This window comes from Nocardioides furvisabuli, from assembly GCF_021083185.1.
Lineage (GTDB): Bacteria > Actinomycetota > Actinomycetes > Propionibacteriales > Nocardioidaceae > Nocardioides > Nocardioides furvisabuli.
This window is the reverse complement of the sequence record NZ_JAIGQB010000006.1, coordinates 1-114570: the sequence shown is the minus strand read 5'-3', so window position 1 is coordinate 114570 and position 114570 is coordinate 1. Positions and strand designations below refer to the sequence as shown.

Sequence of the window (114570 nt, the reverse complement as noted above, 5' to 3'; positions counted from 1 at the left end):
GGCCAGGTGCGGGTCGTTGAAGAAGGGCCCGCTCGGGGCCTTCCAGCGACGCGTTTTCTGCGGCTTCGCCTGCGCGCCCCGGTCCGCCTGGGCGGCCACGACCCCTTGCGACGCGCTCGACGCAGCGACCCCGGGAGCGACAGCTCCCAGCGACGCCGTCAGCGCCAGACAGATGCTCCCCACGAGCATCGACAGCTTCGACACGACCGGACCCCTTCTGCGGATGGTGCCGTGCCAGCATAGGTATCCTCGCGCCCCTTCGGGCGCCGCCTCGCCGCTTGACTCGTTCGAACACGTGTTCGATGATGGGGTCATGTCCTCCGCCCGCTCGATCGCCGCCCTCGACCCGCGGCGCTCGGTCGTCGAGCAGCTGCGTGAGCGGGTGGCGGCCATGGAGCGCAAGCCGGCAGGCGAGCCGGTCCCGACCCTTCCCGGGTTGGCCGACCTGGTGCCGATGTACGCCGGGGCGACGTACGCCGTCGACTCAGCCTCGCTCGCCCTCGCCCTGGCGGCCGGGGCGTCCCGTGCCGGGGAGTGGGTCGGCTTCGCCGGCTGTGCGGACTTCGGCGCCGAGGCGGCGGCCGAGCTGGGGATCGAGCTCGCGCGCACGGTGCTCGTCCCCGACCCGGGTGAGCACTGGCTGGAGGTGACCGCAGCGCTGGTCGACGTCCTGCGCGTGGTGGTCCTGCGGGCCCCTGCAGCGGTCGACGAGCGCACCGCCGGCATCCTCGACTCGCGCCTGCGCACCCGCTCCTCGGTGCTGGTCGTCCACGGCGACTGGCCCCGGGCGGAGGCCCGGTTGAGCCTCGAGGAGTCCGTCTGGACCGGACCGTCCTCGGGCGCCGGGCAGCTGGAGGAGCGCCGCGCCCGCGTCGTCGTGCGCCGCGGTGCCCGCCCGCCGCAGCGCGCCGACCTGGCCTGGCCGGGGGTGCGCCGGGCCGACACGTCGACGCAGGACCAGCGACGGGTCTCGGGGTGAGCACCCCGTGAGGGTGATGGTCGTGTGGTGCCCCGACTGGTCGGTGGTCGCCGCGCTCGACGAGGCCGACCGGTCGCTGCGCTCCCCCGCCGCCGTGCTCCACGCCAACATCGTCGAGGTGTGCAACGGTCCCGCCCGCGCCGAGGGCGTCCGCCGCGGACAGCGCCGGCGCGACGCACAGGCCCGGTGTCCCGAGCTGGTGCTGCTCCCCGCCAACCCCGACCGAGACGCCCGGGCCTTCGAGCCGGTCCTGACGGTCGTGGAGGACCTGCGCCCCGGGGTGTCGGCCCTGCGGCCCGGGCTGCTGGCCGTGCGCGCGCCCGGCAGCTGGTACGGCACCGAGACCGCCGCCGCGGCGACCGTGTGCCAGGCGCTGGTCGAGAGCGGCGTGTGGGACGTCCGGTTCGGCATCGCCGACGACCTCTTCACCGCCGAGCAGGCCTCCCGCACCGCCGAGGTGCAGTCGTGGACCGTCGTGCCGCCCGAGGAGTCCGCGGCGTTCCTGCGCGGTCTGCCCGTGCACGTGCTCCAGGACGACGGACCGCGCGGGCGCGAGCTGGTCGGCCTGCTGCAGCGCCTCGGCCTGCGCACCCTCGGCGACCTGGCCGACCTGCCGGGTGACGCCGTCGAGCACCGGCTCGGCAGCCACGGTGCGGCCGTACGCCGACGCGCCCGCGGCGAGGACCGCACGCTCTTCGCCGCCCGCACGCCTCCGCCCGAGCTGGACGCCGAGGTGGTCTTCGAGCCCCCTCTGGAATCGGTCGAGGCGATCACCTTCAGCGTCCGCACCACCGCCGAGCGGTTCGTCACCCAGCTGGCGCAACGCCAGCTCGTCGCCACCGGCGTCCTCGTCGAGGCCGAGTCCGACGGGGTCGTCTGCTCGGCCCGCACCTGGTTGCACCCGCGCCACTTCTCCGCGCGCGACCTGGTCGACCGGGTGCACTGGCAGCTCCAGTCGGCCGGGTCCACGAGCGGACCGGGAGGCTCGCTGCGCGCCCGCAAGCAGTCCGGCGAGGTGCGAGCGCCGATCGAGCGGGTCCGGTTCGTCCCGGAGGTGGTCGAGTCGGCCGCCGCCCACGGCGAGGCCCTGTGGGGCTCTGCCTCCGACGACCTCGTCGAGCGGGGCGTGGCCCGCGTGCAGGGCATGGTCGGCTTCGACGCCGTACGCCGTCCGGTGCTGCAGGGCGGCCGCAGCCCGTCCGCCCGGCAGTCGCTCGTGCCGTGGGGCGAGCGCGCGGTCGACCTGCGCCCCGTCGACCGGCCGTGGCCGGGGCGGGTGCCGGGACCTGCCCCCGTCCGGGTCTTCACCACTCCCCCGATCGCAGAGGTCGTCGACGACGCGGGCCGCGAGGTGCGGGTCACCGACCGCGGCGTCGTCACCGGTGAGCCCCGACGATTCCGGCTCGGCGACGCCACCGGCCGACAGAGCCTGCCCTGGCAGCCCGTGACCGCCTGGGCCGGTCCGTGGCCCACCGACGAGAGCTGGTGGTCGGGCGGCGCCGGACCGAGTGCGCGTTTCCAGGTCGTCGGCGCCGACGGGCGCGCGTGGCTGCTGCTGCGCGGGCCCGAGGGATGGTCGCTGGAGGCCGGCTATGACTGACCCCCGAGTGGGGGTGCGCTGATGGGCTGGAACAACCCCGCCATGCACTGGAAGGAGCTCGAGCGCCGGCTCAGCGGGCTCCCGGGCGCCGACGACGCGCCTGTGTCGCGGCGCAAGCGCGCCTCCACCGAGGCGCGGGTGATCGAGCGACCGGTCGCGACGACGCCCTACGCCGAGCTGCACTGCCACAGCCACTTCAGCTTCCTCGACGGTGCCAGCTCACCCGCCGAGCTCGTCGAGGAGGCGGTGCGGCTGGGGCTCCACGCGCTCGCGGTCACCGACCATGACGGCTTCTACGCCGCCCCCATGCTGGCCGAGGCGGCAGCGGCCTACGACCTGCCGACGGTCTTCGGCGCCGAGCTCTCCCTCGGCCTGAGCGGCCCGCAGAACGGCGTACCCGATCCCGAGGGCAGCCACCTGCTGGTGCTGGCGCGGGGCGTCGAGGGCTATCACCGCCTCGCCGCCGCGATGACCGACGCCCACCTCCGCGGTGACGAGAAGGGCCGCCCCGTCTACGACCTCGACGAGCTCGGCGAGCGGGGGCGCGACCACTGGGTGGTGCTCACCGGGTGCCGCAAGGGCAGCGTGCGCCAGGCGCTGGCCGCCGGGGGCGAGGCCGCCGCGGCGGAGGCGCTCGACCGGCTGACGGCGCTCTTCGGGATCGAGCACGTGCTGGTCGAGCTGTCACCGCGACCGGGGGCCGACGCAGCCAACGCCGCGCTCGCCCGGCTGGCGGCGGTCCACGGTCTCGACGTGGTCGCGGCCGGAAACGTCCACCACGCGACCCCGCGGCAGGCGCGACTCGCCTCGGCCATGGCCGCCGTCCGCGCCCGCCGCAGCCTGGCCGACCTCGACGGCTGGCTCGACCTGTCGGGCTCGGCCCACCTGCGCACCGGAGAGGAGACGGTCGCCGCGCTGGCGGCACAACCCCTCGGCACCGGAGCGGACGACGTCGGACGCCGTGCAGTCGAGCGCAGCGTCTCGCTCGCAGACGAGCTGGCCTTCGACCTGCGCAAGGCCTCCCCAGCCCTGCCGAAGCGGCAGATCCCCGAAGGCCACACCGCCGACTCGTGGCTGCGCGTCCTGGCCGAGCGCGGCTTCGCCGAGAGGTACGCCGGCGTCCCCCACGAGGCCGCGGCCCGCGAGCGGCTGGAGCACGAGCTGCGCGTCATCTCCGAGAAGGACTTCGCCGGCTACTTCGTCATCGTCCACGACATCGTCGCCTTCGCCCGCTCGCAGCGCATCCTGTGCCAGGGCCGCGGGTCCGCCGCGAGCTCAGCGGTCTGCTACGCCCTCGGCATCACCGCCGTCGACGCGGTCTTCTACCAGCTGCCCTTCGAGCGCTTCATCTCCGCGCACCGCGACGAGGAGCCCGACATCGACGTCGACTTCGACTCCGACCGCCGCGAGGAGGTGATCCAGTGGGTCTACGACACCTATGGGCGCCGCAACGCCGCCCAGGTCGCCAACGTCATCGCCTACCGCCCCCGCATGGCGGTGCGCGACGCGGCCAAGGCGCTCGGCTTCTCCCCCGGCCAGCAGGACGCCTGGTCCAAGCAGATCGACGGCTGGAAGTCCGTGGTCGCCGGCGACCAGGGCGACCCGGACGCCCACGACGTGCCCGCTCCCGTGGTGGCCCTGGCCGAGGAGCTGATGGGCGCCCCGCGCCACCTCGGCATCCACTCCGGTGGCATGGTCCTCACAGAGCGCCCCATCGGTGAGGTGTGCCCGATCGAGCGGGGGCGGATGGACCGTCGCACGGTGCTGCAGTGGGACAAGGACGCGTGCGAGTCGATGGGGCTGGTGAAGTTCGACCTGCTCGGGCTCGGGATGCTCGGCGCGCTCGACCACATGATGCGCCTGGTCGCCGAGCACCTCGGCGAGGAGTGGGACCTCGCGACGATGCCCAAGGAGGAGCCGGCCGTCTACGACATGCTCTGTCGCGCCGACTCGATCGGCGTCTTCCAGGTCGAGAGCCGGGCCCAGATCGGGACGCTGCCGCGGCTGCGCCCCCGCGAGTTCTACGACCTCGCCATCGAGATCGCCCTGATCCGCCCCGGACCGATCCAGGGCGGCGCCGTGCACCCCTACGTCCGCCGCGCGACCGGCAAGGAGCCGGTCACCTACGACCACCCCGAGCTCGTCCCCGTGCTCGAGCGCACCAAGGGTGTGCCGCTCTTCCAGGAGCAGCTGATGGCGATGGCGGTCACCCTGGGCGACTGCAGCCGCGACGACGCCGACCTGCTGCGCCGCGCGATGGGGTCCAAGCGCGGGATCGAGCGGATCGAGTCGGTCAAGGCGAAGCTCTACTCCGGCATGCGGCGACGCGGGATCACCGGTGAGCTGGCCGACTCGATCTACGTCAAGATCCTGTCCTTCGCCAACTTCGGCTTCGCCGAGTCGCACGCGCTGTCCTTCGCGCTGCTGGTCTACGCCTCGTCGTGGTTCAAGCTCCACTACCCCGCCGCCTTCCTCGCCGGGCTCCTGCGCAACCAGCCGATGGGCTTCTACTCCCCGCAGTCGCTGGTCGCCGACGCGCGGCGCCACGGCGTCGACGTACGCCGTCCCGACGTGACGCGGTCGTCGGCCCGGGCGGACCTCGAAGGGGTCGTCGTGGGCCCGGTCGCGGCCACCGGCCCCGACGCGTGCTGCCAGCCGCGCTTCGAGCGGACCGAGTGGGTGCCGGGCACCCCCGACCCGGTGCCCGCGCACCGACGCGACGCCGCGCTGGCCGTACGCCTCGGGCTGGACTCGGTGCGCGGCATCGGGCTCGAGGTGGCGCACAGGATCGTCGCGGCCCGCGACGAGTCCCCCTTCACCGGCGTCACCGACCTGTCGCGACGCGCGGACCTGACCACGGCCCAGCTCGAGGCGCTGGCCACTGCCGGCGCGTTCGACGCGTGGGGGCTCGACCGCCGCGAGGCCCTGTGGGCCGCCGGCTTCGCCGAGGGGGCCGACCACCTCCCCTGCAGCACCCCTGCCCCGGCCGCCCCCACGCTCCCCGGCATGAGCGAGCCCGAGCTCACCCTCGCCGACCTGTGGGCCACGGGCGTCTCGCCCGAGCGGCACCCCGTCGAGCACCTGCGCGAGGAGCTGCGCCGGGCGGGGATCCGATCGGTCGCCGACCTCGCCACCGACGAGGCCGGGCGCCGGGTCCACGTCGCCGGTCTCGTCACCCACCGTCAACGCCCGGGGACGGCGATGGGCGTGACCTTCCTCAACCTCGAGGACGAGACCGGCATGCTCAACGTGGTCTGCTCGATCGGGGTGATGAAGGCGCACCGGCAGGCTGCCCGCAACCGCGTCGCCGTGGTCGTCCGGGGTCGGCTCGAGCGCAACGAGGGCGTCACCAACCTCGTCGCCGACAAGGTCGAGGGGATCGACGTCGTCGTGCCCGGGGCAGGCGCGGTGCTGCAGGCGCGGGCATCATCGCGCGACTTCCGGTGAAGGACGACCCCGACCGCGTCGCAGTCCGGGCCCACGATGCGATGTACTGCAGCCTCGCCGACCTCGACAGGAAGCCGACCGATGCCCCGCTCCCCGCAGGCCCACCTCTACGCCACGGTCCGCACGCCCTTCGGCCGCTTCGGCGGCGCGCTGGCCAGGACCCGGCCCGACGACCTCGCGGCCGGCGTGCTGCGCGCCGCACTCGCCCGGACCGACCTGGACCCGGGCGAGGTCGACGAGGTGGTGCTGGGCAACGCCAACGGCGCGGGTGAGGACAACCGCAACGTCGCGCGGATGGCCTCCCTGCTGGCCGGACTGCCGGTCTCGGTGCCCGGCACCTCGGTCAACCGGCTGTGCGGATCCTCGCTCGACGCCGCGATGATCGCCTCGCGCGCCATCGAGACCGGGGACGCCGACATCGTGCTCACCGGCGGAGTGGAGTCGATGACCCGCGCCCCCTGGGTGCTGCCGAAGCCCGAGCGCGCCTTCCCCGCCGGCAACACCGAGCTCGTCTCCACCACGCTGGGCTGGCGGCTGGTCAACCCCCGCATGGCCCCCGAGTGGACCGTGTCGCTGGGCGAGTCCAACGAGCAGCTCCAGGAGATCCACGGCGTGTCCCGAGCGCGGCAGGACGCCTTCGCCGCACGCTCGCACCGGCTCGCCCACGACGCGTGGGAGTCGGGCTTCCACGACGACCTCGTCGTCCCGGTCGACGGCGTCGACCTCGCCCGCGACGAGGGCATCCGCCCCGGCGCCACCCCCGAGTCGCTCGGCGCACTCACGCCGTCCTTCCGCCCCGCCGGCACCATCACCGCCGGCAACGCCTCCCCGCTGAGCGACGGCGCGTCCGCGGTGCTCCTCGGCTCGGTCGCGGCCGCCGACCGCATCGGCCGCGAGCCGATCGCCCGCATCGCCGGCCGCGGCACCCACGCCGTCGAGCCGCACCGCTTCGGCTACGCGCCCGTCGAGGCGGCCGAGAAGGCCTTGGTCCGCGCCGGCATCGGCTGGGCGGACGTCGGTGTCGTCGAGCTCAACGAGGCCTTCGCGGTCCAGTCGCTGGTCTGCGTCGACGCCTGGCTGGCCCGCGGGCTCAGCGACCCCGAGGTCGTGAACACCCGCGGCGGCGCCATCGCGATCGGCCATCCGCTGGGCGCCTCCGGTGGCCGCATCCTCGGCTCCCTCGCCGCCGCCATGCGCACGGACGGCCACCGCTGGGGCGTCGCCGCGATCTGCATCGGCGTCGGCCAGGGCCTGGCTGTCGTGCTCGAGAACGAGCACGTGGCGTGAGCGCCACCCTCGTCGCGAAGGACCTGTCCGGCGGGCACGGCCACCGGGTGCTGTTCGAGGACCTCGACCTCACCGTCGCCCCCGGCGACGTGATCGGCGTCGTGGGCGCCAACGGCGCCGGGAAGTCGACGTTGCTGTCGTTGCTCGGCGGCGCGACCACGCCGATGGGCGGCTCCGTGTCGTGCGCGCCCCGCGACGCCTTCGTCGGCCTGCTCCCCCAGGAGCACGAGCGGGTGCCGGGCGAGACCGTCGCCCACTACGTCGCGCGCCGCACCGGTGCCGCCGAGGCGACCGCGGCGATGGAGACGGCAGCCGCCGCGCTCGGCTCCGGCGACGCCGGCGCGGACGACGCGTACGCCGTGGCTTTCGACCGCTGGATGGCGAGCGGCGCCGCCGACCTCGACGACCGCATCGCGCCGGTGCTCGACGACCTCGGGCTCGACGTCGGTCCGGACGCACTGATGACGTCGCTGTCCGGCGGCCAGGCCGCCCGCGTGGCGCTGGCGGCGCTGCTGCTGAGCCGCTTCGACGTCGTCCTGCTGGACGAGCCGACCAACGACCTCGACCTCGACGGGCTGGCCCGGCTGGAGGCCTTCGTCCAGGGCCTGCGCGGCGGGGTAGTCCTCGTCTCGCACGACCGCGAGTTCCTCGCTCGCTGCGTGACGCGCATCGTCGAGCTCGACCTGGCCCAGCACCAGGTGAGCGTCTACGACGGCGGCTACGACGCGTTCCTCGAGGAGCGTGCCGTCGCGCGGCGCCACGCGCGCGAGGCCTACGAGCAGTACGCCGACACCCGTGCCGACCTGGTCAAGCGGGCCCGCACCCAGCGCGAGTGGAGCTCGCATGGCGTGCGCAACGCGATGAAGAAGAGCCCCGACAACGACAAGATCCGTCGCAAGGCCGCGACCGAGTCGTCGGAGAAGCAGGCCCAGAAGGTCCGCCAGATGGAGTCGCGCATCGCGCGCCTCGACGAGGTGGAGGAGCCCCGCAAGGAATGGGTGCTCCAGTTCGACATCGCCGCAGCGCCGCGCTCGAGCACGGTGGTCGCCACCCTCAACGAAGCCAGCCTGCGCCTCGGTGACTTCGCGCTCGGCCCGGTCTCCGCGCAGGTCGAGGCCGGCGACCGGATCGGCATCACCGGCCCCAACGGCGCCGGCAAGACCACGTTGCTGCGCCTGCTGCTGGGCGAGGCCGACCCCGACACCGGCTCCGCCTCGCTGGGCGCGTCGGTGGCGATCGGCGTGATCGACCAGGCCCGCACCGGCCTGGACGAGGCGATGACCCTCGGCGAGGCCTTCGAGGCGGAGGTGCCCGAGCTGACGCAGGCGCAGGTGCGCACCCTGCTCGCGAAGTTCGGCCTGAGGGCCGACCAGGTCACCAGCCAGGTCGGCCGGCTCTCCCCCGGCGAGCGCACCCGGGCCGCGATGGCGCTCCTCCAGGCGCGCGGGGTGAACCTGCTCGTCCTCGACGAGCCGACCAACCACCTCGACCTGCCGGCCATCGAGCAGCTCGAGCAGGCCCTGGCGTCGTACGACGGCGCGCTGCTGCTCGTCTCCCACGACCGCCGCCTGCTCGAGAACGTGCGGCTCGACCAGCGGTGGGAGGTGGAGGCCGGACGGGTCGTGGTCCGTCACGTCTGACTCCTCCGGTGCACCGGGCTCAGCGACGAGACGACGTCATGGCGGGTGGTTGCCCGGGCGACCACCGGCCATGACGTCCGCCTGTGCCTGACCGGCGCTCCGATTCCGTGCGCGGCTCGTCCGTTCCCTAGAATCGTCCCAGCAGAGGGTTACACGCGTCTTGGAGGTGGGTTCGGCGCGTCGTTCCGACGCACCCTGAAGGACCCCCGTGACACCTCTCGCCTCCTACCGACGACTCCTCCACATCGCCGGACCGGCCTATGTGCTCGTCGCCTTCGTCGGCCGACTGCCGCTGGCCATGAGCCAGCTCGGCACCCTCCTCCTCGTCTCCACCGCGTCCGGCAGCTACGGACTCGGCGGCCTCAGCGCCGGTGCGCTCGCGGTCGCCAACGCCGTCGGCGCCCCGGTCGCCGGGACGCTCGCCGACCGCTTCGGGCAGCGACTCGTGGTCCTCGCCCAGTCCCTGCTCGGCGCCACCGGGCTGGTGCTGCTGGTGACGGCGGTGGGCAGCGACGCCGGCGACGGCACCGTCGTTCTGGCCGCCGCGGCCACCGGCCTGATGCTCCCGCAGGTCGGTCCGCTGGCCCGCGTGCGGTGGCGGCCGCTGACCCGCGCCACCGGCGGGCACCAGCGCCGCCTCGTCGATGCCGCGTTCTCCTACGAGGGAGCCGCGGACGAGGCGTCCTTCGCGATCGGTCCCGCCCTCGTCGGCCTCTCCGTCGCCGCCGTCTCTCCCTCCGGCGCCCTGCTCCTCGCCGCGGCGCTGCTCGCGGTCTTCGGCTCGGCCTTCGCGCTCGACCCGTCCGCCCGGCTCACCCACGCCCAGGAGCGCCCGACCGGCACCGGCCGACTCGTGACCCCGGCGTACGCCGTCCTCGTCGGCGCGCAGCTCTCCATCGGCATGCTCTTCGGCGCGACGCAGACCGGCGCGACCGTGCTCGCCACGGACGCCGGCACGCCGGGCGTCGCGGGCCTGGTGCACGCCACGCTCGGCGTCGGGAGCGCGGTCGCCGGGCTCGCGACGGCGTACGTCCCGGAGCGGATCGGGCACGAACGCCGCGCCCTGGTGGCCGCGTGGGCACTGCTCGTGCTGTCCCTGCCGCTGCTCGTGGTGGGCTCGCTGGCCACTGCCACGGTGACCGTCCTCTTCCTCGGCGTCGCCGTCGCGCCCTACATGATCGCGGTCTTCTCCCTCGCCGAGCGGGTCGTCCCGCCGGCCCGGGTGGGAGCGGCGATGACGATGCTCGCCAGCGCCACCGGCCTGGGCTACGCCCTCGGCTCCAGCCTCGCCGGCTGGTTTGCCGACGCCTCGGGCGCCACGGCTGCCTTCGGCGTGACCGTCGGCGCCACCGTGCTCGCGGTGGTCCTGATGACGAGCCAGCAGCGGCGGCTGCGGACCGCGACCGTGGCGGCCGAGGCGGACCTCGCGCAGGCGCCGTCGGAGGAGCCGGCGCTGCTGGGCGCCTCGGGCCCGGGCGTATCGTCGAGGAAGTGACCACGACAGAGTCGGCGACGCTCGCCCTCGACCACCGCTTCGCCGACGAGCTGCCCGAGCTGGCGCTCGCGTGGCAGGCCCGCGAGGTGGCCGAGCCGCAGCTGCTCGCCCTCGACGAGTCCCTGGCCGCAGAGCTGGGGCTCGACCCCGCCTGGCTCCGCGGGCCGGAGGGCCTCGGCCTGCTCACCGGCAACCGGTTGCCGGACGGCGCCGCGCCCGTGGCGCAGGGCTACGCCGGGCACCAGTTCGGTGGCTGGTCGCCACGCCTCGGCGACGGCCGCGCGCTGCTCCTCGGTGAGCTCACCGACACCTCCGGCCGGCTGCGCGACCTGCACCTCAAGGGTTCGGGCCGCACGCCCTTCTCCCGCGGCGGCGACGGGCTCGCCGCGGTCGGGCCCATGCTGCGCGAGCACGTGATGAGCGTGGCGATGCACGCCCTCGGGATCCCCACCACCCGGTCGCTCGGCGTCGTGGCCACGGGTGGCCAGGTCGAGCGCGAGGTCCTGCTGCCCGGTGCGGTGCTGGCCCGGGTCGCGAGCAGCCACCTGCGCGTCGGCAGCTTCCAGTACGCCGCCGCCTCCGGCGACGTCGACCTCCTGGGACGGCTCGCCGACCACGCCATCGCCCGCCACCACCCCGACGCCGCGGAGGCCGAGCGGCCCCACCTGGCCCTCTTCGAGGCCGTCATGGCCGCCCAGGCCGAGCTCGTGGCGCGGTGGATGCTGGTCGGGTTCGTGCACGGAGTGATGAACACCGACAACGTGACGATCTCCGGCGAGACCATCGACTACGGCCCCTGCGCCTTCGTCGACGCCTTCGACCCCGCGACGGTCTTCAGCTCGATCGACACCGCCGGCCGCTACGCCTTCGGGCAGCAGCCGGTCGTGGCGGAGTGGAACCTCGCCCGCTTCGCCGAGTCCCTCCTGCCGCTCCTGGCCGACGACCAGGACGAGGCGGTGGCGATCGCGACCGCCTCCCTGGGCCGCTTCCGGTCGCTCTACTCCGCCGCCTGGACGCGAGGCATGCGCGACAAGCTCGGCCTCGCGGCCGCCGTCCCCGACGAGACCGTCGCGAGCCTGGCCGACGACCTGCTCGACCTCGTGCGGACCGACCACGTCGACCACACCCTGCTCTTCCGCCGCCTCGGCGCCGCCGCACGTGGCGACGCCGAGCCCGCCCGCAGCCTGTTCCTCGACCTGGCCGGTGTCGACGCCTGGGTGGAGCGCTGGCGCACGCTCGGTCCGGACGCCACCGTCATGGACCGGACCAACCCCGTCCACGTCCCCCGCAACCACCTGGTCGAGGAGGCCCTCGTCGCTGCGACGGGCGGCGACCTCGGGCCGTTCGAGCAGCTGGTCGAGGTCGTCTCGGCACCGTACGACGAGCGTCCCGGGATGGAGCGCTATGCCGAGCCGGCACCCGAGTCGTTCGGCGCCTACCGCACCTTCTGCGGGACCTGAGCGGGGCCGGGGAAGCGGCGCTCGGCGCTCGCGGCGGTAGATTCTGCCGGTGCCTGACACCCGCCCCCGCCGTACGTTCGCCGTCATCAGCCACCCCGACGCCGGCAAGTCGACCCTCACCGAGGCGCTCGCCCTGCACGCGCGGGTGATCACCGAGGCGGGTGCCGTCCACGGTAAGGGCGACCGCCGCGCGACGGTGTCGGACTGGATGGCGATGGAGAAGGCCCGTGGCATCTCGATCACGTCCGCGGCGCTGCAGTTCGTCTACCGCGACCACGTCATCAACCTCGTCGACACCCCGGGCCACAGCGACTTCTCCGAGGACACCTACCGGGTGCTCTCCGCGGTCGACTCCGCGGTGATGCTGGTGGACGCCGGAAAGGGTCTCGAGCCGCAGACGCTCAAGCTCTTCAAGGTCTGCGCGCTGCGCGGGATCCCGGTCATGACGGTCATCAACAAGTGGGACCGTCCCGGCCTCTCGGCGCTGGAGCTGATGGACCTCATCCAGCAGAAGATCGGCCTGCGACCCACTCCCCTGACCTGGCCCGTCGGCGAGGCCGGCGACTTCCGCGGCGTCCTGGACCGGCGCACGGGCGAGTTCGTGAAGTACACCCGCACCGCGGGCGGCGCGACGCGTGCGCCCGAGCGGCGGTTGGGCCCGACCGAGGTCGAGGAGGCCGACGCCGACCTGTGGGCCGCCGCGGTCGAGGAGCACGAGCTGCTCGAGCTCGACGAGGCGGACCACGACCAGGACCGCTTCCTCGCCGGCGAGACCACTCCGGTGATGTTCGCCTCCGCCCTGCAGAACTTCGGGGTCGCGCAGCTGCTCGACCTGCTGCTGGACATCGCGCCCGACCCCAGCCCGACCGAGGGCGTGGACGGCTCGGTGCGCAAGGTCGAGGACGACTTCAGCGCCTTCGTCTTCAAGGTGCAGTCGGGCATGAACAACGCCCACCGCGACCGACTCGCCTACGCCCGCGTGGTGTCGGGTGAGTTCGAGCGCGGCATGGTCGTCACCCACGCCTCGACCGGTCGGCCCTTCGCGACGAAGTTCGCCCAGTCGGTCTTCGGGCGCGACACCCAGGCGGTCGAGACCGCGGAGCCGGGCGACATCATCGGCTTCGTCAACGCTCAGGCCCTGCGCGTCGGTGACACCGTCTACGTCGGCGACCCGATCGAGTACCCACCGGTCCCGAGCTTCGCCCCCGAGCACTTCGTGACCGCCAGCGCGGGCGACATCGGTCGCTACAAGCAGTTCCGCCGCGGCATCGAGCAGCTCGACCAGGAGGGCGTGGTGCAGGTGCTGCGCTCGGACCTGCGCGGCGACCAGAACCCGGTCCTGGCGGCGGTCGGTCCGATGCAGTTCGAGGTCGTCGAGGACCGGATGGCCAACGAGTTCAACTCCCCGATCCGCTTCTCCCGGCTCGACTACCAGGTCGCCCGGCGCACGGACGCCGCCGGCGCCGCAGCGCTCGCGGGCATGCGCGGCGTGGAGGTGCTCCAGCGCAGTGACGGCACCCACCTCGCGCTCTTCGTCGACCAGTGGCGCGCGATGGTCACCGCGCGCGACAACCCCGACCTGGTGCTCGAGGCCCTTCCCGCGGGCGGGAGCTGACGTGCAGATCACCGGAGCAGTGCTCGAGGAGCTGGGACGTCCCGGCCCGTGGTCGCGGACGCGGCCGCTCACGGTCGGCACGCTCGAGCTGGACCCGCCCGGGCCGGGTGAGGTCCTCGTGGAGATCGCCGCGGCCGGGGTGTGCCACTCCGACCTGTCGGTCGTCGACGGCAACCGGGCACGACCGGTCCCGATGCTGCTGGGCCACGAGGCCAGCGGGCGCGTCACGATGCTCGGCGCCGGGGTCGGCGACCTGGCCGTCGGCCAGCAGGTGGTGATGACGTTCGTGCCGCGCTGCGGCGAGTGCGCCGGGTGCGCCACCGGCGGGCGGATGCCGTGCGGCCCCGGATCGGCCAGCAACGCGGCGGGCGAGCTGCTCGGCGGCGGTCGCCGCCTCAGCCGCGACGGCGTACCGGTCCACCACCACCTCGGCGTCTCGGCCTTCGCCACCCACGCGGTGGTCGACGCCCGGTCGGTCGTCGCCGTCGGCGACGACGTGCCGTCCGACGTGGCCGCCGTGCTGGGCTGCGCGGTCCTCACCGGCGGCGGCGCGCTGGTCAACGCCGCTCCCCCGGAGCCGGGCCAGAGCGTGATGGTCGTCGGGCTCGGCGGCGTGGGGATGGCCGCGCTGCTCACCGCGGTGGCCCTCGGTGCCGGCGACGTGGTTGCCGTCGACGGCGTCGCGGCCAAGCGCGAGCGGGCCCTCGAGCTCGGGGCGACCTCTGCGCTCGACCCGGCGGAGCTGGCGTCGGCCGGCACCCGCTGCGACGTGGTCGTGGAGGCTGCCGGCAGTGCGCGCGCCTTCGAGGCCGCCCTCGCCGCGACCGCCCCCGGCGGCCGCACGGTCACCGTCGGCCTGCCCCCACCCGACGCGCTGGCGAGCATCTCGCCCCTCCAGCTCGTCGCGGAGGCGCGCACGGTCATGGGCAGCTATCTCGGCTCCGCCGTGCCGTCGCGCGACATCCCGGTCTTCGCCCAGTGGTGGCGCGAGGGGCGCCTCCCCGTCGAGGCGCTGGTCTCCTCGCGCATCGGGCTCGACGACATCAACCTCGCGATGGACGAGCTGGCGGCCGGGACTGCCCTGAGGCAGGTCGTCGAGCTCTGAACCGCGCCGGTCTCAGGCCTGCGGCGAGATCTCGTCGGCGACGAGATCCCAGTCCTGCGGGGCGTCACGGTGCGAGCGCACGGGCACGACCATCACGGGGCTCCTCGCCTCGCGCACGACCGTGCGCGCCAGCGAGCCCAGGTGCGCCGGCTCGAAGGCGCGCGGTCCGTGCCGGCCGACGACCACTAGCGAGGCCACCTGCGAGTCGTCGACGAGCACGTCGGTCGGCCACTGGTGCCGCACCTCGACGGTGACCTTCACCGCCGGGTGCCGCGCGCGCAGGCCGTCCACGACAGCGGTGAGGACACGTTCCTGCTCCTCGCGCCACTCGGCGGCGACGCGGTCGGTGATGATGTCGTCGTAGACCGCGTCGAGGCGCCACGCGTGGACGACCCTGAGGGGCGCGCCCGTCGCCTCGGCCTGCGTGAGCGCGGTCTCGAGCACGGCGAGCGGCACACCTGCCTCGTGGACGCCGACGACCACCTCCCCAGGCGCGTCGGTCACGGGCTGCCAGTCCGCAGGCACGGAGACGACGGGGCAGCCGGCGTGCGCTGCCACGGCGTACGCCGTCGAGCCGGCGAAGAGCCTGCGCAGGCCGTGCGGAAGGTGGTGCTGCACCACCACCGCCCGGGCGTCGCGGCCGAGGTCGACCAGGACGTGCGCGGGGGTGCCTGCGACGGCGAGGGTGCGGACGGGGACCGTCCCGTCCGTGAGCTCGGCCAGCTCGTCACCGACCTGCTTGATCACCCAGTGCGCCGTGTCGGCGGCGTCGGCGAAGGTCAGCAGCGCGCGCGGGGGCGGGCCGGTGAGCGCGGTGCGGAAGGCGTGCACGGCCACCACCTCTGATCCGTCGCGGCGGGCGCACTCGACGGCCCAGCGCAGGGCTGCGGTCTCGCGACCGGGTCCGCTGACGCCGACGACGACGGCGTCCTTCGTGGTGGTGTCCATGGTGGTCCTCCTCCGGCAGCGCTCCTGCCCCTACCTCCAGCGTCGTCCTCGACGCAGGGGGAGGACAGGGCCACAGGTCCCGGTGCGAGGCGCGGACGACCCGTGGGGAGGCTCAGGCCTCGTGCACGCACTCCCCGTCGACCCAGGTCGATCGCACCCGCGCCCGACCGATCTCGTGGGGCTCCAGGAAGGGGTCGGAGTCCAGCACGACGAGGTCCGCCACCGCGCCGGGCCGGACCGTTCCCGCGTCGTCGCGGTGGTTCACCCACGCCGAGCCGCTCGTGTAGGCGGCGAACGCCACCTCGATGGGGATCGCCTGCTCCGGCAGGAACGGCTCGGTGCCCGCGGGCGCCGGCTCGCCGTACGCCGTGCGGTGCACCGCCGTGTGGATCGCCGCGAGCGGGTCGGGCGTGCTCACCGGCCAGTCGCTCCCGGCCACCAGCCGGGCGCCGGCGGCGTGCAGGTCGCCGAACGGGTACTGCCGTCCGGCACGCTCGGACCCCAGGAACGGGATCGTGAGCCCGGTCATCTGCTCGTCGAAGCAGGCCCACAGCGCCTGGATGTTGGCCGCGACGCCCAGGGCTGCGAAGCGGCGTACGTCGTCGGGGTGGACGAGCTGGAGGTGCGCGATGTGGTGGCGCCGGTCGGGGTGCGTGCCCTCGAAGGCGTCGAGCGCCTCGCGCACGCCCCGGTCGCCGAGGCCGTGGACGTGCACCTGGAAGCCGTGGTGGTCGAGCTCGCCGACGTAGGAGCGCAGGACCACCGGGTCGACGAAGGAGATCCCCGCGTTGTCGGTGACGTGCCCGCAGCGGTCGAGGTAGGGCTCGACGAGCGCCGCAGTGCCGTTCTCCGCGACCCCGTCCTGCATCACCTTGACCGAGGTGGCCGCGAACCGGCCGCCCGAGTAATCCTCGCGCTTCGCGAGGAGGTCGGTCACCTGCTCCCGCCCCCGCGCCCGGTCCCACCACAGGGCACCCACCACAGTGCCCGTGAGCTCCCCGTTCGCGGCCGCGCGCGCGTAGGTCGGGCCGACGTCGCGCATGCCGGAGTAGGCGCCGACGATGGCGTCCTGCCAGGCGGTGATCCCGAAGGAGTGGAGGTGGCGCTGGCCCTCGAGGAGCGCGGCGTGGAGCTGGGCGTCGTCGACGGGCGGCAGCACGTGGTCGAGGAGCGCCATGGCTCCCTCGTGCAGCACGCCGGTCGGACTCCCCTCGGCATCGCGCTCGATGCGACCGTCCGCAGGGTCGGGCGTGCGGGCCGTGATGCCGGCGACCTCCAGCGCGCGGGTGCTGACCCACATCCCGTGGTGGTCGCGGTTGGCCAGCGCGACGGGACGATCGCCGACCACCTCGTCGAGCTGCTGCGCGGTCGGCAGGCCGCCGGGGAACGCCGCCATCGCCCAGCCCCCGCCCAGGACCCAGCCGTCGCCGGGTCGCGAGCGGGTGTGCTGGGCGACGTGGCGCACGTACGCCGTCGCGTCGGCCGGTAGCCCGCTCAGGTCGCAGCCGAGACGCTCCAGCCCTCCCTGCACCGGGTGCACGTGGGCGTCGGTGAAGCCGGGCAGCAGGAGCCCGCCGTCGACGTCGACGACCCGCGCGCCGGCGGGCACCGAGTCCGCACCCACGGCCGCGACGCGACCGTCGCGCACCACGACGTCACCGACCCGTCCGAGGTGCGCGACACCGTCGAACACGGCAGCGTTGCGGAAGACCGTGACGGCCACGTCGCCTCCTCGGGTCCGTCGGGGGGATGCCCAGTGTGGCGCACCGGCGACGCGCGTGGCGCCCTGCGGACGGGGGCGCCAGCGCGTTAACGAGATCGATTATCATCGCGCCCGTTGTCCTCGAGAGATCGGTCGTGAGATGAGCAGCTCGACGAGCCAGGAGACCCACGCGCCCCCGGACGCGAGGCCGTCCGGGCGCCCCTCGCTCCAGGTGTTCCTCGTCTTCGGTGTCCTGGCCGTCCTCGTGGCGTCGCAGCAGTGGCTGGTCCCGCGTCTCGACGACCCGGCACTGGCGACGTGGAGCACGATCTTCGTCGCGATCGTGGTGCAGTCCGTCCCGTTCCTCGTGGGCGGGGTGCTGCTGGCCGGCGCCATCGCGACCCTGCTGTCCGAGCGGGCACTGCGCCGGCTGGTGCCCGACAACGCCGCCCTCGGCGTCCCGGTCGCCGGCCTCGCCGGGGTCGCGCTCCCCGGGTGCGAGTGCGCGTCGGTGCCGGTCGCGAGCAGCCTCATGCGTCGCGGCGTGGCCCCGTCGGTCGCCCTCACCTTCCTGCTGGCCGCGCCGGCGGTGAACCCCGTCGTCCTCGTCTCGACCGCCGTCGCCTTCCCGGGACGCCCTGAGATCGTGCTGGCCCGCTTCCTGGCCTCGCTCGTCACCGCGGTCGCGGTGGGCTGGCTGTGGCTGCGCTTCGCCGGACGCGTGCCGATCCTGCACCGCCGCGGCACCCACGACCACGACGCCGGCACCGCCCGGGCGTTCCTGTCCAGCGTGCGCCACGACTTCATCCACGCCGCCGGCTTCCTCGTGCTCGGCGCGATGATCGCGGCGGCCGTCAACACCTTCGTGCCGCGGGAAGTGATCGACAGCCTGGCCGGCAACGCCCTGCTCGCCGTGCTCACGCTCGCGACCTTCGCCTTCGTCGTGGCGCTGTGCTCCGAGGCCGACGCCTTCGTCGCGGCCAGCCTCACCGCCTTCTCCGACACCGCCAAGCTCGTCTTCATGGTCGTCGGTCCCGCCATGGACGTGAAGCTCGCCTCCATGGAGTCCGGGCAGTTCGGCGGAGCCTTCGCGCTGCGCTTCGTGCCCCTGGTGCTGGCGGTGGCGGTCCTGTCGGCCTGCGGGATGGGATGGTGGCTGCTGTGACCCGCGCGACCCAGACCCTGCTGCTCGCGATCACGGGCGCGGTCCTGATCCGGATGGCCTCGGGCGACGCCTACCTGCGCTACGTCAACTCGTGGATGCGATGGCCGCTGATCGCCTGCGGCGCGCTGCTCGTCCTGCTCGCGCTGGTCGACGTGTGGCGCCAGGACGACGGCGAGGAGCACGACAGCCACGTCCCGCGCGCTGCGTGGCTGCTGTTCGTTCCGTCCCTCGTGTTCTTCCTCATCGCGCCTCCTGCTCTCGGCGCCCACTTCGCCGAGCGCGCCCAGACCGCACCCGTGGCCCTCGAGCCCGCCGACGAGGTCTTCCTGCCCGAACTGCCGGACACCGACCCGGTGCCCGTGCTGCTCGACGACCTGATCATCCGTGCGGCGTACGACGGCGGCGCCACCCTGGCCGACCGCAGGCTGACCTTCTCCGGCTTCGTCAGCAGGGGCGGGTCGGACCGATGGTTCGTCACGCGCTTCGGCATCAACTGCTGCGCCGCCGACGCCACGGTCATGCGGGTCGCGGCGACCGGGGTCGAGCCGCCCGCCGACGATCAGTGGGTGAGGGTGGTGGCCCGCCACGTCCCGGGGTCCGGCGACGGGGGCACCTCGGAGCCCGAGGTCGTCGTCGAGGAGCTCGAGCTCATCGAGCCTCCGAGGAATCAGTACCGCTGATCCGCCGGCGCCCGGCGCGGGTCACGGCGGGCAGAACTCCGCCAGGTAGGACGAGAACGCCGCGTCGGCACCGTCGAGCGGCTCGTCGGGCGCGCCCACGGCAGCCGGGGCGAGGTCGTCGTCGACGCTCTCGTAGACACCGCTGATCACGGTGTAGTAGCCGCTGCGCGCCGCGATGGACATCGACTCCGGCACACCGATCCCGACCAGGGCGTCGGCCGACTCCCGCAGCTGGTCGGGGTCGGCGCTCTCGCCCTGGCTGACGTGCAGCGCCTGGCTCTCGGCCAGGCGCCGGAAGCCGCCGCAGAAGTCCTCGTCGCTCGCCTGCGCCGGCGCGGCCGGAGGCTGCGCGGAGGAGCCGGGCGGGTCGGCGGCCGGGGTCGGCGGAGGGCTGTCGGTGGGTCGCGCCACGAAGACGACCAACCCCGCCACGGCCAGCAGTCCGGCGACCCCGAGGGCGCGCGAGACCCGACGGTCCGGCGTACGCCGTGACACCTCCGGCATCGTCCTCCACCCTTCGCCTCGTGAGCTGAGGCGCACATGCTCCCATCCCGGCGGGACGGCCCCGAGCACGCCCCAGCACGAGCGCGACAGGGAGGCTCGACCTAGGCTGGGGACATGGGCGAGGAGCAGCTGCGTCAGGCGGTCGACGCGGCGATGCTGCCGCTCGTGGCCTCGCTGGCGCCCGCCGGCGTGCTGGAGGCGCACTGGCTGCCGGACCGCGGCGGCTCGCCCGTCGTCTGGGTCCGCGTCGCCACCGAGGCCGGTCGCGTCGCGGTCGAGTCCTACCCCTGGGTGCTGCCGCAGGTGCAGGTGATCCTCGCCCGGCTCGGGCTGTCGCCGGAGAAGGTGTTGGCCCTCCGGATGGAGGTCACCTCGGTCGAGGTGGAGGACCGGCTCTTCGAGTGAGCCGGTGCCGCCCCGGTGCTAGGAGCCCCGCGCGTCGGTGATCGAGGTGATCCACGACTGGTGCGTGACGCTGTTCTTGGTGATCGCGAGCAGCTCGTCCATGTGCGGCTCGAGGCCGGTGACCTTGTCGAGCGGCACCCCGATCACCAGCTGGAAGCCCAGCCCCTTCCAGGCGCGCACGGCACGACCGGCGAACTCGGAGTCGGCCTTCACGAAGCCCTCGTCGAGGAAGACCGGCGCGAAGCGCGGGCGCGAGCGCATCTCGTCGCCGAGGCGGAAGCGCAGCGCCGAGCCGACGATGAAGGCCACCAGCTCCTGGCTCTCGCCGCCGCTCTTCTCCCCCAGCGTGCGGTAGGTCGCTCGCAGCTCCCCGGTCAGGGAGTCGTAGCGCTCGGCGCTCACCTCGACGTGGCGGCGTACGTCGAGCAGGCGGTCGCGCTCGCTCGCGGTGCCGTCCCCGCCCTGGGCCGGGCGGCGCAGCTGCTCCATGAAACGGCTGAGCTCTGCGAAGCGCTCCTCGAGGCCGGCCTCGTCGGTGTCGGGCGCCGACCGGGCGGTGAGCGCGCGCAGGTCGCGCAGGAAGACCTGCACGTGTGCCGGGGCGAGGCGTCGCAGCCGGATCCGGAGCCGGTCGCCCGCGCCTCCGAACTCCAGGCGGCGCAGGATCGCGTTGATCGGCTCGAGGCGGTCCTCGATGTCCTCGACCGACGCGGCCATCGCGCCCAGCAGGGGCACGAGGTCCTGGCCGCTCCACTCGGTCAGGCGGCGGCGCCACTCCGAGCGGCGTCCGGCGAGCCCGGTTCCGCGGATCTCCTCGAGGATGCGGGCGTAGTCGCCGTAGGACTCCGCCGTCGCGCCGAGGTTGGGCGACTCCCACTGGAGCTTGTAGGCCCGGAAGATCGCGGCGAGCTCGTCGTCGGCGCGGCGCAGCTCCGCCTCGGCATCACCGACCGCCTCGCGCAGGCGCTCGGCCAGGCGCTGGGAGGTCTCGGCGAAGCGGTCGAGGTCGTCGGGGTCGCCCGGTGCCGCGGCAGCGCGGAAGTCCGCGGCGAGCGCGTCGCGCTGCTCGGCGTCGAGCGCGAGGGGCGCAGCCGTCTCGAGGCGGTCGTTGACCAGGTCCTCGTCGTCGACCAGTCGTCCGTGCTGCTCGTTGAGCTCGCGCTGACGCTCCTCGAGGCCGAAGCGGACCCGGCGCGTCGACTCCAGCTGCTCGGCGAGCCGCTCCATCTGCTGCTCCAGCACCTGGAGCTCGTCGTCCGCGCCGAGGAGCTCGGTACGCCGGGCCCCGAGGTCGGCCAGGCGCCGCTCGCTCGCCTCGACGTCGAGGTCGTCGAAGCGCGCGACCGCCACGGCGTCGTACGCCGAGCGCTGGTGCTCCAGCACCGCGGCCCGGCGGTCGAGCTCGGCGACCTCGGCGTCGATGGCGTCGAGGTCGGCGCCGATCGATGCGAGCTCGGCGTCGAGCTCCTCGATCGCGTCGGCGTTGGAGAAGCCGATGATGCTGCGCCCCTCGGTGCGACCGTGCGTGCCGCGGCGACCGCTGCGGGTCTGGCCCGCGAGGGTGACGCGGAGGCCGCCGCCGTCGAGGTCGGAGGCGTCCTCGACGCACAGCGCGTTGCGGGACGGCTCGGCGACGTGCGCCTGCAGCCAGCCCGAGAACGGCGAGTCCTTGAAGAGCAGCTTGCCGGCGATCCGCTCGGGGTCGGCCGGCCCCAGGTCGGGCAGGTCGAGCGGGACGCCCTCGAAGACGAGGCGTCCGCGCAGGTGGAGCCCGTCGATGGCGCGGGAGAAGTGCGAGAGACGGTCCACCGGCACCAGCAGGGTGCGGGCGCTGGCACCGAGGACGGTCTCGACCGCGGTGCGCCAGCGGGCCTCCTCGGGGGCGAGGTCGAGCAGCTCGGCGACGTAGGGCAGCTCGTCCTCGGAGAGCCCTGCGGCGCGCGCGACCTCGGCGCGCAGCTCGTGCATGCGGGAGCCGACACGACCCTGCTGGCTCTCCAGCGACCCGCGCTCGCGGCGGAGCTCGGCCTGGCGGTGGCTGAGCGGGTAGCGCCGGTCGCGGGCGCCGTCCCGCTCGCGCTTGAGCCGCTCCTGCTCGCGTTCCCAACCGGCGAGCCACTGCCGGGCGTGCAGCTGCAGCACGGCGAAGGCCTCGGCCGACATCAGCGCCGAGTCGATGTCGGGGGCGCTGGCGTCGGCGACGTCGATGAGCGGCAGCAGCCGGTCGGAGAGGACCGCACGTCGGCTCGCCCGGTCGTCGCGGACCACCTTCTCCTGCTCGACGGAGAGGGCCAGCGACTGCAGGGTCGACCCGCCCGCGGCGCGGTGGGCCTCCTGCGCGGCCTCGGCGTCCGCCACGAGCGCCCGCTCGGCAGCGGTGGTCGCGGTGAGCGCGTCGCTGGTCGCGACACGGTCGGCGCGGTTGGTCGTCACCGCGTGGGAGATCAGGCGCAGGTGCTCCTGGAGCAGCCAGGTGCGCAGCGGGGTGTCGCCGGAGCGGGTGACGCCGAAGGAGTCCAGCTCGGCGAGCCGTCGCGCGGCCCGGACCTTGCGCTCGTGGATGCCTGCGATCGGCTCGAGGAGCTCGAGCTTGTGCTGCTCGGTGCGCATCGCGGCATGCGCGGCGTCGAGGTCGTCGAAGTGCTCGATGGCGCGGTCGGCGGCCGCGTAGGTCGCCGGGCGCTCGAGCACCATCTCCTTGTAGAGCTCGTCGACGCTGCGGACCTGGTTGCCCGACTGGATGCGGGCCAGCAGCCGCAGCGCCTTCGCGCCGTCGCCGTTGGCGCCGATGCCGAGGCGGGCGTGCAGCACGGCGGCGAACTCGGCGTACGTGCGGTGCACCCGCACGCCGGGGAAGAGCTTCTTGAGGGTGTTGGCGTGGAAGCGCTCGGCGACCGCGACCTCGAGGGTGTCGAGCGGGAGCGGGCCGTCGTGGGTGACCAGCTGCATCTGGACCTCGCCGGAGCGGGTCGCGCGGCGCGGGACGTAGTAGGTGCGCAGCACGGTGAACTGCCCGCCCCGGTCGTTGACGAACGTCATCGCGACCGCGCCCCAGGTGTCGCCACCGCGGCCACGCAGCAGCTTCTCCACCGGACGACCGGTGCGCGGGTCGTCGACGACGTCGACGGCGCCGCGCAGGTAGGACAGCAGGTTGCGCTGGCCGATGCTGCGTGCGCGGCCCGCGACGGCGTCGTTGGAGGCACCGTTGAACTTGGTGTCCGAGGGCATCATCAGCGCGGTGTAGGCGTCGAGGATGGTGCTCTTGCCGACGCCCGAGGCGCCGGAGATCATCGTGGCGTCGCCGCGCAGCGGCACGGTCGTGAGCCCGCCGAAGCCGCCCCAGTTGACCAGCTGCAGCAGCGCCGCGCGCCACTGCATGGTGTCGTCGGCCGGCGTGGCGACGCTGTGCTCGGCGAAGAGCCCGTCGGGGTCGGCGCCGTCAGGGTCGGAGTCAGCGGTGGCGTCGGGGCGCACCTCGTCGATGCTCATGCCTGCTCCTGTCCCTGCTGGTCCGCGGCCGGCTCGAAGAGGTCGCCCTCCGGCTCGCCCGGCGTCTCGCCGCCGTTGGCGCGACGCAGCGCCTCGAGGAGCTCCTGGAGCAGCTCGAGCGGCAGCAGCGGCTCGACGGCCTCGCTGATCTCGAAGCGGTCGTCGCCGGGAGCGCCGATGAGCAGGCCGGCCTTCACGATGCTCGTCACCGCGTTGCGGGCGCGCTTCTCGTCGCCCGCCTCGTCGGTGGCGTGGGCCGGGCGGAAGCTCTCGATGTAGTCGACGACGTCGTCGCGGTCGACGTACACCCGTGCGTCTCCGCCGGCGAGGCCGGCACGGAGGCGGTCGCGCAGGTGCACGAGCACCAGCGTCTCCTCGCGCGACCACGCCACGTCGTGGAGCAGGGTCGGGAAGCGGCCACCGGTCTCGGAGGTGGCCTGCCGCTTCCACGCGACCTCGCGGGACCGGTCGACGAGGAGGTCGAGGAACAGGTCGTTGAGGCGTCCGCGGATGACTCGCTCGTGCTCGACCAGCACGCGCCAGTCGCGCGGGTGGGTGCGGGCGCTGATGAAGCGCTGCTTGAGCAGCGTGACGAGCGCGTGCCGCTGGCCGTGCTCGAGCCCGCCCTCGTCGCCCTCCCACAGGGAGACCGAGGCGAGGTCGGGGTCGGTGTCCCCGGAATCGAGGTCGGGCTCGAGGTCGCTGTCGGGTTCGAGGTCGAGGTCGGTGTCCACGCTCATGCGCGGGCCTCCTGCTGGTGGGTGTCGAGGTCGGGGTCCGGCAGCGGCACGCGCGGCACCGCGAACGTACGACGGGTGCCGTCGTGGCGGACCGCGACGTAGGTCTCGGCCGGGGCGTCGGTGCTGCCGGAGCTGCCGCGACCGGGCTCGCGCGCCAGGTCGGCGGCGAGGTGGAGCAGCCCGAAGATCTCGACCGGGCGCTGGAGCGAGGGCTCGAGCCGGTCGAAGAGCTCGCCGAGCGAGCGCACCGGCGCGAGGTCCGACCGTGCCGTGACCAGCCGGTCGCGCAGCGCGTCCAGCTGCGGGCCGCCGTGCGCGATCAGGTCGTCCAGCGACACCGGCGGCGCGTCGGCGGGGTCGGCGGTCCGGATCGGGTCGGGCAGCACGTCGTCGGCCGGGTCGTGGAAGCGCTCGCGCAGGTGGTCCACGGACGCACGCGCGGGGAGCAGCGGCACGGCGTGCACGGCGCGGGGCCCGGTGGTCGCCATCCAGGTCATCAGCTCCGACTCGACCTGGCGCAGCGTCTGCTCGAGCTCACGGTCGCGCACGGCGTCGTGGGAGACGATGTACTCCTTCAACGTCGCGGTGACCCGCGACCGCTGCGACAGCACCCGGTCCAGGCCCTCGCGGACCAGGCTCACCGTGCCACGCAGCTCGGCCCGGTCGGCGTCGCTGAGGAGCCGGTCGGAGAGCGGGTGCTCGAGCAGCGCGGTGAGGTCCTCACGCAGCTGGGTCACCATCGCGTCGTCGCGCAGCAGCGCGAACGCGCCCTCGAAGGCGCGGCCCTCGTGGGTGGCGGTCATCAGCGCGTCGGCGCGAGCGAGGTAGGCGTCGATGACCTCGCCGGCCGGGCGGTCCTCGGCCCGGAAGGCGGCCAGGATCTCGCCCCGGATGGCCCCGAACCGCTCCTCGACGCGGGCGAAGTCGCTGGGGAGGGCGGAGATGAGCGAGAGGAGCTCGGTGAAGCCCTCGTGCATGTAGTCCTCGGTGGCCCCGAGCATCTCGTCGCCGTCGACGAGCCGGTCGCGCTCGGCGCGCAGCCGCGCGATCTCCTCGTTGAGGATCGTCACCCGGGTCGTGCGGTCGGGGTTGGCCTCGGAGTTGAAGCGACGCACGGTGCCCAGGATCGTGGTGATGCGGTGCTCGCTGAGGGTGGCGCGGTCGCGGCTGAGGTTCTTGACCAGCTCGAGGGCCTGCTGCGCGTGCGAGGTGAGGGTGTAGACCTCGTGGCCCTGCTCGTCGAGCGAGCGCACCAGCCACTGCCCGCGCATCCACCGCTGGCAGATCTCGCGGCCGCTGCCGCTGGGCAGGTCGGTCTCGCCGGACTCGCGAATGCCCGCGAGGTGCTCCTCGACCTGGGTGTGCAGCCGCGCCGTGGGGATGGGCCGGTTGTTGCGACCGAAGGCGGCCCGGAAGATCGTGATGACCACGGGCGCCTGGCGCTGGTGCAGCAGGGTCAGCGTCGGCTGGGCGAAGGCGCCCTTGACCCGCGCGAGCTCGACCGCGATCTCGCTCACCTGCCTACCTCCACCTGCGCTCGTACGGACCTGCCTGCGACGCGACAGCATCCCAGAGCCGCCGGACACCGGCGGGCAGCGGGGGCCGCCTGCGTCGTACGCCGAGGGGTTCACGCTCGAAGCTGGAGCCTTGCCCCCGAAGTTTCGGGGTGGAGGCTCCGGGTTCCCCGGGTACCCGGGGAACGCGACGACAGCAGCCCCTCAGCGGCGCCGGATCCGGATCGGGCCCTTCGCGGTCGAGGGGTCCACGACGTGCCCGGCCTGGGTGATCTCCACCTCGCCGCGCTCGACGAGCCGACGCGCGGCCCGCCGCGCCGGCTCCATGAGGTCGCGCCAGGTGTCCTCGTCGCCCACCAGCCGGGCGGCGTCGGAGGGGCAGATCGTGGCCGTGCGCGCGCGCTGGGCCAGCAGGTCGGTGATCGCGGTCTCGAGCCGCCGGTCGACCTCGCTCACCCCGCGCTTGCGGCACGACGCCGAGCAGTAGCGCACCTGGTCCCAGTCCCGCTCCCACTTCTTGCGCCACTCGATGGTGCGCCCGCACGACTGGCAGGTCTTCGGCTCGGGGGTCATGCGTCCAGTGTGCCGACCGGCATCGAGAGGGCGGTCGAGTCGTGTGACCTGGCCCTCACCGCACCGGTCCCCGGCATAGTCGCGGGTCCACCTCGGTTGCTTTGAGGAGACAGATCCACGAGAAGCAACGAAAGGCACCACCATGCGCGCACTCGTCCAGCCCCGTTTCGGAGATCCGTCCGAGGTCCTTTCAGTCACCGAGGTCCCCGACCCCCAGCCCGGTCCCGGCCAGGTGCTCGTGCGCGTGCTCCTCTCCCCCATCCACAACCACGACCTGTGGACCGTGCGCGGCAGCTACGGCTTCAAGCCCGAGATGCCGGCGCGCGCCGGCACCGAGGCCGTCGGCGTCGTCGAGGCGCTCGGGGAGGGCGTCGAGGGACTCGAGGTCGGTCAGCGCGTCGCCACCGGCGGCAGCTTCGGTGCGTGGGCCGAGCTCATCGTGGCGCCGGCCGCGGGCGTGGTCCCGGTGCCCGAGGGCGTCTCGGACGAGGCCGCGTCGCAGCTGGTGTCGATGCCGTTCAGCGCGATCGCGCTGCTCGACTTCCTCGAGCTCTCCGAGGGCGACTGGTTCGTCCAGAACGCCGCCAACGGCGCGGTCGGTCGCCTGCTCGCCCAGCTCGCAGAGGCCCGCGGCGTGCACGTGCTCGGCCTCGTCCGCCGCGCCGACGGCGTCGAGGAGCTGCGCGAGCAGGGCATCGGCCGCGTCGTGGCGACCGACGACGACGGCTGGCGCGACCGGGTCCGCGAGATCGTCGGCGACGCGCCCCTCGTGGCGGGCGTCGACTCGGTCGGCGGGGCCGCGGCGGGCGACGTCGTGTCCCTCCTGGCCGACGACGGGGTGCTGGTCGTCTTCGGCGCGATGGCCTCTCCGACGCTGGAGATCGGCTCGGGTGACGTGATCTTCAAGCAGGCCGTGATCAAGGGCTTCTGGGGCAGCAAGGTCTTCGGCGCGATGTCGGCGGACAAGCGGGCCGCCCTCATGGGCGAGCTGGTGCGCGGCATCGCCGCCGGGACGCTGACCCTCCCGGTGGAGAAGGTCTACGCGCTGGAGGACATCGCCGACGCCGCCCGCGCGAACGGTGCGCCCGGTCGCCGCGGCAAGGTCCTGCTTCGGCCGTGAGCCGGCTCCCGGTCGTGGGACGCGGCACGATCAGCGGACGACCACGACCGGGCACTGCGCCCGGTGCAGGACGGCCTGGCTGACCGATCCGAGCAGCAGGCCGCGGAAGTAGCCCTGGCCGCGCGAGCCCACCACGACGAGAGAGGCATGGGCCGAGGCGTCCACCAGGCACTTCTCCGGGGCCACCGAGATCGCCTCGTGCTCGATGCGTACGTCCGGGTGCTCGCTGCGCATGCCGGCCAGGCTCTCGGCCAGCAGCAGCTCGTGCTCCTGGATCTCGATCATCCGCGGCTCGGAGCTCCAGACGTCGGCGGAGGCGACGTGGTCGCGCCAGCCGTGGATGGCCACGACGGTCTCCCCGGTCTCCTCGGCACGGCGTACGGCGAAGTCGAGCGCCGCCATGCTCGTCACCGAGCCGTCGATGCCGACGACGATCCGCCGCGAGGTGGCGTCGCGTGGCTCGCGCACCACGACGACCGGGCAGGTCGCGTGGCGTGCGAGGTGCTGGCTCACCGAGCCCATCAGGGCCTCGCCGGCGGCGCTGTGCCCGCGGCTGCCCACCACGAGCACGGACGCGTGGTCCGCGGCGTGGAGCATCTCGTCGACCACGTTGCCCGAGCGGGTCTGGGTCGTGACGTCGGTGACGCCGAGGTCGGCGAGCTCCTTCTCGGCCTCGCCGAGCAGCTCGGAGCAGTCGCGGACGTAGGTCTCGGTCACCACGATCGTGCCGCCGACACCGCCCCACGTGGGCGCGAGGAGCTCGTTGACCGCGAGCACGCGGACCGGGGCGCCGGTGCGCAGCGATTCCTCCGCCACCCACCTCAGCGCGAGCTTGGCGTCGTGCGAACCGTCGTAGGCCACCACCAGGGGCGTTGTCGTCCTCATGGCTCCAGCGTCGTCGCGACGGCGTGCGGTCGGCAGGGTCCTAGGTCCCTTGGCTCGCGGGACCGGGGTCCCTCCGTAGGGTGGCGCCATGGCGCGCCCCCTGACAGTCAGCGACAGCACGGTCGTCCCCGCGAGCGCTGCGGAGATCTACGCCCGGGTGGCGGACCCGTCGCAGATGCCGCGGTGGAGCCCGGAGAACATCGCCGGCGAGGTGCCCGCACCCGGCACGCCCCTCACCGTCGGCGACACCTTTGTCGGGACCAACAGGCGCGGCCCGGCGCACTGGTCGACCCGCTGCGTCGTGACGGCGGCGGACCCCGGTCGCGAGTTCGCGTTCAAGGTCCGCGGGATCGGCCTGCGGACCCCGCGCGTGCGGAGCCGGATCGCCACCTGGACCTACACCTTCGAGCCCGTCGCCGAGGGCACGCGGGTCACCGAGACCTGGACCGACGACCGGCGGTGGCCGGACGCGGTGGCGGCCGCGTTCGACAAGGTCGCGACGCGCGGCCGCCACTTCCACCAGTTCCAGCGGCGCAACATCGCCACGACGCTGGAGCGGCTGCGGGCCGAATTCGAGGCCTGAGCCCCGGTCGATCTCGGTTCAGTCCACCTTCATCTCGCCGAGCTCGGACCAGTCGTCCTGGTCCACGCTCTGGCTGACGATCCGCGGCGTCGCGGCGAGGTACGGCGGGAGCTCGGCCTGCGCTGCCTTGAAGTGCGCGGAGCTGACGTGCGCCCCACCCGCGTCGCCGTCGCGGAACGCCTCGACCAGGACGTACTCGTTCGGGTCGTCCAGGCTGCGCGACCACTCGAACCAGAGGCAGCCCTCCTCGGCGCGCGTGGCCTCGGTGAAGGCCCGCGAGATCTCGGGCCACGCCTCGGCGTGCTCGGGACGGACGGCGAACTTGGCGGTGATGAAGATCAAGAGGTCTCCTGGCGTGTGGCACGACTCGGACGCCTCCAACGTACTCACGCCCCAACGGAGGTGACCCGGTCCGGCGTGCCGCGCCTAGCGTCGGGACGGGCGCAGTCCTGCGCCCGGCCAGACCACGGGAGCACAGATGCCGAACAAGCGACCGAGCACGTCCACCCCCGGCCAGCGGGGGGAGGGCGACGAGCTCCACCAGGGCGTGAAGCGCGGCGAGCGCATGACGACCGCGACCGGCACGCCCCTGGGCGACGGGCAGAACTCGCTCAAGGTCGGCGACCGCGGGCCGACGCTGCTCGAGGACTTCGCCTTCCGCGACAAGATGTTCCACTTCGACCACGAGCGCATCCCGGAGCGGGTCGTGCACGCCCGCGGCTACAGCGCCCACGCGACGCTCGAGTGCCTCGACGCGATCCCCGACCTCACCCGGGCGGCGCCCTTCGCGACCAAGGGCAAGAAGACCGAGGCGTTCGTCCGGTTCTCCACCGTCGCCGGCAACCTCGGCTCCCCGGACCTCGCCCGCGACGTGCGCGGGTTCGCGGTGAAGATGTACACCGAGGACGGCAACTGGGACCTCGTCGGCAACAACATCCCGGTCTTCTTCATCCAGGACGCGATGAAGTTCCCCGACCTCGTCCACGCGGTCAAGGAGGAGCAGGACCGCGGCTGGCCGCAGGCCGCCTCGGCCCACGACACCTTCTGGGACTTCGTGTCGCTGATGCCGGAGTCGACGCACATGCTGCTGTGGGCGATGAGCGACCGCGCGATCCCGCGCTCGTTCCGCTTCATGGAGGGCTTCGGCGTCCACACCTACCGCTTCGTCAACGCCGACGGTGAGTCCACCTTCGTGAAGTTCCACTGGAAGCCGCGCCAGGGCATGCAGTCGGTGGTGTGGAACGAGGCGCTCAAGATCAACGGCGCCGACCCCGACTTCCACCGCCGCGACCTCCACGCAGCGATCGAGAGCGGCGACCTCCCGCAGTGGGACCTCGGCGTCCAGGTCTTCGACGAGGCCTTCGCCGACGAGTTCGACTTCGACGTCCTCGACGCGACCAAGCTGATCCCCGAGGAGGTGCTGCCGGTGCGCGTCATCGCCCGGCTGACCCTCGACCGCAACGTCGACAACATGTTCGCCGAGAACGAGCAGGTCGCCTTCGGCACCCACAACGTCATCCCCGGCATCGACTTCAGCAACGACCCGCTGCTCCAGGGCCGCAACTTCTCCTACCTCGACACCCAGCTCAAGCGGCTCGGCAGCACCAACTTCACCCAGCTCCCGGTCAACGCCCCCCGCTGCCCGGTGGCGCACTTCCAGCGCGACGGACACATGCAGACCTCGCTGCAGGAGGGTCGGGGCACCTACGAGCCCAACTCGCTGACCGGCGACGACCGCGGTCCGCGCGCCGACGTGGTGCAGGGCTACCAGAGCGTCATGCGCGAGGAGGCCGGACCGACGCGCCGGCTGCGCGCGGAGTCGTTCGCCGACCACTACAGCCAGGCCCGCCAGTTCTTCCTCAGCCAGACCGAGGTGGAGCGAGAGCACATCGTGGCCGCCTTCGCCTTCGAGCTGGGCAAGGTCGAGGACCCCAGGATCCGCACCCGCATGCTGGGCAACCTGCGCAACGTCCACGAGGACCTGGCCCAGGCCGTCGCCGACACGCTCGCGATGCCGCTCCCCGAGGCCTCCGAGGCGGCGGTGCCGACGCGCACCGACCTGCCCGAGTCGCCCGCGCTGAGCATCCTGCGCAACGGCCCAGAGTCCTTCGCCGGACGCAAGCTCGGCGTGCTGGTCACCGACGGCAGCGACAAGGCGGTGGTGAAGGCGGTCGCCTCGGCGTTCGAGGAGTCCGGCGCGGTGGTGGAGTACGTCGCCCCGGCGATCGGCCCGGTGAAGCTGAAGGGTGGCGGCACCCTGACGCCGGACCACGCGATCGACGGCGGGCCGTCGGTGCTCTTCGACGCGGTGGCCCTGCTGCCGTCGTCCGACGGCGCTGACGCGCTGGCCCGCCGCGCCAGCGCGAAGGACTTCGTCAGCGACGCCTTCGCCCACCACAAGCTCGTCGGCCTCGGCGCCGACGCCGCGGTGCTGCTGGCCGCGGCGGGCGTGGAGCCGGACGAGGGGTTCCTCGACCTGGCCTCCGCCGACGACGCGGCCGTCTTCGTCACCCGCTGTGCCTCGCTGCGGCACTGGGACCGCGACGTCCGTGCCTGAGCCGCGCCCGGTGCTGCTCGGCTCCCCGAGCCAGGTCGAGCGGCACGAGGTCACCGACGCTGCCGCCCGGGCAGCAGGGGCTGCGGGAGACGTGAGGGCCGCACTCGCCCTGGCCGGGGACCTGGGCGGTCGCGTGCCCGCGCCCGGAACCGGCCGCACCGCGCACGCGTGGTCGGCCCTCGCGAGCGTCGCCGCGGCCGACCTGACCGTCGCGCGCACCCTCGAGCCGCACCTCGACGCGCTCGCCATCCTCGAGCAGGCGGGCGAGCCTGCGCCGTCCGGCACCTGGGGCGTCTTCGCCGCCGAGGGCCCCGGCGAGCCGTTGCGCGCTGCGCCTGACGGGTCGGCGTACGTCCTCACCGGGCGCAAGCACTGGTGCTCGCTCGGGAGCGTGCTGGACCACGCTCTGATCAGTGCGTGGGTGGGTGAGGAGCGACAGCTCTTCGCCGTCGACCTGCAGCAGGACGCGGTGACCGCCGTGCCGGGCACGTGGGTCGCGCGCGGCCTCGTCGCGGTCGACTCGGGTCCGCTGGACCTGGCCGGCGCCAGGGCTCGCGCCGTCGGCCCCCCGGGGTGGTACCTCGAGCGGCCGGGCTTCGCGTGGGGTGGCATCGGCGTGGCCGCCGTGTGGTTCGGCGGCGCCGTCGGGATCGCCCGTCGGATGCTCGCTGCCTCCGCGAGCCGACCGCCCGACCAGGTGGCGCTGATGCACCTCGGCGCCGTCGACGCGCAGCTCCACGCGGCGCGCTGCGTGCTCGAGCAGGCGGCGCATGCAGTCGACGCGGGGACGCTCGGTGGCGCGGACGGCTGGCGTGCCGCCCTGCGTGTGCGCGAGGTCGTGGCGCTCGCCGCCGAGGACGTGCTCGGTCGCGCGGCCCACGGGCTCGGGCCGGGACCGCTCGCCACCGACGAGGAGCACTCCCGGCGCGTGGCCGACCTCGAGCTCTACCTGCGCCAGTGGCACGCTGAGCGCGACCAGGCCGCGCTCGGCGAGGCGCTCCTGCGATCGGGGCCGTCGGGGTGGTGAACGAGCCCGCCTTCCGCCACGACCGGGCCGGCACGCCCGCAGCCGCGTGGACGCCGTCGATCGAGACCCTTCCCCCGCTGCACCTGCCGGACTCGAGGACCCGCCTGGTCGTCGTCGGGGCCCACCCCGACGACGAGACCCTCGGGGCGGCCGGGCTGGTCCGCGCGGCCGCACGCGCCGGGTGGGAGGTCACCGTGGTGACGGCCACCGCCGGCGAGGGCTCGCACCCCGGCTCCCCCACGCACCCGCCCGCCCTGCTCGCGGACGTCCGTCGCCGTGAGCTCCGGGCGGCGATCGACACCCTGGCCCCGGACGCCCGCGTGGCGTGCCTCGACCTGGCCGACGGCGACGTCGCCGCACACGAGGACGCGCTGGTGGCGGCACTCGTCGAGGAGGTCGGCACCCGGGGTGACGACGTGGTGCTCTGCGCACCGTGGCGCGGGGACGGCCACCCCGACCACGAGGCGGTCGGTCGCGCGGCCGGGGTCGCCGCCGTACGCACCGACGCCCTGTTGGTCGAGTACCCCGTCTGGCTCTGGCACTGGGGCTCGCCCGAGGACGTCCCGTGGGACCGCGCTGCCCGGCTGGATCTCGGCGAGGCCGGTCGCGCCGCCAAGCGCACGGCCGTCGCCGCCCACGCCAGCCAGGTGCGTCCACTGTCGCCGGCACCGGGCGACGAGGTGCTGCTGGGGCCGGACCTGCTGGCGCACTTCGACCGCGACGGCGAGGTGTTCCTCCTGCTCGACGAGGCGGTGGCGGACGACGCGCTCGACCAGGTCCACCGCGAGCGCCCGGACCCGTGGCAGGTCGAGTCCGCCTACGAACGGCGCAAGCGGGCACTGACGCTGGCGAGCCTGCCGCACGAGCGCTACCGCAGCGCCCTCGAGGTCGGCTGCTCGGTCGGGGCGCTGGCCGTCGACCTGGCGGGTCGCTGCGACCGGGTGCTGGCCGTCGACGACAGCGAGGCCGCGATCGACCTCGCGCGTCGCCGTACGGCCCGGATCGCCCACCTCGAGGTCCGCCGGGCACGGGTGCCCGAGCAGTGGCCCGAGGGGCGGCACGACCTCGTCTCGATCTCCGAGGTCGGCTACTTCCTCAGCCCGCGACGGCTCGACGAGGTGGTCGGGCTCTCCTTCTCGACCCTCACGGACGACGGGCACCTGGTGCTGTGCCACTGGCGCCACCAGCCCGTCGGGTGGCCGCTGGCCGGACCTGCGGTCCACGACGCATTCCTGGCCACAGGCGCGCCCGTCCTGGTCGAGCACCACGAGCCCGACTTCGACCTCCTGGTGCTGGGGCGGCCCACGTGAGCGCGCCGTCGGCGGTCGCCGTGGTGGTCCCGGCGCGCGACGAGGAGGTGCTGCTCCCCGCCTGCCTGGAGTCGGTCCGCGTCGCTCGCGACGCGCTCCACCTCGCCCACCCGGAGATGCACACCGAGGTGTTCGTCGTCCTCGACGTGTGTCACGACGACACCGCCGGCGTGGTGGCCCGACACGGCGTACGAGCGGTCACGAGCCGCGCCGGCAACGTCGGCGCCGCGCGTGCGCTGGGGGTGGAGACGGCCGCCGAGTGGGCCGGGGACCGCGGTGCCCTGTGGATCGCGAGCACCGACGCCGACAGCGTGGTGCCGCCCCACTGGCTGCTGACGCAGGTGCGCCTGGCTGCGGAGGGGCGCGACCTCGTGGTGGGGACGGTCAGCCCGCGCCCGGTCGACCTGTCCCCCGAGGTGCTGGCTGCCTGGCACGCCCGCCACACGCTCTCCGACGGGCACGAGCACGTCCACGGCGCCAACCTCGGCTTCTCCCTCGACGCCTACCTCCACGTCGGCGGGTTCGCGCCGCTCCCGGTCCACGAGGACGTCGAGCTGGTCGAGGCGATGCGCTGCGCCTCGCTCGACTGGGTCGCCACCGGCGCCATCGCCGTGACGACGTCGGGACGGCGTACGGCCCGCGCGCCTCTCGGCTTCGCGTCCTACCTCGAGGGCCTCGGCGCCTGATCGCGCCCGTTCGCCCGCCGTCTAGGCTGGCGCCGATCACCATGGCTCCCAGCAACCCCGACCCCCGCGCCCGCCGCCTGCTGCTGGTCGTCGACGCGCCTTCGCTGCTGCACCGCAACCACCACGCGCGCGCCCACACCGGGCTCCGGGACCGGCACGGCCGACCGATCTGGGCGCTGCAGGGGATGCTGCGCCAGATCCTGGAGTCGATCGACACGATGGCGCCCGACGCGATCGTCTTCGGCCTCGACGACCGGACCGGGTCGGTGCGGCGCGACGCCTACCCCGACTACAAGGCCGGGCGCGCGCAGAAGGACCCCGAGCTCGTCGACCAGCTCGACCGCGCGGGCGCGTTGCTCGACGCCCTCGGGCTCGCCACCGTGACCCCGCCCGGGCTGGAGGCCGACGACGTCAACGCCTCCGGCGCCACGTGGGCCGAGCGCAACGGCTGGAGCTGCGTGATCATCACCTCCGACCGCGACGCCTTCGCCCACATCAGCGCACACACGCGGGTGCTCCGGCTCATCGACGGAGGGATCCACGGGTCCCCGATGCTCAACCCCGCGCGGCTCTTCGACATGTACGCCGTCCGCCCGGCCAACTACCTCGCCTTCGCCGCCCTGCGCGGCGACTCCAGCGACAACCTGCCCGGCGTGCAGGGCATCGGGGAGAAGACGGCCGCGATTCTCCTCGACGTCGCCGGGTCGATGGACGCCGCGTGGGCCGACATCGACCACAACGACGGCCGGGCGCTGCTCGAGGCGCTCGACGACTGGTCGGCCGAGACGGGCGGGCGCCGCGTCGGTGCCACCGTCGTACGCCGCCTGCAGGCCGAGGGCGCACGCGAGCGCTACGACTTCAACGTGCGGATGATGTCGGGGCGCGACGACCTCGACCTCGGGCTGACCCCGGACGTGCCGGGCTCGCGAGGCCTGCTGCCGCTCGACCTCGACCGCGTCACGCGGGTGGTCGGCTTCCTCGACAACGACTTCACCACCGACTTCGCCGTGCGGGTGCTGACCGGGCGGCCGGCGTCGGGCTGAGGCCGGCGGCCCGCGTGCTCAGCTGCCGGACACGACGATCGGCAGGATGACCGCGGTCATCATCGCGGTGTTCATCGCCGCGACCGCCTTGCCCACCGCGTCGCCGGTCGCGACGTCGCCGGACGCCTCCTCGATGCGCTGGGCGAGCTCCTTCTTGCCGAGGACGCCCTTCTCGTCCTCCAGCACCTTCGGGGCCAGGCCGAGCCCCTGGAGGATGGCGAGCAGCGCCGCGTCACCCGTCGAGGGCGTACCGCCCAGGAGGACCGTGCGCAACCGCTCGCGCACGCGCCGCTCGGGCTCGGGGTCGACAACCGGGTAGCTCTCGGGCACGAGGCCCAGGACGCGCTTCTCCTCGATCCTGATCACGCCCGCCGCCCTCAGTGCTCGGGCGAGCTCCGCCTCACGGGCGAGTTTGCCGTCCGTCACCAGCGACGACAGCTTCTTGCCGTCTCGCGCCTCGAGGCGGGTCATCGCGGCGTCGAGCGCCGGATGCCCGACCGGTCCCGCGTGCGGGATCGACATGCGCGGGTCCTTGTCGTCGCTGAGCGTGATGCGCCCGGCCACGACGAGGTCGGTGAGCAGCGCCGCGGCGAAGCCGTAGCCACGGTGCGCCATGGCGCTCTCCGGCTTGCCGTCGTCGCGTCGCAGGAGGAGGAAGAGCTCTTCGGCGATCAACATGGCTCCCACGCTAGGTGGCGTTCTCGCGCACCGGATCCATCGTCTGGTGGAGATCGACCCTCATCATCCGGGCGGTCAGGTCCACCGCCGGGCCGAGGAGGAAGATCACCGCGAGCGTGCCCGCGCCGACGGTGGCGCCCAGCAGCCAGCCGCCGAGCGCTCCCCCGCCCTGGACGACGCTGTAGGTCCACCTGAACGCCACCGGCGGGTCCCAGGCCAAGGCGGCGGCCTCGGCGGGTCCGGCTCCGGTGTGGCTGCCGAGGTAGAGGGCGATGCCGATCGCGAGCACCGGGAACGCCGCCACGAGCAGTACTGCTCGCCACACGAGGTCGTCCGGAGTCGTCAACAGCCCGAGGGCCACGTCGACCACCACCCCGACCAGGACGACCTGCACGACCGTGCCGATGCCCGGGATGACCTTGCGCAGCATCGCCATCGTCACGAACACCGCACCCACGACGAGGTTGACGATCCAGAAGGCGACACCCGTCGTGAGCGCGAGGCCGTTGACGAGGGTGGAGTAGCCGTCCGACCCCAGGTCTGCGGCCAGCAGCATCGCCACTCCCGTCCCGAGGACGACGCAGCCGAGCAGGAGCATCGCCGTACGGCGCGGGCTGGGGATCACGCGCGCCAGCATGTCAGGCGGCGCGCACCGTCTCGTCGCCGAGTCGGCTCGTCGTCGCTTCGCTGGTCACGCAGCGTGCGAGGGCCGAGCGGGCGCATCGAGACCCGTCACCGTCAGCGGTGGCACCTCGTCGCCCATGGACGACCAAGCCGCTGTCGTCAGCGTCGCCGAGGCGCGAGCTGACGCCCTCGTCCGGGGCGATGCCGCCCAGCTCCTCGTCCTGCATCACCCGGGCTTCCGCCGGACCACCCACACCGGTCAGGTGTTCGACCGAGCGGAGTACGTGGCACGCAACACCCGGGGCACGACCTGCTGGGGACGCAGGTCTTGGCGACCCCAGCGTCGTGGTTCGGCGACACCGCCGTGCTGCACGCAGAGGTGGCTGACGTGGTGCTGGCTGCTGACGGTGAGCCCGAGGCCTTCCGGATGCCCGATGAGCCAGGTCTGGGTGCGGGACGGTGGCGGGGTCGTGCCCCGGCGGCCATGCCGGCCCGCGCCCCGCGGGCTGACCACGCCACGCCGACGGATGGGGACCTGCGGGCGTGCCTGTCGCCCCGCCTCCTCGTGGGTGGCGGGGTGTGGGGCGGGGTCATCTTCGAGGTGACGGGATCGAGGGTGGGCCGAGCTCGGGTGGACCGGGGTCGGGTGGGTCGAGCGCGGTGGTCCCGCTGCGGTCGCGGCGGTAGCGATGGCCGTGCGGGCTGGTCCACTCGAACACTCCCGGCGCGGTCATCCGGTAGTGCCAGGCGGTGTGGGTCTTGAGCCGGTGGTGGAACCGGCACAAGGCCGCAAGGTTGTCGGTGTGCGTCGGCCCGGGCTGTGGTCGACCTTCTGCGTCGGCGTCATGGTCGTACTCGGTGACGTGGTCGACGTCGCAGCCCCGGGCGGGGCGACCGCACCACGGGAAAACACAGGTTCGGTCGCGGAGGGTGATGTGGTCGCGGATCCGGTCCGGGATCGCGTAGCCCGGCGCAGACTTCTCAGCGTTGAGGTCGATGACCGGCTTGACGGTGACCTTCGTGCGCGAATCGCCGCACCAGCTCTTGAGCTGGTCGAGCAGGACCAGCCGCTGGCCCTCCTCGAGGCGTCCGGTAGGCCCGAAGGTCGTGGTGTCGCCGGACAGGGTGGCGTCGACGTGGGCGTGGAGCACGACTTCCCGCGCGACCGGCAGGTCCTGCCCGTCGTCCGAGCGGTTGGTGTGTCCGTGCTGGAAGAGGGCGAGCGCGGTCTGCGTACGAGCCAGGTCGCCCAGCGCCTTCGCGCGGCGTGCGTCGAGCGGCAGCTCGGACCCGAGGGCCTTGAGGGTGGCGGCTCTGTGGGCGAGGGCCTGGTGGAGGTCGAGTCCGTCGGCCAGGTCGACCTCCGCTTCCAGCCGCACGGTGCCGGCGAAGTGGACGTCCTGGTCGTGGATCGTGACGTGGCGCGGGTCGACGTGGAGGTACCCGTCCTCCGGGTCGGCGGCCGGGTCGGCGGTCGCGAGGTCGAACCTCTTGATGGTCTCCGCAACGAGGCGGTCCAGCTGTGCGGGACCGATCCGACCTGCGACCGCGACGACCTGCGCGTCCACGAACGCGGCTGCCTCACGGGTGAGGGCCGGGGTGCAGTGGATCGTGACCTCCGCAACCGCGCGGGCGCGCCAGACCGGCACCCGGCCGGCATGCACCTGGCTCCAGAGCCGCGGCAGTCGGTGGCGCAGCTCGAGGGCGTGACCGATGAGCTTCTTCGCCGACACGCTGGTGATGCCCAAGACAGCGCCGAGCTCGGCGACGCAGAACTCCGCCACCAGCGGCGTGCCGGGGCCGGCGATGGGCTCCTCGTGCTCACACCCCGCGACCGCGAACGACGCCGCGGAGTGAATCGACTCGGGCGGGTGGAGGTCGGCCCACCGGGCAGCAACCTGAAGGAGCTCCGCGGCCGCGCGGTCCTCGGCAGTCTTCGAGCCACGGGCGAGCGCGAGCAGGTCCGAGGCGGTGAGGTCCTCGACCTCACCTGCTCCGGGTCCCGCCTGCGCCTCGATCATGCGTTCGATTCTAGAGGGAGGCTCCGACGCTAGGCCACGACGGGAAGCACGAGGAACGATCAAGATCTGGGTTGGGGTGAGGAGGGGGCTCGACACGTCTCGCTCGGTCCTCGCTCGACTACTCGACCACCGAGAGCGCGGCACCACTTCGGGTACCAGACCCGCGCACTCGGTCGACAGAGGTGGTCCAGCGCGTCCTCGCGAGGTCGCGTGAGGTGAACACCGGGTGAGACCTGCGCCAACAGCAGCCGGGCCACCTTTCGTCGTGTCGGACGTCCGTCGTAGGTTGGCCGGGCCCCCTCGGAAGGTACTCGGATGCTCCCTCGGCCCACGCCCCACCGCTCCCGCCTCGCCCTCGCAGGCGCGGCCGCCCTCGCCCTCGGCGGGCTCACCGCCTCGTTGCTGACCATCCCGGCCAGCGCAGGTGGCACAGGCATCGACGCACGCAGGAGCGCCAAGCCCGCGGACGTGCGCTTCGCGACCTTCAACGCCTCGCTCAACCGGTTCGCCGAGGGCGACCTGGTGCGCGACCTGTCGACCCCGGACAACGCCCAGGCCGCGGCCGTCGCGGAGACCATCCAGCGCACCGACCCCGACGTGCTGCTCATCAACGAGTTCGACTACGTCGCGGGTGGTCGCGCCGCGGAGCTGTTCCGCGACAACTACCTCGAGGTCGGGCACCGGGGCGCCGCCCCGCTCCACTACCCCTACTACTACGTCGCCCCCGTCAACACCGGCGTCCCGAGCGGACTCGACCTCGACAACAACGGCACGATCGGTGGCGGCAACGACGCGTTCGGCTTCGGCACCTTCCCCGGCCAGTACGGCATGGTCGTCTACTCCAAGCACCCGATCGCCACCGACGAGGTGCGCACCTTCCAGCGCTTCCTGTGGAAGGACATGCCCGGCGCCGTGCTGCCCGACGACCCGGCCACGCCCGAGCCCGCGGACTGGTACTCCCCCGCCGAGCTCGACGCCGTACGCCTGTCGTCGAAGTCGCACTGGGACGTGCCGATCCGCATCGGCGGGCGCACCGTCCACTTCCTCGTCTCGCACCCGACGCCGCCCACCTTCGACGGCGCCGAGGACCGCAACGGCACCCGCAACCACGACGAGATCCGGCTGTGGGCCGACTACGTCAGCGACCGAGCCGACTACCTCTACGACGACGAGGGCACCTACGGCGGCCTGCCGCGCGGCAGCCGGTTTGTCGTCGCCGGCGACCAGAACGCCGACCCCTTCGACGGCGACTCCTTCGACGACGCGATCCTCCAGCTGCTCGAGCACCCGCGCGTCCGCGACCCGCACCCGCGCTCGGCCGGCGCGGTCGAGGCAGCCGCCCGAGACGCAGGCGCCAATCTCGACCACGCGGGCCCGGCGGCGCAGGACACCGCGGACTTCGCCGATGCGCTGCCCAACGGTCCCGGCAACCTCCGCGCCGACTACGTCCTTCCCGACCGCTCGACCAAGGTCCGTGACGCAGGCGTGTTCTGGCCCGAGTCCGACGACCCGCTCTTCCGCCTCGTCGGCACCTTCCCCTTCCCGGCCAGCGACCACCGCCTGGTCTGGGTGGACGTGCGACCCACCGGAGCACACGGCCGCTGACCGCAGATCCGTCGAGCAGAGCGCGGATTCGCGGACGGGTCGGGTGCCGTTCACCCGACGTCCATCCGCCGGCCCTCCGCGCGGCGACGTGGGCGGTGAGAGTCGGGGGGTCCGCCCACCCTCCTCTCGGAAAGCCCTCCCGATGACTCCTCACCAGAGCCGCACCCTGCTCCCGATGGTCAACCGCACGCACGGCAACCGCAGCCCGGTCACCTGCCACCTCCGCTGCGGCGACGCCTGCTTCCAAGAGGTCCCGAACACCACCGAGACGTCCTACTTCCGCGACATCGCCGCCAACGCGCTCAGTCGCCGCTCCGTCGTGGGCACCGGCCTCACCGTCGCCGCACTGACCGCGGTGGGCGGCCCGGTGGCCGCCTCCCCGGGTGCCGCCCGGCCGAAGCCCGGTCACGGCGGGCCGAAGCGCCTCGCCTTCTCGCCAATCGCCCCGGCCGCCACGACGGTCGACGACGTGACCGTCCCTGCCGGCTACCGCTGGGACCCGATCCTGCGCTGGGGCGACCCGATCCTCGCCGGTGCGCCGGACTTCGACGCCACCCGCCAGTCCCCCGAGGCGCAGGCCGGCCAGTTCGGCTACAACAACGACTACCTCGACATCATCGAGACCAACCGCGCCGGGACGCGCGCCCTGCTCGTGTGCAACCACGAGTACACCAACGAGGGCATCATGTTCCCGCCCGGCACGGACCCCGAGACCGTCATCCGCACGGCCTGGGCCGCGCACGGGATGTCGGTCGTCGAGCTCGAGCGACGTCGGCGCGGCGACGCGTGGACGTACGTCCCGGGCGCGCGCCTGAACCGCCGCATCACCCTCGACTCCCCGTTCACCGTCGACGGCCCCGCAGCGGGCTCCGACCTGCTGAAGACCGCGGCGGACCCCACCGGTCGCACCGTGCGCGGCACCATGAACAACTGCGCCGGTGGCACCACGCCATGGGGCACGGTCCTGTCCGGCGAGGAGAACTTCAACCAGTACTTCCGCGCGACCGGCACCGACCCGAAGGAGGCCCGCTACGGCCTCTCCGCCACCCAGGACAGCCGCAACTGGCGCTCGGTCGACCCGCGCTGGGACGCCACGACCGAGGCCTACCGCAACGAGCCGAACCGCTTCGGCTGGATCGTCGAGCTCGACCCCAGCGACCCGACGTCCACCCCGGTCAAGCACACCGCCATGGGCCGCTTCAAGCACGAGGGCGCAAACGTCATCGTCAACCGCGACGGCCACGTGGTGGCCTACATGGGCGACGACGAGCGCTTCGACTACCTCTACCGCTTCGTCTCCCGCGACCGGATGCAGCCCGGCAACAGCGCCCGCGCCCGCCGCCACAACCTGCGCCTGCTCAGTGAGGGCGACCTGTCGGTGGCCCGCTTCACCGGCGACGGCCTCGAGGACGGCGTGAGCGACGGCACGGGCGAGTGGATCCCGCTCACCCGCGACGGCCGCTCGATGGTGCCGGGCTTCACGATCGAGGAGGTGCTGGTCTACACCCGCCTGGCCGCCGATGCCGTGCAGCCCACGAAGATGGATCGGCCCGAGGACGTGGAGCCCAGCCTGCGCAGCGGGCGCATCTACGTCGCGTGCACCAACAACACCGACCGTGGCAAGGTCGGCAAGGAGGGCCCCACCGAGCCCAACCCGCGCCCGGCCAACAAGGACGGACACGTGGTCGAGATGCTCCCGACCGGTGGCGACCACACGGCGGCGACCTTCACGTGGAACCTGTTCCTCATCTGCGGCGACGCCGCCTCTGCCGGGACCTACTTCGGCGGGTGGACCGGGCCCGTGTCCCCGATCTCGTGCCCCGACAACGTCGCCTTCGACAGCGAGGGCAACCTCTGGATCTCGACCGACGGCCAGCCGAGCGCGATCAAGCTCAACGACGGCCTCTTCAAGGTGCCCGTCGAGGGTCGCGAGCGCGGCCGCGTGCAGCAGTTCCTGGCCGTCCCGTCGGGTGCGGAGACGTGCGGACCGGTCATCCACGACCGCGACGGGTCGGTCTTCGTGGCCGTCCAGCACCCGGGCGAGGACGGCTCGTGGGCCGCGCCGCAGTCGCGCTTCCCCGACTACGTGCCGACCGGCTCGACCACCGGCGCCGGGTCGTTCGCCGGCCCGCGCCCGAGCGTGGTCCAGGTGACACGCGCCTGAGGAGCCCTACGATCGACCCGTGCCGCGACCCCTCACCACCACCGTCGCGGTCGCGGCCGGGTCGACGGCGCTCCTCGCCCTGGCGGTCGCCCAGGGCTGGCTCGGCCCCGACGTCGGGCGGGGCGCCAACTTCTGCGAACGGGCGCGACCCGGCGCGATCGCGCAGCCGGCCAACACGCTGTCCAACCTCGGCTTCGTCGTGGCCGGGCTTCTCGTCGCCCACCACGCGCAGCACCGTCGACATCGCGGGCCCAGCACCCGGCCCGTGATGTCGGCGGGCGTCGCGACGCTCTTCGCGTGCGTCGTCGTGCTGCTGGGACCGGGCTCCGCCGCCATGCACGCCACGCAGAGCGCGTGGGGCGGCCACCTCGACATGCTGAGCATGTACCTCGTCGCCGGCTTCGCCGCGGCCTGGGCGTGGGCGCGGTGGACCCGCCGTGGGACCGCCGGCTTCGTGGCGGCGTACGTCGCCTGCGTGGCCGCGTGCGAGCTCATCGGGCTCTGGCCCGACCCGGTCCCGGTGGTCAACTACTCCGGCAACCTCGCCTTCGGCGTGCTGCTGCTCGGCGCCGTCGTCCTGGAGACCGCACTCTGGCGCCGAGGCGAGACCAGCCGGGTGTTCCGCCACGGCGTCGTGGCGGTGACCGCGATGCTCGTCGCCTTCGCGATCTGGCTGCTCAGCAACGCCGGCTGGTGCGACCCCGACTCGCTGCTGCAGGGGCACGCCGCGTGGCACCTGCTCTGCGCGGTCGCGGCGTACTGGCTCTACCGGCTCTACGCCTCCGAGCTGCGGGCCACCTGACCCACCCGCGTCGACTCAGGCGTTGCCGTCGACGAAGCGCCCGTCCGGCGTGACCGGATTGTCCTCGTTGATCGCGGCGACCGCCGCGCTGAGCTCGGCCTCGGCCAGCGGGCGGCGGTGGTCGAGGTGCACCCCGGCGATCATGCAGCGCACCGAGCCACCGGCGAGCTCGATGGTGGGGATGTCGACCGCCACGATCTCGCACGACTCCTCGATCGCAGCGACCTGGTCGGGACGCAGCGAGCGCTTGGCCCGCGCCGACATCGCCATCACGTAGCGACGCCGGCCGTCCGCCGTACGTCCGCACAGCTCGACGGCGTTGCCGGCGAACTCCCGGATCTGCTCCTCCGTCAGCTCGACGATCGTGCGCCCGGTGACGGCGAGCCGCTCGCGCACCTGCTGGCGGCGGTGCTCGTCGGGGATCATGTCGAGCGCGAAGAGGGCGACGTGCGTGCCGACGCAGGCGATGACGTTGGTGTGGTAGACCGGGATCCCGTCGGAGTCCACCGCGTCGAAGGCCATCGGCTCGTAGTTGAAGTCGGTGCAGAAGCGCTCCAGCACCGCGACGTCGGCGCGGTAGCTGCGGGCGGCGTAGGCGACGCGGGAGACGTGGTCGAGCACCATCGCGCCGGTGCCCTCGAGGAAGATGCCGTCCGGCTCGAGGCCGGAGTAGTCGACGATCGCCTGGACGCGGTACTCCGACTTCAGCATCTCCAGCACGTCGCTGCGACGCTCGTGGCGGCGGTTGGAGGCGTACATCGGGTAGACCGCGACGGTGCCGCCGGCGTGCGTGGACAGCCAGTTGTTGGGGAAGACGCTGTCGGGACGGGTGTGGTCGTCGTCGTCGAAGACGTGGACGCGTACGCCGACCGCGCGCAGCGCCTCGGCGAGGGCGTCCATCTCGGCCAGCGCGCCGGCGGACGTCGCCTCCTCGGTCTGGCCGGCCGGGGCGTCGGCCTGGAAGGCGTTGTCCGCAGCGGTCGCCGGGTTGGGAACGAACCTGGTCGCGCGGATCAGGATGACAGCGGAAGGGGCCTGGGCACTCACGGGAGGAATCTAGGGCACGCGGCGCCGCGCGTCAGAACCCGCGCGACCCGCCACCGCCGCCACCACGGGAGCCGCCGCCACCGCCGAAGCTCCGCGAGCCCCCGCCGCCGCTGCCGTGTGACCCGCCACCCCCGCTGAAGCCCCCGCCTCCACCGGAGCCGCCACCGAAGCCGCCACCGAAGCCGCCACCGCCGCCGCTCGAGCTGCGGCGCCGTGCTGCCTCCGCTCGGCGGGCGGCCTCGCGCCGCTGCTCGGCGTCGCGGCGGTCCTGACGGGCGCGCGCGGCGGCCGCGTCGGCGGTGTCCTTGGCGCTCTCGGCGCCGGCCGTGATCGCTGCCAGCGACCCGGTCTCGGACTCGGCGAGCGCGAGCCGCTCCCTCGCGTCGTCGAGCAGCTCGCGAGCGGCGCCGGAGACGTCCCCGTGGGCGACCTGGTCGCGGGCCGCGGCGATCGCGGACGCCGCGGCGTCCAGCGCGCGCTGCGAGGCCTCGTGGTCGGCGATCGCGCGGTCCACCACGGCGCGGGCGCGGGTCAGGCCGGCCTCGGCCTCCCCCAGCTGTGCGTCGAGTCGCAGCCACGGCGGCCTCGCGAGCCCGGCGGCGTCACCGACCCCGACCGCGGCGGAGCGGAAGCCCGACACGTCCGGGACCTGCGCCAGGAAGGTCATCGCCGCCGGGTGGGTGGTGACCTGCCCCTGGATCGCGTCGGCCTCCACGACGGCCCGCTCGACGCGCTGCGGTACGTCGACCGCGAGCGCCCGCAGCTGCTCGACCAGCAACGCCGGGTGTGCCGCCCCGGCCGCGACGGCGTCCGCGGACTGCTGCGCTGCGATGAGCTCCTCCCGTGCCCGGGCGAACTGCTGGTCGGCCATCGAGGTGTGCTGCTCGATGGTCCGCAGGGCGCCGTCGAGCGCCTCGCGCGCAGCCGACGCCTCGTCGACCGTGGCGCGCACGCCCTCGACGCAGCTGGGGTCCTGGTCGCGCTCGAGGGCCTCGGTGGTGACGTAGGCGTCGGCGATCGCGGCGTCGAGCTCCGTCGTGCGGGTGCGGAGTGCCGCGGTGTCGCGCACCAGCGCCGCCCGGAAGTCGGCGAGCTCGCTGAGCCAGGTGCGGTGAGCGGCGAGATCGGCCTGCGCCCGCTCGTGGAGCGCGGCGGCGTCGCCGTGGCGCTGCTGCGCGGCGAGTGCGGCGGCGTCGGTCGCGGCCTGCTCAGCCTCGGCCGGGGCGGCGTCGTTGTCGGTCGTGCGGTAGCCCTCGACCTGCCGCGAGGCGAGGAGCGCGGTGACCTCGGTGGCGCCCGCGCGCAGCGCCCCGATCCGCGCTGGGAGCTCCTCTCGGAGCGTGTCGTAGGACGAGAGCCGCTCCTCGACCCCGGTCATCGCCGCCTGCGCCGAGCGCAGCTCGCGGATGGCGGCCTCGACCTCGTGGCCGGCCAGCGTGGCCTCCTCGGTGTCCATCCCCGCCACGGCCGCCTCGGTGTGCACCTCGGAGAGGCGCAGGTAGGTCGCGGTGGCGCCGTCCCGGGTGGCCACGGCCTCGGCGTGGGCGGTCCGGATCCCGTCGGCGACCGCGTCGCTGACCGGCGGCAGCGCGCTGACCCGCGCGTCGATGAGCTCGTTGCTCTCGTCCAGCTCGAACCACGCCTGCGCCATCGCGGACACCGCGTGCGCGAGCGAGGTGCGGGCCGCGGCCCGTGCCTTCAGCCGTCGCCGCAGCCGGACCGCGCCGTAGCCACCGCCGCCGAGCGCCGCCAGGCCGACCGGCACGCCGAGGAGCCACGGGGACGGGGCGGACCCGCCACCGTCGGTGGAGAAGTCGGAGGAGAAGTCGTCGGTCTCCGGGACGTACGGCTCCGGGACGCGCGTCGGGCTCGAGGCGGCGTACGCCTCTGCGTAGCCCCGCAGCCCCTCGACCATCCCGCCGGTCCACTGTCCGTTGCCGAAGGCCGGCCCCATCGCGGTCGTCTCGACGTCGTCGCGCGAGGAGTCGAAGCGGCCGAATGCCCAGCCGTCGTAGTGCGTGCCCAGCTCGCGACCCCCGGTCGAGACGCCGAGCACCAGCAGCGAACGTCGCCCACCACCGCTGAAGCCCCAGCCCGCGCACTGCGCGCGTGCGTCGACGAGGGCGTCGTAGAGGTCGCCGCCGCCGGGGGTCTGCTCCCAGGCGATCACCTTGACCGTCGCCCGGTCGTCGAAGGAGGACCGGGCCGCCCGCGAGACGGCACGGTCGTCCAGCACGTCGGCCTCGTCGAACACCACGCTGCGGTCGCACAGCTCGCCGGCGGCGTGCGCGGGCGCCGTGGCCGAGAGGGCCGTCCCGCACGTCAGCAGCGCCAGCACGGCACCCCGTCCTACGCGACTGCCCGGGGTCGTCCCTGCCCCTGCCCGCATGGCGATCCTCCCGTGCTACGCGCCGGCGCGACTCGCCCCGACTGCCGCGGCCATCAAACCAGCCACCTCGACCGGGTCGCGGGCGATCGCGGATTCGTGGCAGGTCAGCTCGGTCTGGACCCAGCCCGGGACGTCGGCCGCCCGCCACAGCCCGCACGGCACCACACCGCGCTGCTCGGTGAAGGCGACGACCCGCTCGTTGACCTCGTCGGGCGTGCCGGGGGCGTAGGCCAGGAAGGTCGCGATGTGCGGCTCCTCGGGGAACGTGGTGAAACCCTGGTCGCGCAGCGCTGCGGCGAGCGCGATCGCCCAGGTGCGGTGGTCGCCGAACCTCTGCAGGTCCTGCAGGCCCATCAGCCCACCGACCGCCGCGGTCGTCATCGAGAAGAGGGTGCCGCCCATCCGCTGGCGCCACGAGCGCAGCTCGCCGGCGAGGTCGTCGGAGCACACGACCAGCGCGCCACTCGAGGCCCCGAGGCCCTTGTAGAGCGAGACGTAGACCGAGTCGAACAGCTCGCCCACCTCGGCGAGGGTGCGGTCCCAGTGCGGCACGGACTCCCAGATCCGCGCGCCGTCGGCGTGGAGGGGCACTCGGCGATCACGCGCCGAGGTCGACAGCGCGACCAGCTCGTCCCAGGTCGGCAGCAGGCACCCGGCATCGCGCAGCGGCAGCTCGACCATCGCTGCGCCGAGCCGTCCGCCGACGCGCGCGAGCGCCTCCGCGGTCGGGGTCTCGCGTCCGGTGGTGAGCCACTCGAGCTCGAGGCCGAGCACGCGGCGCGGGCCGTCCTGCTCGTGGTGGACGAGGTGGGAGAGGTCGGGCAGCGCGACGCGGCGCGAGCCGGACCGGTCGCACCAGGCGCGCAGCGTGGCCTGCTGGGCCATCACGCCGCTGGGGAACATCACCGCAGCGGGCTTGCCGAGCAGCCCGGCGACCTCGGCCTCGAGCTGCGCGACCGCGCCACGCTCGCCGTAGCGGTCCCACTCGACCCCGTGCGCGTCGGCGTACGCCGCCAGGTCGGCGAACATCGCCGCCGGCGTGGAGGGCGGGCGCCCGAAGATCGTCTCCGCGGACGCCGAGGCGGCGCGGAACCGGACCGCGAGGTCGCTCACGACCAGCCGTTCAGGACTGGCGCTTGAACCAGTACGTCGTCTCGACGCCGGGGATCACCTGCACCAGCTCCCAGCCGCTGACGCCGAGGGAGGTCAGCAGGTCCTCCCACGACTCGGTGTCGGCGACGAGCGCCTCGGGGTCGGCGTTGTAGCCACCGACCTCCACGTTGCCCTGGTCGTCGACAGTGATCTCGAGGTGCGCCCATGAAGCCATGCCACGATCCTGCCACGTCGCGACACGGTCCGGTCACCCGCACTCAGCGCCAGCAGGCTGCCCAGGAGCCGCGGTCGGCCTTCCGGGCCCGCCGCTCGGCCGCTCGGTAGTCCCCCGCCCGCTGCAACGGGTCGTCGCGGAAGATGAAGACCCGCGCCCGCCCGGACCGCAGCTGCGCGAGCCCGACATCGTCGCCGGACCGGTGCACGTAGCGCAGCAACCGGCCGTAGCGGTCGCGATCGCCCTGCGTCCGGTCCGGCACGAGGGCGACCTTCGCCCCCACGGGGGCGAGCCGGGCCATCGCCTCGGTGGCCTCCCGGCCACCACACTCGAGCCGGGGGTGGACCTCGGGCGTGTCGATGCCGAGGATGCGGACGTCCTCCTCGCGCCCGTCGGGCAGCCGCACCTCGAGGGTGTCGCCATCAGTGACGCGCACCACGACCGCCCGGTCACGCTGGGCCCGGTCCGCGCCGAGGAGATCGGTCACCCGGTCCGGCAGCACGGCGGACCCCACCATCTTCGGCAGCGCGAGGAGCACCGCCGCAGTGACGAGGAGCAGGGCGAGGCGGCGCATGGTCGAAGACTGTCACCCGCCGAGGCTCCACTCGTGCAGAACGCGGCAACTGCCGGACTCCCACCACGCGAGCTGGAGCCGGTCGAGCACGACCCGCACCGGCACCACATCGTTGAGCAGCGCGGCCGTGGAGGCGAGGTCGACGTGGTCGGAGGCGGCGTCGACAGTGAGGTGCGGCTGCACGTCGGCACCGAACTCCCCGGCGTACGGCAGCCAGTCAGGGAAGGCTGCGACGAGGTCGGCGGTGAGGTCCCGGAGCCGGTCGTCGGGCTCGGGGAACAGGTGGATGATCCCGTTGGGGAACTGCGCGAGCTGCGCCAGCTCCAAGGCGACGGGCGTCGTCGCAGATGCCAGGTCGGCGATCGTGGCGAGGGCGGTCTCCGACGGATCGGGGTCGAAGGGACCGAGCACCGTGATGTGGGCGTGCCCGAAGCGCGGGTCCGTCGAGACGAAGCCCGCGTCGTAGTGGGCCGTCCGCGCCCGCACCCACTCCTCCAGCGCGTCGACCGGGAGCTGGAGGACGGAGTGGCCGGGCACGGCCCCAGACTGGCATCTAGGCTGGCGCCGCCATGGACCAGACACGCATCCCTACGCCCATCGCCCCGCCCTCCCCCGACGTCGCCGCGCGCGCGCAGGAGCGGCTCGCCGGTCTCGCCACTCCCGCGGGAGCGCTGGGCCGCATCGGCGAGCTGGGCGCGTGGCTGGCGGCCGCGCAGGGCGAGGTGCCGCCGCGCCCGCTCACCGACGTACGCCTGGTGGTGCTGGCCGGCGATCACGGCGTCGCGGCGCACGGCGTCTCGGCCTACCCCGCCACGGTCACCGAGGCGATGGTGCGCACGATCGTCGCCGGCCGTGCGGGCGTCTCCGCGCTGGCCCGCGAGCACGGGGTCGCGGTTTCCGTGCTCGACATCGCCGTCGACGCCGACCTCTCCGACCTGCCTGCCGAGGTCGGCGCCCGCAAGGTGCGTCGCGGCTCGGGGGCCATCCACCTCACCGACGCGCTCACCCGCAACGAGGCCGAGCGCTCGCTCGCCCTCGGCGCCGAGGTGGCGCGCGAGCTGGTCGACGACGGCGCGCAGCTGCTGATGACCGGGGACCTGGGCATCGGCAACACCACGCCCGCCGCCGCGCTCGTCGCGGCGGCCCTGGGCCTGCCCGCCGACGAGGTCACCGGCCGCGGCACCGGCATCGACGACGACGGCTGGACCCGCAAGCGCGACGTCGTCGCGGCAGCCCTCGCGCGGACCGCGGGCCGCACCTCCGACCCGGTCGAGCTGCTCGCCGCCCTCGGCAGCGCCGACCTGGCCGCGACAGTGGGCTTCCTCGTCGAGGCCTCCACCCTGGGCGTGCCCGTCGTGCTCGACGGCCTCATGTCGGTCGCGTGCGCGGTCGTCGCCGAGGCGATGGCGCCGGGCGCGGCCGCCTGGTGGGTCGCTGGGCACCGGTCCACCGAGCCTGCCCAGGCCCACGCGCTGAAGTCCCTCGGCCTCGAGCCGCTCCTCGACGTCGGGATGCGCCTCGGCGAGGGGTCCGGCGCGGTGGCCGCCCTCCCGATGCTCCGCTCGGGCATCGCGGTGCTCCGCGACGTGGCGCTGCTCTCGGAGGTCCTGCCTTCGTGAGCCTGCTGCGCGACGCCTCGCTGCTCGCCACCGGCACGCTCACCGCCGTACGAGTACCGCCTCCCTCGCACGTCGACCGGTCCGTGGCCGGGCTGGCCATGGTGCTCGCGCCGCTGGCCGTCCTCCCGCTCGCGGGCGCGGCCGCACTGGTCGTGCTCGTCGCCGGCTGGATCGACCTGCCGCCCCTCGCCACGGCGTACGTCGTCGTGCTGGTGCTCGCGCTCGGCACTCGTGCCCTCCACTGGGACGGGCTCGCCGACACCGCCGACGGGCTCACCGCGTCCTACTCCCCCGCCCGCTCCCTCGAGGTGATGCGCACCGGTCCGGTCGGTCCCGCCGGCGTCGTCGCGGTCGTGCTCGTCACCGGCCTGCAGGCCGCGGGCCTCAGCACGGTCGTGCGGCACGACCAGGCGTGGTGGGTGGTCGCGCTCCTCGTCTGCGCGTCGCGCTCCGTCCTGGCCCTGGCGTGCGTGCGCGGCGTCCCGGCCGCCCGGACCGACGGACTGGGCGCGGTCCACATCGGCGCCGTGCCCGTGGTCGCTGCTGTCGGTTCGCTCGGCGCGAGTGTCGTCACCGTCGCGCTGGCCGGTGTCGGGCTCGGCTCACCGTGGCCGCTGCTGATCGGGCTCGTCGTCCTCGTGGCCGCGGTCGTCGCCCTGCTCATGCGGTGCGTACGCCGCCTCGGCGGGATCACCGGCGACGTGCTCGGCGCGGTGGTCGAGGTGTCGTTCGCGGTGCTGGTGCTGGCTGCCGCGGCGGGGTGACCGCGCGTGCCGGGCCCGCTACATGCGGAGCGTCCGGATGCCCAGGGCGACCGCCACGAGCAGGACGCCGATCGACAGGCTCGTGAGCCAGGCCCAGTCCGGGATCGAGTCACTGGGGACCCAGGCGAGCAGGGCACCCAGGACGATCAGGGCCAGTCCGCCCCGCAGTGCGCCGACAGGTGCGAGCTTCGCTTCCGGAGATGCCATGGCGACGACCGTACTGGATCAGGGCGGGGACGGACGGGGGCGGGGCAGACGCACCGGAGCGGTGCGTCAGCCACCCACGGAAACGAGGGTCACCGCCGCCAAGACGCAGGCCAGTCCCGCGACCGCGACGGCGCCAGTGCCCAGCGCGTGGCTCCGGGGGACGCCGCGCGCGAGCACACCCAGCGGGATGGCCACCGCTGCCCCGAGGTAGGCGAAGGGGCTGAAGAGGTACGTCGGAGCACACAGGGCGCTCAGGACAGCGACAGCCATGGCGATCGCGCCCAGGGCGGGTGAGTCGAGGGTGGGACCCTCGCTCTGGTCCCAGCCCGTCGGCATGGTCGTGTCGTCCGTCACGGGGAGAGAGTAGGCCCGGGGCGGGACGCGTGGAGCTGGTTGCGGCAGACCCAGCCGGGGCTAGCCGGACGGGGCGACGATCCACTGGGTCAACGCCTCGAAGCGCTCACGGCAGTCCGACGGAACGGGTCGCGTGGCGTTGGAGGTCCCGCCGCCGAGCGCGATGCTGTCGCCTGAGCCGTACGTCGAACCGCCGTAGCGAAGTCCTCGGCCGCTCCACTCGACCTCGTCGTCGGGGAAGTATGCGAGGAAGCGCTCACCCGTGCTGGCCTCGACGAAGAGGCAGCCGTCCTCGAGCCGGACCGTCCCCTCGAGCAGTGCCCCGTCGCCACCTTCGCCGGTGGCCTCGTAGGTGCCTACATGCGCTGAGACCTCGTCGGAGGTCCAGGTGCTGCAGCCGGTGCCACCGACACACACGAGCGCGAGGGTCACGGTGGCGGGAACACGGCGCATGCCGGTACGACGCCTGCCAGCGCCGGATCGTTGCTCCGACCGGGATGCAGCTCGCCGCTCATCGGCACGAGCGGGCGTTCGGATCGCGGCTACTAGGAAACTTCCCTCAGGATCGGTGTCCGGATGTCGGAAGTGCAATGGTGGTCTCGGCCATCCCGGCAGGTAAGAGGGAGAGACGGGTTCCACCGCAGGGTGGGAGAAGTGCTGGGAAGTAGACCCCGCCTCCCCGCCCCCACGAACCTCATCGCGGCATCATCGGATGTCGGCGTGGGCAGTAGCTCTCGGGGATGGCTCCCCCGATCGTGGTCGAGCCTCCGAGGTCGGCCTAGGTGTGATGCCTAGGTCCGTCTGTGGAACCTGAGGTCGCCGTTGGCCAGGCGGTCGGTGCGGTAGCCGGTGTCGTGGACCCGGTGATGATGGTGCGGACACATCAGGACCGCGTTGGCCAGGTCGGTGGGTCCGCCGGTGTGCCAGGGGTCGAGGTGATGGGCGTCGCACCACGTGCCCGGGATATCGCACCCCTCAGCACGACAGGCGCGGTCGCGGATCAGCAGCGCCTTGCGCTGCGCGGGTGTGAACAGCCGCTTCGCACGTCCCAGGTCGACCGGCAGGCTGGTGCCGTCGAGGACCGCGGGCAGGATCTTCGCGGTGCACGCGAGCCGGCGCGCCTGGCTGGCGGTGATGCGGTCGCCGGTGAGGTTGTCACCCGGCACGAGGCCGGCGCCGATGAGGTCCGCGGTCGCGAGCTCGGCGCGCAGGGAGTCGAGGGGGATCGTGACGACGACCGTGGTGGCATCGCCGCCATGGACCGGGAGCCGGGACGGGTCAACGGTCTCGAGGAGGCGGGCGAACGCCTCGCCCATGCGCCGCGGGTACGGCAACCGGGTGAACGGATCGGACGTCTGCGCATTCTCGCCGCGCTGCGCGCGGGGGTTGGTGAACGCTTCGAGGTAGGTCGCAAGTCGGGTCGCGACCGCGTCCGGCACCAGCGCGCTGATGCGGGTGATGCCGTCGCCCTGGCGGCGCATCGTCATCCGCGTCCGGTCCGCAGCGGCGGTTTCGAGGTCGGCCAGCCGGGCAGCTTCCGCGGCCTCGGCGACCTCGGGGGCGATGACGTCGAGGACCCGCCGTCCGATCCGGCCGAGCTCCTTGGGCCCGAACTCCCCCGCGCACCCCACGAGGTGCGCTTCGGCACGGTCGACCGTGTCGGCGTCCACCGCAGCAGGCAGAGTGTCGAGTGCGCGGCGGATCACGTGCGCCTGAGCCAGCGTCACGGCGCCCTCGCGCATCCCCGCCGCCAGCACCGGCCGCTCCCGGTCCAGAACGGTTGCGAGGCCCATGTCGGCTCGCGCGTCAGAGAACCGCGTACGGGTTTGGTGTGCCAGCCACCCAGCAGTGTCCTTCGCACCCGTCGCGTCCGCGAGGTCACCGGCATCGGCCAGGACCCGCAACCGCAGCTCGACCAGCTGAGCCTCCGCCGCCACCAGCTCCCGCAACGCTGCCGCCTTGTCCGAGGTCGACATGAACGTCGGGTTCACCCCCGCGACACCCTTCAACACGCTCCGGATGTCGGACACGGCAGCCAGGATCGGGTGACCCACGAGATCGGTCACGACTGGCCTCCTTCCGACGACGGGGGACCTCACACACACGTGAGAGGTTCAACGCTCGTCGCTCCTGGAGGCCCGGATCACCGGACTATTACTCACCCTCGCAACTCGCCCCACCAGCCCGGCATCACGACTACCCGGTGACTGTGGAACGTGACACCGACACTACGCCCACCTGGGCAGGTATAGAACACATGTTCGATCAAGATCCGACGGGCACATCATCAAGCGTCCGAGCCAGGCCGGGGATCACCACCGCAGCAGCGACGAGGTGCAGCACGACGAGGGTGACGCTCGTCGAGGCCGCAGCCCCCACCACCCAGGACGGCACCAGCGAGAGAGCCGTCAGCACCAGCGTCGTACGCACGAAGTGCCGCCGAAGCCGGGAGGCCCACCGAGCCAGGGCAGCGGCGATGACCACGCCCGCGAGCGAGAAGACGCCGGTCACGAAGGCGATCCCCGACAGCGGGATCGTCTCGCCGTCTTCGGGCACCTCCAGCTCGACGCCCAACGCGGTCGCGAGTCCAGCCGCTGCAGTCGTCGCGACGACGGCCACGAGCGACGCCAGCAGACCCGTGCGCACGACGCCGACCAGCCGGCGCCTCACGCCGACTCGCTCGGCAGGCGCTCCGGCAGCCCGAGCCGCGGGAAGTGATCACGGTCGAAGATCGTCACCTCGGTGACCCGGCCGCCACTGATGCGCAGGACGTCGACCGTGATCGGGACGTAGGCGCCGGACGGCTCGTGCCAGGTGTAGTAGCCCACGGCGGGTTGGCGGTTCACCGACGTGGCGACCGACCGCAGCCCCGCCATCTCCGGATATCCACCCGCCACCCAGTCCGCGATCACCGCGTCGCGCCCCACGATCAGGCCCTGCGTGGGCGGCATCGCGAAGCGGACGTCGTCGCGCAGCATGGTGGCGATCGTGTCGATGTCGGCTGCGACGCTGGCGTCGGTGAAGCGGCGTACGAGCTCGCGGTTGGCGACGTCGTCCTCCGCCCCGGTCCACTCCTGGCGCTCGGCAGGCAGGTGCTCCCGCATGCCGGCACGCGCCCGCTGGAGCGCGCTGTTGACGGAGTTGACGGAGTCGCCGAGCAGATCGGCGACGTTCTTGGCCGGCCAGCCGAGCACGTCGCGCAGGATCAGCACCGCGCGTGGTCGCGGTGCGAGGTGCTGGACCGCGACGACGTACGCCAGCTCGATCGTCTCCCTCGCGACGGCGAGCGCCTCCGGCTCGTCAGCGCCGATGGCGGGCAGCTCGTCGAGCAGGTGGTCGGGATAGGGCTGGAGCCACAGCACCTCTCCCCCGGTCGCCGGCTTCGGGCGACGCTTCTCCAGCAGGTCGAGGCAGGCGTTGGTGGCGATCCGGTAGAGCCAGGCGCGGAAGGTCGAGCGTCCCGCGTAGGTCTCCCGCCGCCGCCAGGCACGGAGGAACGTCTCCTGCACCGCGTCCTCGGCGTCCTCGAACGACCCGAGCATCCGGTAGCAGTGCACGTGCAGCTCGCGTCGGTGGCGCTCGGTCACCCCCGCGAACTCCGTCTCGTCCATCGTGTCGAGATCGCTCACGTCCCGCTCCTCCAGCCGCGTCACCGCAGTCATCGCACCCATCCTCCAGTCTCGCCGTGTCCTGTCACACCTATGACGGGTGCAGGCCCCGGAACTCATCACCGCTCTGGAAGAATCACGTCCATGCGGATCCTGGTCACCGGCGGAGTGAGGTCCGGCAAGTCGACCCACGCGGAGGGCCTGATCGGCGACGAGCCCGCGACGTACGTCGCCGCCGGACCGACGCCGGACGCCGAGGCCGACCCCGACTGGACCGCCCGTGTCGCCGCACACCGGGCGCGACGGCCGGCGGCGTGGGACACCCTCGAGACCCAGGACCTCGCCGACGCACTGGCCGGGGCCGGTCACCCGGTGCTGATCGACTGCCTGGGCACCTGGCTGACCGCGGTCATCGACGACGCCGGGGCGTGGGAGGACGAGTCCGACCGCGTGCACGACCTCGTGCTCGGGCGCACCGACGAGCTCATTGAGGCACTGCGAGCCTGCGAGCAGGACGTCGTCCTGGTGACCAACGAGGTGGGCCTCGGCGTCGTGCCCGAGCACCGCTCGGGACGGCTGTTCCGCGACCTGCTCGGCACGCTCAACCAGCGCGTCGCCGCAGTGTGCGACGAGGTGCACCTGGTGGTGGCAGGACGCGTGCTGCGGCTCTGACCCGCTTCAGAGCAGGACGAACGCCCCCAGAGCCACCAGCCACGACGCGAACGACCCGAGCAGGAAGTATTCGGTCATCTCGTGGACGGTCTGCTGCTCGTCGCGCGAGGACAGCTCGGGGAAGCGCAGCAGGCCCTTCGCCGCGACGACCACGCTGGCCGCAGTGACCTGGCCGCCGAGCGCGAGCGCGAGGATGAAGACGCGCTCGAGCGGGCCGAGCAGGCGCCCGCCCTTGAGCTGCGTCGGCGGCATCTGACCGTCGGAGCGCGGGTTGATGGTGCCCATGGACTTCAGGACGAGCCGGACGAGCACGTTGCCCGTCGCGAGCTGGACGGCGAAGGCGCCGAGCAGCAGCAGGAACCGGTCGGCCTCCATGCCCTCCAGGGCCGGCAGTGACACCGAGTCGAGCCAGCGCCCGAGCAGGCCGGACGCCTCCGGTGCGAGCCCTGAGCACGCGATCGCGGTGGTCAGCGCGACGACGAAGACGGCGAGCGGCACGCGCGCCGGCTTCGGTCCCGGGTGGCCGAACCCCCAGGTGACGGTCAGGCCCCAGAGCAGGACGACGACCGCGACCACCAGCAGCGCCACGACGTCGCGCCCGGAGGTGAGCCCGGCGAGCGCACCCACGACGAGGACCGTGAGCGCGCCGACGCTCTCGGGCAGGTAGCGGGTGCGGCGCACCGAGTGGGTGAGGTCGGTGACGGCGAACCCGACCAGCAGGATCCCGAGCCAGCTCATCGGTCTCCTCCCGGGGCGAGCAGTTCGTGGGCCGCGACGATCGCCGCGAGCCCGTCGGCGCGCACCCGCTGCGACACCGCGGAGGCGCTGATCCCCAGCGCCTCCGCGAGGTCGCGCTGGGTCTCGTGCGACAGCAGACCACGCAGCACCGACACCGACCGCTCCGACAGGCCGCTGACCCGCTCGTCGCGCAGCACCAGGCCGGCGTTCACGAATCCCGGGTCGGCGCCGCCCTCGGCCCCGTCCGCGACGACGTACGCCGTGCGTAGCCACCGCTGGGCGGGCGTCTCGGCGGCACGCTCGGCCGCGTCGATCGCCGCGCGCGCGGCCCACCAGCCCGGCCCGTCCTCGATGCCCGCCTCGTCGAGGACGCTCGTCGGGCCCCAGCCGATGCCGTGGCGTACGTCGTGGGTGGGCCACAGCCGGACCCGCACCAGCAGGGTGGCGCGGACCGCCTCGGCGACGGTGGCGAAGGTGCCCTGGTACTCGTCGCCGGCGGTGACCCAGAGGCCACGCACGGGCCGGAGCTCGTCGTTGACCTCCTCGAGCGCGCGGCCCAGGCGCTGGTGGAGGTCTGCCCGGTCCCGCGAGGAGCGCGAACCGACCAGGTCACCGATCACGGTGGCGACGGAAGTCATGACTCCATGGTGAAGGCTATCGCTTCATTTGTCCACAATGAAGGCTATTGCTTCATCTGGGATCGAATGAAGCCCAGCACTTCACTCCCAGAACACCCGTTCCACCACGGCGTGCGCCCGTCGGGTGGTGCGGAGGTAGTCGTTGACCATCTGGTCGGACGAGCCCGCAGGATAGCCGAGCACGCGCGCCACCGCGGCCCGCTCCCGGGCGTCGCGCGGCAGCTGGTCCGAGGGACGGCCGCGCACCAGCGTCACGGCGTTGCGCACCCGGCTCACCAGGCGCCAGGCCTCGGCCAGCGTCTCCGCGTCGGCGGCCGAGATGAGGTCGGCCTCCGTCGCGGCCTCGAGCGCAGACAGCGTCTGCGGCGTGCGCAGACCTTCGACCCGTCCGGCGTGGCGCATCTGCAGCAGCTGGACGGTCCACTCGACGTCGGCGAGCCCACCGCGACCGAGCTTGAGGTGGGTGTGCCGGTCTGCGCCGCGCGGCAGCCGCTCGTCGTCGACGCGCGCCTTGATCCGACGGACCTCGATGACGTCGGACTCCGAGAGGCCCTCGGTCGGGAAGCGGATCGGGTCGATGAGCTCGGTGAAGCGCCGGCGCAGGTCCTCGTCGCCGACGACGGCGTCAGCGCGCAGCAGCGCCTGGAACTCCCACACGTGGGACCACTTGGCGTAGTAGGCGGCGTAGGACTCCACGGTGCGCACCATCGGGCCGTTCTTGCCCTCCGGGCGCAGGTCGGGGTCGACCTCGAGCGGGGGGTCGCTGGCCGGCAGCGACAGCAGGCGCCGCAGCTCCGAGACGACCGCCTGCGCGAACGACGCCGCCACCTGCGTCTCCGCACCCTCGACCGGGTCGTGCACGAACATGACGTCGGCGTCGCTGCCGTAGGACAGCTCGAAGCCGCCGTAGCGCCCCATGGCGACCACGGCGATGCGCGTCGGGGCCGCGTCGAGACCGCGCTGGCGGCGCACCGACTCCGTCGCGATGTCGAGCGTGGCCTGGAGGGTGGCGTCGGTGAGCCGGCTCAGGCCCTGACCGACCAGCGCCACGTCGGTCCCGGCCACGAGCTCCCCGCACGCGATCCGCAGCAGCTCGCGACGGCGTACGGCACGCACGGCGCCCACCGCGGCCTCCGCGGAGTCGGCGCGCTCGAGGACCGCCTGCATCTCCACGAGCGCCGCCTCGGCGCTGAGCGGGACGAGGGACTCCCCCAGCATCTTCACCCCGCGCGGCTCCCGCTCGAGGAGGTCGGTGGCGTAGCGGGACGTGCCGAGCAGGAAGGCCAGCCGCTGGGCGACCTCACCCTCGTCACGCAGCATCGTGAGGTACCACGGTGTACGCCCCAGGCTCTCGCTGATGCGGCGGAAGCCGAAGAGGCCCGCATCGGGGTCGGGCGAGTCGGCGAACCACTCGAGCAGGACCGGCAGCAGGGTGCGCTGGATGTCGGAGGTGCGCGAGACACCGCTGGTGAGCGCCTCGAGGTGGCGCAGCGCGGCCCTCGGGTCGGCGTAGCCGAGTGCGGCGAGCCGGGCCTCGGCCGCCTGCAGCGACAGCCTGGCCTCGGTCCCGGGCAGCTTGGCGACCGCGCCGAGGAGGGGGCGGTAGAAGAGCTTCTCGTGCAGCCGACGCACCTCGCGGCGGTGGTAGCGCCACTGCCGGTCCAGCTGCGCGGCCGGTTCGGAGAAGTGGCCGAGCGAACGGCCCAGGCGGCGCAGCGACGCGTCGTCGTCGGGCAGCACGTGCGTACGCCGCAGCTGGTGCAGCTGGATGCGGTGCTCCAAAGTGCGGAGGAAGGCGTAGGCCTCGTGGAGCTTCTCGCCGTCCTCGCGACCGACGTAGCCACCGTCGGTGAGCCGCGCGAGCGCGCTGAGGGTGGCACCCTCGCGCAGCGACGGATCGGCACGCCCGTGCACGAGCTGGAGCAGCTGGACGGCGAACTCCACGTCGCGCAGGCCACCCGAGCCGAGCTTGAGCTGACGCTCGGCCTCATGGGCGGGGATGTGGTCGATGACGCGGCGGCGCATGGCCTGCACGTCGGACACGAAGCCGTCGCGCTCGGCCGCGCTCCACACCAGCGGCTCGATCACCTCCTCGTAGGCACGTCCCAGGTCGGCGTCGCCGGCGACCGGTCGGGCCTTGAGCAGCGCTTGGAACTCCCAGGTCTTGGCCCACTTCTCGTAGTAGCCGCGGTGGCTGGCGAGCGTGCGGACGAGCGGTCCCTGGCTGCCCTCGGGGCGGAGGTTGGCGTCGACCGGCCAGATGGTGCCCTCGCGGGTGTGGTCGGAGCAGATGCGCATGAGGTGCGAGGCGAGCTGGGTCGCCGCCCTCAACGCGACGCCGTCGTCGGCCGTCTCGCCCGTCTCCAGCCGCGCAGGCTCGTAGACGAAGACCACGTCGACGTCGGAGATGTAGTTGAGCTCGTGCCCGCCGCACTTGCCCATGGCGATCACCGCCAGCCGCGCGGACGCAGCGGTCTCCCCCACCCGTGCCCGAGCGACGGCCAGCGCCGCCTCCAGCGTGGCGGCCGCGAGGTCGGAGATCTCGGCCGCGGCGTCGTCGATGCCGACGTGGTGGGCCAGGTCGCGGGAGGCGAGCCGCAGCAGGATGCGGCGGTACTCCACGCGCAGCGCGTCCACGGCCTCCGCGTCCGGACGGCCAGCGACGGGTACGGCGGCTCCCGGCTCGGCCCCGACCGCGGCCAGCATCGCCTCGCGGACGGCGTACGCCGCCGGGCGGGTGCTGCCGAGCGTGGGGTCGGTGAGCTCGCGCCAGTGGTCGGGGTGGCGCACCAGGTGGTGGGTCAGCGCGGTGCTCGCGCCCAGCACGCTGCACAGCCGCATCGCAGTGCCCTCGTCGTCGGCCACCTCGGCCAACATCTCGGCGCCCGAGCCCTCCGACTCCTCGTCGAGGGCGTCGGTGAGCCGCAGCAGGCCCTCGAGCGCAGCGTCGGGGTCGGCGGTGGCGGCGAGCTTGTCGGTGAGCGGCCGGCCGGCCTCACCGAGGCGCTCGATGCCCCGGGCGGCCGCGGCCCCGTCCACGAAGCCGAGCCGCACGAAGTGACCCGAGGAGGTCATCGGCGCGCCTGCGCCGCGATCGCGGCGAATCGCGCGACGAGGGGCTGCCAGTGGGCCTCGAGGGCCGGGCGGGCCTCCTCGATGGAGGCGAGCACGGCGTCCTGGTCCAGACCGAGGGCCACGTGGTCGGCCCGGTCGGACTCCGCCCAGCGCGTCAGGATGCCGGTGTCGGCCTCGGGGTGGGCCTGGACGCCCCACGCCCGCGGCCCGAAGCGGGCGGCCTGCACCTCGCCGCCGGGCGTGCGCGCCAGCACGACCGCCCCGTCGGGGAGTGCGACGACGACGTCGTTGTTCCAGTGGATCGCCACCTCGCGACCGGTGCGCGCGCCGACCCAGTCGTCGGCGGCGGCGTCTGCGGACCAGCCGACCGGCTGGAGGCCGACGACCTGTCCGCGTGGGTTGCGCTCGACCCTCCCGCCGAGGGCCGCGGCGATCACCTGGTGGCCCAGGCAGATGCCAAGCAGCGGGGTCCCGGCGGCGACGGCCTCGCGGATGCCCGCCTTGAGCGGGCCCAGCCACGCGACGGTGTCGTCGTCGTTGGCGCTCATCTCCCCGCCCAGCACCACCACGGCGTCGTACGCCGTCAGCGCGGGCAGCGCGTCCCCGTCGTAGGGGCGGCACACCTCTAGCGCGCAGCCCGAATCGGCCAGCCACGTCCCGACGAGGTGGGGCGGGCAGGACTCCTGGTGCTCGACGACCAGGACCCGGCTGGCGCTCACAGGACCGGCAGCATCCGGTCGCGCTCGAAGGCGGAGACCTGGGTGCGGTACTCCTCCCACTCGGCGCGCTTGTTGCGCAGGAAGAAGTCGAAGACGTGCTCGCCGAGGGTCTCGGCGAGGAGCTCTGAGCTCTCGGCCACGTCGATCGCCTCCGACAGGCTCTTGGGCAGCGGAGCGATCCCGAGGGCCTTGCGCTCGCGCTCGGTGAGGCTCCAGACGTCGTCCTCGGCCTCGCGGGGCAGCTCGTAGCCCTCCTCGATGCCCTTCATGCCGGCCGCCAGCACGACCGCGAAGGCGAGGTAGGGGTTGCAGGCCGGGTCGACGGTGCGCAGCTCGATGCGGGTGGACTGGCCCTTGTTGGGCTTGTACATCGGCACACGGATCATCGCGGAGCGGTTGTTGTGGCCCCAGCAGATCGACGAGGGCGCCTCGCCCCCGCCGAGCAGGCGCTTGTAGGAGTTGACCCACTGGTTGGTCACCACGCTGATCTCACTGGCGTGGCGCAGGATGCCGGCGATGAACTGCCGCCCGGTCCGGGAGAGCTGGTACTCGGCGCCGGCCTCGAAGAAGGCGTTGCGGTCGCCCTCGAAGAGCGACACGTGGGTGTGCATGCCCGACCCGGGGTGCGTCGTGAACGGCTTCGGCATGAACGAGGCCCAGATGTCCTGGCCGAGCGCGACCTCGCGGACCACGGTGCGGAAGGTCATGATGTTGTCGGCGGTGGTGAGCGCGTCGGCGTAGCGCAGGTCGATCTCCTGCTGGCCCGGGCCACCCTCGTGGTGGCTGAACTCCACCGAGATGCCCATCGCCTCGAGCATGGTGATCGCCTCGCGCCGGAAGTCCGCTCCACGGGACTGGGCGGTGTGGTCGAAGAAGCCGCTGCGGTCGACCGGCTCGGGCTCGTCACCCTTCCCGGGCATGTCCTTGAAGAGGTAGAACTCGATCTCGGGGTGGGTGTAGAAGGTGAAGCCCCTGTCCGCCGCGGCGCTCAGGGTCCGCTTCAGGACGTGGCGCGGGTCGGCGTACGACGGGCTGCCGTCGGGCATCCGGATGTCGCAGAACATGCGTGCGGTCTGCGGCCCCTCCATCCCGCCGCGCCACGGCAGGATCTGGAAGGTCGAGGCGTCCGGGTGGGCCAGCATGTCGGCCTCGTAGACGCGGGCGAAGCCCTCGATCGCCGACCCGTCGAAGCCGATGCCCTCCTCGAAGGCGTTCTCGAGCTCGGCCGGCGCCACGCTCACGCTCTTGAGGTAGCCGAGCACGTCGGTGAACCACAGCCGCACGAAGCGGACGTCGCGCTCCTCGAGCGCCCGGAGTACGAAGTCCTCTTGCTTGCCCATGGCGCCAGCCTAGGGGGACGTACGCCCCACCGGCCGGAGGAGGTCGCGGAGCGGTCAGGTCAGGCGCGGCGTGCGGCTCAGCGGCAGACGTTGACGTCCTGCGACCCGAGCACGCCGTCCCAGACCTCGCGCATCGGCGGGAGCCACCCCTCGGTCACCGGCACGAACGCGATGCTGCCCGGCACGCGCTCGTGCACGCCCTCCACCTCGACCTCCTCGACCACGAGGGGCACGGTCACGGCGCGTCGGCGTACGCCCTCCCAGCAGGCGGACGCTCTCCGCTTGGTGACCGCCTCGGCGAGGGTGACGGTCTCTCCGACCTGCTCGCCGGCGTAGCGCCAGGCGACGGTGGTGGCGTAGCCGGTGTGGCCCTCCCACGGCGCGCGCACGGTGACGGAGAGACCCCAGGTGCGCTTCGTCGCGACGCGGAAGGTGACGCGCCCGTCCTCGACCGTGCGGGTGCGCGACTGCCACACGTGGACCACGTCGGCGTCGAGGGTGCTACGAGCGTTGACGAGCTGGATCTTGCACCCCTCGCAGTCGTCGACGGTGAAGGTCAGCCGGGTGCGCGGCTCGGACACCGCGGACGCGGGGGCCGGCACCGCGAGGGCGGTGATGGCGGCGAGCCCCGCAGCAGCGGCGAGGGTCGTGCGGATGCTGGTCGAGGTGGCGCTGGTGGTCATCTCGGTCTCCCCTGGATGGTCGGTCGCAGTCAGGACGCCCGGCCTCGGGGAAAGGTTGCACCCCGTGGTGACCAGGAGGTTCGCGGAAGCGGGCCCAACCCCGCTCCAGCCGGTCGCTAAGGGCAGGCAGAGGGTCCGAGGATCCCGTAGTGGGCGGTGCGTGGGACAGGTCTTCAACCCCAGGAACGTGTCTCACGCACCGCTCGATCCCGCGCGCGCCGACCAGCGGTGCGTGAGGCAGGTTCCGAGCGCGCAGGACGTGTCTCACGCACCGCTGAGTCCCGCTCCCGCCTCAGGCGGCAGGCACGTCCCGCTCGATCTCGGCCAGCCAGGCCGTCCCCTTCGCGTCGCTCGGCATCCGCCAGTCCCCGCGCGGGCTCATCGTCCCGATCGCGCTCACCTTCGGCCCGTTGGGCAGCGCGGAGCGCTTGAACTGGTTGGCGAAGAAGCGCCGGACGAAGACCTCGAGCCACGCCCGCACGTCGGAGAGGGAGTACGCCACCCGCGCATCGTCGGGGAACCCGGGCGGCCACTCCCCCGCCTCGACGTCCTTCCACGCGTGCCAGGCCAGGAAGGCGATCTTGCGCGGGCGGTAGCCGTGCCGCACGACGTGCGCCAGCGTGAAGTCCTGCAGGTTGTAGGGGCCGACCGAGTCCTCGGTGGCCTGCGGCTTCTTGCCCTCCTCGACCGGGATCAGCTCCGGGGTGATCTCCTGCTGGAGGATCTCGACGAGCACCTCGTTGGCGGCCTCCTCGAACTCGCCGTGGCTGATCACCCAGCGGATGAGGTGCTGCACGAGCGTCTTCGGCACGCCGGCGTTGACCGTGTAGTGCGACATCTGGTCGCCGACGCCGTACGTGCACCAGCCGAGCGCCAGCTCGGACAGGTCACCGGTGCCGACGACGATGCCGCCGCGCTGGTTGGCGAGCCGGAAGAGGTAGTCGTAGCGCAGGCCGGCCTGCACGTTCTCGAAGGTGATGTCGTAGACCTTCTCGCCCTCGGCGTAGGGGTGACCCAGGTCCTTCAGCATCTGCTCGGCCGCGGGGCGGATGTCGAGCTCCTCGAAGGTGACGCCGAGCGCCTCGGACAGGCGGGTGGCGTACGCCTTGGTGGTCGCGCCGGTCGCGAAGCCGGGCATCGTGAAGGCGAGCACGTCGCTGCGCGGACGCCCGAGCCGGTCCATCGCCTTGCACGCCACGATCAGCGCGTGCGTGGAGTCGAGGCCGCCACTGACGCCGATCACGGCCTTGGGAGTGCCGATCGCGGCGAGGCGCTGCTCGAGGCCGGAGACCTGGATGTTGTAGGCCTCGTAGCAGTCGAGCGCGAGCCGCTCGGGGTCGTCGGGCACGAAGGGGTAGCGGTCGACCTTGCGCAGCAGGCCGATGTCGCCGGCCGGCGGGGCGAGCTCCCACTCGACCGTGCGGAACCGGTCGGTCCGCTCGCGGTGGGTGCGCCGGTTGTCGTCGAAGGAGCCCTGTCGCAGGCGCTCCTGGCGCAGCCGGTCGAGATCGACGTCCACGACCGTGCGACGCGGGCCGTCGGGGAAGCGCTCACCCTCGCCGAGCAGGTCCCCGCACTCGTAGACCAGCGTCTGACCGTCCCAGCTGAGGTCGGTCGTCGACTCGCCCTGTCCCGCCGCGGCATAGACGTACGCCGCCGAGCACCGCGCGCTCGCGCTGCGCACCAGCAGCCGGCGGTCCTCGGCGCGGGCCACCGTGATCGGCGACCCGCTGAGGTTGGCGAGCACCGTCGCCCCGGCCAGCGCCGCCTCCGCGCTCGGCGGCACCGGCACCCACATGTCCTCGCACACCTCGACGTGCAGGTCGAGGCCGGGGACGTCGAGGCACCTGAAGATCAGGTCGGGCCCGAACCGCACGTCCTGGCCGGCGACGGCCACCCACTCCAGCTCGCGGTCGTCACCGGGCGCGAACCACCGGCGCTCGTAGAACTCGCGGTAGTTGGGCAGGTACGACTTCGGTGCCACCCCGAGCACGGAGCCGCGGTGGACCACGATGGCGCAGTTGTAGACCCGGTTGCCCTGCACGAGCGGGGCCCCGATGACCAGCGCGGTCATCAGGTCGGCGCTCGCCGCCACGATCTCGGCGACCGCCTCCTGCGCTCCTTCGAGCAGCGTGTCCTGGAGGAAGAGGTCGTCGACGCTGTAACCGGTCAGGCACAGCTCGGGGAAGACGGCGACGGCCACGTGGTCGTCGTGGCAGGCGCGCGCCTGCGCGATGACCTCGGCGGCGTTGGCGGCGGGGTCGGCCAGGTGCACCGGCAGCGTGACCGCCGCGACGCGCGCGAAGCCCTGGGCGTAGGCCGAGTAGAAGTCCACGCGCTCACTCTAGGGAACAGGCACGCCGTCGCTCGTTCGCGCGGGTGGTCAGCCGACTGGCACGGCACGACCTGCCAGCCGGACGCCACCGTGGGCTGCGGCCGAGCAGACGTACGTCGTCCCCGGAGCGCCCGACGTCGACGGGCGCTGAGGGTCTCGCCGCGCCGAGCGGACCGCCATCGCGAAACCCGCGGGTTTGAGGCGAGCCCGGACGCGGAAGAAGACGCCCATGACGCCTCCCGCGATCGAACCGGGCGCCCCCGACCCGGCGCTGGCCGACCCGATGCTCCGGGTCCTGCGCGAGCAGCACCCCGAGGTCGACGTCGTGGTGCTGCCGCAGACCGCTCCCGCCCCGACGGTCGCCGAGCTGACGCCGTCCCAGCGGCTCGCCCTCGCCGGTGACGTCGACGCCTCGCTCGACGGCCTCCTGGCGAGGATCACCGCCTCCCCGGCCGCCAGCGGGCCGGTCCGGCGCGACGGCTCCTGGCACACCGACGAGTGGGACCAGACCTGGTTCGAGGCGTACGCCGTCGTCGGTCCGCTCGCCGAGGGCGACAACATGACGCTCCTGCGGGCCACCGCCGCAGCGCTGGTCGGCCTCGGCTGGCAGGTGCGGCCGGTGCCGGGCGACCGACCCCGCCTGGTCGGCCGCCGTCGCGGCGGGCTGGAGGCATCGGCGACGGTGCGCCCGGACTCGCTGGTGCTCACGCTCCGCACCGCCAAGGTGCGTACGGCCGAGGAGACCACGCCGTGACGCTCCAGATGTGGACCGCCACCCTCGCGGCCGCGCGCGACGCCTGGGAGGAGCAGTCCGAAGCGCTCAACGGCCCCCGCAAGAACCTCGCCCAGGCCGACCCCGCCCTGCTCGGCGACGCCGTGCAGGGCGCTGCGGACGCCTTCCTCACCACGTGGGAGCAGCGGGTCCTGGCCCTGCGCGACCGCGCGTCGGGCCACTCCGACTCGCTGGCGCAGACGATGTACGACTTCCTCCTCACCGACCAGGACAGCGTGCAGGCGACCCAGCAGCTGCTCATGTGGGAGGACCGGGGCACCACGCCCGTCCAGGTGGTGGGACCGTGACCACGATCGCCGTCCCCGCCTGGCTGCCCCGTGAGCCCGAGCTGAAGGTCACCGAGGCCTCGAGCGCCGTGCTCACCGACGTGCGCGCCGCCGCCACCGCCGTCAGCGACGTCGCCGAGTGGGCCCGTGGGAACGGTGCTCCCGCCGACTTCAGCGGCAACGCCGCCGAGGCCGCGGACCACGCCGTGACCCGCTTCGCCGGTGACACCGACGCTGTCGGTGCTGCCCTCGAGCGAGGCGCGCTGGCGATCGATGCGTTCCTCACCCAGATGCGCCAGCGCCGCACCGAGCACGGCGACCTGATGGACCGTCGCCAGCGGCTCAACGACGACCGCGAGGCGTTGCTCCAGCGCATCGAGACCGCCACCGAGGCGCAGGTCGCGACCCTCCAGGCCGACGCCGCCGCGCTCCGCCGGCACTTCGAGGCCTACCACCAGGACCTCCAGGCCTGGCGCGACCGCGTCGACTCCGACGAGCAGGCCTGCGTGCGGGCGCTGGCCGCCGTCGACCAGGTCGCCGAGGGCATCGCGGCGGCCTCCGACCCGTCCCGCGCCGACACCACCGCCCTCGCCGCCGAGCTGCGGCGTCTCGGCACCGACACCGACGCCGTCAACGCGTGGTGGAACGGCCTGTCGCAGGTCGAGCGCAACGCCCTGCTGATCAGCGACCCCGACCTGGTCGGCAACACCAACGGCATCCCCACCGGCGACCGCGACGAGGCCAACTCGTCGGCCGTGCAGCGCGACATCGAGTACCTCCTCGGCCTCCGGGCCTCGGGGCAAGACCTCAGCGCGTCGGAGCAGCGGTGGCTGGAGAACGCGCAGGCGATCGAGGATGCCGTCCGGCAGGCGTCCGACGACAAGTGGGCGGACTACGAGATCGACGCGTTCATCATGGCCTACCAGCCCCACGCCTTCGGCGGTGACGGCATCGCCGCGGTGGCCTACGGCAACCCGGACACCGCCGACCACACGGCCGTCTACGTGCCCGGCATCATGCAGGACGGCACCTACATCGACGAGAACGGCAGCCAGGCGCTCAACCTCTACGAGGAGACCGTCAACAGCATGCTGTCGGAGGACCCGCCGCGGGAGGGCGCGGTCTCGACCATCGCGTGGATCGGCTACGACTCCCCCAACTTCAACCCCGAGTCGATGTGGCCGTGGGACCTCGGCGATTCCGCGGGCGACGTCTCGCACACCGTGACCGAGGCCAACGCCCAGGCGGGCGGCCTCGCGCTCTCGCAGTTCGTCGACGGCCTCAACAGCACCCACACCGACGGCGACCAGCCACACCTCACGGTGATCGGCCACAGCTACGGCTCCACCACGTCGTCGTACGCCGCTGCCGGGGGGATGGAGGCCGACTCACTGGTGCTCATCGGCAGCCCCGGCGCCAGCGAGGGCGTGGACCACGCCTCCGACCTCAACATGCCCGCCGGACAGGTCTTCGTCGGCGCTGCCGACAACGACCCGGTGTCGTGGCTCGGCGGCGAGGACGGCGTGTTCCCGGGCTCGTGGGACGACAGCCTCGGCCTCGGTCAGGACCCGGCGCAGAGCGACTTCGGGGCGACCGTGTTCGGCGTGGACAACGGCCAGGAGTTCCACGGCCCCGGCGGGCTGGTCAGCACCGGGTTCCAGCAGAACCACGTCAACTACTTCGACGACGGCAACCCGGCGCTGGCCTCCATGGCTGACGTCGTGTCGGGCAACTCCGGGGCGGTCGTCGACACCGGCGGGCGCACCCAGGAGGCTCACGACTACCTCTACGACTGGGTGGGCGACGAGGTCACTCACCACGTGGTCGAGCCGGTCGTCGAGACCTATGGCGAGGTCCGCGACACCGTCGTCGAGACCTACGAGGTCGTCAGCGAGGGCGTCAGCGACGCGGTCGAGGGCGCCCAGGACGCCTGGGACCACGCGTGGGACAGCGTGTGGCCGGACAGCTGGCCGTGAGCACTACGGTGAGTCACATGCGCACCACCGTCCTGCTGCTCGCCCTGGTCAGCCTGCTCGCCGCGTGCGGCGGGGGGAGCTCTGGCGGCGGCTCGTCGGTGGACGAGGTCGAGTCGGCGACCACGGAGCGCGCCCAGGAGGCCGTCCCCCTGGTCGCCGAGGCCCTCGGGGCCGACGTGGTGCGGGCGAGCCGGCAGTGGCAGAGCTGCATGGCGATCAGCTGGCGCCACGAGGCGTTCGCGACCCTGTCCGCACCCGGCGGTGACACCACGGCGCAGCTCGACGACGTCCGCTCGGCGCTGACGGGCGCGGGCTACGACGACGCGACCCAGGTCGACGACCACGTCACCGTCACCCGCGACGAGACCACGGTCGACGTCGCGCCGACCCCCGCTCGGGGTGAGGGCACCTGGACGGTGACGGTGAGGTCGGAGTGTGCCGACTACGACGGTGACGACCTCGAGCGCGTGGAGGACGACGAGGGCGGGCCGCTCGACGGCGTGTGAGCGCCGCCACAGCGTCGTACCCGTCGGTCGGGACTAGCCTGATCGTGGTCCGTGGACTCCACCGGGGAGCTGCGAGATGACGAGGAGCGAACGATGACGACACCGTCCGAGGAGACCGCCCCCTACGGCTCCGGCCCCGCCGCCCCGCCCGCACCGGTGAAGCGCGTGCGCACGCACCACCTGCGGGAGATGAAGGAGCGCGGCGACAAGATCACCATGCTGACGGCGTACGACATGTACACCGCGGCGACCTTCGACGAGGCCGGCATCGATCTGCTCCTCGTGGGCGACTCGGCCTCCAACAACGTCCTCGGCAACGAGACCTCGCTGCCGGTCACGGTCGACGAGCTGCTCCCGCTCACCCGCGCCGTGGCCCGCTCGACGAAGCGCGCGATGGTCGTCGGCGACCTGCCGTTCGGCAGCTACCAGGCCTCCCCCGAGCAGGGCTACCTCACCGCGGTCCGCTTCATGAAGGAGGCGGGCGCCCACTGCGTCAAGCTCGAGGGCGGTGCCGAGATGGCGCCGGTCATCGAGAGGTGCACGCGTGGCGGGATCCCCGTCATGGCCCACATCGGCTTCACGCCCCAGAGCGAGCACACCCTCGGCGGCTACCGCGTCCAGGGGCGTGGCGACGCCAGCGACCGGGTCGTCGCCGACGCCCGTGCCGTGCAGGAGGCAGGCGCCTTCGCCGTCGTGATGGAGATGGTGCCCGGCGACGTGGCCGAGCGCATCAGCAAGGAGCTGACCATCCCCACCATCGGCATCGGCGCCGGCGCCGGTTGCGACGGCCAGGTCCTGGTGTGGCAGGACGCCTTCGGCCTGCGCACCGGGCGGATGGCCCGCTTCGTCAAGCAGTACGCCGACGTGCACGGGGTCCTGCTGGAGGCGGCCCGGGCGTACGCCGACGACGTCCGCGGCGGCACGTTCCCGGGCGCCGAGCACACGTTCTGAGCAGGCCCGCTCAGGCGTTGAGCCAGTCGAGGTAGCGCGAGCCGGCCACGATCGTGGCGAACCACACCAGCGCGACCAGGACCGGCAGCAGCACCACGGTCCGCGGTCGCCGGGTGAACCACCTCAGCGACTGCACGAGGGCGGCCAGCCACACCACGGTGAGGCCCAGGACCGCCCACCACGGCACGCCCAGCGGGCCGACCGTCACGGCCACCAGGAAGGCGACGCACGCCATTCCCACCAGCCCGGCGACGGGCCACGGCGAGATCGGCTCGCGGACGGTGGGCGTGGGCACGCCGACACGCTAGCGGGTGACAACGCCCGCGCGGCGCGGAAGGATCGGGTGTCCACCGACGACGCGAGGAGCCTTCCATGAGCGAGAGTCCGAACGAGAAGACCGCCCCCGCCAAGATGGCACCCGCCAAGAAGGCACCCGCCAAGAAGGCACCCGCCAAGAAGGCACCCGCCAAGAAGGCACCCGCCAAGAAGGCACCCGCGAAAAAGGCACCCGCCAAGAAGGCACCCGCGAAAAAGGCACCCGCCAAGAAGGCACCCGCGAAAAAGGCACCCGCGAAAAAGGCACCCGCCAAGAAGGCACCCGCGCGTAGCGCGTGGGCCAAGCGCACGACTCCGACCCGTACCGCGCCGCCCGGCCCCGCCCCGACGGCCATCCGGAAGTCCGCGACCGAGCGGGCGGTCGACGTCGGCGCCCAGGCGGTCGGCACCGCAGCGCTGGTCCAGCGGGTCGCCCAGGATACCGCCGAGCGGGTCGCGGCCGAGACCGCGGCGCGCGTCAGCAGCCAGTACGAAGCGGCCATCTCGGAGCTCACCCGCACGTTGGACAAGAACACCAAGCGAGCTCTCAAGAGCGTGCGGGCCGCGGCCGACCTGGCTCAGTCCGCCAACCCCGTCAAGGGCAAGAAGAACAAGAAGAAGTGATCAGCTGTCCGGGGTGCCGTCGGTGAGGCCGTCGCCCGAGGCCGGACCGTCCTCGTTCCAGTCCGGGTCGTTGTCCCACGCCTCGTTGCGCTCGGCCACCTTCTCCAGGGCGCGCGACGCCTCCTCCGACGAGGCGTAGGGACCGAGGCGGTCGGCGTTCTTGCAGCCGTCGCGGCCCTCGACCGTGTGGTGCTTCAGGCAGAACCAGTATTCGTTCTCGGTCATGAGGCGAAACTACACTCACGCCCGTGCCTGCCGTGTCCCCCGCAGAGGTGTCTGCGCGTCGTTCCGTGCCCGCCCACATCCCCCGCCCGGAGTACGTCGACCGCCCAGCGCCGCAGCGGTTCACCGGCGAGGAGGTCAAGGACGCCGAGACGATCGAGCGGATGCGGATCGCGGGCCGGCTGGCCGCGCAGGCGCGCGAGCTGGTCGGATCCCACGTCGTGCCGGGCGTGACGACCGACGAGCTCGACCGCATCGGCCACGAGTTCCTGTGCGACCACGGCGCCTACCCCTCCACGCTCGGCTACCGCGGCTTTCCCAAGTCGCTGTGCTCCAGCGTCAACGAGGTCGTCTGCCACGGCATCCCCGACTCCCGCGTGGTCGAGGACGGCGACATCGTCAACATCGACATCACCGCCTTCCTCGGTGGCGTCCACGGCGACACCAATGCCACTTTCCTCGCCGGCGACGTCGACGAGGAGTCGCGGCTGCTCGTCGAGCGCACGAAGGAATCGCTCGACCGGGCGATCAAGGCGGTCAGGCCCGGGCGCCGGGTCAACATCATCGGGCGGGTCATCGAGGCGTACGCCAAGCGATTCGGCTACGGCGTGGTCCGTGACTTCACCGGCCACGGCATCGGCACGTCCTTCCACTCCGGGCTGATCATCCCCCACTACGACGACGAACGCTTCGACGACGAGATCCGCGTCGGGATGACCTTCACCATCGAGCCGATGCTCAACCTCGGCACCCCCGACTACGACATGTGGGACGACGGCTGGACCGTCGTGACCAAGGACCGCCGCCGCTCCGCACAGTTCGAGCACACCCTGCTCGTGACTGCTGATGGCGCCGAGGTGCTCACCCACCCCTAGACTCAGGTCTCGAGTGGGTCGGCCGGGCGGCCGCGGTCCGTCACCTCCGATCCGTCGGGGGTGCGGGTCGAGGAAGGTCCGGGCTCCACAGGGCAGGGTGGTGGCCAACAGCCACCCGGGGAAACCCGCGGGATCAGTGCCACAGAGAACAGACCGCCTCCTCCTCCGGGAGGGGGTAAGGGTGAAACGGTGGTGCAAGAGACCACCAGTGCGCCGGGCGACCGGCGCAGCTAGGCAAACCCCACCCGGAGCAAGATCAGACAGGATGCGTTCGAGGGCGGCCCGCCCGAGCATCCGGGTAGATCGCACCAGGCGGCCGGCAACGGTCGTCGCAGATGGATGGTCGCCCCTGCGCACGCAGGACAGAACCCGGCCTACAGGCCGGCCCACTCCCATCAGGTCCACCGAACCACCACCGACGTGGCCTCGTCGACCGTAGGGTCGCGGGGTGTCCGGAGGCGCCGACGAGAAGCAGATGTTGCTGCGGTACGCCGGCGTCTGCCGGGTCTGCGAAGCCGAGCTGGCGGCTCGGGCCGAGGCGGTCTACGAGCGATCCACCAAGACCGTGCGCTGCCTCGACTGCTCCCCCACTTCTTCGGTGGTTGAGGTGCGAGCGCAGCGAGCCTCGAAACCACTCAACGAACCAGCCGAGCTGATCGACCCCGGCACCCCCGGCGCCTCAGCCCGCCGCGAGTACGAACGTCGCCACGCCAAGCGCGAGGCCCGAATCCGCTCGAAGCACCCGAAGCATCCGAAGCTCGGTGGCATGATCCTCGCCGTCTCCGACGAACCGCAGTCGACGAAGGCCTGGGACACCGGCGCCGTCGGTGAGGAACGACTCGGACTCGAGCTCAACGACCTCGCCTCCGACGACGTCCGTGTCCTGCACGACCGCCGCATCCCGGGCACCCGCGCCACCCGTCACCGGCGTGCTCTGCTTCGTCGATGCCGACTGGCCGCTCATCGGCAGGGCCTTCGCCACGCGCGGAGTCGAGGTCCTCTGGCCGAAGAAGCTCTACCCGCATCTGACGGCGACAGCGACATCCCAGTTCGACGTCACCGCTCTGCACCGATCCTTGGCTGAAGCGCTCCCGCCCGCTTGACTCGCCGGGCCGATTGCGCAGCGCCGCTCACCGGGAACATCTTGCAGGATGTTGTTGCCTCGTCGTGCTGTGATGCAGTGGTGGCGAAGCTGGTGACGTGGGGGCAGTACCGCCAGTCCGTGGGTGACCGCTCCTCCTTGTTCGCCGCTCTGACCGCCCTCTGGCCGATCAGGCACGCGCTCTACGTGGGCAGCTACGTCGACCTGGCTCCGTCAACTGCCATCGAGATCGTCACCTACGTCGACAACGACGTTCGCGCCACGCGGTTCTTCGGCGACCCGGACCTGATCCGGGCCGAGCTCGATGGACGCACCCGCGACGGGGCGGGGGTCGAAGTGCGATTCCATCCCGCGGACTACTACCGGCCGCTGCCCGTCGATGACAGCAGCGTCGACCTGCTCATCTCACTGTTCACCGGACCGGCGTGGGAGCACACCCGCCGCTACGTGCGCCCCGGCGGATTGCTCCTGGCCAACGCCAGCCACGGGGACGCCAGCCTGGCCGCCCTCGACCCGAGCCTTCAGCTGGTCGGCGTGGCTCATGAGGACGGTGAGCGGTACCGCATCACCACTGACGAGCTCGAGGAGTACCTGGTCCCTCGACGCCCCTCCGCAGCTGACCCCGACGCGATCCGACGCAGCGGCCGCGGCATCGCCTACACCCGCTCTGCGTTCGCCTACATCTTCCGCACGCCCTCCTGACCGCCACGCGCTCGCCCGCGCAGCGAAGAACGCATCGTGCCATCCGTCACCCGGGTGAACCCCGGTCACGGATCTCGCGACAGGACGCAGCTGACGGTGTAGGTCCCGTTCGAGATCGTGTCGAACACGTCGATCGCCACTGTGCGCCTGCGCTCGGGCGGTTCGTTCGGAGCCAGCCTCGCGATCGGCCACGACGTCACGCCGTGCGCCGCCGTCACGTCGTCAGGTTCCTCGATGACGAGGTCGAGCGTGTCGCTGAAACCGATCGAGCGACTCGTCCAGCCGCGCTGCACCGCCTCGAAGTGGATACGCTCGCCGAGGCCCGGCCAATCTTCGCCGGTGTCCGCGTCGTCCCACGATGTGCTCAGCAGCTTCGTGCCGTCCACGTACAGCTCGAGCTCGGGTTCGTCGGCGCCCGGCCAATCGGGGCCCGTTTCGTCGGTGACGTGCACGACGAACCCTCGATCGAGCCGGAGGTAGGTCACCGGGGTCGCCCAGCGGATCACCTGCTTGATGTCGCCATCATCGTCGCGGCGCACGGTCATGTAGATGTCATCGCCGGGGCTTGCCGTGAATTCGTACGTGAGCGAGCCAGCACCCGACTCTGAACCGAGCGTCGAGCCAGCGGCATCTTGAGCCTCCAGCACGCCTGACCCCGCTGGCATCTTCAGGCTCACCTTCTCGTCGCGTGCGGTACCCGTGACCGTCTCGACCGGGCGGACGCGGAACCAGGCCGTGTCGGTGTCCCCAAGTCGCTGGTGCTGGGGAAAAGGCACCGTGACGTCCTGATGCGGTGGCAGTGCAATCGCGCCGGCCCTCGTGTCGCCCATGTGCTCGAGCACCGTGAGGACTCCGGTGCCGGGATCGCCGTCCTTGGTGCGTATCGCCACCAGCAGCGGCTCACGATGCACGAACGTCGAACCGTCAGGGTCCAGGCTTCTCTCGACCTCGGCATAGGCACTCTGCACGGCTGGAGGCACATTCGCGATCGACAGCTCGTCGAGGCGCTCGAGCGGGCGCGAGACGTCGGTGGCCGCGTACACCTCGTACAACAGCGAGGGGCTGCGGTGGAAGGTGTAGGTACCCGCCCGCGGCACCGACACCCACGATCGGCCGCCCTCCGCAGCGAGGTCGACCTGCACGACATAGGCCAGCGAGGTGCGCGGCTGGGCCGCGCCCGAGGTACCGGCTGTCGGTCCCAACACGTCGAGATCGACCGCCGACGACGGCTGGCAATGGTCGTCACGCACCTGGATGATCGCCTCCAGCGCGTAGTGGTCCGAGGTGTCACGGTGGCCGATGCGCATCTGGTGTGCGACCAGGTCGATACCGTCGAGGGTCCTGAATCGACAGATGTAGTCGAGCCGCTGCTCGGCGTGCGTCTCGCGGTTGCGGTTCGAGAGGCCCGGGTCGAGGTCGACGGACACCCCTGGCGGCCGCATCTCGATCCAGCTGTCGGCGAACAGTTCGCCGAACCGATCGCCTGGATTGTCGAAGACGTCGAACCACTCATCGCTCGTCGCGTCGAGGTCGCCGCGGATGTTGAGGTCGCCAGCCACGATGACGTTCTGCCAGTTCACCGGGTCCGGGCCGAGATCCTCGGCCACGAGGTCCCTGATCTCGGCCAGCTGGCTCTTGCGGATGGCGCGGTACTGCTCCTCGGTGTCGTACGCAGCCTGCAGGTGCGTGAACACGAGTGTGGTCTGCTCGGCCGGCAGGCCCACACGTACGAGCACCGCCGCCTTCGACGCCCAGCTGTCGGCGCCGGCGTCGTCGGAGTAGAAGCGCTCACGATGCACGGTCCCGTCCGGGAAGGTGAGGAACGGCAGCTGCGAGAACACCATCAGCCCCGAGTCCTCCTCGAGGTCGCCCTCGTGAACTGACTCGATCACGTGAGGCCAGTCGCCGCTCAACTCCTCGAGAAGGACCTGGCGCGCATCCTCGCTGAACACCTCGTTGAGCCCCAACACGTCGGGGCGCTCGCCTGGCGGGATGTCCAGCAGGTCCTCGGCGACGCGCCTCGCCTGCGCTTTCGAGTCGGCCACGGTCCCAGGGAGCAGTCCCAGGACGGCAGCGGGGATGCTGATCGTTCCCGCCCCGACACCGGCGATCACCGGCAGGAGCTGGACGTTGAAGGTCATGAGACGAAGCGGGCGCATGGCGAACCGTCCTTCAGAGCTCAGCCGTGCGGGAGCACGACTAGGCGATCCGAGCGTAGGTCGTGAGCGGAGCGCCGGCTGCCTCTCTCGACTGGATGCGGTCAGGATATCCCTGTGCGCCTGCCTCCGCACCCACGCGAAGCCGGCTGCCTGTGTGGCTCCGAGAGTCCGACGCCGATCGAAGGCGGCGAATGGACTGGGCTGGGCCGTGCGGCCCTCAGCCGCGGGCGCCGGTGATCGTCAGCACCACGCCGGCGTGGTCGGAGGGCCACAGGCCCGTCGTCGGATCCTTGTCGGCCGGCTCGTCGCCGGTGACCTCTCCGGCAACCACATCGAGCTGCTGCCCGGGGCCAGGTCGGGCGAAGATCATGTCGATGCGATGCGTCCAGCTGCCGGGCGCAGCCTCGTCGACCGTCTCGTTGAGTCCGGACGTCCACCCTTGGTCGGCGGGGCGCCACTCGAGCCACATGTCGGTGAAACCCCCACCACCGGTGATGAGTCGGTAGGGCTGCCAGTGCGGGATCGGGATCGGGTCCGTCGCCTTGGTCCTGCCGTCGAGGGGATCGGAATTGCAGTCGCAGGCGATCACGGTCGTCCGGCCGGTGACCGTGGTCTCGGCCAGCAGCTCCTGTGCTTGTCCGAGAGCAGCGAGCGAGCTGAACGCCTCGAGGTGGGTGTTGACGAACCGGAACGGCTTCGCCGAGCCCTTGGCCACGTCGACCCAGCCGTATCCCCGGATGATCTCGAGGGTGGAGCCGCCCACGTTGACCGGAACCCGGGTGTCGTACTGCGCACTGCCCTTGTCGACCACCCGCACGTTGCTGCTCGCGCGCAGCAGGATCACGTCGCGCATCGTGAGCCGGATGTCGCGCCCATGCGTGACGGTGCCTTCGGCGGGGTTGCCGAGAAAGGCAGGGGACTCCAGGTCCATCTCGTCCTGGACCACCACGGCCTTGTAGGGCACGCCCTCCCGGCGCAGGTCCTGCAGCAGGAGCCGGAGGTAGTCGTAGTCCACCTGCTGCGCGTTGGTCGTGCCGAGGGGGGTCGAGCCGAAGGGCGGCGGCAGCTCGAGGGGCCCGCTGCGCCAGAGAGCCACCTCCTGCAGGCCGACGAGGTCGGGCTTGGCCTCGGCGATCTCCTCGGCAAGCAGCTCGCTGCGCCGCGGAAAGTTCGTTCGGTCCACGATGGCGCGCGTCTCGACGTTGGAGTTGCCCAGGGCCACGAGTGCGTCCAGGCCCGTCAAGCCGGCCGTCGCCCGGATCGGGCGCTGGATGTCGACCCCCAGGTACACGTTGCGGGTCATCACCGTCGCCGTCGTGGTGGCGTCATCCGGACGTGCCTGGGCGGGCACCGTCCCCGCGACCGCCACGACGAGACTGAGCCCTGCCGCAGCAGCGGCCGCCCTCCCTGCTCCGGACCGAAGTGCGTTCCTCATTCTCGTCCCTTCCCGGCAGTGTCACTCCCTGCATCATCAGCGAGGGCGGTGGCATTGACCAGACCTGCGGCCAGAGCTGTGGCGAATGTGCGGTCTTGAGCGGGGACGTGACCGGGCGCGCGGTCCCCCGATGTCAGGCCCGCATCGCCGACTCGGATCAGCCGCCGCTGGACGACCCCGCTCCGGCCGGAACCGGCGTGGGTGCTGCGGGCGGGGCGGTCGGGCCGACGAAGACGAGGCGGCTCTCCGGGTGGGCGAAGGTCAGCCCCGAACCCCATGCGGGCCGCCAGAACCCCAGGCTTCGTGACAGGTCGCGCAGCTCCGCCTGCTGGGTCGCACCGCTGACCCGGAGGTGCTCGCTCCACAGTCGCACCCGGAGGTCAGCGGCCAGCGCGCCGGTGGTGACCGCCACCACCGAGCACTCGGAGTCGTCTCCCTGCGCGGTGAACTCCATGGACCGGTCCATGAAGTTCGCCGAGCCGATCGACATCACGGCGTCGTCGACCAGCAGCAGCTTGGAGTGCACGACGATGCCGTCGAGGTGCCAGACCGCGAAGTTCCCCTGTTCCGCCGTCGTCAGCCTGTCCACGATCCCGGAGGTGACCGGAGGGCTCAGGACGCGCGCCACGGTGCCGGGCATGTCCAGAGGGTCACCTCGGCCGGGCAGCACGGCGATCACCTTGACGCCGCGACGACAGCAGTCGACGAGGGCCGGGAACATCGAGCTGGTCGCGTCGAAGATCTGGTCCTCGACGTACACGTAGCGCTGCGCCGCGGCCAGCACGCTCCGGAAGGTCGTGCGCACTTCATGGATCCCGGTGGCGGGCAACGTCGCCCAGGGCTTGTTGCGCAGCAGGCCGAACTCCTTGGAGTCCGGCACCGACCGCACCACCTGGATCGCGGTGTCGGTGGACGGGGGCGCGGCGGGCCCGGTCGGTGGTGGGACGATCGGCGTGACCGCCGGGTTGTAGCTGCGTGCCCCCGCACCGATGTCGTAGGTGGCCGGCGACAGCGTCGAGGCCTCCCGCCACCGGAACTCGAAGGTCTCCATCACCCGCCGTGCCGCGTCGCCGTCGACACGGACGCCCGCGTCGTGCCAGAACGAGCTCGGCGGCCGGTGCTCGGGGGCGTCCAGGCGGTTCTGCACGTAGTCGATGCCGCCCACGAAGGCGACGTCCGTGCCCTGGTGGGAGAAGTAGTTGAGCTTCATGTGGTGGGAGGAGGCGCCGTTGCCGGACCAGTCGATCAGGACCCGGTCTGCCAGTGGCGTCCTACCGCCGCGCGAGGCCGTCCGGAGCGCCTCGGCGCCCCGGACGTTCTGAATCACCACCCGCGCGTACGGGCCGGCGCCCAGAGCGCCCGCGAGGCCAGGGTTGTCGAGGACCTGGCGGTTGGCCCACAGGATGACGCGTACGTCGACCCCGGCGGTCACCGCGTCCAGCAGCAGGTCCTGGATGGTCGTGCCGCTGCCGAAGGAGAACCCGGGGGTGAACCACCACCCCGTGAGGAACCAGGAGTCGCCGGCCCCGAGCGCCGCGGCCTGGGCCTGGATCTGCGCGAAGTAGTCGCGGCCGTCGACGATCGGCCGGACCGTGGCGCGACGACTGATCGGCGCGACGTCGGTGCCGCCGGCCGGCGGCAGGTAGCGCGCTTCGAGAGCCGCCAGGCCCGCACTGGCCGAGGGACCCGGAGGCGGGGTCGGGCGCCCGGACGACGGGGCGTAGGCGAGCAGCCGGGGCCAGGTCGACGGACCTATCCTGCCGTCACGCGCGAGCCCGTGGCACGCCTGGAACGCGCGGGTCGCGGCCTCGCTGGCAGCGGCGAACCGGCAGTCGACGTCCAGGGGCAGCTGCCCCATGCCGCGCAGCTCGGCCAGCCTGGCGTCCACGTACGCGCCCGCGCCGGCGGTCGACACGCAGCGCGCCGTCCCGGCGGCGTGCCGCGCGAGCCACTCGTTCAGGTGCTGCTGGGCGAAGCCGACGGCAGGGCGGTTGCTGTGCGCGGAGCCACCCCAGCGCTTCAGCAGCGGATGCGCCCCAGCACCGGTGGGGTCGGGCTCGGCCGCCGCAGCGCACGTGCTCGCCTCGGACTCCTCCATCTGGAAGCCCGGCCCGTCGATGGTCTCCAGCAGCGGGCCGACGTCGGCGGACAGCAGGTCGGCGGCCGGCTGGTCGGCGGCCGGCATCGGCACGTCCGCGTCGTCGGGCCAAGCGGTCGGCTCCTCGCCCACGTCGAGCCGGGCGAACCAGTCGTCCTCGTCCTCCAGCTCGTCCGCGAGCGTGTGCGCCTCGCCCTCCTCGAGCTCGCCCTGCGAGGTGGCCGGCACGATCGTGACGGAGTCCCGGGGCAGGGAGCTCACCCGCTGCGACACGAAGAACACGTTGCGCCGGGGCTCCACCTCGGGCAACGGCACCCAGACCAGCGACCGCCGCCTCGCCAGCTCCCGGGTGTAGGCCTCCCACTGCTCCCTGGTGGGTTGCCGCTTGTGTCGCTGCACGTAGAAGACCCAGGTGCTGGCGAACTCGCTCGCCAGGCCGATCCCCGGGTTGGGGACCTCGCCGCGCAGGGCTCGGGTGGCGAGGTCCCGGGCAGAGGTCTTGACCTCCTCCCACGGGGCCGCCTGGATCGTCCGGTGGCGCACCAGCTGCCCGCGCGGGATCGTGGTGCCGGGATAGTTGCCACCGGCCCTCCAGTAGACGGCGTCGCCCTTGTGGGCGTGGCGGGCAGCTGCCCGGGGGTTCCGCAGCACGGGTTGGAGGGTGGTCGAGTAGGCGCGGATGAAGTCCGTGAACGTCGAGTAGACCGTGTGCGTGAACAGGGCGTACCGGTTGAACATCGCCCAGAGGACCGCCTGGTTCTCCACGTCGTCGCGTCCACCGGCCTCGTGCACGAGCAGCTTGGCGGACCACATCAGGTCCTCGGGCGTGAACTGGTAGCGGAGCGGCGCGCGGCCGGGAGCATCCGCCCGGAGCACCGCGAGGCCCGTGGCCGGGGGTGTGCCTCCGGCCGCGGACGGGCCGGACGGCGGGGTGCCCGCCGAGGAGGGGGCGGAGCCGGTGGACCCGCCGGAGCCCGAGGTCGCGGCGTCCAGGGCATGCCAGGTCCTCGACCCCACGATGCCGTCCACCACCAGGGCGCGCGAGGCCTGGAAGGCGCGGACCGCGGTCAGCGTGCGAGGTCCGAAGTCACCGTCGACGTCGGTGGCGAAGCCGGCCGCGGTCAGGGCCCGCTGGAGCCGCCGCACGGCCTCCCCGCGACTGCCCTTGCGGAGCTCGGGTCGGGCGGCCGGAGACCCCGCGGTCGCCGGCGCTGGTGACGTCGCGCCCGGTGAGAACCTCGGCGCGAGCGCGAGCAGGTAGCGGGTCGGGTCCAGCAGGCCGCTCGGTGCAGCGGAAGCCGCCGGCCACCGGAGGCTGCGCCCGGTGCCCGGCGCATAGGTCTCGAAGTGCAGCATGCTCGAGCCACCCGGGTTGACGCCGATGTAGGCGATGGTCTGCCCGGCACGCACGGAGTCGCCCTTGCGGAGCCCGAGCCGATCCAGTGATCGCGGGTCCACCTCCCCGTAGTTGATGACGACGTCCCGGTGCTCGACCAGCAGCGCCCACGACGTCTTGGTCGCGCCACAGCAGAACCCGAAGAAGGCGACGATCCGCCCGTCCTCGCACGCCACGACCTCGTCGTCGCGCCTGGCATAGAGATCGATCGCAGCGTGGCGCCGAGCGCCGTCGCTGCGCCCGGCGCCGAACCGACGGGACGCGTTGCCGACCCCACGGCCGTCCTCGCTGACGTAGCTCACCTCGGCACCGCGAGGGTCGGTGCTGCGCACAGGGAAGAACGCGTCCGCCGGAGGGTCGGGCGCGAACGGCACCCCGTGGTTCCGGGGCCGTCCCTGCGCTGGCTCTTCACCCTCCAGCGGCGGCCACCGCTCGTCGAGCTCGCCGAGCTCGCCGAGCTCGCCGAGCTCGCCGAGCTCGTCGAGCTCGTCGAGCTCGCCGCGGGGGTCCGGCACGTGGGCGAACGGTGATCGCAGCTCGGCTCCGAGGTCCAGTCCGCTCACGACGACTCCTCACCTGGGGACGCCGTTGCTCGCCGGCTCCGACTCGGCGGGCTTCGGGATGCGCAGCGGCTGGCTCGGAACCGTCGCGGCTCGCGTCGCGGCGGGGCGCTCCTTCACGCGGTCGCCGGTGGCCGACTGCCACAGGTTGATGAGCCGGTTCATGTCGTTGGTGAGCGACGTGTTGCCGGTGAACAGGGTCTCCGCCTGGGCGGACGTGCTGAACAGACCGACCTCGATGGCCCGCAGCAGCGCCGAGGCCGGCTGGGCCAGCAGGAGCAGCTCCCGGGTGCGAGCAGCCGGTTTCATCCCGACCCGCTCGGCCAGCCGCGAGAGTCGCTCGTCGGGTGAGCTTCCCTCGGCCTTCAGGTCCACGACGATCGGCGTGTTGGCCTCCAGCGTCAGGTCGAACCAGCTCAGCGCCGTCACGTACGCGAACTCCTCCCGCGCCATCAGGCCACCCCGACGCCGGTTGTTCATCATGTCCTGCAGCGCCTCGCAGAGCAGGGCGACGTACGAGGGGTCGGTGGGGTTCGCGCCCGAGGCGTTGGCGCGGTTCTCGAGTCCCATCCAGACCTGGCGCAGCAGCTCGGTCCACTTGCTGCGGAAGTCGCTGTTGGCCGTCATTCCCGCGCCACGTTTCCAGGCGGCAGCCTCGGCCGACCCCCGTGCACCGCTCGGGATCGGGTGCGGCAGGTCGAAGCCGAAGAGCCGCCAGTACGCCTGCCGCCGGTTGATGCGCTGGTAGGGCCGCAGCTCGCTGACCACACCGCCGATGGAGTAGAGCGGCGGGTCACGGTAGAACAGCTCCTCGGTGGAGCGGACCCACTTCGTGCCCTCAGGGGTCAGCTGCCCGAGCCCCTCGCCGTTCACCAGGCGCCGGAGCAGCTCGCTCACCACCTCGAAGACGCCGGTCGACTCGACGAGGTAGGCGTACATGAGGTGGTGCCAGATCAGGCCGGGCGAGCTCGCGACGCTCTGCGGTCCGAGGGTGTCGGTCCACTGGTCGACGAGCGCCGGGTCGCTGCCGATGCCGGACGCCGCCAGGAACGGGGGCGCTCCCGGCTGGGTCGGGAGGTTGAGGTCCTCCACGATCGTGTCCGAGCCCAGGAACGGCTTCTGCGCGCCCGGGAGGACGGGCGGGATGTTCGAGGCCGAGGTCCACGCCTCCTCGAGCCATCGACTCAGCTGCAACGGATGCACCAGGAACACCGAGTACCGGGCCTGCGGGTTGCCCGCGGTGCTCTCGAATGCCTGCGCGAGGTTGAGGAACATCGTCTTCTCCTTCTACTGCGGCGCGTTCGACGCCACGCGGCCGAGGCGACCGGTCAGGGCGACGGGACGTCCGTCCCGGTCGCGGATCACCACCGAGGCGATGTCCTCGGAGTCCTCGATCGTCTGGAGGGTGGCCTTGCCGGCGCGGATCGGGACCACGTCCTCCTTGCCTCCGGTGGCGACGACCGTCGCGGTGTGGTCGCGGCCGAGGTCCTCGGGCCGTGTCACGGTCAGCTTCTGCTTCGGCTCGCGGCCGACGACGGCCAGGCGGCTGCTGAACGGGTTGCGGTCCGACCCGGCCCGTCCCATCCAGGCCGAGAGGACCTCGTAGCCGAACAGCGAGTCGCGACCTTCGGGAGTGAGCTCTGCGGCAGCGCCGGGTCCGTCTGGTCCGTAGGGAGGTCGAGGACCGTGGCTGCCGCTCTGGACGGCCTCGATCATGGCCCGTACGAGCTCGGCGACCTGCGCTTGCTGGTCCCGGGTCGACGGCTGCTCGCTCTGCGGGGTGCTCCCCGAGCTGCTGGTGTTCACGACTGCTCCTCGGTCGATGGTGCGGGTGTCCGGACGCCGGTGGCGGCACGAGGGCCGCCGGCGATCGCTACCGGCCCGGGTCTCATGCCGCTGCTCCGGTGCCGGGGAGGGGGACAGGCGAGCCCCCGAGGCCCTGGACCCAGTCGGTCAGCGCCCGGCGGTGGGTCTCCGCCCGGGCGGGGTCGGCGAGCCCGCGCGCCGAGAGCAGCGCCAGCACCCGGACCGGTTCGCGACGCTTCAGGTAGTCCGAGGTCAGCAGCGTGTCCCCGGCACGGTGCTCGAGCTCGCGCAACCGCTCGGGAGAGGCGCCGCGAGGGTCGAGGACGTCGCCGAAGCTCGCGCCGCGGAAGCACCGCATGGGCGTCATCGAGCTGACCTGCACGACCGTGTCGAGAGCGGCGAGCGACTCTGCGGTGAGCTCGCCGAGCGCTCCAGCGCGACGCAGGTCGTGACGTTCCGTCCAGGCGTGCGCCAGGTCGTCCCAGGGTCCGGCGCCGAACCAGGCACGGACCAGCGCGACGTTGAAGAGGGTGCGGACCAGCGCCGGCGGGTGTGGGTCTCCGGGGCGGATCCGCAGCACCGAGCGGGTGTCGCCGTCCACGACGTTCGCGAGCGCGAACGCCGGCGGCCAGCCTGCGTGGTGCACCGCGTGGACGTCGGCCCCCAGCTCGCTCGCCCACGAGGCGAAGAGCCGTGCGACCTCGGTCGACCGCGGTGCGAGGGCAACGCCGAGCCGGGCCGCGAGCTCGTCGTTGTACCCGGTCAGGGCCAGCACCTGGTGCCCGGTCTCGTGCAGCAGCGCGGTCGGGAAGGACAAGTTGTGCCGGGTGAGCTTGATGGCGGCCACAGGGGACGGGTGGGACTGGTCCCAGAGGCGGATCCCCGCGCGCAGGATGCTGGCGCCGAGGCCCTTGTCCACGTAGGTGAGGACCGGTGGCGAGGGAATCCCCAGCGGCGACAGGATGGTCGCCATGGAGTCGGCCGCGATCGTGTCGTAGCCACGCAGCAGCGCGCCGAGCGCCGGGTTGGTGCGGCTGTTGATGGCGTCGCCGTAGAAGTCGAGCAGCGTCTCGGCGCGCAGGTAGCGGGACCGGAGCCGCAGCAGTCCCCGGCGTACCTCGTCGGGCGGATGCCCGGTGTCGACCCGGGCCTGGAGCGCGGCGGCCTCACCCTCCAGCGACGTGATCACGCCGGTGAGGCTGCTGCGGACCTGACGCCCCACGTAGTGCTCCAGGGCCTCCCACGCGGCGGGGGCCGCAACCGTGTCCAGGTCGGCCAGGGCCCGCACGGCGAGCCGCCAGTGGGCCACCTCGCCCCTGAGCTGCGTGGTGTCAGTCACGGCGGCGTCCCGGTCCTACCGTGAGCGTGACCCGGCCCGGCGCACCCTTGCCGATCGCATCGGTGGAGTCGAAGGGGAACGCGGCGGTGACGGTCATTCCTGCCGCCTGGTCGCGTGCCGACGCGGTCAGCGAGCTCCCGAGGGTCGGGAGCTGGCTGGCCAGCGTCGCCAGCAGTCCGTCGAAGAGCTGGTCGGTCAGCGCGGCGACCGCGGCCGTGTCCCGCACGATCTGGCGCCGCTTCAGCATGACCCCGAGCCGCCGGGCGATCACCCGGCGCACGGGTCGGCCGGTCACGGCGCGCACGGCGTCCACCACGTCACGGAGCTGCTGCTTCTCCACGCTCTGCGCGATCGCCATGGCGCGGCGCTCGCCGAGGAAGAGGTGGAGCCGGATGGAAGGCTGGGTGCCGGTGAGGTCCAGCCGCACCGAGGCCGGCGCACGCTTGCGCAGCGCGCGGCCGCGCACCCGGATCCGGACCAGCTGGCGGCCCCTCCCCCTGCCCCGACCGCGGAACCGGGCCGAACGCTCCATGTCGGCGGGCAGCGGCAGCTCGCCCGCCTCCTCGACGGTGTCGAACTCGGCGGCGGCCTCGAGCCGAGAACCGTCCTGCCCGTCGGTCTCGAACGGCACCAGGTGGCCGATGTCGGCGCCCGGGAGCAGCTCGTACGCCTCCATCTCGACGTCGACCGGCCACCGGGTCTCCCCGTCGTCCGTGAGCCGCTCCTCGAGGGTCTCGCCGTCGGAGAGCACGACCTCGCGCGCCATCGCCCGGGTCAGCACGACGGGGATCCGCTGGCTGTACTTGCGGTAGCGGTACACGGGGCTGGTGGAGCGGGGCATCATGACCCAGACGCCCGAACCGCCGGCGGGGACGTCTCCACGGAGCATCTCGGCCGGGAAGTGACGCGCCGCCGCCCGGTGGAAGGCCTCCTGCACCACGGACTCGACCAGCAGCTCGTTCTCCAGCAGCTCCTCGGGCATCGAGAAGACCTCTCCGAGGACGTCCTCGGCGGCGGCCACCACGGCCTCCGCGCCGAGGCGACCCGACTCCGCCTCGTGCTCCAACCGCAGCAGGCCCAGTCCCTTGTCGGCGATCTGCACCGACAGCGGCTTCGCCAGCTGGGACCCGACCACGGGACGGATCAGCTTCGCCAGCAGCCCGGCGACGAAGTTCACGACGCGACGGCGGCCGACCAGCTTGATGCCCGTCCTGACGATGGGCAGGATCGCCATGGGGACGAACTGCTCCATCGCCTGGGTCGGCGTCGTCCCGGGTTCCGCCGCCAGCAGGTCGCGGGTCAGTCGGTCGCGCGCCCGGTCCAGCTGCTCGGCCACGTTGGCCTCGGCCTCATCCGCACGCTCCTCGGCGAGCAGCTCCATCTCCAGGGCCTCCGCGGCGGCCTCGTCGGGAGCCAACATCGCTTCGGCGACCTGCATGTCGAACTCGGCGGCGAAGAGGTCGGCCTCGCTCTCCGGCTCACCGGTCCCCAGCTCGGCCTGCAGCCCGAACCGACGGGCCAGCTGTCGGGCCGGCGCCCGCAGGCTCCGGGGGAGCTTGCCGATCGCCTTGGCCAGCACCTTGCGGAGCAACGGCTTGATGATCGGGCGAAGCCGCTTGAAGATGAGGCCGAGCGGGGAGAACGTCGAGGCGAGCTTGATCCCCTTCTTGACGAACTTCTTCGCGGCCCCCGCGATCTTGCGCAGCTTCTTCTTCAGGCGCCCGAAGAAGAGCTCCTGGGCATCCAGCGGGTCGGCGAAGCCCTCCACGCCGCAGGCCTCCGTGGCCGCGTCGAGCTCCTCGTCGCTGACGGCGTCGACGGGTCGGTCACGGAAGCGGTCCTCGAGCTCCGCCAGCAACCGGTCTGCCCGGTCACCGACCTCCTCGACCCACCGCTCGGCCTCGCTCGCATCGATCACGGGCACCCCGGACTCGCCGTCGAAGACCAGACCGGCGGTCATGGCCCGACCGGCCGCCTCGACGCCGAGGGCCTCCAGGCCCTCGACGAAGTCCTCGTCCTCGAGCTCGCCGAGGAGCATCTCCATGAGCTCGGACTCCAGCGACGCCTCGCCGTGGGAGCTCAGGGCCTCGGTGAAGGGGGAGGCGACCTCGGGCAGGTACTCCCGGACGGCGTCGTCCCCCGGCGCTTCGAGCCACAGCTGCTGGTTCGCGAAGGGGCTGTGGAGGTCGGCGAGCGACTCGCCCTCGCGGGGCGGGCCACCGTCGGGCAGTCCGCGCTCCTCGACGGTGTCGATTCCTGAGGGGTGCATCCGAGCGCTCCTTCACCGCGAGCTCGACGCCAGCCCGGCGCCGAGGAACAGGCCTGTCACGCTAGGACGGACCCGTCTCCGCACCGTGGGACCTGTCGTCGCTTCGTCGTAGCGCGCGAGTCAACATCGCCTCGGCGAGCGGGTCGTGGCCCGACGCGGGCAGTGCACGACTCAGTCCCCCGCGTGCTGCACCGTGACGAGCCAGGCTCGGAGCCGGTCGACGGCCTCGTCGATGGAGACGAAGCTGATCTCGTCGATCTCGCGGGCTCCGTTCGCCTCGCCGAGCGACGAGCTGATCATGCGGATCACGATTCCGGTTCCGTCGTCGTCCTGCGGCCAAGCCCTGACCAGGGTCACCCACCAGTGTGCTTCCATCGCCGCACCGTAGGGAGGACGCGTGTAGGTTCGAGTCCATTCCCCGTGGAGTCGTCGTCTCAGAATCTTGCTCGGCGTCGAGGACGCGGCGTTGACTGGTCGTTGACGCTCGTTCGCTACGACGATGGAAGGCGCGTTGGGAGCAGGGGCTGGACGATGGAGGCTGCGATGGCTGAGACCTCGTTGCAGCTGCTCGGCGGGTTCGGATTGCAGGTCGGGCAGCGGGACGTCCACCTGCCCTTCCAGGCCCAGCGGGTGCTCGCCTACCTCGCGATCGGCGAGTCACCGGTCATGCGGCACCAGGTGGCGGCCCAGCTCTGGCCGTTCACCCACCACGGTCCGGCGCAGGGCAACCTACGCACGGCGCTGTGGCGCGTGAGGCAGGCGGCTCCGTCAGCCCTCGACGGCGACCGTGAGACGGTCGGCCTCTCAGGCCGTGTGCTCGTGGACCTCCGGCAGGTGCTGCGGCCACACCGGTGGGCCGCCTCGACGGCCGCGCGGGACCTGGAGGCACTCCTGGTGCTCCGCCGCGACCTCCTCCCCGGCTGGGACGAGGACTGGCTCCTGGTCGAGCGCGAGCGGGCGCGCCAGCTGCGCATGCGATGTCTCGAGGGGTTGAGCCGTAGCTGCGTGCAGGCAGGCAACATCACCGGGGCCATCGAGGCGGCGTACGCCGCGATGGAGATCGAGCCGCTGCGTGAGTCCGCGCACCTGGTCCTGATCGAGGCCCACATAGCCGACGGGAACCGCGCGGAGGCGGCCCTGCACGCCGCCCAGACGACCGACCTGATCGAGCGTGAGCTCGACATCGCTCCCTCTCCCCAGTTCCGCGAACGCATGCACTCCCTGGGGATCGCCTCGGACGGCACGCCCTAGTTCCGTGCGGCCTGCGGGTCGTCCCGCACGGCGCTCAGACGAGCCGGAACTCCACCGACCGTGATGCGGGGTCGGCCTGCACGAGCTCGACGGTGACCTCCTCGCCCAGCGGCAGGTCGCGCTCACCACGGACCGACGCCTCGATGGCGGGGTCCTCGATCGTGATGTCGCCCTTGGTGGCGTCCTTCTCGTCCACCTCGACGACCACGGCGGCGAAGCGCTCGCCCACCCGGTCGTGCAGCAGCTCGGCCTCGCAGAGGTTGACGATGGCGTTCTCGTACTGGTTGGCGCGCCGACCGGACTCTCGCATCGTGTCGGGCAGCTCGGTCATCGCCGCGACCACCCACTCGGGCACCTCGGTTCCCGCGCACAGCGCAACGCAGACCTCGCCGGCGTAGCGGTCGACCAGCCGCCGCAGCGGCGCGGTGACGTGGGCGTACTCCGAGGCGAGCGCCGAGTGCTGCGCCTGCTCCGGCAGCTCGCCGTTGAAGGTTACGTAGCCGGCGCCGCGCAGCAGCCGCGTGCACGCCACGATCATCGCCGCGTGCGTGGGCCGGGACGGGTCGAGGGTGCGGACGAAGTCGGGGTAGAGCTGCTCGGCGGGCCAGGCGATGCCGAGGGCCCTCGCCGTGCGGTGCAGTCGCTGCACGTCGCGCGGATCGGCCGGCGGGAGGGTGCGCAGGACGCCCACCCGTGCGTAGACCATCAGCGACGCCGCGGCCATGCCGGTGAGCAGGGAGATCTGCGCGTTCCACGTCTCGACCGGCGTGAGGCGACGGAACTCCAGCTCCCAGTGCCCCTCGCCGGCCTCCACGAGCTCCTGCTCCGGCAGCGGGAGCGAGACCCCGCCACGGGACGCCTCGCGCGCGAGCCGGAGCTCGCCGACCTCGCGCAGCAGGCCGATGAGCTCGCTCTCGCGGCCGGCGTCGACGTCGGCCTGCACCTGGTCGTAGGACAGCTTGGCGCGCGAGCGGACCAAGGCGCGCTCGACCTGGACGTCGGTGCCCTCGCCGGTCTCGTCGACCTTGATGGTCCACAGCAGCGCCGGACGCACCTGGTCCGGCAGGAGCGACGCCGTGTCCTCGCTGAGCACGGTGGGGTGGAGCGGGATCTTGGAGTCCGCCCCGTAGAGCGTCTCGCCGCGGCGGTTGGCCTCCACGTCGACGGGGTCGCCGGGCGTGACGAAGGCGGCGACGTCGGCGATCGCGTAGTGCACGACGTAGCCGCCGGAGGTGTCCGGGTCCCGCTCGATGTGCAGCGCCTGGTCGAGGTCGCGCGCCGACTCGGGGTCGATCGTGACCAGCTCGATGTCGGTGCGATCCAGGTCCGGGAGCCGGGGCTCGGCGGCCGCCTGCGAGGCGGCACGCTCGACCTCCTCCGGGAACGCCGCGGAGACCTGCATCTCCTGCTGGATCGCGGCGATGCCGTCGCGCATCTCCTGCGCGGTGACGCCGTCGCCGCTCGAACGGACCTTCACCACGCGGTTGCTGGGCATACCCCTGACCCTAGCCACAGAGGACCCAGCACCGCTGCCTACGCTTGCGCGCGTGCTGATCCTGCTGCCGCCCAGCGAGGGCAAGTCCGCGCCGCGTCGCGGCAAGCCCCTCGACCTGGACTCCCTCGCCGCCCCCCGGCTCACCGCGACCCGCAGCGAGCTGCTCGAGGCACTGACCCGCCTGTGCGAGGAGGACCCCGACCGGGCGGCCGACGTGCTCGGCCTCGGTGCCACCCAGCGCGACCTCGTCGAGCGCAACGCCGCTCTCCGCACCGCACCGACGGCCCGCGCCGACGCGATCTACACCGGGGTCCTCTTCGACGCCCTCGACGTCGCGACGCTCTCCCCCGCCGCCCGCCGTCGCGCGACCTCACGCCTGGCCGTGACGAGCTCGCTGTTCGGCATCGTCCGCCCCGGCGACCGGATCCCGGCCTACCGGCTCTCCGGCGACGCCGTCCTGCCCGGCGTCGGCCCGGTGGCGGCCGCCTGGCGCGAGGTCCTCGGCGAGGCGGTCACGGACGCGATGCGCGGTGGCCTGCTCGTCGATCTCCGCTCCAGCACGTACGCCGCCTTCTGGCGCCCCGGCAAGGACCTGGCCCGCCACGTCGCGACCGTGCGCGTGCTCCACGAGTCCGACGGGCGGCGCACCGTGGTGAGCCACTTCAACAAGGCCACCAAGGGCCGCATCGTCCGCGCGCTGCTGGAGGACGGGGCCGACCCGCGTACGCCGGCAGCCCTCGCCGAGACGCTGGCCCGCCTCGGCTGGAGCGTCGAGGTCGGCGAGCCGACGCCGAAGGGCACCCAGCTCGACGTGGTCGTCACCCAGGTCTGATCAGCGCAGTGGGATCACGTCGGTTGCCTCGAGCGGGTCCATCCCGCACAGCGCGAGCAGGTCGGCGATGATCGAGCGCACCTGGGCGAGGATCACCTCGGCCGACAGGTCGTGGCTGTGCTCGACGGTCGCGGTGGCCCTCCCGAGCGAGACCAGGTCGTCGATCACCGCGGTCGCCATCCGGTCGGCGACGAGCTCGTCGGCCACCCGCTCGGCGAGCTCGGCCAGGTCGCGCATCAGCGCGGCGTACGACGCCGGGACCGGCTCGCGGCGGTGGCACGCCACGGCGACGCGGCGTACGACGACGCGGGTGTTGCGCAGCGCCACGTCGAGTGGTTCGACGAGCTCCGCGAGCCGGCGCTGGTGCTCGCCGTGACGACGCCGGAACGGCGAGGAGCTCACCACCGACAGGCCCTCCTCCGAGGCCGCACGCAGCTCCGAGATCAGCACGTCCGTGGACCGGGCGTCGCGCAGCATCGCGAGTGCCCGCTCGGCGTCGCCGTCGCCGAGCCGGTCCGACGACGACCGCAGCAGCTCGGCGATCTTGCGCACCACCACCGCCGCCTGGTCGCGCGGCTTGCGCAGCGGCGCGCGCGGGACCACGGTGGCCGCCACGAGCGCCACCGCGCCGCCGATGAGGGCGTCGGTCCAGCGGACGAAGGCATCACCGGGAGCCGGCGCCAGCGCCGCCACCACGATGCCCTGCACGGCCGCCTGGATGAGCAGCAGCTGCCCGGCGTCGAGCAGGAGCGCGATCGACATGCCGGCCGCGACGATGAGGGCGATCTGGGGTCCGCCCGAGCCGATGAGGTGGGTCGTCGCGTCGCCCAGGAACACCCCGAGCGCCACGCCCACCGTGACCTCCGCGACGCGGCGCTGGCGCTGGCCGTATGACATGCCGAGCGACACGACGGCCGCGATCGGCGCGAAGAACGGCAGCCGGTGGCCGAGGACGTCGGCGGCGAGCCACCACGCGACGCCGGCCGCGATCGCGCACTGGCCGATGACCCAGGCCTTGGACCGCAGCCGCGCGAACCTGGCCCGCAGGGACGTACGCCCCCGCGCGGCCATCAGTTCCGCGTCGAGGCGCATGCTCGAGCGGCTCTCAGAGTCCCGACTCGTCGGTGCGCACGAGGATGCGCTGGCACTCCTCGCACCGGACCACCTCGTCGACCGGGGCCGACCGGATCCGGGACAGCTCGGAGGCGTCGAGCGTCATGTTGCAGCCGCCGCACTGGCGGGCGCGCAGCAGCGCCGCGCCGATGCCCTTCTGCTCGCGCAGCCGCTCGTAGAGCGCCAGCAGGGCGTCGGGGACGCCGTCGACGGCGGGGCCGCGGGCGGCGGTGACCTCGGCGAGGGAGGCGTCGATCCCGGCCTGCTTCTCGTCGCGGGCGGCGACGAGCTCGGCGAGGCGGGCGTCGATGTCGTCAGCGCGGATGCCCAGGCCGTCGAGCACCTGCTGGGCCTCCTCGAGCTTCTCCATCACCTCGAGCTCGGCGTCCTCGAGCGTGGAGATCCGGCGCTCGAGCGAGACGAGCTCGTGCTGCATCCGCTCGAGGTCCTTCGGGTTCGTGATCTGTCCGGTGTCCATCCGGGTCCGGTCGCGCTCGCGCCGCGTCCTGACCTGCTCGACCTCACGATCGGCCTTGGCCTGCTCGACGGTGAGGTCGTCGACGACGATGCGGGCGTCGCGCACCTGGTCGGTCAGCGCGGTGCGCTCAGCGGTCAGCGCCGCGATCTCGGCGAGCTCCGGGAGCGTCGAGCGCTGGTGGCGCAGCTGGGCGACGCGGCGGTCGAGCTCTGCGACGTCGAGCAGCTGGACCTGGTGGGTGGGATCGGCCTTCAACGGCTCTCCTGGGACTTCAGTAGCGAAACGACCACGGGTCGGTGCACTGCGTGCTGACCCGGGTGTCGACCCTATCGCCCATGGCCTCGCGCAGCCGAGCCTCCACCACCGGGAGCCACGTCCACTCCGCAGCCCAGTGCGCCACGTCGACCAACGCGGGTCCTCCGTGCTCGAGGAACTCCGCCGCCCGGTGGTGGCGCAGGTCGCTGGTGACGTAGGCGTCGACGTCACCGTGGGCCAGCTCGTCGAGCAGGAAGTCCCCGGACCCGCCGCACACGGCGACCCGCCGCACCGCCCGGTCCGGAGCACCCGCGACCCGTACGCCGTGCGCGGTGGCCGGCAGCGCCTCGCCCACCCGGACCGCGAAGGCCTCGAGCGTCGTCTCCGCGACCGTCCCGACGCGTCCGGTGCCGGTCCTCGCGCCCTCGCCGGCCGGACGGATCGGCGCCAGGTCGCGCAGCCCGAGGGCGAGCGCGAGCGCCTCGGAGACGCCGGAAGTTGCCTGGTCGGCGTTGGTGTGCGCCGTCAGGAGCGCGCAGCCGCCGGAGGTGAGCGTGTGCAGGGTGCGGCCCTTGGGCGTGGTCGCGGCGACCGAGCTGACGGGCGTGAGGAAGAGCGGGTGATGGACCACCAGCAGGTCGGCGCCCCACCCGACGGCCTCGCGCGCCACCTCGATCGTCGGGTCGACCGCGAACATCACCTTCACGACCTCGGCCGACGGGTCTCCGGCCACCAGGCCGACGGCGTCGAAGCCATCCGCGGTCTCCGGCGGGTACCAGGCGTGCAGCAGGTCGACGACCTCAGCGAGGGTGGGCATGGCGCCAGTATCCGGGGGTCAGTTGACCTGCCGCTCCTGACCCTCCCAGTAGGGCTGGCGCAGCTTGAACTTCTGCAGCTTGCCGGTGGCCGTGCGGGCCAGCTCGTCGCGGAACTCGATCGACGTGGGCGCCTTGTAGCCCGCGGCCCTGTCCTTGCACCACGCGATCAGCTCGGCTTCGTCCGCGCTCGCCCCGTCGGCCAGCACGACGAGCGCCTTGATGGTCTCGCCCCACTTCTCGCTGGGCACGCCGATCACCGCCACCTCGGCCACCGCCGGGTGCGAGAACAGCACGTCCTCGACCTCGATCGACGACACGTTCTCGCCGCCGGTGATGATGACGTCCTTCTTGCGGTCGCTGATCGTGAGGTAGCCGTCGTCGCCGACCACTCCCCCGTCACCGGTGTGGAACCACCCGTCCACCAGCGCCTTGCCCGTCTCGTCGGGCCGCTCCCAGTAGCCCTCGAGGATCACGTTGGAGCGCGCCAGCACCTCGCCGTGCTCGTCGGTGCGCAGGCGTACGCCGATCGCGGGCGCGCCGGCCCGCACCAGCTTCGCTGCCCGCTCCTCCGCCGGCAGGTCGTCCCACTCGGCGCGGCTGCGGTTGACGGTCAGCAGCGGTGAGGTCTCGGTGAGGCCGTAGATCTGCACGAACTCCCAGCCGAGCTCCTCCTCGACCCGGACGACGGTCTTCGTCGGCGGCGGCGCACCGGCCATGATGATCCGGACCCGGTCGCGCCCGGGGATCTCGCCCTCCCAGTCCTGGGCGGCATCGAGCACCGCTGCCGCGACGGCGGGCGCCGCGCACATCACGGTCACGCCGTGGTCCCTGACCCGACGCAGGATCTCCGCGCCGTCGACCTTGCGCAGCACGACCTGCGGGACGCCCAGGCCGGTCATCGCGAAGGGCATCCCCCACCCGTTGGCGTGGAACATCGGCAGCGTGTGGAGGTAGACGTCGCGGTCGGTGACGCCTGCGTGCAGGCCGAAGGTGACCGCGTTGGTCCACAGGTTGCGGTGCGTGAGCTGCACACCCTTGGGGCGTGCGGTGGTCCCAGAGGTGTAGTTGATCGTCGCCGTCGCGTTCTCGTCCGGCTCCCACGCCCGCGGCTCCACGCCGGGGGCGGCGAACATCGACTCGTCCTCGCCGAGCACGAAGCGGTGCTCCACGTCGATGCCCGACACCGACTCGACCAGCTCGGGGTCCACGTAGAGCACCCGTGCCCCCGAGTGGGCCACGATGTAGGCGATCTCGTCGGGACGCAGCCGGAAGTTGATCGGCACCAGCACCCGGCCCGACCCGCACACACCGAAGAACGACGTCAGCAGCCGCGCCGAGTTGTGACTCAGCACCGCGACCCGCTCGCCGACGTCGATGCCCAGCTCGTCGAGCCGGGCGGCCTGGCGCTGCGCGAGGGCGTACGCCTCCGCGTAGGTCAGCGTGCCGAGCGAGGCGGCCGGCTGGTCGGGCTCGTCGACGAAACCCGGGCGCTCGCCGTAGACGGCGGCGGCCCGCTCGATGAAGTCGGTGACGCTGAAGGGGACGATCACGGCAGCTCCCTGGTCCGGTGGCGTGTGGCACCGCCACTGTGGCATGCGCCACAACCCCCGTACGACGACTCGTCGCACCAGGTGCGACGGACGGCACGAGCACGTCGGTGAGCGGACCTGCGCCCAGGGGTGGCCGCACATGAGAGCTCTCTCATCCGGCTCTCATGCTCGTTCCAGCATCCGTGCGCACGATGGAGGCGTGGGTCCGCTGCCGAAGGTGTTGCTGCTGCTGGCGCTCGTCGTGCCGGTCGCGGCGTACGTCGCCGGGTCGCTGGCATCCCCCGGCGCGCCACCGCCCGCCGACCACAGCCCCGTCATCCTGCGAGACGCACCGGCCGACCCGCCGGACGCTCCAGCGTCGGGGACGCCGGGGACACCCACGCGCGAGAGGACTCCGGACGACGACCGCGAGCGCCCGGTGGAGCGCGACGAGGAGCAGCGCCGTGACGGGTCCGGCCGCGGTGGGGGCGAGGAGGCCCGCGTCGTGACACCGGTGCCGACACCGGTCGGGGAGGATGACGACGACGACTGGGACGACGACGGGCCTGAGGATGACGACACCGACGACGAGCGGACCGACGGGGACGACTGACGGTGTCCGCCGACGCTCCACGCGTGTCTCGGTCCGGACCCGCATCACCGTCGTCATCGCCGTCCTCACTGCTGCCGCGATGAGCGGAGCGGGGCTGCTCGTCCACGCCCTCGAGTCCGCGCGCATCGAGCGACAGGTCACCTCCCAGATCAGCCAGGAGATCGAGGAGTTCCGCAACCTGCGCCGCGACCCCAACACCGGCGAGCGGTTCGACGACGTACGCCGTGTCCTCGAGGTCTTCCTCACCCGCAACGTCCCCGATGACGACGAGCTGCTGGTGGGCTACACCAGCGGCGAGGGCACGATCGCCACCCGCAACCGCTACGGCCAGGAGGTGCTCGACGAGCCGGCCTACCAGCAGGCGGTCCAGGACCTCGCGGAGGTGGGCGGGACGAGGATCATCGATTCCGCCGCCTTCGGGGAGACGTGGGTGACCCTCGTGCCCGTGACCAACGCCCAGGGCGACGGGGCGCTCGTCATCGCCAACTTCCTGCGCGACGAGCACGAGGAGCTCAACCGCACCCTCCGGACCTACTCCCTCGTCGCCCTGCTGTCGCTGGGCCTCATCACGACGATCGCGGCCTTCCAGTCCGGGCGACTGCTGGCCCCGCTGCGCACCTTGGAGGAGACCGCGCGCGAGATCACCGCGACCGACCTCTCGCGCCGCATCGTCGAGCAGGGCAACGACGACATCACCGCCCTGACCCGCACCATCAACGGCATGCTCGAGCGCCTCGACTCCGGGTTCACCGCCCAGCGGCAGTTCCTCGACGACGCCGGCCACGAGCTCAAGACCCCGCTCACCGTGGTCCGCGGTCACCTCGAGCTGCTCGACCCCACCGATCCCGCCGACCTGGAGCAGACCCGCGAGCTCGTGCTCGACGAGGTCGACCGGATGTCGCGCCTGGTGACCGACCTGATCCTGCTGGCCAAGAGCCGGCGCCCCGACTTCCTCGTCATGGGCGAGGTGGAGCTCGGCGAGCTCACCCGGTCTGTGCTCGCCAAGGCCAGGGCTCTGGGAGAGCGCGACTGGCAGCTCGACGACGCCGCCCACGGCCGCGCGGTGCTCGACGAGCAGCGCATCACCCAGGCACTCCTCCAGCTCGCCGACAACGCGGTGAAGCACACCGACCCCGGAGCCGTGATCGCCGTCGGGTCGGCCCGCGAAGGCGGCCTGGTCCGGCTGTGGGTCCGCGACACCGGCGACGGCATCCGCCCCGAGGACCGGGAGGCGGTGCTGGAGCGCTTCGGACGCAGCAGCGTGCGCGCCGGTGACGACGGGTTCGGCCTGGGCCTGAGCATCGTGCGCGCCATCGCCGACGCCCACGGCGGCGAGGTCGTCATCCTCGACGCGGAGCCCCGGGGCGCGCACGTGGAGATCGTCCTGCCCGAGCGGACGCTCGGACGATGACCAGCTACCTGAGAGAGGACCGCAGATGGCCCAGATCCTGATCGTCGAGGACGAGGACCGCATCGCCTCGTTCGTGGCCAAGGGCCTGCGCGCCGAGGGCCACCAGCCGACCGTCGCCTCCGACGGACCGACCGGGCTCGACGAGGCGCTCTCGGGCCGCTTCGACCTCATGGTGCTCGACATCGGTCTGCCGGGGATGGACGGCTTCGAGGTCCTCGACCAGCTACGCTCCCAGGGCAGCCGGATGCCGGTCATCATCCTCACCGCTCGCGACTCCGTCACCGACACCGTCACCGCCCTCGACAGCGGCGCCGACGACTACATGGCCAAGCCGTTCCGCTTCGCCGAGCTGATGGCCCGGGTGCGGCTGCGGCTGCGCGCGCTCGCGCCTGTCGACGCTCCCGCGAACGGGGACGACCTCGTCGTCGGCGGCCTGCGCCTGGACCGGCGTACGCGCCGGATCTCCGGGCCCCGGGGTGAGTCCGAGCTCTCGGCCCGCGAGTTCGCGCTCGCGGAGATCTTCCTGCTCAACCCCGGCCAGGTCCTCACCCGCGAGCAGCTGCTGGACCTGGTGTGGGGCTACGACTTCGACCCCGGCTCCAACGTCGTCGACGTCTATGTCGGCTACCTCCGCAAGAAGCTCGGCACCGGTGCGATCTCGACGGTCCGGGGAGTCGGCTACCGACTCGACCCGTGACCGCCCAGCGGGGCGTCAGTCCCTGATCCTGAAGCCCGCCAGCGACCCGCGGGGCAGGCCGGCCAGCACCGGCTCGAGCGCCTCGGCGACCTCGTGCGGCAGCGGCCGCTCGGCAGGGTCACGACGCAGGCAGGCCGCGATCACCTCGGCGACCCGACCGGGTACGCCGTCGGGCAGCGCGGCGGGCGCGTCGACGAGCTGCGGGAAGCGCTGGCGTACGTCGTCGGCGTCGGGGTCGCCGTGCGCGAACGGGCGCTGCCCGGCCACGGCGTGGAAGAGCGTGGCGCCGAGGCCCCAGACGTCGGAGGCGAAGGACGGGACGTGCTCACCCGGGTCGCACTGCTCCGGCGACATGTAGGCGTCGGTGCCGATCGGGTGGCGCAGCCGTCGGGCGTCCTCCTCCGGGCGGGCGACCGACAGGTCGATGAGCCGCGCGGGGGCGCCCATGATGACGTTGCTGGGCTTGATGTCGAGGTGGGTCCACCCGATGTGGGTGAAGTAGTGGAGCGCCGCGGCGATGTCGATGGCCAGCGGCAGGTACTGCTGCTCCTGGAGCCGGCCGTAGCGACGGATGAGGCTCGACAGGCGTGGTCCGTCGATGTGCTCCAGCACGACGTGCGGGCGGTCCCCGTCCTGCCCGTCACGCAGCCCGCGGACCACCACGGGATGGTTGACGGTGTCGAGGGCGAGCACCTCCCGGCGCAGGCCGCGCCGGGAGGACTCGTCCTCGACCTGGGAGGGACGCAGGACCTTGACGACCACGGGCGACCAGGTCACCTCGTCGAAGCAGAGCCAGGCCTCGTAGGCCGCGCCGCCACCGAGGCGGCGCAGTGCGCTCAGCCCGGGAGCGAGGAGCTCACCCTCGTCGAGGTGCCAGCCGTCGTCGTTCCTGCCCATCTCGCCCTCCTCGGCCGCTGTCGGTCAGCGACGGGTGTCGTTGCGGCTGCGGTCGTTGGTGCTGTCGGCGGTCTTGTCGCGCGTCTTGTCGCCGCCGTCGCGCGTCCAGTCGCGGGTCTTGTCACCCCGGCTGAGGTCGCGGTCGCGGCTGACCCCGGTGACGCGGCTGTTGGTGTGGTCGTTGGTGTCGCGGCTCTGGTCGGTGTACGACGGGCTGTCGGTGTCGTCGTCACCGTCGGTGTCGTCGTTGGTGTCGTCATCGTCGTCGTCGCCGACCAGGACCAGCGACGGCGCGTCGTCCTCGCGCTTGGTGGCCTCGTCGGCAGTCGAGGAGACGACGGGCGACGACATGCCGATCAGGCCGAAGGCGGTCAGGCCGGCGATGCCCAGGAGCGCGGTGGGGAGCAGCTTCCTCATCATGGTTCCTCTCGTCGGGGGCCGGTGCGGCCCCGGTGTGCGAGAAGACTCCAGCGCGGCCGTGAGCCGACGGTGAGGCGCCGATGAGAGGGCTCTCACGGAGCGGGAGCAAGGGGTGCGTCGGGACGGTTTCGAACCGCCGACCGCTCGGGTGTAAACCGAGTGCTCTACCGCTGAGCTACCGACGCGCGCGGCACAGACTACGGGACACCTAGGTCCCGCTCGAATCCCGTCACCGGCCACCCGCCACGCGCGAGATGAAATGAGTTGAGCCGCTGGCGTCTCGGGTCACCAGCGGCTCAACACGTCAAAGATTACACCAGTCCCCCAAGGCGCACCCGGTTTCCACCGATTGCCACAGAACTGTCTAGACCACCGGCCACGAGCCTCAGCCGACAGCCGCCTGGAGCTCTCGGATGTGCTCGTCGAGGTCGCGTCCGTCGGGGTTGGCGTTGTGCACCGCCCAGCTGAGCCGACCGTCGCGGTCCACGACGTACGACGAGCGCCGCGGCGCCCCCTTGACGGGGTCGAACACCTCGTACGCCGACGCCACCGCGCCGTGCGGCCAGTAGTCGGACAGCAGCGGGAAGTTGAGCCCCTCCGCCTCGGCGAAGCTGCGCAGCGCGTAGACCGAGTCGCACGACAGCGCCAGCACCTCGGTGTCGAAGCTGAGGAACTCGTCGAGCCGGTCGCGCACCCCTGACAGCTCGCCGGTGCACACGCCGGTGAACGCGAACGGGAAGAACATCAGCGCGACCGCCTTGCGTCCGCGGAAGTCGCTCAGGCGCACGTCCTGGCCGAACTGGTCACGCAGGATGAAGTCGGGCGCCTCGTCGCCGATGCACAGCCCCTCGCTCGTCACGCCTGCCTGCCGTCCTTGTCGTCGTGGTCGTCGTTGGTGCCGTCGTCATCCGGTGCCTCGCCGTGCCGTGCCAGCTCCCGTTTGAGGACCTTGCCGGTGGCATTGCGCGGGAGCTCGTCCACGAAGACGATCTCGCGCGGCACCTTGAAGCGCGCCAGGTTCGCCTTCACGTGCTCGCGCAGCTCGTCCGCCGACACCTCGCCGACGCGCACCACGAAGGCTCGCAGACCCTGACCATAGTCGTCGTCCTCGACGCCGATCGCAGCGACCTCGCCGACGGCGTCGTGGGTGACCAGGCAGTCCTCCACCTCCTGCGGGAAGACGTTCTCCCCACCGGACACGATCATGTCGTCGTCACGGCCGGCCACGTGCAACCGCCCGGCGTCGTCGAACCAGCCCACGTCACCCGACGACATCAAGCCGTCCACGACCTCCTTGGACCCGCCGTGGGTGTAGCCCTCGAAGAGCAGGCCGTTGCCCACGAAGATCCGGCCGGTCTCGCCCTGCGGCAGCGCGGCGCCGGCCTCGTCGAGGATCCGGACGACGGTGCCGTACGGCGGCCTGCCCGCCGACGTCGGGTCTGCGCGGAGGTCCTCGGGGGTGGCGATCGAGGCGTACGCCACCTCGGTGGAGCCGTAGATGTTGTAGAGGTTGTCGCCGAAGCGGTCCATCCACGCCTGCGCCAGCGTCGCGGGCAGCGCCGACCCGGACGAGGCGACGACCTCGACCCGGCTGAGGTCGACCGCGTCGAGCTCCTCGGGATCCAGCGCGAGCATCCGCTGGAGCATGACGGGGATGACCACCATCGACTGGCAGCGCTCATCCTGGGCGGTCCGCAGCGCGGTGGCGGGGTCGAAGGTGCGACGCAGCACGACCGTCGAGCCCAGCAGCATCGCGAGGGCGAGGTGGGCGAAGCCCCAGGTGTGGAACAACGGCGCCGCGATGTGCGTACGCCACCCCGCGCGCAGCGGCATCCGGGACAGCAGCGACACCGCCGCGTCGATCCCCGCCTCCTTGCGCGGCGCGCCCTTGGGCGTGCCGGTGGTGCCGGAGGTGAGGATCACGATGCGGGCGTGGCGCTGTGGCGGGTGGAGGTCGGACTCGTCGTACGCCGACACGAGCTGCTCGAGGCGCTCGGCGGAGCCGACCTCGTCGTCGGTCCACGCGAGCACGCGGCGCTCGACCGGCGCTCCGGCCAGCAGCCCGGTGAACTCCTCGTCGTGGATGACCATGCTCGGCGCCTCGCGCTCGAGCACGTCGACCAGCTGCGGGCCGGCGAAGGCGGTGTTGAGGTAGAGGATGTCGGCGCCCAGCTTGGCGACCGCGACCGAGGCGTCGACGAAGCCCCGGTGGTTGCGGCACATCACCGCCACCGAGTCGCCCTCGCGGACGCCCCGCTCGGCCAGGGCGCGCGCCAGCGAGTTGGACCGCCGCTGCAGCTCGCCCCAGGTCAGCTCGCCGAGCTCGTCGACGACGCCCACCTGGTGGGGCGAGCGGGCCGCCAGGGTGGCGAAGCCCCCCGCCGGTCCGGTCCCCCAGCGGAGCACCAGGCGCCCGATGTCGACGAGCGTGCGCGGTCCGTAGGGGCGGATCACACCGGCGCGCCCGAGGACGCGAACGGTCGTGCCGACACCCGAGAGCGTCCCTGCGAGGTCGGCTGGTGTCACGCGGGTGTCTTCGGTGCCACCAGCCGGGTGGCCTGCCAGTCCTTGCTGACCGAAGCCGTCGTCGTCTGGGACAGGCCCGCGATCGGGGCCGCTTCGGCGACGTCTGCTGCGTCCACCGTGCCGGGACGACCGACCTTCGGCGTCAGCAGCCAGATCGAGCCGCCACCGACGAGATCGGTCAGCGCGTCGACCAGTCCGTCCACGAGGTCCCCGTCGTCGTCGCGCCACCACAGCAGCACCGCGTCCACGACGTTGCCGTAGTCACCGTCCACCATGTCGGCATCGATGCAGTCCTCGACCGCGACGCGAAGCTCGTCATCGGTGTCGTTGTCCCAGCCGAGCTCTTGCACGACCATCCCGGGCTTCAGCCCCAGTCGGTCGCCGATCCCGGTCGCCGGGGCAGAATCGCCCACCGTCGAACTCACGCAGTGCCTCCCATGCTCGGATACCCGTCGGTGCGCGGGTTGCGCATAGTCCACCCGAACACAGCAGGCGCCGCAACCCCGTCCCGCTCGGCGGGCGCCCGCAGCGGGGCGTGTCCCCCGCTCGTCCGGCCCTCGTCCCGCCCGTCGTCGCACGCCTCGTCCCGCCTACCCGCGGGTAGATTTCGTGGCGGCGTGTCGCGTGACACGATGCAGGGGTGAGTGACGTCGAGAAGTCCCGCAAGAGCCCGGCGATCGTGCCGGTGATCCACGAGGGACTCCCCACCCAGCTGCCCGACATCGACCCCGACGAGACCCAGGAGTGGCTCGCGTCCTTCGACGCGATGCTCGACGACCGGGGTCGCGACCGCGCGCGCTACGTGATGCTGCGGTTGCTCGAGCGGGCGCGTGAGAAGCAGGTCGGCGTGCCGGCCCTGCGCTCCACCGACTACATCAACACCATCCCGCCGGAGCGCGAGCCGTGGTTCCCCGGCGACGAGGAGGTCGAGCGCCGCATCCGCGCCTTCATCCGCTGGAACGCCGCCGTGATGGTGTCCTCCGCCAACCGCAAGGGCCTCGAGGTCGGCGGTCACATCGCGACCTACCAGTCGTCGGCGAGCCTCTACGAGGTCGGTTTCAACCACTTCTTCCGCGGCAAGGACCACGAGGGCGGCGGGGACCAGATCTACATCCAGGGCCACGGCTCGCCGGGCGTCTACGCCCGCGCGTTCCTCGAGGGCCGCCTGAGCGAGGAGCAGCTCTACCGCTTCCGCCAGGAGGTCCAGCACGGCAAGGGCGCCGGCCTGCCGTCGTACCCCCACCCGCGCCTGATGCCGGACTTCTGGGAGTTCCCGACCGTCTCGATGGGCCTCACGGCCATCGGCTCGATCTACCAGGCGCGCTTCAACCGCTACCTCGACAATCGCGGCGTCAAGGACACCAGCCAGCAGCGCGTGTGGGCGTTCATGGGCGACGGCGAGATGGCCGAGCCCGAGTCGCTCGGCGCGATCCGCGTCGCGGCCCGAGAGGAGCTCGACAACCTCACCTGGGTCATCAACTGCAACCTCCAGCAGCTCGACGGCCCCGTCACCGGCAACGGCAAGATCATCCAGGAGCTCGAGGCCAACTTCCGCGGCGCCGGGTGGAACGTCATCAAGGTCGTGTGGGGCCGCGAGTGGGACGACCTGCTCGCCAAGGACGTCGACGGCGTCCTGGTCAACCGGATGAACACCACCCCGGACGGCCAGTTCCAGACCTACTCGACCGAGGACGGCGCCTACGTCCGCGACCACTTCTTCGGCACCGACCCGCGCCTGCGCAAGATGGTCGAGCACATGTCGGACACCCAGATCGAGAAGCTCCCGCGCGGCGGCCACGACTACCGCAAGGTCTACGCCGCGTTCGACGCGGCCAGCAAGCACACCGGTCAGCCGACGGTGATCCTGGCGCACACCATCAAGGGCTGGACGATCGACGCCCTCGAGGGCAAGAACGCCACCCACCAGATGAAGAAGCTGACCCTCCCGGACCTCAAGAAGTTCCGCGACCGGCTCTACCTCCCGATCAGCGACCGCGACCTCGAGGAGTCCTACGAGAAGACCGGCGGCGCCCCGTTCTTCCACCCCGGCGCCGACGCACCGGAGATCGAGTACATGCTCGAGCGCCGCGAGGCCCTCGGCGGCTCGATCCCGCGCCGGATCAACCGCGCCACCGCCCTCAAGCTGCCCGGCGACGAGATGTACTCCGAGCTCAAGCAGGGCTCGGGCAAGAACAAGTTCGCCACCACCATGGCGGTCGTCCGGCTGCTCCGTGACTGGATGAAGGACCCGGAGATCGGTGACCGCGTCGTGCCGATCGCGCCCGACGAGTACCGCACCTTCGGCATGGACTCGATGTTCCCGAGCGCCAAGGTCTACAACCCCGGCGGCCAGCAGTACGAGTCGGTCGACCGCAAGATGCTGCTGTCCTACAAGGAGTCCGCGCAGGGCCAGATGCTCCACGAGGGCATCTCCGAGGCGGGCGCCATGGCGTCGGCGACCGCAGCCGGGTCGGCGTACTCCACCCACGGCGAGCACATGATCCCGTTCTACATCTTCTACTCGATGTTCGGCTTCCAGCGCACGGGCGACTCGATCTGGGCGATGGCCGACCAGCTGGCCCGTGGCTTCCTGATCGGCGCCACCGCCGGTCGCACCACGCTCACCGGCGAGGGCCTGCAGCACGCCGACGGCCACTCGCCGCTCCTCGCGGCGACCAACCCTGCGGTCGTGCACTACGACCCGGCCTTCTCCTACGAGATCAGCCACATCATGCAGGACGGTCTCGAGCGGATGTACGGCACCGGCGGCCCCGAGGGTCAGGGCGAGGACGTCATCTACTACCTGACGGTCTACAACGAGCCGGTCTCCCAGCCGGCCGAGCCGTCCGACGTGGACGTCGACGGCATCCTGCGCGGCATCCACCAGGTCTCGACCGCCGACGGCGAGGGTCCCCGGGTCCAGCTGATGGCCTCCGGCGTCGGCTTCCCCTGGATCGAGGACGCCGCTCGCATGCTCGCCGAGGACTGGGGCGTGCAGTCGGACCTGTGGTCGGTCACGTCCTGGAACGAGCTGGCCCGCGACGGCGCCGCCGCCGAGCAGTGGAACCTGCTGAACCCGGGCGAGGAGCGCCGCACCGCCTACGTCAGCGACAAGCTCGCCGGCGCGCAGGGCCCCATCGTCGCCGTGTCGGACTACATGCGCGCCGTGCCCCTGCAGATCGCGCGCTGGGTCCCGGCCGACTACCGCGTCCTCGGCGCCGACGGCTTCGGTTTCGCCGACACCCGTCCCGCCGCGCGTCGCTTCTTCCACATCGACGCCGTCAGCGTGGTCGTGCAGGCGCTGCAGGCCCTCGCCGACGCCGGCGAGTTCCCGGTGGAGAAGGTCGTCGAGGCAGCCGAGCGCTACCGCATCGACGACCCGACCGCGACCCAGGACATCAAGCAGGAGGGCGGGGACGCCTGACGGCTTCCCCGGCCACAACCCGTACGACCCCGCACCACGGCCACCGGCCCCTGAGTTGCCCAGCGACTCAGGGGCCGGTCCCGCTCTCGTGCAGGAGCCGTCAGGCGCCGGCAGCGCGACGAACGGAGTGGACCGGCGCGACCGGCGACTCGCCTGCCTCGGCCTGGACCGGGAACCGCAGCGCGCCCTCCTCGAGCAGCTCGCGCCAGCGGGTGCGGTCGTAGTGCGCAGGCTCCGTGGTGCGGATGAAGTCGCGCACGATCTTGGCGAACCGCTCGGGGTGGTCCTTGTGCGGGAAGTGGCCCGCGTTCGGGACGATCTCGATCCGCGCCGTCGGGGCGAGCGCGCTCGCGTTGCTGGCGTGGGCGACGGGGATGACGAGGTCGTCCGCGCCCCACACCACGAGCATCGGCATGGCCTCGGTCAGGTAGGCCCGGTCGGCCATCGTGACGATCTGGCCCTTCCAGTCCACGACCGCACGGGTCACATGACGGATGGCCGCACGGGTGCGCGGGTCCTTGAAGGAGTCGTAGATGTCGGCGACCTCGCCGAGGTCACGCACGTGCCGCACGCCGCTCCGGGAGAGCAGGCGCAGCGCGGCGGTGGCTGCGTGCCGCAGGCCCGGTGCCGACAGCACGGCCATCGCCTGGTGGAACCCGGGGGTCGTGATGGCGCGGATCGCTGGACTCACCTCGGGGCCGAGTCCTCCGGACGCGACCAGCACGAGCCGCTCCGTGCGCTCGGGGAACTGGTAGCCGAACTGCATGGCCACTCCCCCGCCGAAGCTGTGGCCGACCACGGTCGCGGTGTCGATCCCCAGCACCGTCAGCAGATCGCGCATCCCGTTGGCGTAGCCGCCGAGGCTGTAATCGGCCCGCGGCTTGTCGGACTGCCCGTGCCCCAGCAGGTCCGGCGCGATGACCGTGTGGGTGCGGGCGAGCGACTGCATCACCGGCGCCCAGGTCGTGCGGTCGCAACCGAGGCCGTGCAGGAGCAGCAGCGCCGGCCCCGAACCCATCCGCACGTAGGCGCGTCGGTGCCCGTGCACGGTGACGTGCTCGACGTGCGGGACGGTGCGACGCGGCACGCGGCCTCCAACCGATCGGGACAGGCCCCGGATTCAACCACGCACACCTCGCGCCCCGACCGGCGCACGGCCCACGACGCGAAGTCGTGACCTCGGCGTCCTTCGGCGCGCCTCCACCACCCTTCGTGGGAATCCCACTATGCGCGGCACGCCACTAGAGTCGCCCCATGCCCCCCTCCCGCCGTCGCGCCGCCGAGGCGCTGCGCAACTCCAGCGGAGCCCTCAGCACGGCCGCGACCGGGCGGATGGCGAGCGACCTGCCCTGGTTCGACGACCTCAGCGCCGAGGACCGGTCGTGGGTCGGGCTCATCGTCCAGGCGGGCATCCGCGGGTTCGTCGACTGGTACGACCGCGAGGTCCGCGCCTCCGCGCACGACCCGCTCGACGTCGTCGTCTTCGGTGCGGCGCCCCGAGAGCTCACCGGCGTGATCTCGCTGCAGCAGACCGTCGAGCTCGTGCGCCTGAGCATCCGCGTGGTCGAGACCAACATCGATGCGCTCCTCGACCCCGAGGACGCCCGCGAGGTCCATGACGCGGTGCTCCTCTACGCCCGCGAGGTCGCCTTCGCCACCGCGGCCGTCTACGCACGTGCCGCCGAGTCCCGCGGCGCGTGGGACGCCCGCCTCGAGGCCCTGGTGGTCGACGCCGTGGTGCGCGCCGAGGCCGACGAGACCGTGCTGTCACGCGCCAGCGCGCTCGGGTGGGGCGCCCACGGCGACGTCGCCGTCGTGCTGGGCGCGGTGCCGCCGCACCGTGCGGAGCTCGACGTCTTCGACTCCGTACGCCGCTCCGCGCGCGCCGGCGACATGGACGCCCTCTGCGCCACCCAGGGTGAACGGCTCGTGGTGATCCTCGGCGGCGTGTCGGACCCGCTCAAGGCAGCGACCCGGCTGCTCGACCACTTCGGCGACGGTCCGGTCGTCGTGGGACCGGTCACCGCCGACCTCGCCCACGCGAGCGCCTCGGCGCGTGCCGCGCTCTCGGCGCACCGGGCCGCCAGCGGGTGGCCCGACGCCCCGCGGCCGGTCGCGAGCCGCGACCTGCTGCCCGAGCGCGCGCTCGCCGGCGACGGCCACGCCCGGCGACACCTCGTCGACGAGGTCTACCTCCCCCTCATGGCCACCCGCGGCACCCTGCTGGAGACCCTCGGGGCATGGTTCGAGAACGGCGCATCGATCGAGGCGACCGCCCGCGCGCTCTTCGTGCACCCCAACACCGTTCGCTATCGCCTGCGCCAGGTCTCGGAGGTCACCGGCTGGTCACCCACGCGACCCCGGGAGGCCTTTGCGCTGCAGCTGGCCCTCATCCTCGGGCGTCAGTCCGGCCGCACGGAACTGTAGGAACCCTACAACGATCTGCCGGTGAGTTTCGTCGGCGTCGGACCCGCGGCCACGGCACACGAACCGGCAGAGTGGGCGTGTGCTCGTCATCGTCGCTCCCGGTCAAGGGGCCCAGACCCCCGGATTCCTCACGCCCTGGCTGGAGGACCCCACCTTCGCTGCGCGGTTCGACTGGCTGGCCACGGTGGCGGGCATCGATCTCGCCCACTACGGCACCGAGGCCGACGCCGACACGATCCGCGACACCAAGATCGCCCAGCCGCTGCTGGTCGCGACCGGTCTGGTGGCCGCGCTCGACCTGTTCCCCCACCCGGCCGACGCGTTCGCCCGCATCGGCGCGGTCGCCGGTCACAGCGTCGGTGAGCTGACGGCCGCCGCCGGCGCACGGGTCATCACTGCCGAGCAGGCGATGGTGCTGGTCCGCGAGCGCGGCAATGCCATGGCCGAGGCGGCCGCCATCACCGCCACCGGGATGACCGCCGTGCTCGGCGGCGACCGCGACGAGGTGCTGGCCGCGATCGAGCGCCACGGCCTGACCGCGGCCAACGACAACGGTCCCGGCCAGCTCGTCGCCGCCGGTACGACGGAGCAGCTCGCGGCGTTCGCCGCGGACCCGCCGGCCAAGGCACGTCTGATCCCGCTGAGCGTCGCCGGGGCGTTCCACACCACCCACATGGGTCCGGCGGTCGACCGGATGAGCTCGCTGGCCCGCTCGGTCTCGACCCACGACCCGCGCACCCCCGTGATCTCCAACCGTGACGGGCAGGTCGTGCACGACGGGCGCGACGTGCTGCGCCGCATGGTCGGGCAGATCGCCAACCCGGTCCGGTGGGACCTGTGCCTGGAGACGATGAGCGACCTCGGCGTCACCGGCATCCTCGAGATGCCGCCAGCGGGGACGCTGACCGGAATCGCCAAGCGCGCCCTGAGGGGCGTGGAGACCTTCGCCCTCAAGACGCCCGACCAGCTCGACGCCGCCCGAGACTTCTGCGACAAGCACGGCGAGGCCTCCCAGATCGAGACCACGCCGACCTGGCGCATGGTGGTGTCGCCCGCGAAGGGCACCTTCCACATCTCCCCCGAGGCAGCCGCGCTCGACGTGCTCGGACCCGGTGCCATGATCGGCGCCGTTGCCAGCCTGCGCGACCGCACCGACATCACCGCCGCCCACGGCGGCTCGGTGGTCGAGTGGCTCGTCGAGGACGGCGACCTCGTCTCCCCCGGCCAGCCGCTGCTGCGCCTGCACCCGGAGGGGTCGCACTGATGGCCGCGCTCACCACCACCACCGGCCCGCAGCACGCTTCCGTCCTCGGCGTCGGCGCCTACCGGCCGTTGCGCGTCGTGCCGAACTCCGACGTCGTCGACGCCATCGACTCCAGCGACGAGTGGATCCAGCAGCGATCGGGCATCAAGACGCGCCGCTGGGCCGGCCCCGACGAGTCGGTGCAGATGATGTCGGTCCAGGCGTCCCGGATCGCCATCGAGCGTGCCGGCCTCGAGCCCGGCCAGATCGACTGCGTGGTCGTCGCCACCGTCAGCCACCTCCTGCAGACGCCGGCGGTCGCCACGGCGATCGCGCACGAGCTCGGGACCGATGCGGCGGCGTTCGACATCTCCGCAGCCTGCTCCGGCTTCTGCCACGGCATCGCGCTGGCCTCCGACATCGTCCGCGCCGGCAGCTCGCGCTACGTCCTCGTCGTCGGTGTCGAGCGGCTCACCGACATCCTCGACCTCACCGACCGTGGCACCGCCTTCATCTTCGCCGACGGCGCCGGTGCGGCCGTCGTGGGTCCCAGCGAGACCGCAGGCATCGGCCCGGTCGTGTGGGGATCCGACGGCGAGCAGTTCGACCTGATCCGGCAGCGCGAGGACTGGCGCGACGTGGTCGGCAGCCCCGAGAAGCCCGGCAGCGGCGTCATGCCGCACCTCACCATGCAGGGCAACCCGGTCTTCCGGTGGGCGTCCTTCGCGATGGCGAAGATCGGCCAGCAGGCGCTGGACGCGGCGGGGATCACCCTCGACGACCTCGACGTCTTCGTGCCCCACCAGGCCAACATGCGCATCATCGACGCGATGGCCCGCTCCATGAAGCTGCCCCCCACGGTCCGCATCGCCCGCGACGTCGCCGACCAGGGCAACACCTCGGCCGCGTCGGTCCCGCTGGCGCTCGACCGGATGATGGCCGAGGGTGAGGCGAGGTCGGGTGACACGGCGCTGCTCATCGCCTTCGGCGCCGGCCTGTCCTACGCCGCACAGGTCATCACCGTCCCGTAGGACCCGCACCACCCCAGACCACCCCAAGCAGCACCCACCAGAAGAAGGGAAGGCCCATGGCCACCACCGAAGAAATCCGCGCTGACCTCGCCGAGATCGTCAACGAGGTCGCCGGTGTCGACGCCGACGACGTCCAGCTGGACAAGTCCTTCGTGGACGACCTCGACGTCGACTCGCTCTCCATGGTCGAGGTCGTCGTGGCCGCCGAGGAGAAGTTCGGCGTGACCATCCCGGACGACGAGGTCAAGAACCTCAAGACCGTCGGTGACGCCGTCGCCTACATCGAGCGCGCGCAGGGCTGACGCCCTCCCTGCCACGGGGGCCGGCAGCACGCCGGTCCCCGTGGCCCAGGACCTCCCCCCACCCCGCGAGAACGGAACCCACCTGATGCCCTCGACCCGCGTAGTCGTCACCGGACTCGGCACCACCTCCCCGCTCGGCGGCGACGTCGCGTCGACCTGGCAGGCCATGCTGGCCGGCGAGTCCGGCGTACGCCACCTCACCGACGACTGGGTCGACACGCTGCCGGTGAAGATCGGCGGCCGCGTGGCCGTCGAGCCGTCCGAGGTCCTCGACCGGGTCAAGGCCCGCCGCCTGGACCGTTCCAGCCAGTTCGCGATGGTCGCTGCCGAGCAGGCCTGGGCCGACGCAGGCCTCGAGGGCTCCGGGCTCGAGCCCGAGCGCCTCGCCGTGGCGGTCGCGTCCGGCATCGGAGGCGTGACCACCCTGCTCGCCAACTACGACGCGCTCCTCGAGAAGGGTGCGCGCCGGGTCTCGCCGCTCGCGGTCCCGATGCTCATGCCCAACGCCCCCGCAGCCAATGTCAGCCTCAAGTACGGCGCCCGCGCCGCCGTCCACGCGCCCACCTCGGCCTGCGCCTCGGGCAACGAGGCCATCGCGATGGCCATCGACCTCATCCGCCTCGGCCGCGCCGACGTCGTCATCGCCGGCGGCACCGAGGCCGCGATCCACCCGCTGCCGATGGCTGCCTTCGCCAACATGATGGCGTTGTCCAAGACCGGCAGCGAGGAGGGCGGCGACCCCACGCGCGTCTCGCGTCCGTGGGACACCGCCCGTGACGGCTTCGTCCTCGGCGAGGGCGGGGCCATCCTGGTCCTCGAGTCCGAGGAGCACGCCCGCGCCCGCGGCGCCAAGATCTACGCCGAGGTGCGCGGCGCCGGCATCAGCAACGACGCCCACGACATCGCCCAGCCCGACCCGGAGGGTCGCGGCGGCACCCGCGCCATCCAGATGGCACTGCGCGAGGGCGACGTCGACCCGGCCACCGTCGTCCACGTCAACGCCCACGCCACGTCGACGCCCAAGGGCGACATCGCCGAGGGCCTGATGCTGCACGCCGTCCTGGGCGAGCACGTCGACCGCTGCGTGGTCACCAGCACCAAGTCGATGACCGGCCACCTGCTCGGTGGCGCGGGCGCGCTCGAGGCGGTCGCCACCGTGATGGCGCTGCACGACCGGGTAAGCCCGCCGACGATCAACCTCGACGACAAGGACCCGGAGGTCGACCTCGACATCCCGACGGCGCGGCGCGACCTGCCCGACGGCGACATCGTCGCCCTCAACAACTCCTTCGGCTTCGGCGGCGCCAACGTCGCTGTCGCCTTCGGGAGCCTCCGATGACCGCCACCGCCGCCCGCCCGGCGAAGCTGCCCCGCGAGGACGACCCGCGCAACCCGGTCCATCGGCTGACCGCGCTCCTCGACGAGGGCACCCTCGAGCTCATCACGCCCGACGACGAGTCCGGCATGCTCGCGGCCGTGGGCCGGGTCGACGGCACCTCCGTCGTCGCCTTCTGCAGCGACGCCACGGTCATGGGCGGCGCGATGGGCGACGTCGGCTGCCGTGTCGTCGTCGACGCCTACCACCGGGCCATCACCGACGGCGTCCCGATCATCGGCCTGTGGCACTCCGGTGGCGCCCGCCTCGCGGAGGGCGTGCTGTCGCTCCACGCCGTCGGCCGGATCTTCCAGGTCATGACCCAGGCGTCGGGCGTCATCCCCCAGATCTCCGTGGTCCTGGGCCCCGCAGCCGGCGGCGCCGCCTACGGCCCCGCCCTCACCGACGTCGTCATCCTCGGTCCGGAGGGACGGATCTTCGTCACCGGCCCCGACGTCGTGCGCTCGGTGACCGGCGAGGACGTCGACATGCTCCGTCTCGGCGGGCCCGAGCCGCACGGGCGACGCTCCGGCGTGGTCCACATCCTCACCGAGTCCGAGCGAGAAGCCCTCGACCGCGCCCGCACCGTCGCCTCCCTCCTCGGTGCGCAGGGCAGCCTGGCCGTGGAGTCGGTCGACGACCGCGACCTCAGCGCCCTGCTGCCGGAGTCGAAGAAGCGTGCCTACGACGTCCACCCGCTCGTCGACGGACTGCTCGACGAGGGCACCATGCAAGAGCTCCACGCCCGCTGGGCGCCCAACATCGTCACCGCGCTGGGTCGCTTCGGCGGCCGCACGGTCGGAGTCGTGGCCAACAACCCGCTTCGCCTCGGCGGCTGCCTCGACTCGCTGTCGGCGGAGAAGGCGTCCCGCTTCGTGCGGATGTGCGACGCGTTCGGTGTGCCGCTCGTCGTCCTGGTCGACGTCCCGGGCTACCTCCCCGGAGTGGGCCAGGAGTGGGACGGGGTCGTACGCCGCGGAGCCAAGCTGCTGCACGCCTTCGGCGAGTGCGTGGTCCCGCGTGTCACCCTCGTGACGCGCAAGACCTACGGCGGCGCCTACATCGCCATGAACGCACGCTCCCTGGGCGCGACCCGCGTCTTCGCCTGGCCCGGCGCCGAGGTGGCCGTGATGGGCGCCGTGGCGGCCATCCGGGTCCTCCACCGTCGCAAGCTCGCCGAGGTCTCCCCCGAGATCCGTCCGCAGGTCGAGGCCGAGCTCGCCGCCGAGCACGAGCGCATCGCCGGCGGCGTGGACAAGGCCGTCGAGATCGGCGTCGTCGACGAGGTGGTCGAGCCGACCCGCACCCGGAGCGCGATCGCGGAGGCCATGCGCCACGAGATCGACACCGTGGGCGTACGCCGCGGGCGTCACGGCAACATCCCGCTCTGAGCGTCGCGCCACGCACGTCACGCTCGGTCGGTGGACCTCCCGTGCCCTCGGAGGTGTCTGCATGCTGTCGGCCCTGATCACCGCCGCGGCCGTGGAGCTCGAGCTCCCCTGCCACCGCCCCGGCGACCGCTGGCGGCAGGGAGCCCGCTGTACAGGTCGAGGTGTCGGAAGCCCTGGACGCCCCCGACGGAGACCTTCACGCTGCGACGTGCGAGGTCCTGGGACGACCGACTCAGACGACCTGGTGCAGCCAGCGCACCGGGGCGCCCTCGCCGGCGTGGCGGAAGGTCTCGAGCTCGTCGTCCCACGGCTTGCCCAGCAGCTGGTCGATCTCGAGCAGCAGTGTCGTGTCGCCGAGCGCAGCCTTGACCACCGCCGCCTTCAGCCGGTCCTCGGGGATGAGGATGTCGCCGTGGGGTCCGGTGATCGCGTGGAAGATGCCCAGCTCAGGGGTGCACGAGAAGCGGGTGCCCTCCGAGGAGCTGGTGGGCTCCTCGGTGATCTCGAAGCGCAGGTGGTTCCACCCGCGCAGCGCAGACGCCACAGCGGCAGCGGTGCCAGCGACACCGGACCACGACAGCTCGGCGCGGTAGGCACCCGGCTGGGCAGGCTGAGGAGTCCAGTCGAGCGAGACGGCAACTCCGAGGACTCCGCCCACGGCCCACTCGATGTGCGGGCAGAGTGCGGAGGGTGCAGAGTGCACGTAAAGAATGCCCCTCGTTGCCGGACCGTCCGGGCGGGAAGCAATGCGTGTGGTCACTGTGACCTCCTTGAGTTCCGACGCTCCAGATGCGCCTTCCCCAGCGTTCTGTCGTCGGTGCTCGACGGGAGTCAAGTGACACGTATGTGATTAGGGGTCCATTGTGACCGATGTGGCGCCCGAACGCCAGCACAAGCACACGACTCAGGACTGGCGTCGCTCCAGGAGGTCCGCACGCGCCGCGGCGTCGGTGATTTCGTCGGAGTCGATCGCATGCGTGCGGTGGAACCACGCCAGCGCGTCGGACTCGCGCCCGGCAGCCTCGAGGGCGTCGGCGTACGCGTAACGCAGGCGTACGACCCACGAGGACCGGCTCTTCGACGTCAGCGGTGCGAGCTCGAGCGTCCGCAGGGCAGCGTCGATCTGACCCATGTCGCGGCGGGCGCCGGCCTCGACCAACGTCATCTCCGCCTTGGCCTCGGAGGCGAAGTTGGCCACCGACGGGCTCTTGGCCAGCTTGATGGCCTGCTCGGGGTTGCCGAGGGCCCGGTGGCAGTCCGCCATGATCGGCAGGTAGTCCGTCGCGCCGTTCATGCGCTTCGCTGCGCGCAGCTCCGACAGCGCCTCAGCGTAGTGACCGGCTGCGTACGCCGCCTCGCCCGCCGCCTCGCGCACCACCGCGATGCGCGACGCACGCGCTCGAGCAGCCAGCGTGTGCTGGTAGGCCTTCTCCGGGTCCTCGTCGATCAGCATGCCGGCCGCCGCGAGGTGGCGCGCCACTCGGGCGGCGAGCTTCTCGGGCAGGCCCTTCAGCTGCGCGCGCACGCCGCGGTCGAGCTCGGCCCCCGTGATGTCCTCGGGCAGGTCCGGACCGTCGTAGACCGCCTGGTCGACGGTGCGGACCTTGTCGTCGCGCCGATCGCGGTGAGGGCGGTCCTGCGCGCCAGCCTGCTTCTTGCCGCCCTGGTAGCCGCCGCTGCGCGCCGCGCCGCCCTTGCCTCGGGGCGCGTCGTCACGACCGCCACGGCCACGACTGTCGGAGGACGACGACGAGCGGCCACCCGAGCTCCGCGAACCCCCGCGGCTGTCGTCACCGCGACCTCCCGAGCCGCCGGCTCTGCCGGCTCCTGCTCCACCTCGTGACGGACGCTGTCCTCGACGGTCCTCGGCCACGGCCGCACTTCCCTTCTTCACGTATCGAACCCCGTCCCGGGGCAACCGTACTCACTGATGCCCTGAAATGGAGCAGAGGCCCCCAGGTATCTGGGGGCCTCTGCCAAATGTATGTCCGGCGGCGTCCTACTCTCCCACAACCTCTCGGTTGCAGTACCATCGGCGCTGAAAGGCTTAACTTCCGGGTTCGGTATGGGACCGGGTGTTTCCCGTTTCGCTATGGCCGCCGTAAC

General features: G+C 72.7%; 103 protein-coding genes, 1 tRNA gene, 1 rRNA gene and 1 other RNA gene (1 of these 106 only partly in view). 48 read left to right on the top strand and 58 right to left on the bottom strand.

Features of this window, described 5'->3' with window-relative positions:
* On the bottom strand, positions 1-204 hold the 5' end (the start) of the coding sequence (locus K4G59_RS13490) for a phospholipase D-like domain-containing protein (protein WP_231251582.1). 1266 nt of this gene lie to the left of the window's left edge; only the first 204 of its 1470 coding nucleotides appear in the window; it begins with the start codon at positions 202-204; its stop codon lies off the left edge, out of view.
* A gap of 109 nt (positions 205-313) precedes the next feature.
* Here K4G59_RS13490 and imuA' point away from each other — a divergent pair, with 109 nt between their 5' ends.
* The 9 genes from imuA' (at position 314) to K4G59_RS13445 (ending at position 14628) form a co-directional block, all read left to right on the top strand.
* Positions 314-979: a DnaE2-dependent mutagenesis accessory factor ImuA' gene (imuA', locus tag K4G59_RS13485; RefSeq protein ID WP_231251581.1), complete on the top strand. Its 666-nt coding sequence runs from the start codon at positions 314-316 to the stop codon at positions 977-979.
* A 16-nt stretch (positions 980-995) separates the two neighbouring features.
* Complete coding sequence (locus tag K4G59_RS13480) at positions 996-2579, top strand: Y-family DNA polymerase (protein WP_231251676.1); 1584 nt, start codon at positions 996-998, stop codon at positions 2577-2579.
* Positions 2580-2600: 21 nt separating this feature from the next.
* Complete coding sequence (locus tag K4G59_RS13475; RefSeq protein ID WP_231251580.1) at positions 2601-6026, top strand: error-prone DNA polymerase; 3426 nt, start codon at positions 2601-2603, stop codon at positions 6024-6026.
* Between the two features lie 81 nt (positions 6027-6107).
* On the top strand, positions 6108-7313 hold the full coding sequence (locus K4G59_RS13470; protein ID WP_231251579.1) for a thiolase family protein: 1206 nt from the start codon (positions 6108-6110) through the stop codon (positions 7311-7313).
* Positions 7310-8953, top strand: a complete 1644-nt coding sequence (locus tag K4G59_RS13465; RefSeq protein WP_231251578.1) for an ABC-F family ATP-binding cassette domain-containing protein — start codon at positions 7310-7312, stop codon at positions 8951-8953. Before K4G59_RS13470 ends, K4G59_RS13465 begins: the two co-directional genes overlap by 4 nt.
* Positions 8954-9161: 208 nt before the next feature.
* A complete protein-coding gene (locus K4G59_RS20525) occupies positions 9162-10448 on the top strand; it encodes an MFS transporter (protein ID WP_231251577.1) in 1287 nt (428 codons plus the stop codon).
* A complete protein-coding gene (locus K4G59_RS13455) occupies positions 10445-11908 on the top strand; it encodes a protein adenylyltransferase SelO (RefSeq protein ID WP_231251576.1) in 1464 nt (487 codons plus the stop codon). The genes K4G59_RS20525 and K4G59_RS13455 overlap by 4 nt, the downstream gene beginning before the upstream one ends.
* Positions 11909-11957: 49 nt before the next feature.
* Complete coding sequence (locus K4G59_RS13450; RefSeq protein WP_231251575.1) at positions 11958-13523, top strand: peptide chain release factor 3; 1566 nt, start codon at positions 11958-11960, stop codon at positions 13521-13523.
* 1 nt (position 13524) lies between these two features.
* Entirely contained in the window at positions 13525-14628 is a 1104-nt protein-coding gene (locus K4G59_RS13445; RefSeq protein WP_231251574.1) for a zinc-binding dehydrogenase, read from the top strand.
* Positions 14629-14640: 12 nt separating this feature from the next.
* On the opposite strand, the gene K4G59_RS13440 is transcribed toward K4G59_RS13445, so the two are convergent.
* Positions 14641-15576 (bottom strand): universal stress protein, encoded by a 936-nt coding sequence (locus tag K4G59_RS13440; RefSeq protein ID WP_231251573.1) that lies wholly within the window; start codon positions 15574-15576, stop codon positions 14641-14643.
* A 112-nt stretch (positions 15577-15688) separates the two neighbouring features.
* On the bottom strand, positions 15689-17299 hold the full coding sequence (locus K4G59_RS13435) for an amidohydrolase (protein WP_231251572.1): 1611 nt from the start codon (positions 17297-17299) through the stop codon (positions 15689-15691).
* A gap of 139 nt (positions 17300-17438) precedes the next feature.
* Here K4G59_RS13435 and K4G59_RS13430 point away from each other — a divergent pair, with 139 nt between their 5' ends.
* Both K4G59_RS13430 and K4G59_RS13425 read left to right on the top strand, forming a co-directional pair.
* Positions 17439-18443, top strand: coding sequence for a permease (locus K4G59_RS13430; protein WP_231251571.1), 1005 nt, complete (start codon positions 17439-17441; stop codon positions 18441-18443).
* The gene (locus K4G59_RS13425; RefSeq protein ID WP_231251570.1) at positions 18431-19123 is read left to right on the top strand and encodes a TIGR03943 family putative permease subunit; all 693 of its coding nucleotides are present in this window, start codon (positions 18431-18433) and stop codon (positions 19121-19123) included. Before K4G59_RS13430 ends, K4G59_RS13425 begins: the two co-directional genes overlap by 13 nt.
* Positions 19124-19144: 21 nt before the next feature.
* On the opposite strand, the gene K4G59_RS13420 is transcribed toward K4G59_RS13425, so the two are convergent.
* On the bottom strand, positions 19145-19627 hold the full coding sequence (locus K4G59_RS13420; protein WP_231251569.1) for a hypothetical protein: 483 nt from the start codon (positions 19625-19627) through the stop codon (positions 19145-19147).
* Between the two features lie 114 nt (positions 19628-19741).
* Between K4G59_RS13420 and K4G59_RS13415 the strand changes: the two genes are divergently transcribed.
* The gene (locus K4G59_RS13415; RefSeq protein WP_231251568.1) at positions 19742-20032 is read left to right on the top strand and encodes a hypothetical protein; all 291 of its coding nucleotides are present in this window, start codon (positions 19742-19744) and stop codon (positions 20030-20032) included.
* A gap of 18 nt (positions 20033-20050) precedes the next feature.
* Here the strand turns inward: K4G59_RS13415 and K4G59_RS13410 are convergent, their stop codons facing one another.
* The 4 genes from K4G59_RS13410 to K4G59_RS13395 form a co-directional block, all read right to left on the bottom strand.
* Positions 20051-23521: an ATP-binding protein gene (locus tag K4G59_RS13410; RefSeq protein ID WP_231251567.1), complete on the bottom strand. Its 3471-nt coding sequence runs from the start codon at positions 23519-23521 to the stop codon at positions 20051-20053.
* On the bottom strand, positions 23518-24261 hold the full coding sequence (locus K4G59_RS13405; RefSeq protein WP_231251566.1) for a DUF4194 domain-containing protein: 744 nt from the start codon (positions 24259-24261) through the stop codon (positions 23518-23520). The genes K4G59_RS13410 and K4G59_RS13405 overlap by 4 nt, the downstream gene beginning before the upstream one ends.
* A complete protein-coding gene (locus K4G59_RS13400; RefSeq protein ID WP_231251565.1) occupies positions 24258-25778 on the bottom strand; it encodes a DUF3375 domain-containing protein in 1521 nt (506 codons plus the stop codon). Before K4G59_RS13400 ends, K4G59_RS13405 begins: the two co-directional genes overlap by 4 nt.
* A 201-nt stretch (positions 25779-25979) precedes the next feature.
* Positions 25980-26348, bottom strand: coding sequence for a DUF2256 and DUF3253 domain-containing protein (locus K4G59_RS13395; RefSeq protein ID WP_231251564.1), 369 nt, complete (start codon positions 26346-26348; stop codon positions 25980-25982).
* Positions 26349-26490: 142 nt separating this feature from the next.
* Here K4G59_RS13395 and K4G59_RS13390 point away from each other — a divergent pair, with 142 nt between their 5' ends.
* Positions 26491-27468, top strand: a complete 978-nt coding sequence (locus K4G59_RS13390; protein WP_231251563.1) for a zinc-binding dehydrogenase — start codon at positions 26491-26493, stop codon at positions 27466-27468.
* 30 nt (positions 27469-27498) lie between these two features.
* Here the strand turns inward: K4G59_RS13390 and K4G59_RS13385 are convergent, their stop codons facing one another.
* A complete protein-coding gene (locus K4G59_RS13385) occupies positions 27499-28353 on the bottom strand; it encodes a universal stress protein (protein WP_231251562.1) in 855 nt (284 codons plus the stop codon).
* An 88-nt stretch (positions 28354-28441) separates the two neighbouring features.
* Between K4G59_RS13385 and K4G59_RS13380 the strand changes: the two genes are divergently transcribed.
* The gene (locus K4G59_RS13380) at positions 28442-28936 is read left to right on the top strand and encodes an SRPBCC family protein (RefSeq protein WP_231251561.1); all 495 of its coding nucleotides are present in this window, start codon (positions 28442-28444) and stop codon (positions 28934-28936) included.
* An 18-nt stretch (positions 28937-28954) separates the two neighbouring features.
* On the opposite strand, the gene K4G59_RS13375 is transcribed toward K4G59_RS13380, so the two are convergent.
* Positions 28955-29278: a putative quinol monooxygenase gene (locus K4G59_RS13375; protein ID WP_231251560.1), complete on the bottom strand. Its 324-nt coding sequence runs from the start codon at positions 29276-29278 to the stop codon at positions 28955-28957.
* Positions 29279-29414: 136 nt separating this feature from the next.
* Between K4G59_RS13375 and K4G59_RS13370 the strand changes: the two genes are divergently transcribed.
* From K4G59_RS13370 to K4G59_RS13350, 5 genes are read left to right on the top strand one after another with little or no spacing between them, the layout of a single operon-like run.
* The gene (locus K4G59_RS13370) at positions 29415-31493 is read left to right on the top strand and encodes a catalase (protein ID WP_269210130.1); all 2079 of its coding nucleotides are present in this window, start codon (positions 29415-29417) and stop codon (positions 31491-31493) included.
* A complete protein-coding gene (locus tag K4G59_RS13365; protein ID WP_231251559.1) occupies positions 31486-32520 on the top strand; it encodes an acyl-CoA dehydrogenase family protein in 1035 nt (344 codons plus the stop codon). The genes K4G59_RS13370 and K4G59_RS13365 overlap by 8 nt, the downstream gene beginning before the upstream one ends.
* Entirely contained in the window at positions 32517-33830 is a 1314-nt protein-coding gene (locus tag K4G59_RS13360) for a bifunctional PIG-L family deacetylase/class I SAM-dependent methyltransferase (protein WP_231251558.1), read from the top strand. Before K4G59_RS13365 ends, K4G59_RS13360 begins: the two co-directional genes overlap by 4 nt.
* Positions 33827-34516 (top strand): glycosyltransferase family 2 protein, encoded by a 690-nt coding sequence (locus K4G59_RS13355; RefSeq protein WP_231251557.1) that lies wholly within the window; start codon positions 33827-33829, stop codon positions 34514-34516. Before K4G59_RS13360 ends, K4G59_RS13355 begins: the two co-directional genes overlap by 4 nt.
* A 41-nt stretch (positions 34517-34557) precedes the next feature.
* Complete coding sequence (locus tag K4G59_RS13350; RefSeq protein WP_231251556.1) at positions 34558-35559, top strand: 5'-3' exonuclease; 1002 nt, start codon at positions 34558-34560, stop codon at positions 35557-35559.
* Positions 35560-35577: 18 nt separating this feature from the next.
* Here the strand turns inward: K4G59_RS13350 and K4G59_RS13345 are convergent, their stop codons facing one another.
* The 3 genes from K4G59_RS13345 to K4G59_RS13335 are packed head-to-tail and all read right to left on the bottom strand — an operon-like array spanning position 35578 to position 37091.
* A complete protein-coding gene (locus K4G59_RS13345) occupies positions 35578-36237 on the bottom strand; it encodes a GOLPH3/VPS74 family protein (RefSeq protein ID WP_231251555.1) in 660 nt (219 codons plus the stop codon).
* Positions 36238-36247: 10 nt separating this feature from the next.
* The gene (locus tag K4G59_RS13340; protein ID WP_231251554.1) at positions 36248-36862 is read right to left on the bottom strand and encodes a DUF6198 family protein; all 615 of its coding nucleotides are present in this window, start codon (positions 36860-36862) and stop codon (positions 36248-36250) included.
* 13 nt (positions 36863-36875) lie between these two features.
* The gene (locus K4G59_RS13335) at positions 36876-37091 is read right to left on the bottom strand and encodes a hypothetical protein (RefSeq protein WP_231251553.1); all 216 of its coding nucleotides are present in this window, start codon (positions 37089-37091) and stop codon (positions 36876-36878) included.
* On the opposite strand from K4G59_RS13335, the gene K4G59_RS20670 reads away from it, so the two are divergent.
* Positions 36999-37466 carry a nuclear transport factor 2 family protein gene (locus tag K4G59_RS20670; protein ID WP_372461816.1) on the top strand — a complete coding sequence of 156 codons (468 nt, stop codon included), beginning with the start codon at positions 36999-37001 and terminating at the stop codon, positions 37464-37466. The two genes, K4G59_RS13335 and K4G59_RS20670, sit on opposite strands and share 93 nt — an antisense overlap.
* Here K4G59_RS20670 and K4G59_RS13330 read toward each other — a convergent pair.
* On the bottom strand, positions 37452-38882 hold the full coding sequence (locus tag K4G59_RS13330; protein WP_231251552.1) for an HNH endonuclease signature motif containing protein: 1431 nt from the start codon (positions 38880-38882) through the stop codon (positions 37452-37454). The two genes, K4G59_RS20670 and K4G59_RS13330, sit on opposite strands and share 15 nt — an antisense overlap.
* Before the next feature lie 315 nt (positions 38883-39197).
* Here K4G59_RS13330 and K4G59_RS13325 point away from each other — a divergent pair, with 315 nt between their 5' ends.
* From K4G59_RS13325 to K4G59_RS13315, 3 genes are all read left to right on the top strand, one after another.
* Complete coding sequence (locus K4G59_RS13325) at positions 39198-40487, top strand: endonuclease/exonuclease/phosphatase family protein (RefSeq protein WP_231251551.1); 1290 nt, start codon at positions 39198-39200, stop codon at positions 40485-40487.
* 142 nt (positions 40488-40629) lie between these two features.
* Complete coding sequence (locus K4G59_RS13320; protein WP_231251550.1) at positions 40630-42651, top strand: PhoX family protein; 2022 nt, start codon at positions 40630-40632, stop codon at positions 42649-42651.
* Between the two features lie 19 nt (positions 42652-42670).
* Complete coding sequence (locus K4G59_RS13315; RefSeq protein WP_231251549.1) at positions 42671-43453, top strand: ceramidase domain-containing protein; 783 nt, start codon at positions 42671-42673, stop codon at positions 43451-43453.
* A 15-nt stretch (positions 43454-43468) separates the two neighbouring features.
* On the opposite strand, the gene ctlX is transcribed toward K4G59_RS13315, so the two are convergent.
* The 6 genes from ctlX to K4G59_RS13285 form a co-directional block, all read right to left on the bottom strand.
* The gene (gene ctlX / locus K4G59_RS13310) at positions 43469-44500 is read right to left on the bottom strand and encodes a citrulline utilization hydrolase CtlX (RefSeq protein WP_231251548.1); all 1032 of its coding nucleotides are present in this window, start codon (positions 44498-44500) and stop codon (positions 43469-43471) included.
* A 31-nt stretch (positions 44501-44531) separates the two neighbouring features.
* A complete protein-coding gene (locus K4G59_RS13305; protein ID WP_231251547.1) occupies positions 44532-46838 on the bottom strand; it encodes a coiled-coil domain-containing protein in 2307 nt (768 codons plus the stop codon).
* Positions 46839-46904: 66 nt separating this feature from the next.
* On the bottom strand, positions 46905-48002 hold the full coding sequence (locus K4G59_RS13300; protein ID WP_231251546.1) for a threonine aldolase family protein: 1098 nt from the start codon (positions 48000-48002) through the stop codon (positions 46905-46907).
* Between the two features lie 10 nt (positions 48003-48012).
* Entirely contained in the window at positions 48013-48216 is a 204-nt protein-coding gene (locus K4G59_RS13295; RefSeq protein ID WP_231251545.1) for a hypothetical protein, read from the bottom strand.
* Positions 48217-48259: 43 nt separating this feature from the next.
* On the bottom strand, positions 48260-48790 hold the full coding sequence (locus tag K4G59_RS13290; RefSeq protein WP_231251544.1) for a thermonuclease family protein: 531 nt from the start codon (positions 48788-48790) through the stop codon (positions 48260-48262).
* Positions 48791-48802: 12 nt separating this feature from the next.
* The gene (locus K4G59_RS13285; RefSeq protein WP_231251543.1) at positions 48803-49327 is read right to left on the bottom strand and encodes a 2'-5' RNA ligase family protein; all 525 of its coding nucleotides are present in this window, start codon (positions 49325-49327) and stop codon (positions 48803-48805) included.
* 32 nt (positions 49328-49359) lie between these two features.
* Here K4G59_RS13285 and cobT point away from each other — a divergent pair, with 32 nt between their 5' ends.
* Both cobT and K4G59_RS13275 read left to right on the top strand, forming a co-directional pair.
* Positions 49360-50409, top strand: coding sequence for a nicotinate-nucleotide--dimethylbenzimidazole phosphoribosyltransferase (gene cobT, locus K4G59_RS13280; RefSeq protein WP_231251542.1), 1050 nt, complete (start codon positions 49360-49362; stop codon positions 50407-50409).
* A complete protein-coding gene (locus K4G59_RS13275) occupies positions 50406-51173 on the top strand; it encodes an adenosylcobinamide-GDP ribazoletransferase (RefSeq protein WP_231251541.1) in 768 nt (255 codons plus the stop codon). Before cobT ends, K4G59_RS13275 begins: the two co-directional genes overlap by 4 nt.
* Positions 51174-51191: 18 nt before the next feature.
* On the opposite strand, the gene K4G59_RS13270 is transcribed toward K4G59_RS13275, so the two are convergent.
* From K4G59_RS13270 to K4G59_RS13245, 6 genes are all read right to left on the bottom strand, one after another.
* The gene (locus K4G59_RS13270) at positions 51192-51380 is read right to left on the bottom strand and encodes a hypothetical protein (protein WP_231251540.1); all 189 of its coding nucleotides are present in this window, start codon (positions 51378-51380) and stop codon (positions 51192-51194) included.
* 66 nt (positions 51381-51446) lie between these two features.
* Complete coding sequence (locus K4G59_RS13265) at positions 51447-51734, bottom strand: hypothetical protein (RefSeq protein ID WP_231251539.1); 288 nt, start codon at positions 51732-51734, stop codon at positions 51447-51449.
* Positions 51735-51794: 60 nt separating this feature from the next.
* Positions 51795-52187 (bottom strand): hypothetical protein, encoded by a 393-nt coding sequence (locus K4G59_RS13260; RefSeq protein ID WP_231251538.1) that lies wholly within the window; start codon positions 52185-52187, stop codon positions 51795-51797.
* Between the two features lie 338 nt (positions 52188-52525).
* Complete coding sequence (locus K4G59_RS13255) at positions 52526-53800, bottom strand: HNH endonuclease signature motif containing protein (protein ID WP_231251537.1); 1275 nt, start codon at positions 53798-53800, stop codon at positions 52526-52528.
* 199 nt (positions 53801-53999) lie between these two features.
* Positions 54000-54404, bottom strand: coding sequence for a DUF6069 family protein (locus K4G59_RS13250; protein ID WP_231251536.1), 405 nt, complete (start codon positions 54402-54404; stop codon positions 54000-54002).
* Positions 54401-55396 carry an RNA polymerase subunit sigma-70 gene (locus K4G59_RS13245; RefSeq protein ID WP_231251535.1) on the bottom strand — a complete coding sequence of 332 codons (996 nt, stop codon included), beginning with the start codon at positions 55394-55396 and terminating at the stop codon, positions 54401-54403. The genes K4G59_RS13250 and K4G59_RS13245 overlap by 4 nt, the downstream gene beginning before the upstream one ends.
* Before the next feature lie 90 nt (positions 55397-55486).
* Here K4G59_RS13245 and cobU point away from each other — a divergent pair, with 90 nt between their 5' ends.
* Positions 55487-56014 (top strand): bifunctional adenosylcobinamide kinase/adenosylcobinamide-phosphate guanylyltransferase, encoded by a 528-nt coding sequence (gene cobU / locus K4G59_RS13240; RefSeq protein ID WP_231251534.1) that lies wholly within the window; start codon positions 55487-55489, stop codon positions 56012-56014.
* Positions 56015-56020: 6 nt separating this feature from the next.
* Here the strand turns inward: cobU and K4G59_RS13235 are convergent, their stop codons facing one another.
* From K4G59_RS13235 to K4G59_RS13205, 7 genes are all read right to left on the bottom strand, one after another.
* Positions 56021-56752, bottom strand: coding sequence for a hypothetical protein (locus K4G59_RS13235; RefSeq protein WP_231251533.1), 732 nt, complete (start codon positions 56750-56752; stop codon positions 56021-56023).
* Positions 56749-57390 carry a SatD family protein gene (locus K4G59_RS13230; protein ID WP_231251532.1) on the bottom strand — a complete coding sequence of 214 codons (642 nt, stop codon included), beginning with the start codon at positions 57388-57390 and terminating at the stop codon, positions 56749-56751. The genes K4G59_RS13235 and K4G59_RS13230 overlap by 4 nt, the downstream gene beginning before the upstream one ends.
* A gap of 81 nt (positions 57391-57471) precedes the next feature.
* Positions 57472-60465, bottom strand: a complete 2994-nt coding sequence (locus K4G59_RS13225; protein WP_231251531.1) for a bifunctional [glutamine synthetase] adenylyltransferase/[glutamine synthetase]-adenylyl-L-tyrosine phosphorylase — start codon at positions 60463-60465, stop codon at positions 57472-57474.
* Positions 60462-61184 (bottom strand): type 1 glutamine amidotransferase, encoded by a 723-nt coding sequence (locus tag K4G59_RS13220; RefSeq protein WP_231251530.1) that lies wholly within the window; start codon positions 61182-61184, stop codon positions 60462-60464. The genes K4G59_RS13225 and K4G59_RS13220 overlap by 4 nt, the downstream gene beginning before the upstream one ends.
* Positions 61181-62524, bottom strand: coding sequence for a type I glutamate--ammonia ligase (gene glnA, locus K4G59_RS13215; protein ID WP_231251529.1), 1344 nt, complete (start codon positions 62522-62524; stop codon positions 61181-61183). The genes K4G59_RS13220 and glnA overlap by 4 nt, the downstream gene beginning before the upstream one ends.
* A gap of 77 nt (positions 62525-62601) precedes the next feature.
* Positions 62602-63207 carry a hypothetical protein gene (locus tag K4G59_RS13210; RefSeq protein WP_231251528.1) on the bottom strand — a complete coding sequence of 202 codons (606 nt, stop codon included), beginning with the start codon at positions 63205-63207 and terminating at the stop codon, positions 62602-62604.
* Positions 63208-63499: 292 nt separating this feature from the next.
* Entirely contained in the window at positions 63500-65542 is a 2043-nt protein-coding gene (locus K4G59_RS13205) for an NAD(+) synthase (protein ID WP_231251527.1), read from the bottom strand.
* Positions 65543-65771: 229 nt separating this feature from the next.
* Between K4G59_RS13205 and K4G59_RS13200 the strand changes: the two genes are divergently transcribed.
* From K4G59_RS13200 to panB, 5 genes are all read left to right on the top strand, one after another.
* Positions 65772-66296 (top strand): hypothetical protein, encoded by a 525-nt coding sequence (locus K4G59_RS13200; protein WP_231251526.1) that lies wholly within the window; start codon positions 65772-65774, stop codon positions 66294-66296.
* Positions 66293-66622: a hypothetical protein gene (locus K4G59_RS13195; protein ID WP_231251525.1), complete on the top strand. Its 330-nt coding sequence runs from the start codon at positions 66293-66295 to the stop codon at positions 66620-66622. Before K4G59_RS13200 ends, K4G59_RS13195 begins: the two co-directional genes overlap by 4 nt.
* Positions 66619-68577 (top strand): alpha/beta hydrolase, encoded by a 1959-nt coding sequence (locus K4G59_RS20520; RefSeq protein ID WP_231251524.1) that lies wholly within the window; start codon positions 66619-66621, stop codon positions 68575-68577. Before K4G59_RS13195 ends, K4G59_RS20520 begins: the two co-directional genes overlap by 4 nt.
* A gap of 17 nt (positions 68578-68594) precedes the next feature.
* Complete coding sequence (locus K4G59_RS13185; RefSeq protein ID WP_231251523.1) at positions 68595-69083, top strand: hypothetical protein; 489 nt, start codon at positions 68595-68597, stop codon at positions 69081-69083.
* 93 nt (positions 69084-69176) lie between these two features.
* Entirely contained in the window at positions 69177-70034 is an 858-nt protein-coding gene (gene panB, locus K4G59_RS13180) for a 3-methyl-2-oxobutanoate hydroxymethyltransferase (protein ID WP_269210129.1), read from the top strand.
* Positions 70035-70044: 10 nt separating this feature from the next.
* Here panB and K4G59_RS13175 read toward each other — a convergent pair whose 3' ends face one another.
* The gene (locus K4G59_RS13175) at positions 70045-70329 is read right to left on the bottom strand and encodes a hypothetical protein (RefSeq protein ID WP_231251522.1); all 285 of its coding nucleotides are present in this window, start codon (positions 70327-70329) and stop codon (positions 70045-70047) included.
* A gap of 77 nt (positions 70330-70406) precedes the next feature.
* On the opposite strand from K4G59_RS13175, the gene K4G59_RS13170 reads away from it, so the two are divergent.
* Positions 70407-70973 carry a hypothetical protein gene (locus tag K4G59_RS13170; RefSeq protein WP_231251521.1) on the top strand — a complete coding sequence of 189 codons (567 nt, stop codon included), beginning with the start codon at positions 70407-70409 and terminating at the stop codon, positions 70971-70973.
* Here K4G59_RS13170 and K4G59_RS13165 read toward each other — a convergent pair whose 3' ends face one another.
* Positions 70974-71198, bottom strand: a complete 225-nt coding sequence (locus K4G59_RS13165; protein ID WP_231251520.1) for a hypothetical protein — start codon at positions 71196-71198, stop codon at positions 70974-70976.
* A 23-nt stretch (positions 71199-71221) separates the two neighbouring features.
* Between K4G59_RS13165 and map the strand changes: the two genes are divergently transcribed.
* The 4 genes from map (at position 71222) to K4G59_RS13145 (ending at position 73874) form a co-directional block, all read left to right on the top strand.
* A complete protein-coding gene (gene map, locus K4G59_RS13160; RefSeq protein ID WP_231251519.1) occupies positions 71222-72070 on the top strand; it encodes a type I methionyl aminopeptidase in 849 nt (282 codons plus the stop codon).
* Positions 72071-72084: 14 nt separating this feature from the next.
* An RNA gene (gene rnpB, locus K4G59_RS13155) (RNase P RNA component class A) lies at positions 72085-72463 on the top strand.
* 55 nt (positions 72464-72518) lie between these two features.
* Positions 72519-73154 carry a hypothetical protein gene (locus K4G59_RS13150; RefSeq protein WP_231251518.1) on the top strand — a complete coding sequence of 212 codons (636 nt, stop codon included), beginning with the start codon at positions 72519-72521 and terminating at the stop codon, positions 73152-73154.
* A gap of 99 nt (positions 73155-73253) precedes the next feature.
* Positions 73254-73874: a Hint domain-containing protein gene (locus K4G59_RS13145; protein ID WP_231251517.1), complete on the top strand. Its 621-nt coding sequence runs from the start codon at positions 73254-73256 to the stop codon at positions 73872-73874.
* A 65-nt stretch (positions 73875-73939) separates the two neighbouring features.
* On the opposite strand, the gene K4G59_RS13140 is transcribed toward K4G59_RS13145, so the two are convergent.
* From K4G59_RS13140 to K4G59_RS13105, 8 genes are all read right to left on the bottom strand, one after another.
* A complete protein-coding gene (locus K4G59_RS13140) occupies positions 73940-76015 on the bottom strand; it encodes an endonuclease/exonuclease/phosphatase family protein (RefSeq protein ID WP_231251516.1) in 2076 nt (691 codons plus the stop codon).
* Between the two features lie 235 nt (positions 76016-76250).
* A complete protein-coding gene (locus K4G59_RS13135) occupies positions 76251-77336 on the bottom strand; it encodes an endonuclease/exonuclease/phosphatase family protein (protein ID WP_231251515.1) in 1086 nt (361 codons plus the stop codon).
* 289 nt (positions 77337-77625) lie between these two features.
* On the bottom strand, positions 77626-81525 hold the full coding sequence (locus K4G59_RS13130; protein WP_231251514.1) for a peptidoglycan-binding protein: 3900 nt from the start codon (positions 81523-81525) through the stop codon (positions 77626-77628).
* 9 nt (positions 81526-81534) lie between these two features.
* Positions 81535-82797: a hypothetical protein gene (locus K4G59_RS13125; protein WP_231251513.1), complete on the bottom strand. Its 1263-nt coding sequence runs from the start codon at positions 82795-82797 to the stop codon at positions 81535-81537.
* A 12-nt stretch (positions 82798-82809) separates the two neighbouring features.
* Positions 82810-83328 (bottom strand): hypothetical protein, encoded by a 519-nt coding sequence (locus K4G59_RS13120; RefSeq protein ID WP_231251512.1) that lies wholly within the window; start codon positions 83326-83328, stop codon positions 82810-82812.
* Positions 83329-83410: 82 nt separating this feature from the next.
* Positions 83411-84667 carry a hypothetical protein gene (locus tag K4G59_RS13115; RefSeq protein WP_231251511.1) on the bottom strand — a complete coding sequence of 419 codons (1257 nt, stop codon included), beginning with the start codon at positions 84665-84667 and terminating at the stop codon, positions 83411-83413.
* Entirely contained in the window at positions 84660-86936 is a 2277-nt protein-coding gene (locus tag K4G59_RS13110; protein ID WP_231251510.1) for a hypothetical protein, read from the bottom strand. Before K4G59_RS13110 ends, K4G59_RS13115 begins: the two co-directional genes overlap by 8 nt.
* 171 nt (positions 86937-87107) lie before the next feature.
* Positions 87108-87311 carry a hypothetical protein gene (locus K4G59_RS13105; protein WP_231251509.1) on the bottom strand — a complete coding sequence of 68 codons (204 nt, stop codon included), beginning with the start codon at positions 87309-87311 and terminating at the stop codon, positions 87108-87110.
* Positions 87312-87479: 168 nt separating this feature from the next.
* Between K4G59_RS13105 and K4G59_RS13100 the strand changes: the two genes are divergently transcribed.
* Positions 87480-88187, top strand: a complete 708-nt coding sequence (locus tag K4G59_RS13100) for an AfsR/SARP family transcriptional regulator (protein ID WP_231251508.1) — start codon at positions 87480-87482, stop codon at positions 88185-88187.
* 34 nt (positions 88188-88221) lie between these two features.
* Here K4G59_RS13100 and K4G59_RS13095 read toward each other — a convergent pair whose 3' ends face one another.
* Complete coding sequence (locus tag K4G59_RS13095) at positions 88222-89682, bottom strand: RNB domain-containing ribonuclease (protein WP_231251507.1); 1461 nt, start codon at positions 89680-89682, stop codon at positions 88222-88224.
* A 52-nt stretch (positions 89683-89734) separates the two neighbouring features.
* Between K4G59_RS13095 and yaaA the strand changes: the two genes are divergently transcribed.
* Positions 89735-90514: a peroxide stress protein YaaA gene (gene yaaA, locus K4G59_RS13090; RefSeq protein WP_231251506.1), complete on the top strand. Its 780-nt coding sequence runs from the start codon at positions 89735-89737 to the stop codon at positions 90512-90514.
* On the opposite strand, the gene K4G59_RS13085 is transcribed toward yaaA, so the two are convergent.
* Genes K4G59_RS13085 through K4G59_RS13070 form a run of 4 tightly spaced genes read right to left on the bottom strand, consistent with a single transcriptional unit; the run spans position 90515 to position 94728 of the window.
* Entirely contained in the window at positions 90515-91606 is a 1092-nt protein-coding gene (locus K4G59_RS13085) for an FUSC family protein (protein WP_231251505.1), read from the bottom strand.
* A gap of 13 nt (positions 91607-91619) precedes the next feature.
* Positions 91620-92360 carry a zinc ribbon domain-containing protein gene (locus tag K4G59_RS13080; protein WP_231251504.1) on the bottom strand — a complete coding sequence of 247 codons (741 nt, stop codon included), beginning with the start codon at positions 92358-92360 and terminating at the stop codon, positions 91620-91622.
* A 16-nt stretch (positions 92361-92376) separates the two neighbouring features.
* The gene (locus tag K4G59_RS13075; protein WP_231251503.1) at positions 92377-93177 is read right to left on the bottom strand and encodes a Nif3-like dinuclear metal center hexameric protein; all 801 of its coding nucleotides are present in this window, start codon (positions 93175-93177) and stop codon (positions 92377-92379) included.
* A gap of 18 nt (positions 93178-93195) precedes the next feature.
* Entirely contained in the window at positions 93196-94728 is a 1533-nt protein-coding gene (locus K4G59_RS13070; protein ID WP_231251502.1) for an AMP-binding protein, read from the bottom strand.
* A 199-nt stretch (positions 94729-94927) separates the two neighbouring features.
* Between K4G59_RS13070 and K4G59_RS13065 the strand changes: the two genes are divergently transcribed.
* Genes K4G59_RS13065 through K4G59_RS13055 form a run of 3 tightly spaced genes read left to right on the top strand, consistent with a single transcriptional unit; the run spans position 94928 to position 97428 of the window.
* On the top strand, positions 94928-95320 hold the full coding sequence (locus K4G59_RS13065) for a hypothetical protein (protein WP_231251501.1): 393 nt from the start codon (positions 94928-94930) through the stop codon (positions 95318-95320).
* Positions 95280-96731 carry a sensor histidine kinase gene (locus K4G59_RS13060; RefSeq protein WP_231251500.1) on the top strand — a complete coding sequence of 484 codons (1452 nt, stop codon included), beginning with the start codon at positions 95280-95282 and terminating at the stop codon, positions 96729-96731. Before K4G59_RS13065 ends, K4G59_RS13060 begins: the two co-directional genes overlap by 41 nt.
* A gap of 25 nt (positions 96732-96756) precedes the next feature.
* Positions 96757-97428 (top strand): response regulator transcription factor, encoded by a 672-nt coding sequence (locus tag K4G59_RS13055; RefSeq protein ID WP_231251499.1) that lies wholly within the window; start codon positions 96757-96759, stop codon positions 97426-97428.
* Between the two features lie 15 nt (positions 97429-97443).
* Here K4G59_RS13055 and K4G59_RS13050 read toward each other — a convergent pair whose 3' ends face one another.
* The 6 genes from K4G59_RS13050 to K4G59_RS13025 all read right to left on the bottom strand — a co-directional run bounded on the left by K4G59_RS13050 (position 97444) and on the right by K4G59_RS13025 (position 101696).
* Positions 97444-98325 carry a serine/threonine-protein kinase gene (locus K4G59_RS13050; RefSeq protein ID WP_231251498.1) on the bottom strand — a complete coding sequence of 294 codons (882 nt, stop codon included), beginning with the start codon at positions 98323-98325 and terminating at the stop codon, positions 97444-97446.
* 24 nt (positions 98326-98349) lie between these two features.
* Positions 98350-98742: a hypothetical protein gene (locus K4G59_RS13045; protein ID WP_231251497.1), complete on the bottom strand. Its 393-nt coding sequence runs from the start codon at positions 98740-98742 to the stop codon at positions 98350-98352.
* Positions 98743-98858: 116 nt separating this feature from the next.
* Positions 98859-98930, bottom strand: a tRNA-Val gene (locus K4G59_RS13040).
* A gap of 200 nt (positions 98931-99130) precedes the next feature.
* Entirely contained in the window at positions 99131-99604 is a 474-nt protein-coding gene (locus K4G59_RS13035) for a peroxiredoxin (protein ID WP_231251496.1), read from the bottom strand.
* Positions 99601-101271 (bottom strand): AMP-binding protein, encoded by a 1671-nt coding sequence (locus K4G59_RS13030; protein ID WP_231251495.1) that lies wholly within the window; start codon positions 101269-101271, stop codon positions 99601-99603. The genes K4G59_RS13035 and K4G59_RS13030 overlap by 4 nt, the downstream gene beginning before the upstream one ends.
* On the bottom strand, positions 101268-101696 hold the full coding sequence (locus tag K4G59_RS13025; protein WP_224280408.1) for a DUF3052 domain-containing protein: 429 nt from the start codon (positions 101694-101696) through the stop codon (positions 101268-101270). The genes K4G59_RS13030 and K4G59_RS13025 overlap by 4 nt, the downstream gene beginning before the upstream one ends.
* Before the next feature lie 215 nt (positions 101697-101911).
* Here K4G59_RS13025 and aceE point away from each other — a divergent pair, with 215 nt between their 5' ends.
* Positions 101912-104695 (top strand): pyruvate dehydrogenase (acetyl-transferring), homodimeric type, encoded by a 2784-nt coding sequence (gene aceE, locus K4G59_RS13020; protein ID WP_231251494.1) that lies wholly within the window; start codon positions 101912-101914, stop codon positions 104693-104695.
* A gap of 100 nt (positions 104696-104795) precedes the next feature.
* Here the strand turns inward: aceE and K4G59_RS13015 are convergent, their stop codons facing one another.
* Positions 104796-105782 carry an alpha/beta fold hydrolase gene (locus K4G59_RS13015; protein WP_231251493.1) on the bottom strand — a complete coding sequence of 329 codons (987 nt, stop codon included), beginning with the start codon at positions 105780-105782 and terminating at the stop codon, positions 104796-104798.
* A 167-nt stretch (positions 105783-105949) separates the two neighbouring features.
* Between K4G59_RS13015 and K4G59_RS13010 the strand changes: the two genes are divergently transcribed.
* From K4G59_RS13010 to K4G59_RS12985, 6 genes are all read left to right on the top strand, one after another.
* Positions 105950-107122 carry a PucR family transcriptional regulator gene (locus K4G59_RS13010; RefSeq protein ID WP_231251492.1) on the top strand — a complete coding sequence of 391 codons (1173 nt, stop codon included), beginning with the start codon at positions 105950-105952 and terminating at the stop codon, positions 107120-107122.
* A 79-nt stretch (positions 107123-107201) separates the two neighbouring features.
* Positions 107202-108386, top strand: a complete 1185-nt coding sequence (locus tag K4G59_RS13005) for an acyltransferase domain-containing protein (RefSeq protein ID WP_231251491.1) — start codon at positions 107202-107204, stop codon at positions 108384-108386.
* Positions 108386-109396: a beta-ketoacyl-ACP synthase III gene (locus K4G59_RS13000; protein WP_231251490.1), complete on the top strand. Its 1011-nt coding sequence runs from the start codon at positions 108386-108388 to the stop codon at positions 109394-109396. Before K4G59_RS13005 ends, K4G59_RS13000 begins: the two co-directional genes overlap by 1 nt.
* 56 nt (positions 109397-109452) lie before the next feature.
* A complete protein-coding gene (locus tag K4G59_RS12995) occupies positions 109453-109698 on the top strand; it encodes an acyl carrier protein (protein ID WP_135839746.1) in 246 nt (81 codons plus the stop codon).
* Positions 109699-109783: 85 nt separating this feature from the next.
* On the top strand, positions 109784-111037 hold the full coding sequence (locus tag K4G59_RS12990) for a beta-ketoacyl-[acyl-carrier-protein] synthase family protein (RefSeq protein ID WP_231251489.1): 1254 nt from the start codon (positions 109784-109786) through the stop codon (positions 111035-111037).
* Positions 111034-112464: an acyl-CoA carboxylase subunit beta gene (locus K4G59_RS12985; RefSeq protein ID WP_231251488.1), complete on the top strand. Its 1431-nt coding sequence runs from the start codon at positions 111034-111036 to the stop codon at positions 112462-112464. The genes K4G59_RS12990 and K4G59_RS12985 overlap by 4 nt, the downstream gene beginning before the upstream one ends.
* 232 nt (positions 112465-112696) lie before the next feature.
* On the opposite strand, the gene K4G59_RS12980 is transcribed toward K4G59_RS12985, so the two are convergent.
* The 3 genes from K4G59_RS12980 to rrf form a co-directional block, all read right to left on the bottom strand.
* The gene (locus K4G59_RS12980) at positions 112697-113176 is read right to left on the bottom strand and encodes a DUF3145 domain-containing protein (protein WP_425572359.1); all 480 of its coding nucleotides are present in this window, start codon (positions 113174-113176) and stop codon (positions 112697-112699) included.
* Between the two features lie 192 nt (positions 113177-113368).
* Positions 113369-114358 carry a tetratricopeptide repeat protein gene (locus K4G59_RS12975; RefSeq protein ID WP_231251487.1) on the bottom strand — a complete coding sequence of 330 codons (990 nt, stop codon included), beginning with the start codon at positions 114356-114358 and terminating at the stop codon, positions 113369-113371.
* A 92-nt stretch (positions 114359-114450) separates the two neighbouring features.
* Positions 114451-114568 (bottom strand): 5S ribosomal RNA (rrf, locus tag K4G59_RS12970).
* Between the last annotated feature and the right edge of the window lie 2 nt (positions 114569-114570).

Coding starts and splice junctions, on each gene's coding strand:
- imuA' (WP_231251581.1), top strand. CDS start 314: ATGTCCTCCGCCCGCTCGATCGCCGCCCTCGACCCGCGGCGCTCGGTC.
- K4G59_RS13480 (WP_231251676.1), top strand. CDS start 996: ATGGTCGTGTGGTGCCCCGACTGGTCGGTGGTCGCCGCGCTCGACGAG.
- K4G59_RS13475 (WP_231251580.1), top strand. CDS start 2,601: ATGGGCTGGAACAACCCCGCCATGCACTGGAAGGAGCTCGAGCGCCGG.
- K4G59_RS13470 (WP_231251579.1), top strand. CDS start 6,108: ATGCCCCGCTCCCCGCAGGCCCACCTCTACGCCACGGTCCGCACGCCC.
- K4G59_RS13440 (WP_231251573.1), bottom strand. CDS start 15,576: ATGGACACCACCACGAAGGACGCCGTCGTCGTCGGCGTCAGCGGACCC.
- K4G59_RS13430 (WP_231251571.1), top strand. CDS start 17,439: ATGAGCAGCTCGACGAGCCAGGAGACCCACGCGCCCCCGGACGCGAGG.
- K4G59_RS13420 (WP_231251569.1), bottom strand. CDS start 19,627: ATGCCGGAGGTGTCACGGCGTACGCCGGACCGTCGGGTCTCGCGCGCC.
- K4G59_RS13415 (WP_231251568.1), top strand. CDS start 19,742: ATGGGCGAGGAGCAGCTGCGTCAGGCGGTCGACGCGGCGATGCTGCCG.
- K4G59_RS13410 (WP_231251567.1), bottom strand. CDS start 23,521: ATGAGCATCGACGAGGTGCGCCCCGACGCCACCGCTGACTCCGACCCT.
- K4G59_RS13405 (WP_231251566.1), bottom strand. CDS start 24,261: ATGAGCGTGGACACCGACCTCGACCTCGAACCCGACAGCGACCTCGAG.
- K4G59_RS13395 (WP_231251564.1), bottom strand. CDS start 26,348: ATGACCCCCGAGCCGAAGACCTGCCAGTCGTGCGGGCGCACCATCGAG.
- K4G59_RS13390 (WP_231251563.1), top strand. CDS start 26,491: ATGCGCGCACTCGTCCAGCCCCGTTTCGGAGATCCGTCCGAGGTCCTT.
- K4G59_RS13385 (WP_231251562.1), bottom strand. CDS start 28,353: ATGAGGACGACAACGCCCCTGGTGGTGGCCTACGACGGTTCGCACGAC.
- K4G59_RS13380 (WP_231251561.1), top strand. CDS start 28,442: ATGGCGCGCCCCCTGACAGTCAGCGACAGCACGGTCGTCCCCGCGAGC.
- K4G59_RS13370 (WP_269210130.1), top strand. CDS start 29,415: ATGCCGAACAAGCGACCGAGCACGTCCACCCCCGGCCAGCGGGGGGAG.
- K4G59_RS13350 (WP_231251556.1), top strand. CDS start 34,558: ATGGCTCCCAGCAACCCCGACCCCCGCGCCCGCCGCCTGCTGCTGGTC.
- K4G59_RS13345 (WP_231251555.1), bottom strand. CDS start 36,237: ATGTTGATCGCCGAAGAGCTCTTCCTCCTCCTGCGACGCGACGACGGC.
- K4G59_RS20670 (WP_372461816.1), top strand. CDS start 36,999: ATGGACGACCAAGCCGCTGTCGTCAGCGTCGCCGAGGCGCGAGCTGAC.
- K4G59_RS13330 (WP_231251552.1), bottom strand. CDS start 38,882: ATGATCGAGGCGCAGGCGGGACCCGGAGCAGGTGAGGTCGAGGACCTC.
- K4G59_RS13325 (WP_231251551.1), top strand. CDS start 39,198: ATGCTCCCTCGGCCCACGCCCCACCGCTCCCGCCTCGCCCTCGCAGGC.
- K4G59_RS13320 (WP_231251550.1), top strand. CDS start 40,630: ATGACTCCTCACCAGAGCCGCACCCTGCTCCCGATGGTCAACCGCACG.
- K4G59_RS13295 (WP_231251545.1), bottom strand. CDS start 48,216: ATGGCTTCATGGGCGCACCTCGAGATCACTGTCGACGACCAGGGCAAC.
- K4G59_RS13290 (WP_231251544.1), bottom strand. CDS start 48,790: ATGCGCCGCCTCGCCCTGCTCCTCGTCACTGCGGCGGTGCTCCTCGCG.
- cobT (WP_231251542.1), top strand. CDS start 49,360: ATGGACCAGACACGCATCCCTACGCCCATCGCCCCGCCCTCCCCCGAC.
- K4G59_RS13270 (WP_231251540.1), bottom strand. CDS start 51,380: ATGGCATCTCCGGAAGCGAAGCTCGCACCTGTCGGCGCACTGCGGGGC.
- K4G59_RS13260 (WP_231251538.1), bottom strand. CDS start 52,187: ATGCGCCGTGTTCCCGCCACCGTGACCCTCGCGCTCGTGTGTGTCGGT.
- K4G59_RS13245 (WP_231251535.1), bottom strand. CDS start 55,396: ATGACTGCGGTGACGCGGCTGGAGGAGCGGGACGTGAGCGATCTCGAC.
- cobU (WP_231251534.1), top strand. CDS start 55,487: ATGCGGATCCTGGTCACCGGCGGAGTGAGGTCCGGCAAGTCGACCCAC.
- K4G59_RS13235 (WP_231251533.1), bottom strand. CDS start 56,752: ATGAGCTGGCTCGGGATCCTGCTGGTCGGGTTCGCCGTCACCGACCTC.
- K4G59_RS13230 (WP_231251532.1), bottom strand. CDS start 57,390: ATGACTTCCGTCGCCACCGTGATCGGTGACCTGGTCGGTTCGCGCTCC.
- K4G59_RS13225 (WP_231251531.1), bottom strand. CDS start 60,465: ATGACCTCCTCGGGTCACTTCGTGCGGCTCGGCTTCGTGGACGGGGCC.
- glnA (WP_231251529.1), bottom strand. CDS start 62,524: ATGGGCAAGCAAGAGGACTTCGTACTCCGGGCGCTCGAGGAGCGCGAC.
- K4G59_RS13210 (WP_231251528.1), bottom strand. CDS start 63,207: ATGACCACCAGCGCCACCTCGACCAGCATCCGCACGACCCTCGCCGCT.
- K4G59_RS13200 (WP_231251526.1), top strand. CDS start 65,772: ATGACGCCTCCCGCGATCGAACCGGGCGCCCCCGACCCGGCGCTGGCC.
- K4G59_RS13185 (WP_231251523.1), top strand. CDS start 68,595: ATGCGCACCACCGTCCTGCTGCTCGCCCTGGTCAGCCTGCTCGCCGCG.
- panB (WP_269210129.1), top strand. CDS start 69,177: ATGACGACACCGTCCGAGGAGACCGCCCCCTACGGCTCCGGCCCCGCC.
- K4G59_RS13170 (WP_231251521.1), top strand. CDS start 70,407: ATGAGCGAGAGTCCGAACGAGAAGACCGCCCCCGCCAAGATGGCACCC.
- K4G59_RS13165 (WP_231251520.1), bottom strand. CDS start 71,198: ATGACCGAGAACGAATACTGGTTCTGCCTGAAGCACCACACGGTCGAG.
- K4G59_RS13140 (WP_231251516.1), bottom strand. CDS start 76,015: ATGACCTTCAACGTCCAGCTCCTGCCGGTGATCGCCGGTGTCGGGGCG.
- K4G59_RS13135 (WP_231251515.1), bottom strand. CDS start 77,336: ATGACCCGCAACGTGTACCTGGGGGTCGACATCCAGCGCCCGATCCGG.
- K4G59_RS13125 (WP_231251513.1), bottom strand. CDS start 82,797: ATGTTCCTCAACCTCGCGCAGGCATTCGAGAGCACCGCGGGCAACCCG.
- K4G59_RS13110 (WP_231251510.1), bottom strand. CDS start 86,936: ATGCACCCCTCAGGAATCGACACCGTCGAGGAGCGCGGACTGCCCGAC.
- K4G59_RS13105 (WP_231251509.1), bottom strand. CDS start 87,311: ATGGAAGCACACTGGTGGGTGACCCTGGTCAGGGCTTGGCCGCAGGAC.
- K4G59_RS13100 (WP_231251508.1), top strand. CDS start 87,480: ATGGCTGAGACCTCGTTGCAGCTGCTCGGCGGGTTCGGATTGCAGGTC.
- K4G59_RS13095 (WP_231251507.1), bottom strand. CDS start 89,682: ATGCCCAGCAACCGCGTGGTGAAGGTCCGTTCGAGCGGCGACGGCGTC.
- K4G59_RS13085 (WP_231251505.1), bottom strand. CDS start 91,606: ATGCGCCTCGACGCGGAACTGATGGCCGCGCGGGGGCGTACGTCCCTG.
- K4G59_RS13075 (WP_231251503.1), bottom strand. CDS start 93,177: ATGCCCACCCTCGCTGAGGTCGTCGACCTGCTGCACGCCTGGTACCCG.
- K4G59_RS13060 (WP_231251500.1), top strand. CDS start 95,280: ATGACGACACCGACGACGAGCGGACCGACGGGGACGACTGACGGTGTC.
- K4G59_RS13055 (WP_231251499.1), top strand. CDS start 96,757: ATGGCCCAGATCCTGATCGTCGAGGACGAGGACCGCATCGCCTCGTTC.
- K4G59_RS13050 (WP_231251498.1), bottom strand. CDS start 98,325: ATGGGCAGGAACGACGACGGCTGGCACCTCGACGAGGGTGAGCTCCTC.
- K4G59_RS13045 (WP_231251497.1), bottom strand. CDS start 98,742: ATGAGGAAGCTGCTCCCCACCGCGCTCCTGGGCATCGCCGGCCTGACC.
- K4G59_RS13010 (WP_231251492.1), top strand. CDS start 105,950: ATGCCCCCCTCCCGCCGTCGCGCCGCCGAGGCGCTGCGCAACTCCAGC.
- K4G59_RS13000 (WP_231251490.1), top strand. CDS start 108,386: ATGGCCGCGCTCACCACCACCACCGGCCCGCAGCACGCTTCCGTCCTC.
- K4G59_RS12995 (WP_135839746.1), top strand. CDS start 109,453: ATGGCCACCACCGAAGAAATCCGCGCTGACCTCGCCGAGATCGTCAAC.
- K4G59_RS12990 (WP_231251489.1), top strand. CDS start 109,784: ATGCCCTCGACCCGCGTAGTCGTCACCGGACTCGGCACCACCTCCCCG.
- K4G59_RS12985 (WP_231251488.1), top strand. CDS start 111,034: ATGACCGCCACCGCCGCCCGCCCGGCGAAGCTGCCCCGCGAGGACGAC.